The organism is Enterobacter sp. 301B (genome assembly GCF_003850715.1).
GTDB classification, from domain to species: Bacteria; Pseudomonadota; Gammaproteobacteria; order Enterobacterales; family Enterobacteriaceae; genus Enterobacter; species Enterobacter intestinihominis.
Map to the genome: position 1 here is coordinate 56,607 of NZ_PQTC01000008.1, position 115,343 is coordinate 171,949.

General features: G+C 56.2%; 107 protein-coding genes (2 of these 107 cut by a window edge). 56 read left to right on the forward strand and 51 right to left on the reverse strand.

Features of this window, described 5'->3' with window-relative positions; genetic code table 11:
- The 3 genes from C3451_RS10955 to C3451_RS10965 form a co-directional block, all read right to left on the reverse strand.
- Positions 1-649: the start of a fimbria/pilus outer membrane usher protein gene (locus C3451_RS10955; RefSeq protein WP_139154157.1), read on the reverse strand. 1,895 nt of this gene lie to the left of the window's left edge; the window shows 649 of its 2,544 coding nt (coding positions 1-649); it begins with the start codon at positions 647-649; the stop codon falls past the left edge of the window.
- A gap of 22 nt (positions 650-671) precedes the next feature.
- Complete coding sequence (locus C3451_RS10960; protein ID WP_022647515.1) at positions 672-1,346, reverse strand: molecular chaperone; 675 nt, start codon at positions 1,344-1,346, stop codon at positions 672-674.
- A 69-nt stretch (positions 1,347-1,415) separates the two neighbouring features.
- Positions 1,416-1,952 carry a fimbrial protein gene (locus tag C3451_RS10965; protein WP_022647516.1) on the reverse strand — a complete coding sequence of 179 codons (537 nt, stop codon included), beginning with the start codon at positions 1,950-1,952 and terminating at the stop codon, positions 1,416-1,418.
- Positions 1,953-2,208: 256 nt separating this feature from the next.
- Here C3451_RS10965 and ybiB point away from each other — a divergent pair, with 256 nt between their 5' ends.
- Entirely contained in the window at positions 2,209-3,171 is a 963-nt protein-coding gene (ybiB, locus tag C3451_RS10970; RefSeq protein ID WP_045621952.1) for a DNA-binding protein YbiB, read from the forward strand.
- Positions 3,172-3,287: 116 nt separating this feature from the next.
- On the opposite strand, the gene ybiJ is transcribed toward ybiB, so the two are convergent.
- The 3 genes from ybiJ to mcbA all read right to left on the reverse strand — a co-directional run bounded on the left by ybiJ (position 3,288) and on the right by mcbA (position 4,482).
- Positions 3,288-3,548, reverse strand: a complete 261-nt coding sequence (gene ybiJ / locus C3451_RS10975; RefSeq protein WP_124304308.1) for a DUF1471 family protein YbiJ — start codon at positions 3,546-3,548, stop codon at positions 3,288-3,290.
- A gap of 285 nt (positions 3,549-3,833) precedes the next feature.
- Complete coding sequence (locus tag C3451_RS10980; protein ID WP_022647518.1) at positions 3,834-4,100, reverse strand: DksA/TraR family C4-type zinc finger protein; 267 nt, start codon at positions 4,098-4,100, stop codon at positions 3,834-3,836.
- A gap of 118 nt (positions 4,101-4,218) precedes the next feature.
- On the reverse strand, positions 4,219-4,482 hold the full coding sequence (gene mcbA / locus C3451_RS10985; RefSeq protein ID WP_022647519.1) for a DUF1471 family periplasmic protein McbA: 264 nt from the start codon (positions 4,480-4,482) through the stop codon (positions 4,219-4,221).
- A gap of 242 nt (positions 4,483-4,724) precedes the next feature.
- Here mcbA and rlmF point away from each other — a divergent pair, with 242 nt between their 5' ends.
- Positions 4,725-5,636 carry a 23S rRNA (adenine(1618)-N(6))-methyltransferase RlmF gene (rlmF, locus tag C3451_RS10995; RefSeq protein WP_045621950.1) on the forward strand — a complete coding sequence of 304 codons (912 nt, stop codon included), beginning with the start codon at positions 4,725-4,727 and terminating at the stop codon, positions 5,634-5,636.
- A gap of 43 nt (positions 5,637-5,679) precedes the next feature.
- Here rlmF and ybiO read toward each other — a convergent pair whose 3' ends face one another.
- The 6 genes from ybiO to rhtA all read right to left on the reverse strand — a co-directional run bounded on the left by ybiO (position 5,680) and on the right by rhtA (position 12,277).
- A complete protein-coding gene (gene ybiO / locus C3451_RS11000; RefSeq protein WP_045621948.1) occupies positions 5,680-7,890 on the reverse strand; it encodes a mechanosensitive channel protein in 2,211 nt (736 codons plus the stop codon).
- A 120-nt stretch (positions 7,891-8,010) separates the two neighbouring features.
- Entirely contained in the window at positions 8,011-8,733 is a 723-nt protein-coding gene (gene glnQ / locus C3451_RS11005; protein WP_045621947.1) for a glutamine ABC transporter ATP-binding protein GlnQ, read from the reverse strand.
- Positions 8,730-9,389 carry a glutamine ABC transporter permease GlnP gene (gene glnP, locus C3451_RS11010; RefSeq protein ID WP_010428919.1) on the reverse strand — a complete coding sequence of 220 codons (660 nt, stop codon included), beginning with the start codon at positions 9,387-9,389 and terminating at the stop codon, positions 8,730-8,732. The genes glnQ and glnP overlap by 4 nt, the downstream gene beginning before the upstream one ends.
- 93 nt (positions 9,390-9,482) lie before the next feature.
- Complete coding sequence (glnH, locus tag C3451_RS11015) at positions 9,483-10,226, reverse strand: glutamine ABC transporter substrate-binding protein GlnH (protein WP_003858455.1); 744 nt, start codon at positions 10,224-10,226, stop codon at positions 9,483-9,485.
- A gap of 361 nt (positions 10,227-10,587) precedes the next feature.
- Positions 10,588-11,091 (reverse strand): DNA starvation/stationary phase protection protein Dps, encoded by a 504-nt coding sequence (gene dps, locus C3451_RS11025; protein ID WP_000100801.1) that lies wholly within the window; start codon positions 11,089-11,091, stop codon positions 10,588-10,590.
- Positions 11,092-11,389: 298 nt separating this feature from the next.
- Positions 11,390-12,277, reverse strand: a complete 888-nt coding sequence (gene rhtA / locus C3451_RS11030; RefSeq protein WP_023305742.1) for a threonine/homoserine exporter RhtA — start codon at positions 12,275-12,277, stop codon at positions 11,390-11,392.
- A gap of 355 nt (positions 12,278-12,632) precedes the next feature.
- Here rhtA and ompX point away from each other — a divergent pair, with 355 nt between their 5' ends.
- Complete coding sequence (ompX, locus tag C3451_RS11035; protein ID WP_003858450.1) at positions 12,633-13,151, forward strand: outer membrane protein OmpX; 519 nt, start codon at positions 12,633-12,635, stop codon at positions 13,149-13,151.
- Between the two features lie 116 nt (positions 13,152-13,267).
- Here the strand turns inward: ompX and C3451_RS11040 are convergent, their stop codons facing one another.
- Complete coding sequence (locus tag C3451_RS11040) at positions 13,268-14,851, reverse strand: phosphoethanolamine transferase (RefSeq protein ID WP_022647524.1); 1,584 nt, start codon at positions 14,849-14,851, stop codon at positions 13,268-13,270.
- 268 nt (positions 14,852-15,119) lie between these two features.
- Positions 15,120-15,248, reverse strand: a complete 129-nt coding sequence (gene mntS / locus C3451_RS11045) for a manganase accumulation protein MntS (protein WP_022647525.1) — start codon at positions 15,246-15,248, stop codon at positions 15,120-15,122.
- Positions 15,249-15,430: 182 nt separating this feature from the next.
- On the opposite strand from mntS, the gene mntR reads away from it, so the two are divergent.
- The 9 genes from mntR (at position 15,431) to C3451_RS11090 (ending at position 26,083) form a co-directional block, all read left to right on the forward strand.
- Positions 15,431-15,904: a manganese-binding transcriptional regulator MntR gene (mntR, locus tag C3451_RS11050; RefSeq protein WP_022647526.1), complete on the forward strand. Its 474-nt coding sequence runs from the start codon at positions 15,431-15,433 to the stop codon at positions 15,902-15,904.
- Positions 15,901-17,010, forward strand: a complete 1,110-nt coding sequence (locus C3451_RS11055) for an anion transporter (protein ID WP_023299650.1) — start codon at positions 15,901-15,903, stop codon at positions 17,008-17,010. Before mntR ends, C3451_RS11055 begins: the two co-directional genes overlap by 4 nt.
- Before the next feature lie 101 nt (positions 17,011-17,111).
- Positions 17,112-18,206 (forward strand): HlyD family secretion protein, encoded by a 1,095-nt coding sequence (locus tag C3451_RS11060; RefSeq protein ID WP_045621943.1) that lies wholly within the window; start codon positions 17,112-17,114, stop codon positions 18,204-18,206.
- Positions 18,203-19,774 carry a DHA2 family efflux MFS transporter permease subunit gene (locus C3451_RS11065; protein ID WP_023299651.1) on the forward strand — a complete coding sequence of 524 codons (1,572 nt, stop codon included), beginning with the start codon at positions 18,203-18,205 and terminating at the stop codon, positions 19,772-19,774. The genes C3451_RS11060 and C3451_RS11065 overlap by 4 nt, the downstream gene beginning before the upstream one ends.
- Entirely contained in the window at positions 19,774-21,297 is a 1,524-nt protein-coding gene (locus tag C3451_RS11070) for an efflux transporter outer membrane subunit (protein ID WP_045308535.1), read from the forward strand. The genes C3451_RS11065 and C3451_RS11070 overlap by 1 nt, the downstream gene beginning before the upstream one ends.
- A 102-nt stretch (positions 21,298-21,399) precedes the next feature.
- Positions 21,400-22,440: an aldo/keto reductase gene (locus tag C3451_RS11075; RefSeq protein WP_045621941.1), complete on the forward strand. Its 1,041-nt coding sequence runs from the start codon at positions 21,400-21,402 to the stop codon at positions 22,438-22,440.
- Between the two features lie 161 nt (positions 22,441-22,601).
- Positions 22,602-23,978: a glycoside hydrolase family 1 protein gene (locus C3451_RS11080; protein ID WP_032624603.1), complete on the forward strand. Its 1,377-nt coding sequence runs from the start codon at positions 22,602-22,604 to the stop codon at positions 23,976-23,978.
- A 51-nt stretch (positions 23,979-24,029) separates the two neighbouring features.
- Entirely contained in the window at positions 24,030-25,352 is a 1,323-nt protein-coding gene (locus C3451_RS11085; RefSeq protein ID WP_045621940.1) for a PTS transporter subunit EIIC, read from the forward strand.
- Positions 25,353-25,366: 14 nt separating this feature from the next.
- Complete coding sequence (locus C3451_RS11090) at positions 25,367-26,083, forward strand: GntR family transcriptional regulator (protein ID WP_015571043.1); 717 nt, start codon at positions 25,367-25,369, stop codon at positions 26,081-26,083.
- 41 nt (positions 26,084-26,124) lie between these two features.
- On the opposite strand, the gene ldtB is transcribed toward C3451_RS11090, so the two are convergent.
- Positions 26,125-27,045 (reverse strand): L,D-transpeptidase, encoded by a 921-nt coding sequence (gene ldtB, locus C3451_RS11095; RefSeq protein WP_003858435.1) that lies wholly within the window; start codon positions 27,043-27,045, stop codon positions 26,125-26,127.
- Between the two features lie 222 nt (positions 27,046-27,267).
- Here ldtB and C3451_RS11100 point away from each other — a divergent pair, with 222 nt between their 5' ends.
- The gene (locus C3451_RS11100; RefSeq protein ID WP_023299657.1) at positions 27,268-28,863 is read left to right on the forward strand and encodes an ABC-F family ATPase; all 1,596 of its coding nucleotides are present in this window, start codon (positions 27,268-27,270) and stop codon (positions 28,861-28,863) included.
- Positions 28,864-28,955: 92 nt separating this feature from the next.
- Here C3451_RS11100 and C3451_RS11105 read toward each other — a convergent pair whose 3' ends face one another.
- Together C3451_RS11105 and C3451_RS11110 are read right to left on the reverse strand one after the other, a co-directional pair.
- Positions 28,956-31,319: a glycoside hydrolase family 31 protein gene (locus C3451_RS11105; RefSeq protein ID WP_045621939.1), complete on the reverse strand. Its 2,364-nt coding sequence runs from the start codon at positions 31,317-31,319 to the stop codon at positions 28,956-28,958.
- A gap of 17 nt (positions 31,320-31,336) precedes the next feature.
- A complete protein-coding gene (locus C3451_RS11110; RefSeq protein WP_023299659.1) occupies positions 31,337-32,638 on the reverse strand; it encodes an MFS transporter in 1,302 nt (433 codons plus the stop codon).
- 285 nt (positions 32,639-32,923) lie between these two features.
- Here C3451_RS11110 and C3451_RS11115 point away from each other — a divergent pair, with 285 nt between their 5' ends.
- On the forward strand, positions 32,924-33,997 hold the full coding sequence (locus C3451_RS11115; RefSeq protein ID WP_045621938.1) for a LacI family DNA-binding transcriptional regulator: 1,074 nt from the start codon (positions 32,924-32,926) through the stop codon (positions 33,995-33,997).
- On the opposite strand, the gene C3451_RS11120 is transcribed toward C3451_RS11115, so the two are convergent.
- The 4 genes from C3451_RS11120 to C3451_RS11135 all read right to left on the reverse strand — a co-directional run bounded on the left by C3451_RS11120 (position 33,994) and on the right by C3451_RS11135 (position 39,772).
- On the reverse strand, positions 33,994-35,250 hold the full coding sequence (locus tag C3451_RS11120; RefSeq protein WP_038415728.1) for a DUF1479 domain-containing protein: 1,257 nt from the start codon (positions 35,248-35,250) through the stop codon (positions 33,994-33,996). The genes C3451_RS11115 and C3451_RS11120 overlap by 4 nt on opposite strands.
- A 150-nt stretch (positions 35,251-35,400) precedes the next feature.
- Positions 35,401-36,216 carry a Cof-type HAD-IIB family hydrolase gene (locus C3451_RS11125; RefSeq protein ID WP_032624595.1) on the reverse strand — a complete coding sequence of 272 codons (816 nt, stop codon included), beginning with the start codon at positions 36,214-36,216 and terminating at the stop codon, positions 35,401-35,403.
- A gap of 219 nt (positions 36,217-36,435) precedes the next feature.
- Positions 36,436-38,868, reverse strand: coding sequence for a formate C-acetyltransferase/glycerol dehydratase family glycyl radical enzyme (locus tag C3451_RS11130; RefSeq protein WP_045621937.1), 2,433 nt, complete (start codon positions 38,866-38,868; stop codon positions 36,436-36,438).
- A gap of 4 nt (positions 38,869-38,872) precedes the next feature.
- A complete protein-coding gene (locus tag C3451_RS11135; protein ID WP_045621935.1) occupies positions 38,873-39,772 on the reverse strand; it encodes a glycyl-radical enzyme activating protein in 900 nt (299 codons plus the stop codon).
- Between the two features lie 127 nt (positions 39,773-39,899).
- Here C3451_RS11135 and fsa point away from each other — a divergent pair, with 127 nt between their 5' ends.
- Positions 39,900-40,562: a fructose-6-phosphate aldolase gene (gene fsa, locus C3451_RS11140; protein WP_045621960.1), complete on the forward strand. Its 663-nt coding sequence runs from the start codon at positions 39,900-39,902 to the stop codon at positions 40,560-40,562.
- A gap of 98 nt (positions 40,563-40,660) precedes the next feature.
- Here fsa and moeB read toward each other — a convergent pair whose 3' ends face one another.
- Complete coding sequence (gene moeB / locus C3451_RS11145) at positions 40,661-41,413, reverse strand: molybdopterin-synthase adenylyltransferase MoeB (protein ID WP_045621933.1); 753 nt, start codon at positions 41,411-41,413, stop codon at positions 40,661-40,663.
- Between the two features lies 1 nt (position 41,414).
- A complete protein-coding gene (moeA, locus tag C3451_RS11150) occupies positions 41,415-42,647 on the reverse strand; it encodes a molybdopterin molybdotransferase MoeA (RefSeq protein WP_045621931.1) in 1,233 nt (410 codons plus the stop codon).
- Between the two features lie 189 nt (positions 42,648-42,836).
- Between moeA and iaaA the strand changes: the two genes are divergently transcribed.
- Genes iaaA through gsiD form a run of 5 tightly spaced genes read left to right on the forward strand, consistent with a single transcriptional unit; the run spans position 42,837 to position 49,059 of the window.
- Positions 42,837-43,775 carry a beta-aspartyl-peptidase gene (iaaA, locus tag C3451_RS11155; protein ID WP_045308527.1) on the forward strand — a complete coding sequence of 313 codons (939 nt, stop codon included), beginning with the start codon at positions 42,837-42,839 and terminating at the stop codon, positions 43,773-43,775.
- 11 nt (positions 43,776-43,786) lie between these two features.
- Entirely contained in the window at positions 43,787-45,658 is a 1,872-nt protein-coding gene (gsiA, locus tag C3451_RS11160) for a glutathione ABC transporter ATP-binding protein GsiA (RefSeq protein ID WP_045621930.1), read from the forward strand.
- A gap of 23 nt (positions 45,659-45,681) precedes the next feature.
- Positions 45,682-47,220, forward strand: a complete 1,539-nt coding sequence (gsiB, locus tag C3451_RS11165) for a glutathione ABC transporter substrate-binding protein GsiB (protein WP_045621928.1) — start codon at positions 45,682-45,684, stop codon at positions 47,218-47,220.
- 5 nt (positions 47,221-47,225) lie between these two features.
- The gene (gene gsiC, locus C3451_RS11170) at positions 47,226-48,146 is read left to right on the forward strand and encodes a glutathione ABC transporter permease GsiC (protein ID WP_006809475.1); all 921 of its coding nucleotides are present in this window, start codon (positions 47,226-47,228) and stop codon (positions 48,144-48,146) included.
- A 1-nt stretch (position 48,147) separates the two neighbouring features.
- Positions 48,148-49,059 (forward strand): glutathione ABC transporter permease GsiD, encoded by a 912-nt coding sequence (gene gsiD, locus C3451_RS11175; protein ID WP_032624585.1) that lies wholly within the window; start codon positions 48,148-48,150, stop codon positions 49,057-49,059.
- Between the two features lie 119 nt (positions 49,060-49,178).
- On the opposite strand, the gene rimO is transcribed toward gsiD, so the two are convergent.
- On the reverse strand, positions 49,179-50,504 hold the full coding sequence (gene rimO, locus C3451_RS11180; protein ID WP_023299671.1) for a 30S ribosomal protein S12 methylthiotransferase RimO: 1,326 nt from the start codon (positions 50,502-50,504) through the stop codon (positions 49,179-49,181).
- A gap of 217 nt (positions 50,505-50,721) precedes the next feature.
- Here rimO and bssR point away from each other — a divergent pair, with 217 nt between their 5' ends.
- Together bssR and C3451_RS11190 are read left to right on the forward strand one after the other, a co-directional pair.
- Positions 50,722-51,105: a biofilm formation regulator BssR gene (bssR, locus tag C3451_RS11185; protein ID WP_038415734.1), complete on the forward strand. Its 384-nt coding sequence runs from the start codon at positions 50,722-50,724 to the stop codon at positions 51,103-51,105.
- Between the two features lie 106 nt (positions 51,106-51,211).
- On the forward strand, positions 51,212-52,330 hold the full coding sequence (locus C3451_RS11190; protein WP_045621926.1) for a PQQ-dependent sugar dehydrogenase: 1,119 nt from the start codon (positions 51,212-51,214) through the stop codon (positions 52,328-52,330).
- Here the strand turns inward: C3451_RS11190 and C3451_RS11195 are convergent, their stop codons facing one another.
- Complete coding sequence (locus tag C3451_RS11195) at positions 52,331-52,957, reverse strand: glutathione S-transferase family protein (protein ID WP_124304309.1); 627 nt, start codon at positions 52,955-52,957, stop codon at positions 52,331-52,333. It lies immediately after the preceding gene.
- Between the two features lie 243 nt (positions 52,958-53,200).
- Here C3451_RS11195 and dacC point away from each other — a divergent pair, with 243 nt between their 5' ends.
- Positions 53,201-54,406: a serine-type D-Ala-D-Ala carboxypeptidase gene (dacC, locus tag C3451_RS11200; protein WP_023299674.1), complete on the forward strand. Its 1,206-nt coding sequence runs from the start codon at positions 53,201-53,203 to the stop codon at positions 54,404-54,406.
- 88 nt (positions 54,407-54,494) lie between these two features.
- Here dacC and deoR read toward each other — a convergent pair whose 3' ends face one another.
- From deoR to C3451_RS11215, 3 genes are all read right to left on the reverse strand, one after another.
- Positions 54,495-55,253 (reverse strand): DNA-binding transcriptional repressor DeoR, encoded by a 759-nt coding sequence (deoR, locus tag C3451_RS11205; protein ID WP_022647554.1) that lies wholly within the window; start codon positions 55,251-55,253, stop codon positions 54,495-54,497.
- 67 nt (positions 55,254-55,320) lie between these two features.
- Positions 55,321-55,929, reverse strand: a complete 609-nt coding sequence (gene ybjG / locus C3451_RS11210; RefSeq protein WP_045621924.1) for an undecaprenyl-diphosphate phosphatase — start codon at positions 55,927-55,929, stop codon at positions 55,321-55,323.
- 7 nt (positions 55,930-55,936) lie between these two features.
- Complete coding sequence (locus tag C3451_RS11215) at positions 55,937-56,665, reverse strand: phosphatase PAP2 family protein (protein ID WP_032624581.1); 729 nt, start codon at positions 56,663-56,665, stop codon at positions 55,937-55,939.
- A 167-nt stretch (positions 56,666-56,832) separates the two neighbouring features.
- Between C3451_RS11215 and C3451_RS11220 the strand changes: the two genes are divergently transcribed.
- Complete coding sequence (locus C3451_RS11220) at positions 56,833-58,065, forward strand: MFS transporter (RefSeq protein WP_045621923.1); 1,233 nt, start codon at positions 56,833-56,835, stop codon at positions 58,063-58,065.
- A 524-nt stretch (positions 58,066-58,589) separates the two neighbouring features.
- Here C3451_RS11220 and C3451_RS11225 read toward each other — a convergent pair.
- Together C3451_RS11225 and C3451_RS11230 are read right to left on the reverse strand one after the other, a co-directional pair.
- Complete coding sequence (locus tag C3451_RS11225; RefSeq protein ID WP_022647558.1) at positions 58,590-59,402, reverse strand: Cof-type HAD-IIB family hydrolase; 813 nt, start codon at positions 59,400-59,402, stop codon at positions 58,590-58,592.
- The gene (locus tag C3451_RS11230; RefSeq protein WP_124304310.1) at positions 59,392-60,606 is read right to left on the reverse strand and encodes an MFS transporter; all 1,215 of its coding nucleotides are present in this window, start codon (positions 60,604-60,606) and stop codon (positions 59,392-59,394) included. Before C3451_RS11230 ends, C3451_RS11225 begins: the two co-directional genes overlap by 11 nt.
- Positions 60,607-60,688: 82 nt before the next feature.
- On the opposite strand from C3451_RS11230, the gene C3451_RS11235 reads away from it, so the two are divergent.
- Positions 60,689-61,240, forward strand: coding sequence for a TetR family transcriptional regulator (locus tag C3451_RS11235; protein ID WP_124304311.1), 552 nt, complete (start codon positions 60,689-60,691; stop codon positions 61,238-61,240).
- 27 nt (positions 61,241-61,267) lie between these two features.
- On the opposite strand, the gene arsC is transcribed toward C3451_RS11235, so the two are convergent.
- The 4 genes from arsC to C3451_RS11260 form a co-directional block, all read right to left on the reverse strand.
- Complete coding sequence (gene arsC, locus C3451_RS11240) at positions 61,268-61,693, reverse strand: glutaredoxin-dependent arsenate reductase (protein ID WP_023299678.1); 426 nt, start codon at positions 61,691-61,693, stop codon at positions 61,268-61,270.
- Positions 61,694-61,705: 12 nt separating this feature from the next.
- Positions 61,706-62,995: an arsenic transporter gene (locus tag C3451_RS11245; protein WP_045623343.1), complete on the reverse strand. Its 1,290-nt coding sequence runs from the start codon at positions 62,993-62,995 to the stop codon at positions 61,706-61,708.
- Between the two features lie 40 nt (positions 62,996-63,035).
- A complete protein-coding gene (locus C3451_RS11250; protein ID WP_032624576.1) occupies positions 63,036-63,356 on the reverse strand; it encodes a metalloregulator ArsR/SmtB family transcription factor in 321 nt (106 codons plus the stop codon).
- 950 nt (positions 63,357-64,306) lie between these two features.
- Positions 64,307-65,992, reverse strand: coding sequence for an aspartate:alanine antiporter (locus C3451_RS11260; RefSeq protein ID WP_001024855.1), 1,686 nt, complete (start codon positions 65,990-65,992; stop codon positions 64,307-64,309).
- A 274-nt stretch (positions 65,993-66,266) separates the two neighbouring features.
- On the opposite strand from C3451_RS11260, the gene C3451_RS11265 reads away from it, so the two are divergent.
- Positions 66,267-66,641: an inner membrane protein YbjM gene (locus tag C3451_RS11265; RefSeq protein ID WP_023299682.1), complete on the forward strand. Its 375-nt coding sequence runs from the start codon at positions 66,267-66,269 to the stop codon at positions 66,639-66,641.
- A gap of 30 nt (positions 66,642-66,671) precedes the next feature.
- On the opposite strand, the gene C3451_RS11270 is transcribed toward C3451_RS11265, so the two are convergent.
- The gene (locus tag C3451_RS11270; protein WP_014169305.1) at positions 66,672-66,941 is read right to left on the reverse strand and encodes a GrxA family glutaredoxin; all 270 of its coding nucleotides are present in this window, start codon (positions 66,939-66,941) and stop codon (positions 66,672-66,674) included.
- A 185-nt stretch (positions 66,942-67,126) separates the two neighbouring features.
- Here C3451_RS11270 and nfsA point away from each other — a divergent pair, with 185 nt between their 5' ends.
- The 11 genes from nfsA to C3451_RS11330 all read left to right on the forward strand — a co-directional run bounded on the left by nfsA (position 67,127) and on the right by C3451_RS11330 (position 77,842).
- Entirely contained in the window at positions 67,127-67,849 is a 723-nt protein-coding gene (gene nfsA, locus C3451_RS11275) for a nitroreductase NfsA (RefSeq protein WP_023299683.1), read from the forward strand.
- A gap of 64 nt (positions 67,850-67,913) precedes the next feature.
- Positions 67,914-68,816 (forward strand): 30S ribosomal protein S6--L-glutamate ligase, encoded by a 903-nt coding sequence (rimK, locus tag C3451_RS11280; RefSeq protein WP_032621711.1) that lies wholly within the window; start codon positions 67,914-67,916, stop codon positions 68,814-68,816.
- Between the two features lie 63 nt (positions 68,817-68,879).
- Positions 68,880-69,356, forward strand: coding sequence for a YbjN domain-containing protein (locus C3451_RS11285; protein ID WP_022647571.1), 477 nt, complete (start codon positions 68,880-68,882; stop codon positions 69,354-69,356).
- Positions 69,357-69,706: 350 nt separating this feature from the next.
- Complete coding sequence (gene potF / locus C3451_RS11295; RefSeq protein WP_022647572.1) at positions 69,707-70,819, forward strand: spermidine/putrescine ABC transporter substrate-binding protein PotF; 1,113 nt, start codon at positions 69,707-69,709, stop codon at positions 70,817-70,819.
- 143 nt (positions 70,820-70,962) lie between these two features.
- Complete coding sequence (gene potG / locus C3451_RS11300) at positions 70,963-72,096, forward strand: putrescine ABC transporter ATP-binding subunit PotG (protein ID WP_124304312.1); 1,134 nt, start codon at positions 70,963-70,965, stop codon at positions 72,094-72,096.
- Between the two features lie 9 nt (positions 72,097-72,105).
- A complete protein-coding gene (potH, locus tag C3451_RS11305) occupies positions 72,106-73,059 on the forward strand; it encodes a putrescine ABC transporter permease PotH (RefSeq protein ID WP_022647573.1) in 954 nt (317 codons plus the stop codon).
- Entirely contained in the window at positions 73,056-73,901 is an 846-nt protein-coding gene (gene potI, locus C3451_RS11310) for a putrescine ABC transporter permease PotI (protein ID WP_022647574.1), read from the forward strand. Before potH ends, potI begins: the two co-directional genes overlap by 4 nt.
- Positions 73,902-73,943: 42 nt before the next feature.
- Positions 73,944-74,441 carry a YbjO family protein gene (locus tag C3451_RS11315; protein ID WP_087878582.1) on the forward strand — a complete coding sequence of 166 codons (498 nt, stop codon included), beginning with the start codon at positions 73,944-73,946 and terminating at the stop codon, positions 74,439-74,441.
- Positions 74,442-74,481: 40 nt separating this feature from the next.
- Positions 74,482-75,609 carry a 23S rRNA (uracil(747)-C(5))-methyltransferase RlmC gene (rlmC, locus tag C3451_RS11320; protein WP_063139299.1) on the forward strand — a complete coding sequence of 376 codons (1,128 nt, stop codon included), beginning with the start codon at positions 74,482-74,484 and terminating at the stop codon, positions 75,607-75,609.
- Between the two features lie 72 nt (positions 75,610-75,681).
- Positions 75,682-76,389 (forward strand): response regulator transcription factor, encoded by a 708-nt coding sequence (locus C3451_RS11325; protein WP_045623347.1) that lies wholly within the window; start codon positions 75,682-75,684, stop codon positions 76,387-76,389.
- Positions 76,373-77,842 (forward strand): ATP-binding protein, encoded by a 1,470-nt coding sequence (locus C3451_RS11330; protein WP_063139302.1) that lies wholly within the window; start codon positions 76,373-76,375, stop codon positions 77,840-77,842. The genes C3451_RS11325 and C3451_RS11330 overlap by 17 nt, the downstream gene beginning before the upstream one ends.
- A gap of 75 nt (positions 77,843-77,917) precedes the next feature.
- On the opposite strand, the gene artJ is transcribed toward C3451_RS11330, so the two are convergent.
- From artJ to C3451_RS11365, 6 genes are all read right to left on the reverse strand, one after another.
- Positions 77,918-78,649: an arginine ABC transporter substrate-binding protein ArtJ gene (artJ, locus tag C3451_RS11335; protein ID WP_015571008.1), complete on the reverse strand. Its 732-nt coding sequence runs from the start codon at positions 78,647-78,649 to the stop codon at positions 77,918-77,920.
- Between the two features lie 173 nt (positions 78,650-78,822).
- A complete protein-coding gene (gene artM, locus C3451_RS11345; RefSeq protein WP_022647579.1) occupies positions 78,823-79,491 on the reverse strand; it encodes an arginine ABC transporter permease ArtM in 669 nt (222 codons plus the stop codon).
- Complete coding sequence (gene artQ, locus C3451_RS11350) at positions 79,491-80,207, reverse strand: arginine ABC transporter permease ArtQ (RefSeq protein ID WP_003858367.1); 717 nt, start codon at positions 80,205-80,207, stop codon at positions 79,491-79,493. The genes artM and artQ overlap by 1 nt, the downstream gene beginning before the upstream one ends.
- Before the next feature lie 6 nt (positions 80,208-80,213).
- Positions 80,214-80,945, reverse strand: coding sequence for an arginine ABC transporter substrate-binding protein ArtI (gene artI, locus C3451_RS11355; RefSeq protein WP_006174322.1), 732 nt, complete (start codon positions 80,943-80,945; stop codon positions 80,214-80,216).
- An 18-nt stretch (positions 80,946-80,963) separates the two neighbouring features.
- A complete protein-coding gene (gene artP, locus C3451_RS11360) occupies positions 80,964-81,692 on the reverse strand; it encodes an arginine ABC transporter ATP-binding protein ArtP (RefSeq protein WP_006809439.1) in 729 nt (242 codons plus the stop codon).
- A 226-nt stretch (positions 81,693-81,918) separates the two neighbouring features.
- Positions 81,919-82,437, reverse strand: a complete 519-nt coding sequence (locus C3451_RS11365) for a lipoprotein (RefSeq protein WP_022647580.1) — start codon at positions 82,435-82,437, stop codon at positions 81,919-81,921.
- Between the two features lie 97 nt (positions 82,438-82,534).
- Here C3451_RS11365 and C3451_RS11370 point away from each other — a divergent pair, with 97 nt between their 5' ends.
- The 3 genes from C3451_RS11370 to C3451_RS11380 all read left to right on the forward strand — a co-directional run bounded on the left by C3451_RS11370 (position 82,535) and on the right by C3451_RS11380 (position 84,570).
- Entirely contained in the window at positions 82,535-82,858 is a 324-nt protein-coding gene (locus tag C3451_RS11370) for a heavy metal-binding domain-containing protein (protein ID WP_003858361.1), read from the forward strand.
- Entirely contained in the window at positions 82,855-83,685 is an 831-nt protein-coding gene (locus C3451_RS11375) for an N-acetylmuramoyl-L-alanine amidase (protein ID WP_045623348.1), read from the forward strand. Before C3451_RS11370 ends, C3451_RS11375 begins: the two co-directional genes overlap by 4 nt.
- A 261-nt stretch (positions 83,686-83,946) precedes the next feature.
- The gene (locus C3451_RS11380) at positions 83,947-84,570 is read left to right on the forward strand and encodes a helix-turn-helix domain-containing protein (protein WP_022647582.1); all 624 of its coding nucleotides are present in this window, start codon (positions 83,947-83,949) and stop codon (positions 84,568-84,570) included.
- A 3-nt stretch (positions 84,571-84,573) separates the two neighbouring features.
- On the opposite strand, the gene C3451_RS11385 is transcribed toward C3451_RS11380, so the two are convergent.
- Both C3451_RS11385 and C3451_RS11390 read right to left on the reverse strand, forming a co-directional pair.
- Positions 84,574-85,206, reverse strand: coding sequence for a hypothetical protein (locus C3451_RS11385; RefSeq protein WP_045623349.1), 633 nt, complete (start codon positions 85,204-85,206; stop codon positions 84,574-84,576).
- Entirely contained in the window at positions 85,206-86,768 is a 1,563-nt protein-coding gene (locus C3451_RS11390; RefSeq protein ID WP_045623350.1) for an ExeA family protein, read from the reverse strand. The genes C3451_RS11385 and C3451_RS11390 overlap by 1 nt, the downstream gene beginning before the upstream one ends.
- Before the next feature lie 300 nt (positions 86,769-87,068).
- Here C3451_RS11390 and gspC point away from each other — a divergent pair, with 300 nt between their 5' ends.
- The 15 genes from gspC to C3451_RS11465 all read left to right on the forward strand — a co-directional run bounded on the left by gspC (position 87,069) and on the right by C3451_RS11465 (position 103,306).
- Positions 87,069-87,800, forward strand: a complete 732-nt coding sequence (gene gspC / locus C3451_RS11395; RefSeq protein ID WP_045623351.1) for a type II secretion system protein GspC — start codon at positions 87,069-87,071, stop codon at positions 87,798-87,800.
- 13 nt (positions 87,801-87,813) lie between these two features.
- Positions 87,814-89,736 (forward strand): type II secretion system secretin GspD, encoded by a 1,923-nt coding sequence (gene gspD, locus C3451_RS11400; RefSeq protein ID WP_023299693.1) that lies wholly within the window; start codon positions 87,814-87,816, stop codon positions 89,734-89,736.
- A 14-nt stretch (positions 89,737-89,750) separates the two neighbouring features.
- Positions 89,751-91,226 carry a type II secretion system ATPase GspE gene (gspE, locus tag C3451_RS11405; protein WP_063139300.1) on the forward strand — a complete coding sequence of 492 codons (1,476 nt, stop codon included), beginning with the start codon at positions 89,751-89,753 and terminating at the stop codon, positions 91,224-91,226.
- Entirely contained in the window at positions 91,226-92,434 is a 1,209-nt protein-coding gene (gene gspF / locus C3451_RS11410) for a type II secretion system inner membrane protein GspF (RefSeq protein ID WP_045623354.1), read from the forward strand. The genes gspE and gspF overlap by 1 nt, the downstream gene beginning before the upstream one ends.
- Positions 92,435-92,437: 3 nt before the next feature.
- Positions 92,438-92,887 (forward strand): type II secretion system major pseudopilin GspG, encoded by a 450-nt coding sequence (gene gspG, locus C3451_RS11415; protein WP_023299696.1) that lies wholly within the window; start codon positions 92,438-92,440, stop codon positions 92,885-92,887.
- Entirely contained in the window at positions 92,887-93,372 is a 486-nt protein-coding gene (gene gspH, locus C3451_RS11420; protein WP_023299697.1) for a type II secretion system minor pseudopilin GspH, read from the forward strand. Before gspG ends, gspH begins: the two co-directional genes overlap by 1 nt.
- The gene (gene gspI / locus C3451_RS11425; RefSeq protein ID WP_022647591.1) at positions 93,365-93,745 is read left to right on the forward strand and encodes a type II secretion system minor pseudopilin GspI; all 381 of its coding nucleotides are present in this window, start codon (positions 93,365-93,367) and stop codon (positions 93,743-93,745) included. Before gspH ends, gspI begins: the two co-directional genes overlap by 8 nt.
- The gene (gspJ, locus tag C3451_RS11430) at positions 93,742-94,395 is read left to right on the forward strand and encodes a type II secretion system minor pseudopilin GspJ (protein WP_124304313.1); all 654 of its coding nucleotides are present in this window, start codon (positions 93,742-93,744) and stop codon (positions 94,393-94,395) included. The genes gspI and gspJ overlap by 4 nt, the downstream gene beginning before the upstream one ends.
- Positions 94,392-95,402, forward strand: a complete 1,011-nt coding sequence (gene gspK, locus C3451_RS11435) for a type II secretion system minor pseudopilin GspK (RefSeq protein ID WP_038415755.1) — start codon at positions 94,392-94,394, stop codon at positions 95,400-95,402. The genes gspJ and gspK overlap by 4 nt, the downstream gene beginning before the upstream one ends.
- A gap of 15 nt (positions 95,403-95,417) precedes the next feature.
- Positions 95,418-96,551, forward strand: a complete 1,134-nt coding sequence (gspL, locus tag C3451_RS11440) for a type II secretion system protein GspL (protein ID WP_023299701.1) — start codon at positions 95,418-95,420, stop codon at positions 96,549-96,551.
- Positions 96,548-97,033 (forward strand): type II secretion system protein M, encoded by a 486-nt coding sequence (locus C3451_RS11445; RefSeq protein WP_022647595.1) that lies wholly within the window; start codon positions 96,548-96,550, stop codon positions 97,031-97,033. The genes gspL and C3451_RS11445 overlap by 4 nt, the downstream gene beginning before the upstream one ends.
- The gene (locus C3451_RS11450) at positions 97,030-97,827 is read left to right on the forward strand and encodes an A24 family peptidase (protein ID WP_023299702.1); all 798 of its coding nucleotides are present in this window, start codon (positions 97,030-97,032) and stop codon (positions 97,825-97,827) included. Before C3451_RS11445 ends, C3451_RS11450 begins: the two co-directional genes overlap by 4 nt.
- 252 nt (positions 97,828-98,079) lie before the next feature.
- Positions 98,080-100,803 (forward strand): glycosyl hydrolase family 18 protein, encoded by a 2,724-nt coding sequence (locus C3451_RS11455; RefSeq protein WP_045623356.1) that lies wholly within the window; start codon positions 98,080-98,082, stop codon positions 100,801-100,803.
- Between the two features lie 101 nt (positions 100,804-100,904).
- Complete coding sequence (gene iagB / locus C3451_RS11460; protein WP_023299704.1) at positions 100,905-101,345, forward strand: type III secretion system invasion protein IagB; 441 nt, start codon at positions 100,905-100,907, stop codon at positions 101,343-101,345.
- 134 nt (positions 101,346-101,479) lie between these two features.
- On the forward strand, positions 101,480-103,306 hold the full coding sequence (locus tag C3451_RS11465) for a chitinase (RefSeq protein WP_022647599.1): 1,827 nt from the start codon (positions 101,480-101,482) through the stop codon (positions 103,304-103,306).
- 144 nt (positions 103,307-103,450) lie between these two features.
- Here C3451_RS11465 and C3451_RS11470 read toward each other — a convergent pair whose 3' ends face one another.
- The 8 genes from C3451_RS11470 to aqpZ form a co-directional block, all read right to left on the reverse strand.
- On the reverse strand, positions 103,451-104,464 hold the full coding sequence (locus tag C3451_RS11470; protein ID WP_063139303.1) for an NAD(P)-dependent oxidoreductase: 1,014 nt from the start codon (positions 104,462-104,464) through the stop codon (positions 103,451-103,453).
- Between the two features lie 92 nt (positions 104,465-104,556).
- A complete protein-coding gene (locus C3451_RS11475; RefSeq protein ID WP_045623357.1) occupies positions 104,557-105,993 on the reverse strand; it encodes an SDR family oxidoreductase in 1,437 nt (478 codons plus the stop codon).
- 10 nt (positions 105,994-106,003) lie between these two features.
- Entirely contained in the window at positions 106,004-107,005 is a 1,002-nt protein-coding gene (gene ltaE / locus C3451_RS11480) for a low-specificity L-threonine aldolase (RefSeq protein WP_045623358.1), read from the reverse strand.
- Positions 107,006-107,043: 38 nt separating this feature from the next.
- Complete coding sequence (gene poxB / locus C3451_RS11485; protein ID WP_045623360.1) at positions 107,044-108,762, reverse strand: ubiquinone-dependent pyruvate dehydrogenase; 1,719 nt, start codon at positions 108,760-108,762, stop codon at positions 107,044-107,046.
- Positions 108,763-109,000: 238 nt separating this feature from the next.
- Complete coding sequence (gene hcr, locus C3451_RS11490; protein ID WP_023299707.1) at positions 109,001-109,969, reverse strand: NADH oxidoreductase; 969 nt, start codon at positions 109,967-109,969, stop codon at positions 109,001-109,003.
- 10 nt (positions 109,970-109,979) lie between these two features.
- Positions 109,980-111,632, reverse strand: coding sequence for a hydroxylamine reductase (gene hcp / locus C3451_RS11495; protein ID WP_023299708.1), 1,653 nt, complete (start codon positions 111,630-111,632; stop codon positions 109,980-109,982).
- A 144-nt stretch (positions 111,633-111,776) separates the two neighbouring features.
- Positions 111,777-112,676 (reverse strand): lysine exporter LysO family protein, encoded by a 900-nt coding sequence (locus tag C3451_RS11500; RefSeq protein ID WP_045623361.1) that lies wholly within the window; start codon positions 112,674-112,676, stop codon positions 111,777-111,779.
- Positions 112,677-112,853: 177 nt separating this feature from the next.
- A complete protein-coding gene (gene aqpZ / locus C3451_RS11505; protein WP_124304314.1) occupies positions 112,854-113,549 on the reverse strand; it encodes an aquaporin Z in 696 nt (231 codons plus the stop codon).
- 291 nt (positions 113,550-113,840) lie between these two features.
- On the opposite strand from aqpZ, the gene C3451_RS11510 reads away from it, so the two are divergent.
- Positions 113,841-115,343, forward strand: the 5' portion of a protein-coding gene (locus C3451_RS11510) for an ATP-dependent endonuclease (RefSeq protein ID WP_023299709.1). 156 nt of this gene lie beyond the right edge of the window; the window shows 1,503 of its 1,659 coding nt (coding positions 1-1,503); its start codon is at positions 113,841-113,843; its stop codon lies off the right edge, out of view.

Sequence of the window (115,343 nt, forward strand, 5' to 3'; positions counted from 1 at the left end):
AGTTGCGAAGGCGCCATGCGCCAACGTTTAAACCCGGACGCAGGTTCACGTACTGGCTACTGCTATCCTCTTCACCCTGCTGGCGCGCATGGCTCTGGCTGGCGTTGATGCTGTAATTAAGCAAGCCCGCGTTGATCCCTTCGTCAAACTCTTTCGGGTCGATGTAACCGCGTGGCACCTGTCCGAGCGCCTTTTGCGGAATGCTTAGCAGCAGCTGCTGGTTGCGAACGTGAAAGATTGCAGATGAAGCAGGGATGACACCTAGATCGGCACACTGGCCTTTGGCCATTAGCTGAGGAAACTTTTGGGTCTTGATACCGAGGCTTTTTAACTCACCCATGCTAAAGCAAGGTTGTAACGTGTCGTTGCCCTGCGAATCTTTCTCAAGCGTAAAGGTCACGTTGCGGGTATCAATTTTATTATTATTGATAAACACCGCGACCTCATATTTCCCCGGTGCCTGGCCGGGACCTTTTTCATAGACGGACAGATCGGTTTTACCCTGCTGGGGATTATCAATATCCAGCAGGGCGGGGTTAAAATAATCATCAGCCATAACCTGCTGCGCAAAGATGGCTATTGCCAGGCCACAGAGAATGACCAGCAATGAAGACATTCGGCAGGTGAACGGCTTTTTGTGGCTGTACATGATTATTTTATTACCGGAACAATTAATGAACGGATTTCGACCAGGAATGGCTGATGCTGCCGTAATCATTAATAATGGAATACGTCACGTTTGAGCCCCCGACATTACCCGGTATGGCAAAATGTGTTTCTGATTTCGGAACAGCCCAGGTCGCTTTTGTGACTTTCTGACCGTTAAGCGTGACGGTCTGGAAATTCATATAGAAAGGCGTAGGGTTATTCACCACCAGGTCATTACCTTCGCGATGCCATTCAAGCTTATCAGCCACATCTTCTGGTCGGCCTTTTACCGCGGACGGGCGATACAGCAATTTAATGCGGGTATTAATGGCAATTTGCAGCGTATTTACTCCCTCAACGTGTTTTGAGGAAGGGATCGCTTTGATATTCAACCAGTACAGAGATTCCCTGTCTTCCGGTAAATTTCCGCCCGTGCGTACCACGCGCAGAACGTTATCTTCTTTTGCATCCAGACGGAAAAGCGGCGGGGTGATCAGGAATGGGGCTTTGGCCGGGTTTTTACCGCCAGAATCGACCCAGGACTGTACCAGATAATCCGTCGTATCCGGGTTTGACAGGCCAAGAGATGATTCCTTTTTATCTCCTTGATAGACCAGCCGGGTACCATTAATCACGACGCCCGCATGTGCAGAGGCTGCTATCAGTAAAAGAGTGCTCAGTAAATAACCGTGGCGCATAAAGATTTCTCAATAAATAGAAGAGATATTAATGCCCGCAAAAGCATTAATATCTCAGGATTGATAAGATCAGTTATAAATAACGGTGAAAGTCGATACAGAGTTGGCAGGGCCTGCGGTAATGGCGGCCTGAGTTTGAATATAACGCGCACCGAATTCCAGGTCGTTAACTGCCGTGCCGGAGGCTAAAGGATATTGCTGCGAAGGCGTATACAGAGTGACAGGCTGCCCGGAAGCATCCATCAACTGAATCGCTACACCGGTTGCCGCATCGGTATCTGGCGTTAATGCCAGCGCGGCATTATTATCCGCATCCGGCGTACCGCCGAAGTTAATCGCAGCCGAGGTCACTGTTTCCGGACAATTGGTTAACTTAATATCAAACTTCGTTGATGTGCTGGTAGAGCCTGCGCCGGTAAATACCGTTTTAGACACCTTACCCAACTGAACGTTTAATGGATTACTTAATCCATTCACGACCTGGCAAGCAGAATCGATAATTTCACCGGTGAAATTAATCTGACCTTCACCGTTAGTTGCCGCAAATGCGGATGCAGAACATCCCACCGTTGCGGCGATAAAAAAACCTAATGCAACCTTGTTCATAGTTAATCCTGATGTGATTCTGGTAAAAGCGTTGCCTGGACGTTTTTACCGTTGACCCTTAATGATTTTTCGATGTTTATTTAATCAAAAAAAGGGTCGCTGCGGATCTTTTGTCCCAATCACAAATAATGTAAATAGTACTTGAGTTTAATTTTTTTATATGAAAACAGCAGGTTGATAATGATCACAAAACACTATCGGGTCTGTGTTCATCGGGCTATATTGTTAACAAGATAATGCAGTCAGGAGAAATGTCGTGGATTACCGCAAAATTATCAAAGAGGTAGGGCGTGGGAAAAACCACGCTCGCGATCTGGACCAGGAAACAGCCCGCGCGTTGTACACGCATATGCTGAATGGCGACGTGCCGGAACTGGAAATGGGCGGCATTTTGATTGCGCTGCGTATTAAAGGGGAAGGTGAGGCGGAAATGCGCGGTTTTTATGAGGCCATGCAGTCGCAGACCATGCGCTTAACCCCGCCCGTCACGAAGCCGATGCCAGTTGTGATCCCGACCTACAACGGCGCGCGTAAGCAGGCAAACCTCACGCCGCTGCTGGCTATTCTGTTGCAGAAACTCGGTTTCCCGGTAGTAGTGCATGGCGTGAGCGAAGATCCGACGCGCGTGCTGACAGAAACCATCCTGGCGTTGTTAGGTATTGAACCGACCCTCCATGCCGGTCAGGCACAGGCAAAGCTGGAGGGGAATCAGCCGGTCTATATCCCCGTTAGCGCGCTCTGCCCACCGCTGGAAAAGCAGCTGAACATGCGCTGGCGCATGGGCGTCCGTAACAGTGCTCACACCCTGGCGAAGCTGGCGACGCCGTTTGCCGAAGACGCCGCGCTGCGTCTTTCCAGCGTCTCCCATCCGGAATACGTGACGCGAGTCGGGCAATTCTTTGCCGAAATCGGTGGACGCGCGCTGCTGATGCACGGGACAGAAGGCGAGGTTTACGCCAACCCGCAGCGTTGTCCACAGCTGATGCTGATTGAGCCCGCCGGGACGCGGGTCGTTGTTGAACGTGGGGAAGAGAACAGAGATGCGATCCTGCCTGAGTCGAAAGATCCGCAGGTCACCGCGCGCTGGATTGTGCAGTGTCTGGCCGGGAAGGTGCCGGTTCCGCAGTCAATCAAGCTGCAAATGGCCTGCTGCCTGCTGGCTGCAGGGGAAGTCGAGTCCGTGGAAGCCGGGTTGCAGCGCGTGGCGCAGTCATTTTAAGCAAAAAAAAGCCCGTCCAGTGGCGGACGGGCAAACAAGGGTAACAACAACAGGGTCAATGAGGATTGGAGCATCTCACCAGAGGGTATGGCGAGGGTGGAGCATAATTTGTTCGATTACTTGTAGATAACCGCAGTACCGCTCAGTTTGTTATTACCGTTAGTGGAAGTGATGGTGTATCCACTTGCGCCCGCGGCGGCAGCTTTTTCAGCCAGTTTTGCTTCCAGACCGTCCAGCGTGGTCGCGCCTTCAGCACTCACCACACCGATTTTGTTCAGATCCTGTGCCTGAGTAGAGGAGACTGGCTCTACAGCGAAAGCGCCGAAAGACAGAGCGGACAGGACAACAGCGGCAACAGCATATTTGATGGTTTTCATAGGTCAATTCTCGCAGGTTATTCTGTTAAGGGGACGATGTTCCGTCGATGTGATAAGTATCACGCTTTTTAGCGGAAGATAAAATCGAAGAGAATTGACGTGGTTGGTCAAAAAAATTGAATGACAAATAACTTATTGATTATTAATAAAATCAGAAGCGCAATTGACACTTCTTGCGGATACGCTTTACAGACACAATCAGAAGGGCACGTTTTGCTACGCGCTTCGCTGAAAGTCGTGAGCGTAAAGTAAACTGTTGGTGCGGTTAACTACGGTAAAGGAAAGTCAACGTAACTGGCTGTCTTTCGATCCTCTACGATTATATCCTGAATGTGAAGCATTTTTTGAATCTTTCTCCTGCTGACAGGTGATGCAAAGCCGTACTCCGGGAATGGCTTTACGTCGTGCCTCAGGAATGGGATCCCCGCACTCTTCGCATTCCGTCAAACTTTCGCCGCGCGGAATTTCACCGCGAGCACGCGCAACCGCATCTTCAATGGTACTGTTGATCTGTTCGTTAACGGCGTCGTCATTCGCCCAGCCGGAAGCCATGATGTTCTCCTGAAAGGGTCAAGTCATGCATTTTAATATGGGGTGAAAAAACGCACAGTCAAGGCGCAGGCAGAGAGAACTGCATCTGCCGGGCAGATGCAGTTTGGAAGGCGGTAAGTTATTTATAGATAGTCGCGGTACCGTACATATGGTTATCGCCACCGGCGGCGTTCACCACGAAGCCTTTAGCGCCTTCCTGACGGGCTTTTTCGGCCAGCTTGTCCTGAAGGTCATCAAGGTTGCTTGCCCGGCTGACAGAGACCGTCCCGGCCGCGCGTAGCTGGCTGGTGTCGGTACTGTCGGTCAGAGGTTGAACGGACAAGGCAGAGAATGATGCGCCTGCCAGCGCACCCGCAATAATAAAGGTCAGATACTTTTTCATAATCACATCCTCAGGGGAAACAACAGGTGATTCCTGTTAAGTTTAGAAGCCTGATGCGTGTGATTTAGCGCAAAAATTTGATGATGATCTGCTTATTTTTTGAACGATAAATTCTGACAATTTGTTGACAGATCATAGACATACAGGTCGCTGATTTTTGTCGTTTTTTTGTGCGACTCAGACAGATATTTACCCCCGCGCCGTCACAGGGTATCTTACGCGGCTGTTTAAAGGAGAATGCCATGACTTCCCACAAGCCGGGATTGCACCCGCGTAACCGCCACCGTAGCCGCTACGATATGAAAGCCCTGTGTCTGAGCTGCCCTGAATTGCAGGGTTTTATCGTTCAGACACCAGCCGGTGAACCGTCGGTAAACTTTGCCGATCCGCTGGCGGTTAAAACGCTGAACAAAGCGCTGCTGGCCCATTTTTATGGTGTGACGCACTGGGACATCCCTGATGGCTTTCTCTGCCCGCCGGTCCCGGGCCGTGCGGATTACGTCCATCATCTTGCCGATCTGCTGGCGGATGACCACGATGGCGTAGTGCCGAAACAGGCTACCGTCCTTGATATCGGTACGGGCGCGAACCTGATCTACCCCCTGATAGGCGCGCATGAGTACCAGTGGCGATTTACCGGCAGCGAGATCGGTGATGAGGCCTTCGCCAGCGCGCAGGCCATTATCAACGCTAACCCGGGGTTAAGCCGGGCCGTTCGTCTGCGTCGTCAGAAGGATGCTGCTGCTATTTTCACCGGCATTATTCATAAGAACGAACAATATGATGCCACCCTGTGCAACCCGCCATTCCACGACTCCGCCGCGTCCGCGCGTGCGGGAAGTGAACGCAAGCGGCGTAACCTGGGCCAGGCCGAAGATGGCGCGCTGAACTTTGGCGGCCAGCAGCAGGAGCTGTGGTGCGAGGGCGGGGAAGTGGCCTTTATTCTGCGCATGATTGCCGAGAGTAAAGGCTTCGGTCGTCAGGTGAAATGGTTTACCACGCTGGTCTCTCGTGGCGATAACCTGCCGCCGCTTTACCGCGCGCTGACCGAAGCCGGCGCGGTGAAGGTGGTCAAAAAAGAGATGGCGCAGGGTCAGAAGCAGAGCCGCTTTATTGCCTGGTCCTTTATGGACGATAACAAACGTCGCAAATAATCGTTTCTCGGGCCGGGTAAGGCGAAGCCGCCACCCGGCTCGGTTACAGCGTCGGCTCCTGCGGAGGGAGCGGCGAAGCGGGCGGCGACAATACCTGATACGTCTGCACCGGCGCTCTCACGTTCGCCAGATCGAAGTGTTTTTTCACCATGCTGTCGAGAGCAAAGCGCACCGTCCACTGCTTAAGCGGCTGGGTGGTGAACGACACGCGCAAGGTAAAGGCAGTGTTTGTCAGCCCGACGATGCCCGCAAACGACGGCTCACCAATTACCAGCCCGCGAATATCCTCCATCTCCATCAGTTCGCTCACCGCATCCCGCAGCGCCTGTTTCGCCTTATCTGCATCTTCGTGACGATCGACATCATAATTCGCCACCACCGAACCAATGCCGCGCACAAAGTTGGCAAAGGTGGTGATCGATGACCACGGAATAATGTGGTACGCCCCGGTATCCTGACGTACGCCGACGGAGCGAATGGACATCCTCTCCACCGTGCCGGTGAGCGGTCCGATGGTCACCAGATCCCCGGTGTTCATCCCGTTCTCAAACTGGATAAAAATGCCGGTGATAATATCCTTCACCAGCGTCTGCGAACCAAAGGAGATCGCCAGTCCCAGGGCACCGGCACCCGCCAGCAGTGGGGCGATATTTACGCCGATTTCCGACAACACAATCATGATGGTAATGGTGCTAATGATCACCGCCAGCGCGTTGCGGAACAGCGTCAGCAGCGTGCGGGCGCGGGCGCTTGGCAGGGGCCTGCCGTGGACATCCGACACCAGACGGTTTTCGATAAGGCTTGCCAGCAGCGTCCAGCCGACGGCGGAGAAGAACAGGATCAGCGCGATACGAATAAGAATATCGACGGTCTTTTCCCCGGCGCCGTTATGCAGCCAGTTCCAGAAATCAAACAGTCCCCACGCATTCAGCAGCAGCATAATTGCCACGCAGACCGTCAAAATACGCGCCACCTTCAGCGACACCGATGTCCATCCATTTACCCGTTTTTGCAGCTCGGGGTAATTACGCTGGACCTGCGGCGACAGGGTGATCGTCTTCGACAGCCAGCGGGAGAGCAGGCCAGAAACAAAGGCCGCGATGCCGATAATCGCCAGGCTTTTGAATGTCGCCCCCATCATAAATTTCAGGCTGTTGCCCGGATCGAACAGCGAGAAGAAACACAGCACAATAAAATAGGCGCTGGCCAGCCAATGCCACACCAGCGCAAAGGCGCGAATAAAGAGGCTGAAAAAGGAGAGGGAGCGATCGGCCAGGTGAAGCAGACTGTCGGTGATCGCTTTTTTATTGTGGAAGATGAGGTACAGCGCCCAGACGGTAATACAGAGCATGATCAGCACGTTCGCCAGGGCCCCGAACTGCACGTTAACCTGGTTGGAAATAATCGGGACGGCAACCAGCAGGCCATAGCCGATTAACCCACTCAGCACGCTGAGCCGAACCGCCCAGTATTTGGCGCTCCGATCCGAAATGGCGAACGGGCGAAGTTCCGGCACGCGCGGACAGAATATTAACCGCAGGAGCGCCTTAAAGAACTCGATCAGGGCAAAGGCGTTCAGGAACAGCCCCTGCTGAAAGGCGATGGTTTTGTTCCCGGTATTAAGACGGTCGGCCAGCATCTGGCCGACAAACAGCGTCAGCGCCAGCAGCAGCAAATCGATGATAAAGGCCCCGGTAATCATTGCCGGAAGATGCAGCCAGCTGCTTTTATGCTGATTCTTTTTACGTCCCCAGAGGCCCATCTTCCGGTAAAGCGGCCAGACAGACAGGCGCAACAGCCAGTAAAAAATGAATACCGCGGCGGCCAGAATAGAAAACTGGGTCGCGGCTGCAGAAAAGGTGTGGGGATTAAAAGGCTTATGCGAGGTGCCAACAAGGTTGCGATAGAGCTGGGCAAAACGCGACGACAGGGCTTCCCCGTAGCGGCGACTGATATCGGTGACGTTTTCCAGTACCGTCTTTTCGTCTTCGACTTCCGGCGGCGCGATAGTCGGAACCGGATCCTGAGGCGGTGTGGCGGCCACTTTCCTCAGCTGATCGATAAGCTCCTGCCGGGACGTGTCGTTCTCAAGCACGTCGGCAAGTGCGCTGTAAGCGGCTTTTTTCTTTTCAGCGTCGGGTTCTGGCGGCGCATTTTGCTGGGTGGCGGTGGCTCCGGTGGTGACGCCGGGAATGGTTACAGCAAGTGATGGCGCGCTAAACAGGGTAAACAGTAGCAACAGGATCCACGGCACGGCGTCCTCCGACAAAAATATCGTGCAAAATGATAAGTATAGAGCGCGCGGAGCGGAGGGGAGTTTTTGGGAACAATCCGGCATAAAAAAGCCGGGCATGCCCGGCTCTGTGTATGGCTATCAGGAGACGTGTTGCAGGAACTCCTGGAGGCGCTGGCTAGGTGGGTTCACAATCAGCGCCTGCGGATTACCGTCTTCCGCGATGCGGCCCTTATCAATGAAGATCAGACGGGACGCCACTTTTTCGGCAAAGCCGATTTCGTGGGTAACGATCACCATCGTCATGCCTTCTTCTGCCAGATCCTGCATCACTTTCAGCACCTCGTGACGCAGCTCCGGGTCGAGTGCGGACGTTGGCTCATCAAACAGCATCATCTTTGGCTTCACCGCCAGCGCACGGGCAATGGCCACGCGCTGCTGCTGGCCACCGGACAGCTCGGAAGGATAGTGGTGTGCACGCTCCGCCAGACCCACTTTCGCCAGCAGATCTTTTGCCAGCGTTTCTGCCGCCGCTTTGCTGGCCCCACGCACGCGCAAAGGACCGAACATCACGTTTTCCAGCGCCGTTAGGTGCGGGAACAGGTAGAACTGCTGGAACACCATGCCCGCTTCCTGGCGGATCAGGCGCTCGTCCACTTTCGGATCGTTCACCTTCAGACCATCGACGATCAAATCGCCGCTGGTGATCTCCTCGAGCTTGTTAATACAGCGCAGCAGGGTGGATTTTCCGGAACCCGACGGCCCGATGATCACCACCACTTCACCCTGCCTGATGTTCAAATCGATATTGTGCAGCACCTGGGTTGGACCAAAGTGCTTGGAAACATTTTTAAATTCAATCACAGGATTTTCATCCTTCTTTCAAGACGACGCAGAACAAAGCTCAGGACAAGCGTGATAATCAGGTAGACAACGGCGACCGCACTCCAGATTTCCAGGGCGCGGAAGTTACCCGCGATGATCTCCTGGCCCTGACGGGTCAGCTCTGCCACGCCGATAACAATAAACAGCGAGGTGTCTTTAATGCTGATGATCCACTGGTTGCCCAGCGGCGGCAGCATGCGGCGCAGCGCCAGCGGCAGGATCACGTGACGGATCGTTTCGCGACGGGAAAGACCTAACGCCAGGCCAGCTTCGCTGAAGCCTTTATGAATCGACAGCACCGCACCGCGGGTGATTTCCGCAATGTAGGCGCCGGAGTTGATCATAATGGTGACGACAGCTGCGCTGAACGGGTCAATGCGCAGATCGTTGAAGGCCATCGGCAGGGCGAAGTAGATAAACATGACCTGCACCACAATGGGGGTGCCGCGGATCACTTCGATGAAAACCAGTGCGATGTGGTTTGCAATCCAGCCGCCGTAGGTGCGGGCGAAACCGGCCACCAGACCGATAATTAACCCGCCAACCAGACCGAGGACCGAAATCCACAAGGTCATTTTAGCGCCTTCAAGCAAGAGAGGAATGGCAGGCCAGATGGCGCTCCAGTCAAACTGCATGATGTATTCCTGTATACCGTGGTGAAAAACGAAAAACGTAGGCCCGGTAAGCGGTAGCGCCACCGGGCGTTACAAACCTGAAGTCAGGTGAAATTATTTAGGCTCGGTACCGAACCATTTTTTGTAGATTTCGTTATAGGTGCCGTTCTCTTTCAGGGTTTTCAGCGCGCCGTTAACTTTATTACGCAGGTCGTCGCTGCCTTTCGGGAACGCAATACCGTACTGCTGAGCTTCCAGGGAATCACCTACCGCTTTGAACTTGCCGTTACCGGCGGTTTTGATGAAGTAAAGGATGTTAGGCGTGTCGTGCAGCACCGCGTCTGCGCGGTTGGTGCCCAGTTCCATGTAAGCGTTGTCGATGTTCGGGAACTGACGCAGGTCTTTGGTTTTGATATTGGCTTTCGCGTAATCAACGGAACCGGTGCCGCTCTTCACGGCGACCACTTTACCGTCGAGATCTTTCACGCTTTTCACGTCGTTGTTATCCGCTTTCACCATCACCAGCAGGCCGCTTTTGTAGTAGCCATCAGAGAAATCGATCGCTTTTTTACGCTCTTCGGTAATGGTGATGCCCGCCAGCGCCAGGTCAACGTTTTTGGTTTGCAGTGCCGGGATAATGCCGCTGAAATCCATTGGCTTCAGGGTGTAATCCAGTTTGAGTTCTTTTGCGACAGCGGCCCACAGATCAACGTCAAAACCAACGTATTTATCACCCTGTTTGAATTCAAACGGTACGAACGCCGTGTCAGTCGCCACAACCAGTTTGTCGGCAGCCTGCGAGGACACCGCAAACGCCAGGGTAAGTGCAGCCAGTGAAACTTTTAATACAGACTTCATAGCATTTCCTTTTATATCCACGGGGCGATCCCCTGCGAGAACCTCAGGCACAATGAAAAAATCGTGCCAGTTTTACAAGCTGTTGTTTTGCAAAGGGGATAATGTCACGCATTGCACAAAAAGCGTGGCAATTCTGTCAGGCTGCACCAGAATGGAGCACCGTTTTGGTGCGCTTCGTTAAGGTCTTCTGACAGGGGGATATTTAGCGCAGAATCTGACGAAAAAACAATCTTCCGTTAACGGTTGTGTGAAGTGATTATTACATTTTATTCACTTTTGCGGCCGTTGCGGACAAAAGTGTGCACCATAAATGTGCAAAACCCCCGCCAGGGGCGAGGGTTATTCAGACAATCCGCAGGGATTATTCGATGTTTGACTCAATGAACCACAGGAACTGATCCAGGTCGCGTGACGCGGCAGTGAAGATATCAGCGGTGTCTTCATCTTTTGCTTCGCCAATCGCTTTACGAACATCGTTCGCGACAATCGCATAACGGTCCGCCAGCTCTTTCAGGTGATCCTGAACGGTATGGATATCCAGCGGATAGCTTTTCAGTGGCGTTTTGCTGTTGATCACCTGCGTGGTACCCAGAGCCACACCGCCCAGCTGTACGGCGCGTTCGGCCATGGTATCCAGATGAGTCACCAGTGCTGTGCGGAAGCCATCCAGCATTTCATGAACGGCAATAAAGTTTGCACCGCGCATATTCCAGTGGGCCTGTTTGGTGATCAGCGAAAGATCGATGAACTGGACCACCTGGCGATTCAGCAGCTCAATGGTCGCTTTTTTATCGCTATCCGATACATCGTTACGGGTATAAAGCAGATTAGACGCTTTCGTTTTCACCAGTTTAGCGGTACTCATAATCTCATATCCTCTTGATGTTTGTGTCCCAGGTAATTACGGGATTAAGTATAGCACCGGATTTTTTCTCTGCGGTTTGGCGCTGCCTATCGGTTTAATAGCGAAAGGATGGTTGAAGTTTTAACTTAATGATTTTAAAGTTTTTTATATAAATTGATGCAGATCAATCTTAATTCGTTAAGTGACAAGGCGGGCAGGTGAAATATTTTGGCAATATAAGAGAGTTTGTAAGAAATTATTTGAAGGGCTGACGAGACCTATATTCTGCATGGCCGGTATGCCATGCAGAATTTAAGGGCTAGTTGAGGTCAATCTTATGTACTTTTGGTTCCGGGCGCATGGTCAATGTAGAGCCCATTGACGCCGCGATAATGGAACAGAGCGCCAGCGTCTGCACCAGTGTCAGGGTTTCGCCGAGGAACATCATTCCAGAGATGGCAGCCAGCGCGGGCTCCATGCTCATGAGCGTACCAAAAATACGCGTAGGCAGACGCGTCAGGGCGATCATCTCCAGAGAGTAGGGCAGCGCCGTGGAAAGAATGGCGACCGCCAGCCCAACCGGCAGGATTGACCACTGCCATATTGAGTCCGTTGCTTGTGCCATGCCGATCGGGACAAAGATAACCGCGGCAATCAGCGAGCCTAAGGCGACCGTCGCGGGGCCGTGCTCTTCGCCCGCACGCTGGCCAGTGAGAATATACACCGCCCAGCACGCCCCTGCGCCCAGCGCCAGAGCGGCCCCTGTCAAATCGATTTGTGAAACGCTTTGGCCGAGCGGCAGAAGGAACCATAGCCCCAGCACGGCCAGTATGACCCAGATAAAGTCTACCGGGCGACGAGAAGAAAAGAGGGCCACCGCCAGCGGGCCGGTAAATTCAAGCGCGACCGCGATCCCCAGCGGGATAGTCTGAATAGAGAGGTAGAACATGTAGTTCATCCCTCCCAGCGCCAGCCCATAAAAAAGCAGAGGCAGTCGCTGCTCCTTTTTAAACCGTAGCCGCCAGGGTTTAAAGACAACCACGAGGATCAGGGTGCCTAATGCGATACGCAGCGCCGTGACGCCGGGCGCACCAATCAGCGGAAACAGCGATTTTGCCAGCGACGCGCCGCTTTGTATGGACATCATCGCGATAAGTATGACTGCCACCGGCATCCAGACCGACGATTTACGAGGTAAACCTGGCATCCTTTCTCCTGTCAATTTTTGTCAAAAGAGGTAAAAGTCGCAGTGTAATGGAAATAACCTGCAACGGTTGAGCTACTGTTGAAAAAAAATCCAGGGAAAATCCGTAAAATGAGAAAACGTTGCTGATTTTATCGCCTGAAAGATTAGGAATAATCTGGATTTACTAAATGGCGATGACGCGCACTATTAGCATTTACAGGTGAAAATCTGGAGTTATTTGAACGAGATAGCTGATGCTGGAAATGTTCTGTTACAGGAAAGGTCGCATTAGACATCGTGAATGACAAAGAGTTTCACAGATTTTTTTGATATATTTAAAACTTACGGACTTACTTGAAGCACATTTGAGGTGGTTATGAAAAAAATTGCATGTCTTTCAGCACTGGCAGCTGTTCTGGCTGTTTCCGCAGGTACCGCTGTAGCGGCAACTTCTACTGTAACTGGTGGTTACGCTCAGAGCGATATGCAGGGCGTGATGAACAAAACCAACGGTTTCAACCTGAAGTACCGTTACGAGCAAGACAACAACCCGCTGGGTGTGATCGGTTCTTTCACTTACACCGAGAAAGATCGTACTGAAAATGGCTCTTACAATAAAGGTCAGTACTACGGCATCACCGCGGGTCCTGCTTACCGCCTGAATGACTGGGCAAGCATCTACGGTGTTGTAGGTGTTGGCTACGGTAAATTCCAGCAGACCGAAAACCAGGGTCTGAACCGTACTGCAAGCAACAGCGACTACGGTTTCTCCTATGGCGCAGGTATGCAGTTCAACCCAATCGAAAACGTTGCTCTGGACTTCTCCTATGAGCAGAGCCGTATCCGCAACGTTGACGTTGGCACCTGGATCGCGGGCGTAGGTTACCGCTTCTAATCACTTCGGTGAGCCAGTAAAAAATCCGCCCAATGTGGCGGATTTTTTTTGTTTGTACCCTCTCCCCGTGGGAGAGGGCCAGGGTGAGGGCATCAGCCTGCACGAGACGGCAGAGATCACTTACTCTTAATATCGAAAATATCCGTCCCCAGATGGTTATAGTCAACTTTCTGTAACCTGAAGTTGGTAATGTAAACTGGCGGGCCCTTCTTCCCGGAGATAAACGGGTAATCATTTTTTATCTCTTTCGCCTTAATCCCCGTCCACTGTGAGAAGAATTTCAGGAAATCGTTCGCGGAACGGCGCGCTTTGATGATGCGATGCGTTTTATCATCACTCGACAGCACCATAAACGGTACCTGGAAGTTCTGCTGAAACTTGTCATCGTGAGCCAGATACTGCACTTCTTTACCGCGCTCCTTAAACGCCAGACCGTGGTCAGAGAAATAGACCATCGAGAAGCTATCGCCGCTGTTGCGCAGCTGCGCGTACAGCTTGCTGAGCAGATCGTCGGTTTGCGTCATGGTGTACAGATAACACGAGGTCTCTTTGGATTGCACAAACTCCGCATATTTTCCCCCGGTACGATCGCATGCCTGCGGGTGTGACCCCATCAGGTGCAGGACGATCAGCTGCGGCTGGGTGCGCTGAGTGGCAAAGACCTGCGCGGTCATTTTTAGCAACGCTTCATCTTTTGTGTTTTTATCGGCTTCGAAATCACCGCTTTTCAGGAACTGTACCTCGTCGGCACGCTTCGCGATGCTGGCAATGGCGGTATCATACTCGCCGATCTGCCCCTGGTTGGAGAACCACCACGTCTGAAAACCTGCCCGGTTGGCCAGGGTGACAAAATTATCCTGAAACTGCGGTTTTCCATCCACGACACGGTTGAGCGTCAGACCGAGAGATTTCTGCGTCGAACCGCTGGCCGCCACGTAATCGGTAAACAGCGTACCGTTAACGGAGCTGGCAAACGGCGTGTTATCCCAGTGACCGCCAAACGCGCCGAGCGCATCGCGACGCGCGCTTTCACCGATCACCACTACATAGGTGTGATACTTCGGTTTCACCGCCAGCACGTTCCAGGTATCTTTCATGGTGGAAAGCTCGGCCATACGCGCCTGCTCGTCGAGCACTTCCTCGTTATTCACTACCACGTCTTTAACGAAGCGAAACACCGGATACCCGGTATCTTTAAGCTTAAACACGCCGCCCCAGGCCAGATTTTGTACCGGCGCAACAAAAAACGTCACTACGCTAAAGGCCAGGCACAGGCTTTCAATTTTACCCCATGTTTTTTTCCCGACCTGCTTACGGCGAACCGCAATCACGCCGAGAGCAAAAATGAAAAGGCCAACCACGTAGTTGTACCACGGGAAGATCGTCAGGATCTCTGTAGACTCTTCCATATTGGTGGAGTGGAGCGCCAGCAGGGTATTAAAGTTCGGCGCGCCATAGGCCTGGCCGAACGGGAAATAGGCGGCAGCCACCAGAGAACAGATCCCGATAAGCACTTTCTGCATGCGCGGTGCGCTTCGCCATAGCAGGTGAAGAATGCAGGTGAACCCGACGGCATAAAGCAGGCTAAAGGGGTAGCCAAGAGCAAAGTTAATCAACAGCGATTGCAAAAAATAAAATCCCGTCCACGGGCTTAGGGCCCGGCTGCGGGTAACAAGTGTATCAATCAGGGTTACGTTCATAGATCACTATCACGAAAACGCCATGTGCTCACCCTGGCGTCAAGGGTCAAAGCCTGCCGGACAGTGCGTGGAAAGGGAATGGAGGTCCGCTTCAGCGAGCCGCAAATTGTGCAGGGCTGCAAGAAGATAGTGCGAGCGTGAATTAAGGTCAACAGTTGCTAAACAGATGTTTTGCGAAGGGGGCTGCAAATCCGCAAAAATAATCAGGAAAAAGCGAGTTTACAACGAAAGTGTGACAGGAAAATGAAGCGGCGTGCCGCGACGCCGCTTAGTGAGAAGATTTGTCGTCCTGATGCGGTTTGGCGTTAAACATATCGCACAACATGTTCAACAGCATTAGACGCACTTTAAAAGGAGAGTGGGTAAACACGTTCATACACCTCTTGAATTCATTCATAAGACCTCCTGATTCATGATCCCTTCGATCCGTGAAGGGTGACTGCATTACATACAGATATAGCACAGGCTATATTGTATAGCTATGGCTAATTCGTTAATTTTTTGTGCTTGTAGAGCTATGGTTTACAATGTGCGCTCCGTTACAGGGCGCTGGAAGCGTCAACCCATTGAGGAAGCACAATGAACCGTCGCGCAGGTAAGCCAACAACAAAAAAAACGACGCAACTGGTGAACGTTGAAGAGCATGTGGAAGGCTTCCGTCAGGTGCGTGAGGCGCACCGCCGGGAGCTGATTGATGATTATGTCGAACTGATCTCCGATCTGATTCGTGAAGTTGGAGAAGCGCGCCAGGTGGATATGGCCGCACGCCTGGGGGTGTCGCAGCCAACCGTTGCCAAAATGTTAAAACGTCTGGCGTCGGTCGGGCTGATCGAGATGATCCCCTGGCGCGGGGTGTTTCTCACCGCTGAAGGCGAAAAGCTGGCGCAGGAGAGCCGCGAGCGCCATCAGATCGTCGAGAATTTTTTACTGGTGCTGGGCGTCAGCCCGGAAATTGCCCGTCGGGATGCCGAAGGTATGGAACACCACGTCAGCGAAGAGACGCTGGTGAAGTTCCGCGAATTTACGCTCAAATATGGCCCCGCCGCTGAATGAACATCCCCGGCTTGCAGGCCCTGAAACGCGATCGTTTTTTCCATCTTTTACTTATCACTGGCGTTGGGCTCAGCGTCTTTGTGCCCTTCACGCCGCACACCTGGCCGGCGGCCATAGACTGGCGCACCATTATTACCCTGAGCGGTTTGATGATGCTCACCAAAGGCGTAGAGCTGAGCGGCTATTTTGACGTGCTGGGGCGCAAAATGGTGCGCCGCTTCGCCACCGAGCGCAAACTGGCTCTGTTCATGGTCTTTTCGGCGGCGCTGCTGTCGACGTTCCTCACTAATGACGTAGCGCTGTTTATCGTGGTGCCGCTTACGCTCACGCTGCGTAAGCTGTGCGAAATACCGGTTACCCGTCTGATTATCTTTGAAGCGCTCGCCGTCAATGCAGGCTCGCTGCTCACGCCGATCGGTAACCCGCAGAACATTCTGCTGTGGGGACGCTCCGGCCTGTCGTTTACCGCATTTACCTGGCAGATGGCGCCGCTGGCGCTGGCGATCGTGGCGACGCTGCTGGTGGTGGGCTGGTTTGCTTTCCCGAATAAATCGTTGCAGTACCACAGCGGTACCACCGGCCCCCAGTGGCAGCCGCGTCTCGTCTGGAGCTGCCTGGGACTGTATATCGTTTTCATTACCGCGCTGGAGTTAAACCAGGCGCTGGCGGGCGCGCTGCTGGTGGCGTGTGGCTTCCTGTTCCTCGCCCGGCGGGTGCTGGTGAGCGTTGACTGGACGCTGCTGCTGGTGTTTATGGCGATGTTTATTGACGTGCATCTGCTGATCCAGCTCCCGGTATTGCAGACCGTTCTCCATAGCGTCAGCGGTCTGTCGCAACCGGGACTATGGCTGACGGCCATTGGTCTCTCGCAGGTGATCAGTAACGTGCCGTCCACCATTTTGCTGCTTAACTATGTTCCCCCAACGGTACTGCTGGCGTGGGCGGTCAACGTCGGCGGCTTTGGGCTGCTGCCCGGCTCGCTGGCCAACCTCATCGCCCTGCGGATGGCCAACGATCGCCGCATCTGGTGGCGCTTCCATTTATGGTCAATCCCAATGCTGCTCTGGTCTGCGGCGGTCGGTTTCGGACTATTCCTTCTCATATAGTGCGCAATTTGTCAGTTTTTTCTGGCAAATGTATAGCAACGTCCTAGCTTTAGTGAACGGCATAGTGTGATGCCGCTCACTGACAGGACCGTTGCTGAACTATGGCAGAAGATCAAAATCCACCTGCTGACGGGCAGGATCAAAACAATAACGAGCGCAAGCGCCCGGGCAAAAAACCGTTAATTATCCTTGGCATCGTGGTCATCGTGATGGTGATTGTGGCGCTGGTCTGGTGGTTTTTGACCCGTAACGAAGAGACCACCGACGACGCCTTCACCGACGGCGACGTAGTGACCATTGCCCCAAAAACGGCAGGCTACGTTACCGAACTTCGCGTGCGGGATAACCAGCGTGTAAAGAAAGGGGATGTGCTGGTGGTGATCGATCCGCGTGATACCACCGCCCAGCGCGATCAGGCTCAGGCCCAGCTTGGGCTGGCGGTTGCGCAGTTGCATCAGGCGCAGGCGCAGCTGGCGCTCTCGAAGGTGCAATATCCCGCCCAGCGTGATGAAGCCAAAGCCCAGGTACTGAAAGCCCAGGCGGATATGGCCAACGCTCAGGCGGAGTACCGCCGTCAGCGCGGCGTTGACCCCCGCGCGACCACACAACAAAGCATCGATGCCGCGAACGCTCAACTGCGGAGTGCACAGGCGGGTCTGGCCAGCGCGCAGGCGCAGCTGGAGGTGGCGGAGCAGGTCCAGCTGCAAATCCGCCAGCAGGAGACTAACGTCGAAGCCCGCGAACGGCAGGTCGATCAGGCCAGAGCGCAGTTGGAAACCGCCAACCTGAACCTCTCTTATACCGAAGTCCGCGCCCCGTTCGACGGTTTTGTCACCAAACGCAACGTCCAGCCTGGTACGCTGGTGCAGGCAGGCACGGCACTGTTCTCGCTGGTTTCCCCGAACGTGTGGGTGGTGGCGAACTTCAAGGAGTCGCAGCTTGAACGTATGAAGCCGGGCGACAAAGTGACCGTGTCCGTCGATGCCTGGCCGGATATGGCGCTCGAAGGCCATATTGACAGCATCCAGCAGGGCAGCGGCTCGCGCTTCTCCGCCTTCCCGTCGGAAAACGCCACCGGTAACTTTGTGAAGATCGTTCAGCGCGTGCCGGTGAAAATCGTCATTGATAAGGGGCTGGATCCGAACAAACCGCTGCCGCTGGGGCTGTCGGTTGAACCGAAGGTCACCGTGGAATGACGGACAGCAGCCACGAAAACTGGAAGCCCGCCAGTAACCCGTGGGCGGTGGCGATTGTGGTCACCCTGGCGGTGTTTATGGAAATTCTGGACACCACCATCGTCAACGTGGCGCTGCCCCACGTCGCGGGATCGCTCTCGGCCAGCTATGACGAATCTACCTGGGTGCTCACCAGCTACCTGGTGGCGAACGGCATCGTGCTGCCGATCTCGGCCTTCCTGAGCCGGCTGTTTGGCCGCAAGCAGTTCTTCCTGATCTGCATTGTGATGTTCACCATCTGTTCGTTCCTGTGCGGCATCGCCACCGAGCTTTGGCAAATCATCCTGTTCCGTGTGATGCAGGGCTTTTTTGGCGGCGGGTTGCAGCCCACGCAGCAATCGGTGCTGCTCGATTACTTCAAGCCGGAGGACAGGGGCAAAGCCTTTGGCCTTTCATCCATTGCCATTATCGTCGCGCCGGTACTTGGCCCGACGCTGGGAGGCTGGATCACCGATAACTACTCCTGGCGCTGGGTGTTCTTTATCAATATTCCGGTAGGGATTGTGACGGTGCTGGCCATCTATCAGCTGCTGGAAGATCCGCCGTGGGAGAAAAAGTCGGAAGAGAAGCTCACCGTCGACTGGACGGGGATCGGCCTGATCGCTCTCGGACTTGGCTGTTTGCAGGTGATGCTCGACCGGGGCGAAGATGATGACTGGTTCTATTCGAACTTTATCCGCACCTTCGCGGTACTGACGCTGGTCGGCATTATCGGCGCGATCTACTGGCTGATGTATGCCAAAAAGCCGGTGGTGGATCTGCACTGTATGAAGGATCGCAACTTTGCGATCTCCAGCCTGCTGATGGCGGGGATGGCGATGATCCTGTACGGCAGTTCGGTGGTTATTCCGCAACTGGCGCAGCAGGATTTGGGCTATACCGCCACCTGGTCCGGGCTGGTGCTCTCGCCCGGCGCGGTGCTGATTGTGCTGACTATTCCGCTGGTACTGAAGCTGATGCCGGTGGTGCAGACGCGCTGGATCATCGCCTTCGGCTTTACCTGCCTGGCGGTGTCGTTCTTCTGGTCCCGGACGCTGACACCGGATATCGATTTCGAAACGCTGGTGCTGTTCCGCAGCGCCCAGTCGATTGGACTCGGGTTCCTGTTTGTGCCCCTCACCACCATCGCCTTTATCTCGATCCCGAGGCGGCTTAACGCCGACGCGGCGGCGCTGTTTACCATGTTCCGCAACGTGGCTGGCTCGATTGGGATTTCGCTCTCGACGGCGGCGATCACCGAGCGCTCGCAGGCGCACAGCGCGCATCTGGCTTACCACGCTTCGCCGTTTAATGAGCAGTTCCAGCTGGCGATACGCGAAAGCGCCCAGGCGATCCAGAACTTCACCACTCAGGTGGGCGATCCGACCGGCATTGCCACCGGGCGGATGTACCAGACCATGATCGAGCAGTCGCGCTTTCTGGCCTACATCGACGTCTTCACCATTCTGAGCGCGGTGGCCCTATTACTGATTCCGTTTTGTTTGTTGCTCTCGCCGGTTAAGAGCGAGGGGAGTGCAGGAGCACACTGATGATACACAGACGTTTACACCCCCTGATGATAATGATGCTGCTGGTGGGCTGCGCCGTCGGTCCGGACTACCAACAGCCTGCACCGCCCGCCACCACGCACTGGAACGATAAGGGCGACGGCGCGGTGAAATCGCAAACGTCCTCCGCCGCCACCAACCCGCGCTGGTGGAAAACCTTCGGCTCGCCGCAGCTCGACAGCCTGATTGAACGCGCCATCGCCGGAAATCTGACGCTACAGCAAACCGTATTGCGCATTGCCGGCGCGCGCGAACAGATTAACCAGGCCGGCGGGGCATTTTTCCCGTCGGTGAATGGCAATGTGCAGGCGACGCGCCAGCAGCTTGGGCTGCAAGGGGAGCTGAAATCCCACGGCGTGTATGACCAGTTGAATAATGTCGATCCGCAGCTGCGAAGCGCGTTAGGCCCGCTGACGCAGCCGATTAACCTCTATCAGGGCAGCTTCGACGCTCAGTGGGAAATCGACCTGTGGGGCAAGGTGCGCCGTCAGGTAGAAGCGGCCGAGGCGCAGCAGCGGGCGGCGATCGAGCAGCGTAACGATGCGCTGGTCTCGCTGGAGGCCGAAGTGGCGCGGGCGTGGCTACAGCTGCGAGGGGCGCAGAGCATCATTGCCACGCTTAATACGCAAATTGAAAGCGCGCAGCAGACGCTGGATCTGACCGAAAGCCGCCAGCGGGGTGGGCTGTCACCGCAGATGGACGTGGAGAACGCCCGCGCGCAGCTGGGCAATCTTGAAGCCCAATTGCCACAGTATCAGGCGCAGGAACGCCAGGCGATGAACGGGCTGGCCATCCTGCTCGGCAAACCGCCGGGGGCGCTGGATGCCGAATTACAATCCGTGCAGCCGATGCCAGCGTTGCCGGATATTGTGCAAACCGGCATTCCGTCAACGCTGGCGCGTCGTCGCCCGGACGTGCGCGAAGCCGAGGCGAACCTCCATGCCGCCACGGCGCAAATTGGCGTCTCGGTAGCCGAACTGTTCCCAAGCTTCACCCTCTCCGGGCAGTTTGGCCTGCGTAACAGCGAATCCGGCTGGCTGACCGACTGGAGCAGCCACTTTTACAGCTTCGGTCCGCAGGTCTCCATCCCCATCTTCCAGGGCGGTCGGCTGGTCTCCAGCGTCAAAGTGGCCCGCGCACAGCAAGGGGCGGCGGTGCTGGACTATCGTCAGACGGTGCTGACGGCGCTCGGCGATGTTGAAAACGCGCTGGTGAGCTATCGCACTGACCAGCAGCGTGAGGCGGGCCTGGCGAAAACCATCGACGCGCTGCAAAACGCTTTTGATCTCGCCAGCGACAGCTACCGGCAGGGGATCGCCAGTTTTATTGACGTGCTGGACGCCCAGCGTCAGCTCGCTCAGGCCGAACAGCAGCGGGCGCAGGCGCAGGTGCAGAGCGCACTTGACCTGGTGGCGCTCTACAAAGCCCTCGGCGGCGGCTGGGAGCCGTATCAGCAGGTTCAGCTGCCAGACTACAGCGTCTTTGGCGATGCCCCGCGCGGATAGATTCAGAGGATTGGGCAAGAAACGGACAGGAACGCCACATTCGCGATGGCTGGGGGGCGGGTATAACTAACAGACACCCAATCGACATGCGAGGAAAGCGTTATGCGTTATCAAAAACTGGGCAATACCGGACTGTTTGTTTCTGAACTCTGCCTCGGCACCATGACCTTCGGCGGCGAGGGCGGCATGTGGGGCAAGATTGGCCAGCTAAGGCAAAACGAAGCCGAGCAGCTGGTGGGCCGCGCGCTGGACGCGGGCATCAACTTTATCGACACTGCCGACGTCTATTCGGAAGGACGCTCGGAGGAGATCCTCGGGCAGGCGCTAAAAAACCTGAACGTTCCACGTGAAAACGTGGTGGTCGCCACAAAGGTGTTTGGTGAAACGGGCACGGCGGGAGTGAACTCACGCGGCGGCTCGCGCTATCACATTATCGACAGCGTAAAGGAGAGCCTGCGCCGCCTGCAGCTCGATCATATCGATCTCTATCAGCTGCACGGTTTCGACCCCGCGACCCCCATTGAGGAGACGCTTTACGCACTGGATAACCTTGTACAGCACGGTCACGTGCGATACATCGGCGTCTCGAACTGGACTGCGTGGCAGATTGCCAAAGCGCTCGGTATTTCTGAACGTCTTGGGCTGGCGCGTTTCGCATCGTTGCAGGCGTATTACACCATTGCCGGACGTGACCTGGAGCGCGAGCTGGTGCCGATGATGCAGAGCGAAGGCGTCGGATTGATGGTCTGGAGCCCGCTGGCGGGCGGCCTGCTGAGCGGAAAATACGGTCGTGACGGGCAGAGCGAAACCGGAGGCCGCCGTCTGGAATTTGACTTCCCGCCGGTGAATAAAGATCGCGCCTTCGACTGCGTGGACGTAATGCGCGTCATTGCCGAGCGTAGGGGCGTCTCCGTGGCGCAAATCGCGCTGGCATGGCTGCTGCATCAAAAAGCGGTGACCAGCGTCATTATTGGTGCGAAACGCGTCGATCAGCTGGACGATAATATTGCCGCCACCGAGATCCGCTTAAGCGAAGACGAGCTTAAACAGCTTGATGCCGTCAGCGCGCTGCCGCGCGAATATCCAGGCTGGATGCTGGAGCGGCAGGGGGAATACCGTCGTAGTCAGCTCGCGCAGCAGTAACCTTCCTTTTCCCCGGTGGCGCTTCGCTTACCGGGGCTACTTTCTCTGGTCTTTATTTCAACCCACCTCACAAAAAATGCTCCTTCTCTTTGCCTGATGTTTCATCCCGATCTATATGACTAGTCATGAAATTTAAATGACTAGTCATATAGGGAGAGACCATGAACAAATCACTGCCAGCCAACTTTTTATGGGGCAACTCGGTATCCAGCATGCAGACGGAAGGGGCATGGAATGAGGGCGGGAAGGGGATGTCGGTATATGACATTCGGGAAGCAGGAGAAAACATCTCCGACTGGAAAGTGGCGACCGACTCCTACCACCGCTACCGGGAAGATTTCGATCTGATGCAGGATCTGGGCATGAACTGCTACCGCTTCCAGATCTCCTGGAGCCGCGTCTGCCCGCAGGGTGACGGCGAGTTCAACGCCGAAGGTATCGCGTTTTACGACCGCTTTATTAACGATCTGCTCGCCCGCGGTATTGAGCCGATGGTCTGCCTCTACCACTTCGATATGCCGCTGGCGCTGGCGCAGGAGTACAACGGCTTCAACGACCGCCGGGTGATGGAGGCCTTTATCCGCTACGGCAAGAAGATGATCGACTGCTACGGCGATCGCGTGAAGTACTGGCTGACCTTCAACGAGCAGAACATTTTCCATATGCCGGAAGCTTTTCGCATTTCCGGTTACATGAAAGGCGAGCAAACCCTGCGCGAGCTGTATGAGCTTCAGCACCATGCGATGGTGGCGCACATGACTCTGACCGAATACCTGCACCAGACTAAGCCAGGCAAGCTGATGGGCGGCATGCTGGCGCACCAGTTGATTTATCCAGCCACCTGCAAACCGCGCGATATCTTCTGCGCCCAGCAGTACGACGAATTCCTCAACCAGAACCTGCTGCGCGTCTTCGCGGGACAGGGCTACAGCCCGGCGGTGATGGCGGTGGTGGAGCAGGAGGGCTTCGGTGATATCTACCGCGCAGACGATCTCGCGCTGTTTGCGCGCACGAAGAACGACTTTATGGCCTTCAGCTATTACGCCAGCAAAACGCTGGACAGCGATGCCATCCCGGAAGGCACGCCGGTGAACCATTACCTGCTGCATGGCGAGAAAAATAACCCGTACCTGAAAGCCACCGAGTGGAACTGGCAGATCGACCCGCTGGGCTTTCGCACCATCATCACCCGCTATGCCAACGACTGGCGGATGCCGGTATTCCCGATTGAAAACGGCATCGGCGTGATCGAGTCCTGGGACGGGGTAAACCCGATCGAGGACACCTACCGCATCGACTACCACCGGGCGCACATCGAGGCGATGAAAGCGGCAATATTCGAGGACGGGGCAGAGGTAATGGGCTACCTCGGCTGGGGCTTAATCGACATTCTCAGCTCGCAGGGTGACATGCGTAAGCGCTACGGCGTGGTCTACGTCAACCGTGAAAATCACGACCTGAAAGACCTTAAGCGCGTGCCGAAGAAGAGCTACGCGTGGTTAAAACAGGTTATCCATACTAACGGACGCGAGATGTAAGCCGTACGCTGCCGGGCCGTTTTTGTGACTGATTGATGGGAATACTCCGCTATGTCTGAAACAAAAATAACACCGCACATGCAGTCTTTTGTCGATAAATTTGTTGAGTTCTCGGCGCGCCTGGCAAACCAGGTACACCTGCGATCCCTGCGGGACGCTTTCGCCACGGTGATGCCGATTTTCATCCTCGCCGGTCTGGCGGTGCTGGTGAACAACGTCGTGTTTCCATGGGTGCTGGAAGGCGACACGCTCACGCAGTTTAAGGTGTGGGGCGAGGCGATTATCAACGGCACGCTGAACATCGCCGCGCTGCTGCTGGCACCGATGATCGCCTGGTCGCTGGCGCGCAACAAAGATTTCGACAATCCGGTCTCGGCAGTAGTTATCGCCGTCAGCAGCTTCATCATCATGATGCCGATGCGCTTACAGATTACGCCTGTTGGCAGCGACGCCACGGTGAGCGTCACCCAGGTGCTGACGTTCGCCAATATCGGCTCCACCGGGATTTTCGCCGGGGTGCTGATTGGGCTGCTCTCAACCGAGCTGTTTATCGCCATTTCACGGCTGAAGGCGCTGCACATTTCGCTGGGGGAGAACGTGCCTCCGGCGGTGAGCAAATCCTTTACCGCGCTGATCCCGACAATCCTCACGCTCTCCCTGTTTGCGGTGCTGGCGGCCATACTGGCGAACGTGCTGCATACGGATCTGATCCATCTCATTACGACATTCATTCAGCAGCCGCTGCGGCTGATCAACACCAGTCTGCCCGGGACGATCTTCATTTACAGCTTCGGTAACTTCCTGTTCACGCTCGGTATTCATCAGTCGGTAGTCAACAGCGTGGTGCTGGAGCCGTTTCTGCTGATCAACACCAACGAGAACATGCTGGCCTTTGCCAACGGCCAGCCGATCCCACACATCATCAACAACATTTTTGTGCCGACCTTTGGCATGGTGGGCGGGACGGGCAGCACTATCTCATTGCTGATCGCTATCTTCATCTTCTCAAGACAGAAATCAGCGAAGCAGGTGGCGCGTCTGTCACTGGCGCCGGGTCTGTTCAACATCAACGAGCCGGTGATTTTCGGCCTGCCGATTGTCTTTAACCTGCCGCTGATGATCCCGTTTGTGCTGCTGCCCGCCATCGGGATTTACTTTGCGTGGCTCTGTACCACGCTGGGTCTGATGTCGCGCTGCGTGGTGATGATCCCGTGGACCACGCCGCCGATCCTCAGCGCCTGGCTGGCGACGGCGGGGGACTGGCGGGCGGTGGTGGTGCAGTTGGCAATCATCGTATTTGGTGTATTCTTCTACCTGCCTTTCCTCAAGGTGGCCGAGCGAGTGGCCGTGAAAAACAGCGGGACAGAAAACTAATTTAAGGAAGGAAGATGGCGGCGAAGTACATCACCATAGCGCGGGAAATTAAGAAACGCATTATTACCCAGCAGTACGCCGCCAATGAACCGTTGCCGGACCAGTTCGCGCTGGCGGCGGAATTCAGCACCAGCCGGATGACCATTCAGCAGGCGATGCGTCAGCTGATCGTAGAAGGGCTGGTCTATACCCGGCAGGGACAGGGCACGTTTATCCGCAAAAATTTCCTCCAGCTTTCTCAGTGGGATCTCTCCGGCAGCGACTACTTTGGGGCGACCAAAACTTGGGAACATTTAGGCACGGTGACGAGCCAGGTGGTGCACTTCGAACTTCGCTTCCCGAACGAGAAAGAGCAGGCCTCGCTGATGATAAATCCGGATACGCCGATCTATGACTTCATCCGTCTGCGTTTACTCAACGGTGAGCCGATGTCCCTGGATGCCACGGTGATGCCGCTCAATCTGGTGCCCGGGCTGAACAAAACCCATCTTGAAAGTTCGGTATTCCGGTATGTGCAGGAGACGCTGGGGCTGAAGATCATGGGATCGTATCGTGTGGTGCGGGCGCTGAAGCCCAGTGCGCTGGATATGCAGCATCTGGTCTGTGAGCCAACCGACCCGGTGCTGGAGGTGGAGCAGGTGATCTATCTGGAAGATGGTACGCCGCTGGAGTACGCCCATTGTCACTATCGCTATGACCATGGCGGCATCGTAATTGTGAATAACGGATAAAAAAAAGCGGGCCTCGAGGCCCGCTTTGTTCGTGCTCGCGATTAGTTCAAACGCACCGGCATACCGGAACGGTTCTGAATCGCCTGATCAACGATGGTCGTGTCAACATCCGCCTGAGAGGTAACGGACTGCACCGCGCTGGTCAGCTTAATCGGTACGATTTCGTTGTTGTTGATCTGATCTTCGCTGGTGGACAGCGGGTTATGCACTTCAATGTAACGGCTGCCGTCCGGCTCTGACGTCGCTTTCACCGGTTCGTTAATGAACTGCACGCGCGTACCGACCGGCACGTTATCGAACAGGAATTTGATGTCTTCATTACGCAGACGTACGCAGCCGTGGCTTACGCGCAGGCCGATACCGAAGTTGGCGTTAGTACCGTGGATGGCATACAGACGACCAATGTACAGCGCGTACAGACCCATCGGGTTATCCGGGCCAGCAGGCACAACGGCCGGTAGCGGTTCACCGGCAGCAATGTACTCAGCGTGCATTTTGGCGGTCGGCGTCCAGGTTGGGCCCGCTTTCTTACGCTCCACTTTGGTGGTCCAGTTCAGCGGGGTGTCTTTACCCAGCTGACCGATACCGATAGGCAGCACGATCACGGTGTTGGTGCCTTTCGGGTAGTAATACAGACGCATTTCGGCGCTGTTAATCACGATACCTTCGTGCACGGTATCCGGCAGGATCAGCTGCTGTGGAATGTTGAGTACGGTACCCGCTTTCGGCAGATACGGGTCAACGCCCGGGTTCGCTTCCAGCATGTTAGACAGGCCGAGCTGATACTGCGCCGCGAAGTATTCCAGCGGCTGAGTGTTACCTTCCGGAACTGTCACCACCTGGTTTTCACCCACCAGACGGCTTCCGTCTGTCGGCAGGGGATACGTCACCGCAGACGCGGTCTTACAAAAACCTACTACGGCTAACGCCGCCGCAAAAAGCGTTGTTAATTTCATGTTCATGTTATGCGAGGTATCTAAGCCATTCTGGCGATGAGTTGAGAAGTCTGAATCTGTAATGGGAGCGCATTATATGTGCATTCCCGTTAACTGGGAATTCAGATGTGTACGAAATCACATTTTTTTCGATTTTGTTAAAGTTTAGTGGATTACCGCAACACAGGATCTCAATTCGGAATTGTGGCATAATGCCGCGTTTATCACACTTTTCGCAGGAATCTCTCCGTGTTAGTTACCAGCAACGTCACTATGCAGTTTGGCAGTAAGCCGCTGTTCGAAAATATTTCCGTCAAATTTGGCGGCGGCAACCGTTACGGCCTGATTGGTGCCAACGGTAGCGGAAAATCCACCTTTATGAAGATCCTCGGCGGTGACCTGGAGCCGACGCTGGGCAACGTGTCGCTCGACCCGAACGAGCGTATCGGTAAGCTGCGTCAGGATCAGTTCGCCTTCGAAGAGTTCACCGTGCTCGACACCGTGATCATGGGGCATGCGGAGCTGTGGGAAGTGAAGCAGGAGCGCGATCGTATCTACGGTCTCGCTGAGATGAGCGAAGAAGACGGTTACAAAGTGGCCGACCTGGAAACGCAGTACGGCGAAATGGACGGTTATTCTGCGGAAGCGCGTGCGGGCGAACTGCTGCTGGGCGTCGGCATTCCTGTTGAACAGCACTATGGTCCGATGAGCGAAGTTGCGCCAGGCTGGAAGCTGCGTGTGCTGCTGGCGCAGGCGCTGTTCTCTAATCCAGACATCCTGCTGCTCGACGAACCGACCAACAACCTGGACATCGACACCATCCGCTGGCTGGAGCAGACGCTGAACGATCGCGACAGCACCATGATCATCATCTCGCACGACCGTCACTTCCTGAACATGGTGTGTACCCACATGGCGGATCTGGATTACGGCGAGCTGCGCGTTTATCCGGGCAACTACGATGAGTACATGACGGCGGCAACCCAGGCGCGTGAACGTCTGCTTGCCGACAACGCCAAGAAGAAAGCGCAGATTGCGGACCTGCAATCCTTCGTGAGCCGCTTCAGCGCCAACGCCTCTAAATCGCGCCAGGCAACGTCGCGTGCCCGTCAGATCGACAAAATCAAGCTCGAAGAGGTAAAAGCCTCCAGCCGTCAGAACCCGTTCATCCGCTTCGAGCAGGACAAGAAGCTGTTCCGTAACGCGCTGGAAGTGGAAGCCCTCACCAAAGGCTTCGATGAAGGCCCGCTGTTCAAAAACTTCAACCTGCTGCTGGAAGTGGGCGAGAAGATTGCTATCCTGGGCGCCAACGGCGTGGGTAAATCTACCCTGCTGAAAACTCTGGTGGGCGAAATGCAACCGGATAACGGTACCGTGAAATGGTCTGAAAACGCGCAGATTGGTTACTACGCGCAGGACCATGAATATGAGTTCGAAAACGATCTGACCGTCTTCGACTGGATGAGCCAGTGGAAGCAGGAAGGCGACGACGAGCAGGCGGTACGCAGCATTCTGGGGCGTCTGCTGTTCAGCCAGGACGACATCAAAAAGCCCGCCAAAGTGCTCTCCGGTGGTGAAAAGGGCCGTATGCTGTTCGGCAAGCTGATGATGGAAAAACCGAATATCCTGGTGATGGACGAACCAACCAACCACCTGGATATGGAATCGATCGAATCCCTGAACATGGCGCTGGAGATGTATCAGGGCACCCTGATCTTCGTCTCTCACGACCGTGAGTTCGTCAGCTCCCTGGCGACCCGCGTGATCGAAATCACGCCAGAGCGCGTGGTGGACTTCACCGGTAACTACGAAGATTACCTGCGCAGTAAAGGTATCGAGAGTTAAAAAAATAGCCGGGTGGCGGCTTCGCCTTACCCGGCCTACGCTCTATCCCCTCTCCCTGTGGGAGAGGGTTAGGGTGAGGGCATCAGGCCGCACTAAACCACCCACTCGCCCCCTTCAACCCCGTTCACCCGCAGCGTACGTTTTTCCCCCGTCGGTAACGACACCTTCAGTGCCTTCCATGCCGGACGATAGTCGCCGCGCGCATTCACCTTCAGGTTGATACTTGCGCCGTCGCACACCATCTCCCATTCCACCCACAGCGCATTGCCGTTCAGGTAGCCCCAGCTTTCGCCGTCATCCTCAAACAGCAGCCCGGAGGTGGTGCCGACGCCTTTCACCGGGAACAGTTTTAGCTCACGGGTAACGTCTTTATCGGCGCTCACGTGACGGATGCGTTCGCTGAGCGGCAAACCGGCCCCTGCGCGCACCAGAAGCGGCAGCTTTTCCAGCGGCGCATCAAGGACGATCGATTGCCCGCCCGCATACCACGCGTGGGTGTAAAAATCGTACCAGCCGGTTTCGTTATCCGGCAGCCAGACGCGGCGCTCGCGCTGCCCGGCTTCGACGACGCTGGCCACCAGCAGGTCACGGCCCAGCAGGAAGTCGTCGCACTCTTCAAAGGTCTGCGCATCGTGCTCATGATCGAGGAAGGTCGGGCGCAGCATCGGCTCGTCGTCGGCGTGCGCCTGCCAGAGCAGGGTGTAGAGGTACGGCAGCAGGCGATAGCGCAGTTCAATGGCGCTACGAATCGCAGGGGTCACGCCCGGGTACATCCACGGTTCGTTCACGGTGCGATCGTCATTCCACGAGTGGATGGTAAAGCGCGGATGCATCACGCCGTTCTGTACCCAGCGCACGAACAGCTCGGCATCCGGCTTGTCGCCGGAGAAACCGCCGACGTCGTGACCGACGTTGAACAGTCCGGAGAGGCTCATGCCCAGGCCCATGCGGATGTTATAGCGTAGGGTGTCCCAGTTGGTACGGTTGTCGCCGCTCCAGGTCTGAACGTAGCGCTGCATTCCGGCACAGCCGGAGCGGGAGATCAGATACGGACGTTTATCCGGCGCAAAGCGCTGCTGTGCTTCCAGCGAGGCGCGCATCATCAGCAGCGGCATCACCGGGCGAATATGCTTGATGGCGATCTCCTGGCCGAAGCCATAGCAGCGCGCTTCCCCGTCCCACACTTCATACTCGTTGTTGTCGTTCCAGGTGGAGTCGATGCCCATCTCCAGCAGCTGCGTGGTCACGCCGTTCTGCCACCACTGCACCGTCTGCGGGTTGGTGAAGTCGAGATGCGATCCTTCGTCATCCCAGAAGCTGGAACGTTCAGGCGCATCGGTTTCTGAATCGCGAATGAACAGGCCGCGTTCCGCCACTTCGCCGTAGCGGGGATGATCCTGCAACAGACACGGCTTGATGTTTGCCGCAAGCCGCAGCCCCGCGTCGTGGAACGCCTGGCTCATCACCTTCGGCTGCGGCACTTTGTCGTAGTTCCAGTTAAAGACGTAGCGCTTGCCGTTAATCGAGGTATAGCCGGAGGAGAGCTGGAACGAGTCGCACGGAATGGCATGCTCATCGCACAGGCGGATGAAGTTCATCAGTTGGTCCTGCGCGTCCGGCGCGTCGGTGTAGTGCATGGTTGAGCCGCTGTAGCCCAGGCTCCACTTCGGTCCGAACAGCGTTTTCCCCGTCAGGCGCACGAAGGCTTTCGTCACGTCCAGCACGCGCTTGCCGGTGAAGAGGTAGTAGTCAATATCGCCCGCTTCCGCCTGCCAGCGGCGGTAGGCGGTGTGATAGTTGTCGATCTCGTTACCCAGATCCAGCCAGCAGCTGCTCAGGTTATCGTAGAACAGGCCGTAGCTCACGTCATCGCGACGGGTGAGGGTGAACGGGATGTGCTTGTACAGCGGATCGGTGCTGGCGGCGTTATAGCCCATCGCGTCCAGGTTACGCATCTCATAGCGTTTGCCGTTACGCTGTAAATCCCCCGCTTTCTCACCCAGACCGTAAAAACGTTCATCCTTGCGACGGCTGAGATAGTGCGCCACGCCGTCACCGTGGGCATTGAGCAGGTAGGCGCTGGTGGGACGGTCGTTAACCAGCGGCTGCCACTCGCCCGCTTCATTGCGGTAGTGCCACTCCAGCCACAGGGGCTGGTGGACGGTGACGCGCAGTTGTTCGGTCGCTACGGTTAACGCATCGCCCTGCTGCGTCAGTGTCCAGGCCGGGCAGGTGAAGCCGCTGACATCGTCGCGACGGCGGCCTTCCCACGGTACGTCTTGTTCCGGCGCGATGCTCCAGGTGCGGTCCAGCGCCAGCTGGCCTTTACGCTTGATCAGCACGCGGAACAGATTCTCTTCCAGCACATACAGGCACAGACGGTGCTGGTTATCCACCAGCAGTTCCAGATGATTCGCTGACTGCGTATCGATGGTCCAGTTTTTCAGGGTTTTCATATGCAATACATCCACTATCAGGCGCGCTTGGCGCGACGTTCAGCAATAAATGCCACCAGGAAGAAAGCGCCAATCAGGTCAAAGAAGCCCATGGCGATAAAGAGCGGGTTGAAGCCGATTTTGTCGGCGGTCACCCCAATCAAAAGAGAGAACAGGAAGCTGGCGATCCACGCCGCCGAGCCGCGCATGCCGTTAACCGTCGCCATCTGGCCCTTGTCGAACGACTCCACGACCAGCGCGCTCAGCATGCAGGAGATGATCTGGTGGCCGAAACCGCCGATGGAGATCAGCACGATGGTGATATACGGGTCGCGGGTCACGGCCACAACGGCCAGAGAAATCATCAAAAACGCGCCGGTCACTGAACTTGCCACCACCGAGTTGACGCGGGTGCAGCCGAACCAGCGGGTATAAAGCCGGGTGAGGTAGCCGCTCGCCACGCTGCCGAGGTCGGCGGCGAGGAACGGCAGCCAGGCGAACATCGCGATCTGTTTCAAATCCATGCCGTGCTCTTTGGCGAGGTAAAGCGGCACCCAGAAGCTCAGCACCGCCCAGGCGGGTTCCGCCATAAAGGCCGGAATGGCGATACCGTAGAACCGTTTGTTCTTCGAGACGGTTTTCAGCGCGGTCAGAAAGGGCAGCCTGACCGGTGCGGGTTCGTTATCCTGTTTGATAAACGCCAGCTCGTCGCGGCTCAGGTTCGGGTGCTGCTCCGGGTTGTGATAGAAGATCCACCACAGGATCACCCACAGCAGCGCCAGTACGCCGGTAAACATAAACGCACCCTGCCAGCCGAACGACGCATGAGCGAAGTAAATGATTGGCGGAGCCAGCATCGCACCGATGGAGAAGCCCACGCCCGCCCAACCGGCGGCAACAGGACGCTCTGATTTCGGGAACCATTCACCGATGGTTTTGGCGTTCGCTGGCGTGGCGGCGGCTTCGGACGCGCCCATAAAGAAGCGCAGGATCGCGAGATGCAGCCAGCTCCCGGCACCTGCGTGGAAGATACACATCAGCGCCCAAATCCCGGCGCAGACCATAAAGCCAATCTTGAGGCCGATAACGTCAATCAGCCAGCCGCAAAGGGGCTGGAAAATGGTATAGGCGATCTGGAACGCGCCGACGATCCACGAGTATTGCTCGGTGGTGATACCAAGGCTCTCTTTCAGCTCGGGGGCGAGAATACCTAACGAGTTACGGGTGATGTAGTTTACGGTCACGCCAAGAAGAAACAGCACCAGTACGTACCAGCGCAGATTCTTAATGACGCGACGGGTTTTACTTGTCGCAACGGTGTTGTTGATGTCCTGACTCATTTTCTTCTCCACAAGACGGACGGTAAGGGACAAAGGTTCAGGTGTCACACAGCGTCAGGCGTTTGAAAGTTATCTGTTTTAGAGTGCTAAGCTGCTATACAACTAGTATGGAAGTTGTGTGACAGGTTCACCTTAAGAGAGAAATTGAGCAGGAAATAGTGGATTTTGTGCAAACTTTCTCATAACCGAGGTTTTATTTTCGGCATTATGGCTTTCTCGCAAGTTATTACCTGATAAAGATGTTGTGAAAATTTTTTCATTTCACATCCGGAGCCAGATCACAAAATGGATAAAAGGCTTAAAATCACCGAAATCGCCGCCCGTACCCGGCTCTCCATCAGCACCGTTTCCCGCGTGCTGGCGGGGAAGGCAAACACCAGCGAAAAAGCACGGGCAACGGTGCTGGCATGCGCGCGGGAGCTGGGGGTAATGGAGGGCATGGCGGCGGGGCGTCTGTTGCTTAACAGCCTGATGGTGTTTGCCCCGCAGCGGGCGTTTGACGAGCGGTCTGACATCTTTTACTACCGCGTCATCCAGAGCGTGAGCAAAGGGCTGGCCTCGCACGAGGTTCGCCTGCGTTACTGTGCGCTGGAGGAGAACGACAGCGATGCCCAGCTGTTTCTGGCCCGCATGAACGAAGCGGACACCCAGGCGGCGATCCTTCTCGGTATCGACGATCCGCATATCCACGATCTGGCGGTAGACGTGGGCAAACCCTGCATGCTGATTAACTGCCGGGACCGCCACATGCGCCTGCCCGCCGTCGCGCCGGATCACCGCGCCATTGGCGAGCGGGCGGCGGAGTACCTGTTCGAGATGGGGCACCGGGAGGTGATGAATGTGCTGTGTTTGCGTCGCTATACCATGGAGCTGCGCCTGTCGGGGATCCGCGACGCGTGGCACGGCCATAACCTCAGGTTTAGCGACCGGCGCGATCTGCTGATGGTGCCAAGCTTCAGCGCCAAAGAGACGGAGCAACTGGTGAGTGAGTGGCTTCACCAGCAAAAAGGGAAAGATCTGCCGACGGCGTTCCTGGTGGGCGGCGACTTTATGGCGGCGGGGACCATCAGCGCCCTGCAAAAACACGGTCTGCGCGTGCCGCAGGATGTCTCGGTGATGAGCATCGACGGCTTTAATCTCGCGGCGATTCAGGATGTGCCTCTGACGGCGGTGCATGTCCCGCGCGATGAGCTGGGAACAGAAGCGGTATATATGCTCCAGCAGCGGCTGATGCGCCCGGACGCGCCGGTCGGAACATTGCTGCTGAACGGCACGCTGGCCGTGCGGGAATCGGTACGGCGGATACGTCAGGGAAAACGACGCACCGCCGTTGAGCGGGAAGGGCTTTACGACAGTTAAGCCATGCCCAGCGCGCGCTTGCCGTGGATGTTCAGATCGTTCACGGTGAAACGGTCCTGCCAGCTTTTCTCATAATCCTCGCGCGGGAAATCTCCCGGTGACGCGCCGGTTTCCAGCGCTTCCTTGACCTTTTTCGCGTAGGCGAGGTTTTTCTCGCACATCGGCGCGGCAGGAATATACATCACGTTGCCCCAGCCCTGTTGGTTTTCCACCGGCGCGACCGAGTGGATCACATCGCAGTGCCACCAGACAGAATCACCGGCTTCCAGCGCGGGAATGCTGGTCAACGCTTCGATGAGCAGCGGATGCCACTTCTCAGAAATCGGCAGCACGCGCCCCGGCGCCACGCCGCACAGTTCGTCTTCCGGCACGTCGTCCAGCAGCGGACGCAGCAGAATGTAAGCCATCGCTTCCGGGATCGGCACCACGTGCAGCAGCCCCTGGCCGGGGATCATGTCCGACAGTGCCGTCCAGCCCTGGAAGGTGCGGAACACGGAGCATTTGGTTGTGTTATCCACCGTGTACTCTTCCACCTCGGTACGGTGCGCAGCATTCCACGGATCGTATTTTTCAACGTTGCCGTCAAACACGCGGGCAAAGACCTGCTGATAAGCGGGCAGCAGCCAGCGCTCCAGCGCGCCGGAATCGGTGTGTGCGCCAAGGCCTTTCGAGGTTGTTCCTGGTGGGCGGCGGCGAATGCGGTCCGGATAAATTACGCTCACGTCCGGGTCGAACCACTGCTTACCGTTGCTCTCAAATGTCCATAAACGATTCAGGAACGACTGTACCTGTGCCATCTCTTCACTCTGGCGCGCCTGCATTTGCGCCTGAGACCAGTAGATCGGATAAATCTCCGGGCGAGAGGCCGTTAAGGTGCCGAAGAAGTTATCGCCGGGTCCTTTGTAAACCTCGTCAAACTTATTCAGATCGAGGTAGTCGAGCATCGATTGATCCCATGCCAGCGCCTGCTCGCGCGGGAAGTGGCCTTTGATCACCGCGCAGCCGCGACGTTTAACCGCTTCGCGCTGTTCGGCGGTGATCGTACCGTTTTTCACATCCGTAAAGGGGATTACCGGCCATACGGATTCACCTTTATTTTTAAGGGCATTAATTTCCGCCACGCGGGCGGCGATTTTGTCGCTAAGCCGGTCGAACACTGCCTGCACGTCACCGATCTGGGCCCGTAGCGCGCGTTTCATCTGACGAATTGCTGCTTTGTGGTCCGCTGGCAACGTTTCGCTGGTAAAGGTCATAACTGCCTCGCATCTTTCATTCGAAAGTAAAAGTGTCTACAAGTGATACTTTAAGTTAAAAATAAGTTAATGCAAGTTTAAAACCTTGACGGGCGCCACAGGATGGAAAAAGAGTGAGGGGGCCGGAGCGAGGCTCCGGCAGGTAGGGGATCAGACGTCGAACGGGGAGTGGGCGTCGAGCACGGCCTGAATCACATTCAGCGCGCCCTGATGGTTGTTATCGTCGGTAGTGTAACGACTGACCGCTTGAATGCTTTCCGCCGCATTGCCCATCGCAAATGAATATTTCACCAGCTTCAGCATTTCCGCATCGTTGCCGCTGTCGCCAATGCCCACGCACGCCTGCGGGGAGACTTTCCAGCGTTTCAGCAGACGACTGATGCCGTTGGCTTTGTGCAGGCCCGGGATAATCAAATCGACAAAACCGAAGCCGCTGGTAACCGGCTTCATGATGCCGTCCAGGGAGACATGCAGTTTATCGACCAGGTTCGGGATATCGCTGTCCGGCAGGTTCAGGGAGAATTTAAACAGCACGTCGTCAATGTCGCGGTAATCGCTGATGGGTTTTAAGCGATGGTAGTGTTTCGACATCAGCTTCACGAACGCTTCTGGAGCCTTATCGCTGACGTACGCGCTCTCCAGCCCGCAGGCCACAAAATTCAGCCCTTTGTCTTTCAGTAGTTCACCAATGACGATCTGCGACTCATGACGCGTTAGCTCACCGTGGAAAATCTGTTCGCCGTGGTCGAACACCAGCGCGCCGTTTTCCGCGACGAAGGAGATCTGATCTTTCAGCTCCGGGAAAAAGGAGATGAGCTGGTAATACTGGTTGCCGCTGGCGACAACAAATTCGATGTTACGGGCTTTAAGCTGCTCAAACTGTGCCTGGAAGCGGTCACGATCGTACTGCTTGGCATCATCAAGGAAAGTTCCGTCCATATCGGTGACGATAACTTTTACGGTCATACTGTGCTCCTGGGTCACTGCGTTTTGAAACATTCTAATAACAAGGTGACGGGGAGCACAAATTTAATTTCATTCGAAAGTCAAAGCAAAACGGCAACCGAAGTTGCCGTTTTTAGTGTTTTCTCCCTCTCCCCGTGGGAGAGGGCCGGGGTGAGGGCATCAGCGTGCGCATTTCCCCCTCACCCTAACCCTCTCCCTCAAGGGAGAGGGGATAAACCGTTACAGCGTATGCTCGGTACGGGCAATAATATCGTCCTGCGCATCCGGCGACAGGGCGGTGAAGAACGCCGAGTAACCCGCGACGCGCACCACCAGGTCACGATACTGATCAGGGTGTTTCTTCGCTTCCAGCAGCGTTTCGCGCGAGACAATGTTGTACTGAATATGCCAGCCTTTATGCACCTCGAAGAAGGTGCGCAGCAGCACCATCAGCTTCTGGCGATCGCTGTCGTTTTCCAGCGTCGACGGGTTCAGCTTCTGGTTAAGCAGCACGCCGCCGAGGATCGCTTCCGTCGGCAGTTTACCCACGGAGCCAATCACCGCCGTCGGGCCGAGGTGGTCGGTACCGGAGGCCGGGCTTGCCCCTTCCGCCAGCGGGGTGTGCGCTTTACGTCCGTCCGGCGTCGCCATGGTTGCTGCGCCAAACGGCACGTTTGCGGAGATAGACGACGTGCCCGCGTAGTAGTTACCCCCAATTGGGCCACGGCCATAGCGTGGGTTGTGATACTGCTTCAGTTCTTCAATGTAGGTTTCGTAGGCACGGGTCAGCAGCAGGTCCACGCTGTCGTCGTCGTTGCCGTACTTCGGCGCGCCGTTGATCAGGCGCTGGCGCAGCTGCTCGTGGGTCAGCCCCTCGAAGTCATCCGCCAGCGCCGCCGCCAGCTGTTGCTGACCGATAACGCCCTGGTCAAACACCAGCTTCTTCACCGCGGCCAGGCTGTTACCGAGGTTGGCGATCCCCACCTGAAGGCCGGAAACCCAGTCATACTTCGCGCCGCCCTGCTTAATGCTTTTCGCGCGTTCGATGCAGTCGTCCACCAGCGCCGAGCAGAGAATATCGTGGACGTTCTCTTCCAGCATGGTGTCCACCACGTACTCGATTTCAATAGATTTGCGGGTGTAGTAGCGGATCTGGTTATCCCACGCCGCCATCACTTCGTCGAAATTGCCGAAATTACCGGCCGAAAGCGCTTTTTCCTGCGGCAGGAATACCTGGCCGCTGGTGGCATCGCGACCGCCTTCCAGCGCTGCCAGCATCACGCGGGCGAAGTTGATAAAGCTCATGCCGGTGCAGCGATAGCCCCACTTTCCGCCGACCGCGGTTTCGATGCAGCCAATCGCCGCATAGTCATACGCGTCCTCTCGTTCCACGCCGAGCTTGATAAATTCCGGGATGACGATTTCATCGTTGTTAAACGCCGGCATCCCGAAGCCGCAGCGGATCACCTGCACGCAGGCGTCGAGGAAGTCGTTGCTCATCCCCGCGTGGTAACGCACGCTCAGGTTTGGCTGGGTGGAGCGCAGACGGCCGCAGGATTCCAGAATTGCGTAGGAGAGCGGGTTGACCGCGTCCATTGGCTCGCCGTTGACCAGCTTCTGGCCGCCGATGGTGACGTTCTGATACAGCGGGCTGCCCGCAGAGGCTTTGGAGTGCGAGCCGGAGCGGATTTTGTTCACCTCCAGCAGCTTCAGCCAGCAGCTGTGCAGTAGCTCGATGGCGTGCTCGCGATCCAGGCTCTGGTCCAGCTCCACGTCGCGGCGATAGTACGGGTAAAGGTACTGGTCCATACGGGCAAAGGAGACGGAGTGACCGTTGGACTCAATTTGCAGGATCAGCTGAATGAAGTAGCACAGCTGTAGCGCCTGCCAGAAGGTTTTTGGCGGCTGGTGGGCGATGATGTCGCAGTTTTCCGCCATCGCCAGCAGCTCGTCGCGGCGGCTGTCGCGGGTTTCGCTGGCGGCCATCTCACGAGCCAGATCGGCGAAGCGCCTGATGTGCAGGCTTACGGCTTCCAGCACGATATCAATGGCTTTCAGGAACTGATCGCCGTGCAGATCGTCCAGTACCGTCAGGTTGATGCGCGAGCGGCGCTCGGCTACTTTCGCGCGCAGGCCGTCGAGCCCTTTCTCCAGCACCAGCGGGAGATTCACCGCCAGGTGTGCGTCACCGGAGGTCATGTTACCTTCCGCTTTGATGATGCCGGTTTCCAGCAGGCCCTTCTGCTCGTCAGTAAACATACCGTAGCAGCGATCCTGTACCGTCTGGCCGCGCCACCACGGGCAGATTTCATGCAGAACGCGTTTATTCTCTTCGCTCACCGCAAAGCCTGCACCTGGACGGTCCGCCAGATCGTCAATCTCTTTCTCAATCCAGGAGACGGTATATTCCGGGAAGATCGGCGCGGCACGCACTTCGCTGGCCTGGTTACCGATAATCAGCTCGTCGTGCTTGATCCAGATGGTACGTTTTGCCAGGTGGTGGGCGAGGGCCAGCGCGCGACGTACCGGGATCGGCTTGTCCAGATGCTGCTGATACATTTCGGTATAGTGCTGCGCGCGTTCGGTACAAACCGGCGGCTTAACGATATGCACCAGAGCCGTTTTGTGCGCCTTGATGCGCTCGCTGAGGGTGTTGAGATTCAGGGTGGTCATAAGTTTATCCTCGTAAGGTCGCGGTTAACCCTTTCTGGCAGGCATACTGCTGCGCGAAGTCCAGCAGGGCAGGGTTATCCAGCGGTTTGTCAGGGGCAGAGTAGGGTTGGCCGAGCAGGGTGTATTTGTTCATGCCCAGCGTGTGATACGGCAGATAATGAATATCATCGACGCCGAGTTCATCGGCGGCGAAGTTGGTAATGGCGGTAACCGACGCTTCATCGGCGTTAAAGCCCTGGATCAGCGGCACGCGGATGGTGATCTTCTTCCCGACGGTAGCCAGGCGCTTCAGGTTGTCCAGGATCCGCTTAGCAGAGCCATCGGTCCACTGTTTGAATACGTCACTGTCCACATGCTTCAGGTCCGCCAGGAACAGATCGACATACGGCAGTGACGGCTCGATATAATGCCAGGGGACGTGAAGGCAGGTTTCAACGGTGGTATGAATGCCTTGTTCATGGCTGGCTTTAAACAGGGCATGTGCCAGCGCCGGGTTCATGAACGGCTCGCCGCCGGAGAGGGTGATCCCGCCGCCGCTGCGGTCGTAGAAGGGCTTGTCGCGCAGCACGGTGGCCATAATCTCCTCCACCTGCTTCTCTTCACCGCAGACGGTAAGTGCCTGCGTCGGGCAGCAGTCGGTGAGCGCAGTGAGCGTCTTTTCACTTAATTTTTCACGATGGATGATCAACCCGTTCAGCGCACGTTCAACACACCCTGGCGCGGCCTGCTGACACAGGTCACAGCCGTCCAGACACAGACGGGCGTCAAACAGGACTTCCCGCGTGCGGGAGCGGCTTTCCGGGTTCTGGCACCAGCGACAGCCCAGCGAGCAGCCTTTCAGGAACACCACGGTTCGAATACCGGGGCCGTCGTGGGTGGAGTAACGCTGTATGTTGAAGATCATTTTTTTGCCCTCTAATTACATATGAAGATTAAATTACTTTCGAATGAAAGTTATCTTGATATGGGTCAATTCATGAGCAGGTTTTCTCGTGATAGGGTAAATGCAGGCTAATTTTGAGGGTGACATCATGGAACTTTATCTCGACACATCTGACGTTGCGGCAGTCAAAAAGCTGGCGCGTATCTTCCCGCTGGCGGGCGTGACCACTAACCCAAGCATTGTGGCGGCGGGTAAAACGCCTTTGGAAGAACTGCTGCCCGCGCTGCACGACGCGCTGGGCGGCAGGGGCCGGCTGTTCGCCCAGGTGATGGCGAAGACCGCCGAGGGGATGGTGGAAGACGCACGTAAGCTGCGCGCGATAATCAATGACCTGGTGGTGAAAGTGCCCGTGACCGCTGAAGGGGTGGCGGCGATCAAAATGCTGAAAGCAGAAGGGATGCCGACGCTGGGTACCGCGGTATACGGCACAGCGCAGGGGATGCTCTCCGCGCTGGCGGGTGCTGAGTATGTGGCCCCTTACGTGAACCGCGTGGACGCGCAGGGCGGGGACGGGATCCAGACGGTGATTGAACTGCAACAATTGCTGACGCTGCACGCACCGCAGTCAAAAGTGCTCGCCGCGAGCTTTAAAACGCCGCGCCAGGCGCTGGACTGCCTGCTGGCAGGGTGCGAGTCCATCACGCTGCCGCTGGACGTGGCGCAGCAGTTTATTACCTCTCCGGCAGTAGATGCGGCAATTGTGAAGTTTGAGCAGGACTGGCAGGGGGCGTTTGGGCGGACGTCTATTTGATGCTGTTGCCGGGTGGCGCTGACGCTTACCCGGCCTACGATTTTCTCCCTCTCCCTGTGGGAGAGGGCCGGGGTGAGGGCATCAGGCCGCAGCAGGGTTTAACCTCCGCACACCTCACACCCCGGATTACGCATCAGCTTCATCTCGCGGAACTGACAGGTCATCGCGTCATACATCACGATTTTGCCCGCTGCGGGCGTGCCGTAATGCGCCAGCACCTTAATCGCCTCCATCGCCTGCAAGGAACCAATCACCCCAACCAGCGGCGCCATCACGCCCGCCTCGACGCAGGTCAGCGCATTCTCGCCAAACAGACGGCTCAGGCAGCGGTAGCAGGGCTCTCCCTCAGCGTAGGTGAAAACGCTGATTTGCCCCTCCATGCGGATGGCCGCGCCGGAAATTAGCGGCGTTTTATGGGCAAAGCAGCCCGCATTGAGCTGGTTGCGAACGGCGACGTTATCGGTGCAGTCCAGCACCAGGTCATGCCGAGCAATCTGCGCAAACAGCGCGTCGTCATCCAGCATCGCGTCAATCAGGGTGAACTGAACGTTGGGGTTAATTCGCGCCAGCGCCGTGCGCGCAGATTCCACTTTCGGCTGACCAACCGTCGCGTCGCTGTGCAGCGTCTGGCGTTGCAGGTTCGACACCGACACGGTATCGAAATCCAGTAGCGTCATGCGGCCGACGCCCGCCGCAGCCAGATATTGCGCCGCCGCGCAGCCCAGCCCGCCAAGGCCGACAACCAGCACGCTGGCCGCCTTGAGCGCTTCCTGACCCTCGAAATCAAACCCGCGCAGCACGATCTGGCGGTTGTAGCGCATCATCTCCGGGTCGCTCAGTTCCACCGTCATGTCAGCCTCCGAACAGGTGGTTAAAGCGTTCCACTTCAACCCATTCGCCCGCCTCAACGTGGCCGCGATCGCGCTCCAGCACGATAAAGCAGTTACCCTGGCTGAAGGAGCTAAAGATGTGCGAACCCTGATGCCCGGTGGTGCTCACCTCCAGCTCGCCATCGGCGTTGCGCGCCAGAATGCCGCGCTGGAAATCGAGACGGCCCGGAGATTTTTTGAGGCGCGTTGCCGCCCGCACGCGCACACGTTCCGGCAGCGGGTCGGCATTGTTGCCTGAAAGCTTCGCCAGCAGCGGGATCACCAGCTGGTAGAAGGTCAGCGCGGCAGAGACCGGGTTACCCGGCAGGCCACAGAACCAGCTGTGCGGAAGTTTGCAAAACGCGAACGGTTTGCCCGGTTTAATCGCCAGCTTCCAGAAGGCGATTTCACCCAGCTCTTCAAGCAGGGTTTTGGTGTAATCCGCTTCGCCAACCGATACGCCGCCAGAGCTGATCACCACGTCGGCAGAGGCGTCCGCGTCGATAAACGCCGTGCGCAGTTTCTCCGGATCGTCAGGAATGATGCCGAGGTTAATCACCTCGCAGCCCAGTTGCTCAAGCATCAGGTGCACCGCCAGACGGTTGGTGTCGTAAATCTGCCCCTCGTTCAGCGGCTGACCCGGAAGCTGTAGCTCGTCTCCCGTTGAGAACACCGCCACGCGTACCTTGCGGACAACGTCAATCTCCGCGATGCCAAGCGATGCCAGCACCGGCAGTTCGGCGACCGTCAGTTTTTGCCCGGCGGCAAAGACCGTTGCGCCGAGGGTAATGTCTTCCCCGATGTGGCGGATATTCTGTCCCGCTTTGACGCTGGCGGTAAAACGCACGCCGTCGTCCGTTAGTTCGGTCTCTTCCTGCATCACCACGGCTTCACAGCCCTTTGGCACCGGCGCGCCGGTCATAATGCGCACGCAGGTGCCCGCTGGCCACTCACCGTTGAACGGCTGCCCGGCAAAGGCTTTACCTGCCACCGGCAGCGGCTGACCCGTTTGCAAATCCGCCAGACGTACGGCATAGCCGTCCATCGCCGCGTTATCGAACCCCGGCACGTTCAGCGGCGAGACGATATCGCGCGCGGCAATACGGCCAAAACAGCGCACAAGCGGCAGCGTCTCAACGTCGTGCAGGGGAGTAATACGATCAAGCATCTGCGAGAGTGCCGTCTCAAGCGGCATCAGTCCGGCGGTAAAATCCATGGTGGGCTCCTGCGGAGTAACAACGAAAGCGCTCATTATGGCAGAAAAGTGCGGCTAACTGTATGACCCGATGGGTGTAAGCTTTACATCACAGTTGCGTCTTTCTATATTCAAAAATCATCTGAAGATTCGTCGACGATAATGATATTTATAGAAAAAGCAGCCAGCCAGGCTGATGGGTGATGCGAAATGAGTAAAGCGGTTATCGCAATTCATGGCGGTGCCGGGGCAATCACCCGTGCACAGCTCAGTCCCGAGCAGGAGAAGCGTTATATTGATGCGCTGAACGCCATTGTGGAAACAGGCCAGCGCATGCTGGAAGCGGGCGAAAGCGCGCTGGACGTGGTGACCGAAGCGGTGCGCCTGCTGGAGGAGTGTCCGCTGTTTAATGCCGGTATTGGCTCGGTCTTTACGCGCGATGAAACGCATGAACTGGATGCCTGCGTGATGGACGGTATCACCCTGAAAGCGGGGGCGGTGGCGGGCGTCAGCCGACTGCGCAATCCCGTACTGGCCGCGCGTCTGGTGATGGATCAAAGCCCGCATGTGCTGCTGACCGGGGCGGGGGCGGAGAAATTTGCCGTCGAGCACGGGATGGATACGGTCTCGCCCGATCTTTTTTCCACCGAGGAGCGTTACCGGCAGTTGCTGGAGGCCCGTACAGCGGGGATGACGCAGCTGGACCATGCCGCGCCGCTCGATGAACGCAGAAAAATGGGCACGGTAGGCGCGGTGGCGCTGGATAAAGCCGGTAACCTCGCCGCCGCGACGTCGACAGGCGGTATGACCAACAAGCTTCCCGGACGCGTCGGCGACAGTCCGCTGCCGGGGGCCGGGTGTTACGCTAATAACGCCACGGCGGCGGTGTCATGCACCGGAACCGGCGAAGTGTTTATCCGCGCGCTGGCGGCCTACGACATTACCGCGCTAATGGATTACGGCGGATTAAGCCTGAGTGAGGCCTGCGAGCGGGTGGTAATGGAGAAACTGCCAGCCCTGGGCGGAGAAGGTGGCTTAATCGCGGTGGATCGGGAGGGCAACGTGGCGCTGCCGTTCAACAGTGAAGGGATGTACCGGGCGTGGGGGTATGCCGGCGATGCGCCCAGCACAGGCATTTATCGTGAATAAGGGGGCATTGCGTGCCGCACAGTGAAGAGCTGGACAACTGCGAAGTGCTGGCTGTCCACCAACTGAATATTGCCTTTCAGGAAGAGCGGCAGTTCATCCCTGCAGTACAGAATTTATCGTTTTCGCTCAGGCGCGGCGAGACGCTGGCGATTGTCGGCGAGTCCGGATCCGGTAAATCGGTTACCGCGCTGGCGCTGATGCGTCTGCTTGAGCAGACGGGCGGGCAGGTCACCAGCGAGCGGATGCTGTTGCGCCGTCGCAACCGTCAGGTTATCGATCTCAACGAGCTGAGCGCGTCCCGGATGCAGGGGGTGCGCGGGGCGGATATTGCGATGATTTTTCAGGAGCCGATGACCTCCCTGAACCCGGTCTTCCCGGTGGGCGAGCAGATTGCCGAATCTATCCGCCTGCATCAGGGATTGAGCGGTGATGAGGCGCTCAACGAAGCTAAACGGATGCTGGAGCTGGTACGTATCCCTGAGGCGCACGCGATTTTGTCCCGCTATCCGCATCAGCTTTCCGGTGGCATGCGCCAGCGGGTGATGATTGCGATGGCGTTGTCGTGCCGTCCGGCGGTGCTCATTGCGGACGAACCCACCACGGCGCTGGATGTCACCATTCAGGCCCAGATCCTGCAACTGATTAAGGTGTTGCAGCAGGAGATGGAGATGGGGGTGATATTCATCACCCACGATATGGGGGTGGTGGCGGATATTGCCGATCGGGTGCTGGTTATGCATCAGGGCAATGCCGTGGAAACCGGCTCGGTGGAGCAGGTCTTTCATACGCCGGTGCATCCTTATACTAAAGCGCTGCTGGCGGCGGTCCCGCGTCTGGGCGCCATGAATGGCAGTGATTTTCCGCGCCGTTTTCCGCTGTTCTCTCAGACCGAACAGGGCCAGCAGGAAGACGAAACCGAGCAGAACACGGTGGTTTCCGGCAGGCCGATCCTTGAAGTGCGTGACCTGGTGACCCGTTTCCCGCTGCGCAGCGGGATCCTTAACCGCGTGAAGCGCGAAGTGCATGCGGTTGAATACGTCAGTTTTGATCTCTGGCCGGGCGAAACGCTGGCGCTGGTGGGGGAGTCCGGCTGCGGTAAATCCACCACCGGGCGGGCGCTGCTCAGGCTGGTTGAGTCGCAGGAGGGGAGCATCACCTTCAACGGTGAGCGCATCGATACACTCCCCAATGGTAAATTGCAGGCGGTACGCCGGGATATTCAGTTTATTTTTCAGGATCCTTATGCGTCGCTCGATCCGCGCCATACGGTGGGGTACTCGATTATGGAGCCGCTGCGGGTGCACAACCTGCTCGACGGTGAAGCCGCGCAGCGCCGCGTCGCGTGGCTGCTGGAGCGCGTGGGCCTGAAACCGGAGCATGCCTGGCGTTATCCGCACGAATTTTCTGGCGGTCAGCGACAGCGTATCTGCATAGCCCGGGCATTGGCCCTGAATCCGAAAGTGGTGATTGCGGATGAGTCCGTGTCAGCGCTGGATGTCTCCATCCGCGCGCAAATCATCAATCTCCTGCTCGATTTACAGCGGGATTTGGGCATTGCGTTTCTGTTTATCTCTCACGATATGGCGGTGGTTGAGCGGATCAGCCATCGCGTGGCGGTGATGTACATGGGGCAAATTGTTGAAATTGGCCCCCGTCGGGCGGTATTTGAAAACCCGCACCATCCGTACACCCGCAAGCTGATGGCCGCCGTACCGGTTGCCGATCCTGAACATCGTCACGCCCAGCGCGTGCTGTTGCAGGACGAAATGCCGAGCAATATTCGTAAACGGGGCGAAACTCTGGAGCGCGTGGCGCTGCGTGAAGTCGGTCCCGATCATTTTGTCGCACCCCCGCGTCAGGGCAATGCATTCTCGCGGTTATAACTTACAACAGGCAGGAGAACACAATGGTTCCTTTTGTTGCTCGTCAATGGCTGCTTGCCGCGAGCGTGACGGCTGCGCTGGCCGCCGCCCCCGCGATCGCGGCGAAAGACGTGGTGGTGGCTGTGGGGTCTAACTTCACGACGCTGGATCCGTATGATGCTAACGACACCCTTTCTCAGGCGGTGGCAAAATCCTTCTACCAGGGGCTGTTCGGCCTGGACCGCGAGATGAAGCTGAAAAACGTGCTGGCGGAAGGCTATACCGTGTCGGACGACGGGCTGGTCTATACCGTTAAGCTCCGTACCGGCGTGAAGTTCCAGGACGGCACCGACTTCAACGCCGAGGCGGTTAAGGTCAACCTGGACCGAGCCAGCAATCCGGAAAACGGTCTTAAGCGCTACAACCTGTATAAAAATATCGCCCAAACCGAGGCGGTTGATCCGGCGACGGTGAAGATCACCCTCAAAGAGCCGTTCTCGGCGTTTATCAATATCCTGGCGCATCCCGCGACGGTGATGATTTCCCCTGCGGCGTTGAAGAAATACGGCAAAGAGATTGGCTTCCACCCGGTGGGGACCGGACCGTACGAACTGCTTACCTGGAACCAGACCGATTTTGTGAAGGTGAAGAAATTCGCCGGATACTGGCAGCCGGGGCTGCCGAAGCTGGATACCCTCACCTGGCGGCCGGTCGTGGACAACAATACCCGCGCCGCGATGTTGCAAACCGGCGAAGCGCAGTTTGCCTTCCCGATCCCCTACGAACAGGCAGCGCTGCTGGCGAAAAACAGCAAGCTGGAGCTGGTGGCCAGCCCGTCGATTATGCAGCGCTACATCAGCATGAACGTCACGCAGAAACCGTTTGATAACCCGAAGGTGCGCGAAGCCATCAACTACGCCATTAACCGCCAGGCACTGGTGAAGGTGGCCTTTGCAGGCTACGCCACCCCGGCGACGGGCGTGATGCCGCCAACCATTGAGTACGCGCAGAGCTATCAGCCGTGGCCGTACGATCCGGCGAAAGCGCGGGAACTGCTGAAAGAGGCGGGCTATCCGAACGGCTTTAGCACCACGCTGTGGTCGTCGCATAACCACAGTACCGCGCAGAAGGTGCTGCAATTTACCCAGCAGCAGCTGGCGCAGGTGGGCATTAAAGCCAGGGTCACGGCGATGGATGCCGGACAGCGCGCGGCGGAAGTGGAAGGCAAAGGACAGAAAGAGAGCGGCGTGCGGATGTTCTACACCGGCTGGACGGCTTCAACCGGTGAAGCGGACTGGTCCCTGTCGCCGCTGTTTGCTTCCCAGAACTGGCCGCCAACGCTGTTCAATACCGCGTTCTACAGTAATCCGCAGGTGGATAAGGATCTGGCCGATGCCCTGAAAACCACCAAACCGGAAGAGAAAGCGCGCCTGTACAAAGAGGCGCAGGACATTATCTGGAAAGAGTCGCCGTGGGTGCCGCTGGTGGTGGAAAAACTGGTCTCAGCCCACAATAAAGCGCTGACCGGTTTTTACATCATGCCGGATACGGGCTTTAGCTTTGACGACGCGGATCTAAAATAAAACTCATGCTGAATTATGTGTGTAAACGCCTGCTGGGGCTTATCCCGACGCTGCTGATTGTGGCCGTGCTGGTGTTTTTATTTGTCCACATGCTGCCCGGCGATCCGGCGCGTTTGATTGCCGGACCGGAAGCGGATGCCACGGTTATCGAACTGGTACGTAAACAGCTCGGTCTTGACCAGCCGCTGTATCGGCAATTTCTGCGCTACATTGGCAATGTCCTTCAGGGCGATTTCGGCATCTCGATGGTGTCGCGTCGTCCGGTGTCGGAGGAGATTGCCAGCCGCTTTATGCCTACCTTCTGGTTAACGATTGCCAGTATGAGCTGGGCGGTTGTGTTTGGCCTGGGCGCGGGGATTGTCGCCGCCGTCTGGCGCAACCGCTGGCCGGATAAGCTCGGTATGGCGCTGGCAGTCACCGGTATCTCTTTCCCGGCGTTTGCGCTGGGTATGCTGCTGATGCAGATTTTCTCCGTCGAGCTGGGCTGGTTGCCCACCGTCGGGGCCGACACCTGGAAGCACTACATTCTGCCCTCTATGACGCTTGGCGCAGCCGTTGCGGCAGTGATGGCCCGCTTCACCCGCGCTTCGTTTGTCGACGTGCTGAGCGAAGATTACATTCGCACCGCGCGGGCAAAAGGGGTGAGTGAGAAATGGGTCATTCTGAAGCATGGTTTTCGTAATGCGATGATCCCGGTGGTCACGATGATGGGACTACAGTTCGGCTTCCTGCTGGGCGGCTCTATCGTGGTAGAGAAGGTCTTCAACTGGCCGGGGCTGGGGCGTCTGCTGGTCGACTCGGTCGATATGCGTGACTATCCGGTTATTCAGGCGGAAGTCCTGCTTTTCTCGCTGGAATTTATTCTTATCAATCTCGTGGTGGACGTGCTGTACGCCGCCATTAACCCGGCCATCAGGTATAAGTAAGATGCGATTACTGAACTGGCGTCGCCAGGCCATTTTAAACGCTATGCCGGGGATCAGGCCGGACCATATTCGCACCCCGTGGGTTGAGTTCTGGCGTCGATTCCGTCGTCAGCCCGTCGCTATGGTCGCCGGGTTGTTTGTGTTACTGCTGATCCTGGTGGCGATTATCGCCCCCTGGATAGCCCCGTTTGATGCGGAAAACTACTTCGACTACGACCGGCTGAACGATGGTCCGTCGATGATGCACTGGTTTGGCGTGGACTCGCTCGGGCGCGATATTTTCAGCCGCGTGCTGGTAGGGGCGCAGATCTCGCTGGCGGCCGGGGTCTTTGCGGTGCTGATGGGCGCAGCGATTGGCACCGTGCTTGGGCTGGTGGCCGGGTACTATGAAGGCTGGTGGGACCGCATCATCATGCGTATCTGCGACGTGCTGTTTGCCTTTCCCGGTATTCTGCTGGCGATTGCCGTGGTGGCGGTGATGGGCAGCGGCATGGCGAACGTCATCATCGCCGTGGCGGTATTCACGATTCCCGCTTTCGCGCGCCTGGTACGTGGCAACACGCTGGTGCTGAAGCAGCAGACCTTTATCGAGTCGGCCCGCAGCATGGGAGCCGGCGATGCCACTATCCTGTTCAGCCATATTCTGCCGGGAACGGTCTCGTCTATCGTGGTCTATTTCACCATGCGCATAGGCGTGTCGATTATCTCGGCGGCCAGCCTGTCGTTTCTGGGGTTAGGCGCACAGCCGCCGACGCCGGAGTGGGGCGCGATGCTGAACGAGGCGCGGGCGGATATGGTGATCGCCCCGCACGTGGCGATCTTCCCGAGCCTGGCGATTTTCCTGACCGTGCTGGCGTTTAACCTGCTGGGGGATGGGCTGCGCGACGCGCTGGATCCGAGGATTAAGGGGTAGGTTTTTGCAGGAACTTACCCCTCACCCTAACCCTCTCCCCTGAGGGGAGAGGGGACTGCTCGGTGCGGTCTGTTCCCCCTCGCCCCTTTGGGGAGAGGGCCGGGGTGAGGGGTTAAAGATTAAACCCGGCTGCCCCACAAATCATACTCGTCGGCGTTTTCAACCTTCACGCGAATAATATCGCCCGGCTTGACGTTGGTTTCCCCGTTCAGGTACACCGCGCCGTCGATTTCAGGCGCATCCGCCATGCTGCGACCAATCGCGCCTTCTTCGTCCACTTCGTCGATAATGACCAGAATTTCGCGGCCCACTTTCTCCTGCAAGCGTTCAGCAGAGATCTGCTGTTGCAGCTGCATAAAGCGGTTCCAGCGTTCCTCTTTGACCTCTTCCGGTACCTGGTCCGCCAGCTCGTTGGCCGTTGCGCCTTCAACTGGGCTGTACTTGAAGCAGCCCACGCGATCCAGACGCGCTTCTTTCAGGAAGTCGAGCAGCATCTGGAAATCTTCTTCGGTTTCACCCGGGAAGCCAACGATGAAGGTGGAGCGCAGGGTCAGTTCAGGGCAGATCTCGCGCCACTGCTTGATGCGCGCCAGCTGGCGGTCAACGGATCCAGGACGCTTCATCAGCTTCAGAATGCGCGGGCTGGCGTGCTGTAACGGGATATCCAGATACGGCAGGATTTTGCCTTCCGCCATCAGCGGAATCACGTCGTCAACGTGCGGGTAAGGGTAGACGTAGTGCAGACGCGTCCAGATCCCGAGCTTAGCAAGCTGCTCGCACAGGCCAACCATGCTGGTTTTTACCGGCTCGCCGTTATGGAAGCCGGAGCGGTGTTTGACGTCCACGCCGTAGGCGGAGGTGTCCTGGGAGATGACCAGTAACTCCTTCACGCCCGCGTCGGCCAGGCGTTTGGCTTCTGCCAGCACCTCGCCAATCGGACGGCTCACCAAATCGCCACGCATCGACGGGATGATGCAGAAGGTGCAGCGATGGTTGCAGCCTTCGGAAATTTTCAGGTAAGCATAGTGGCGCGGCGTCAGCTTCACGCCCTGTTCCGGCACCAGGCTCAGGAACGGGTTGTGCTTTGGCTTTGGTACGTAGTGATGAACATGTTCCAGCACCTGCTCGTAGCTGTGCGGGCCGGTGATCTCCAGTACCTTCGGGTGCACTTCGCGGATCTGATCCACCTTCGCGCCCAGGCAGCCGGTGACAATCACTTTGCCATTTTCCGTCAGGGCTTCACCAATGGCTTCCAGTGACTCCTGGACCGCGCTGTCGATGAACCCACAGGTGTTGACGATCACCATGTCGGCGTTGTCGTAGCTTGGCACCACGTCATAGCCTTCAGTGCGAAGTTCAGTCAGGATGCGTTCGGAATCCACCAGGTTCTTCGGGCAGCCCAGGGAGACAAAGCCGATTTTCGGCGGGTGCGTAACATTGCTCATAGGTTAAAAATTCATCAATTATGGAGTTGTCAGGGCGGGATTTTACAGCGTATCGCGGGGGATTTATACACTCTTGATGGCGCAGTTGAGGCGGGCAATCGTTGTAACATTGTAAAGAATGTTAATCAGTTATCGTTTATTGATCTCAGGCATCACATTGTACAAAAAATGACCTTATTATTAATAGGGTAACATGGCTGACAGAGGAGGAAATAGCATGTCCGTTGACAGACTGAAACGCGATCTGCTTAACAAGCTGATCAACGCCCGAATCGACCTGGCTGCATATCTGCAACTCCGCAAGGCGAAAGGGTATATGTCAGTCAGCGAAAGCGAAAATCTGCGTGAAAATTTCTTTGAACTTTGCAATTTCATGCGTGAAAAAGCACCCATCCTGAAAGCGCACTGCGCTGAAAACGAATTAGTGGCGCTGCGCCGCGCCGCCGAGGTGCTTTCCATCGCAGGGGTCTGTTTGATGAACGGACGTCACGACTGCCCGAATTTTATTGCCGTTAACGCGGAGAAGCTTGAAAACTGCCTGACCACGCTCGCGCTTTGCATCATGTGTCTGAACAAGCCGGAAACGCTTGCCCGACACTGAACCCGGGGGAGGCAACTCCCCCTTTTGATTAAGCTTTTGTAAAAGTGTTAACGCACCCGGGAACAGTGGCTAATCTTTAAGCCATATGCCGATAAAGGAGTGCGTTATGCCTCGATCCTCGCTGCTTTTCCTCCCTGCACTGTTATTCCCGCTTTCGCTGCTTGCGGCGCCCGAGACGGTTAAGGTCGACGTGCTACAGACAAAACTGGATCACCCCTGGTCGCTGGCGTTTCTGCCTGATAATAAGGGGCTGCTGATCACGCTAAAAGACGGGCAGCTTAAGCACTGGCAGGCAGGGAAAGGGCTCTCCGACCCGATTATCGGCGTGCCGAAGGTCTGGGCGAGCGGCCAGGGCGGATTGCTGGACGTGGTGCTGGCCCCGGATTTTGAACAATCACGGCGGATCTGGCTCAGCTTCGCCGAGGCGGGTGATGATAGAAAAGCGGGTACCGCGGTGGGCTACGGGCGGTTGAGCGATGACCTCTCGCGCATTGAGGGCTTCCAGGTGGTGTTCCGACAGATGCCGAAGCTCTCTACTGGCAACCACTTTGGCGGACGGCTGGTGTTCGACGGCAAAGGCCATCTCTTTATTGGCTTAGGTGAAAACAACCAGCGCCCGACGGCGCAGGATCTGGATAAGCTTCAGGGTAAGGTGGTGCGCCTGACGGAGGACGGGAAAGTGCCGCCGGATAACCCGTTTGTGAACACCGCCGGTGCACGGCCTGAAATCTGGTCTTACGGCATTCGCAACCCGCAGGGGATGGCGATGAACCCGTGGAGCGACGCGCTGTGGCTTAATGAACACGGCCCTCGCGGCGGGGATGAGATCAACATTCCTGAAAAAGGCAAAAACTACGGCTGGCCGATGGCGACGCACGGGATCAACTACAGCGGCCTGAAAATCCCGGAAGCGAAAGGCGAGCACGTTGAGGGCACTGAAAAACCGCTGTTTGTCTGGAAAGTGTCGCCCGCCGTCAGCGGCATGGCGTTCTACAACAGCGACGTCTTCCCGCAATGGAAAAACAAGCTGTTTATCGGCGCGCTGAAGGAGAAAGACGTCATCGTGCTGAGCGTGAAGGGCAATACCGTGACGGAGGACGGGCGCATTCTTGGGGATAAAGATCAGCGAATTCGCGATGTGCGCGTCGGGCCGGATGGTTATCTGTACGTGCTGACCGACGAGACGGACGGGCAGCTTTGGAAAGTCAGCCCGTCCGGGTCGTAATCAGGTCACCGGGATCATCACCACGTTGCGATACGCCGGGCGCTCGCTGAGCTGCTGGATCCAGCGCTGAAGGTGAGGGCGCGGGGTCCAGCTGAGACCCATGTTAGTGAGGTTCCAGACGAAAGGGGCGACGGCGATATCGCCCACGCCGAACGTGTCGCCGGAGAACCAGGTATGCTTCGCCAGTTCGTCGTCCATCATCGCAAACAGCGACTCGCACGCGTCCTGGGCGGCATGAATGGCGGGATAATCACGATCGGCTTCCGGCGTACAGATAAGCCCCATCAGGATCACGCGGTGCGTTGGGGAAAGCGTCTGGTTTGCCCAGTCCATCCATTTTTCGCCCTGCGCGCGCTGGGCTGGATTTTCTACCCACAGCCGACCCTGGCCGTACTGCGCGGCGAGGTATCGCACGATGGTGTTAGACTCCCACAGCGTGGCGTCTGTCTCGTCATCGCGCAGTAGCGGCACCAGTCCATTTGGGTTCATCGCCAGGTAGTCCGCGTCTTTATTCACGCCAAACTCCAGGCCCGCCATAACCTGCTTGAACGGTAAATCCAGCTCTTCCAGCGTCCAGAGCACTTTTTTCACGTTGGTCGAATTGTTCCTGCCCCACAGCGTAATCATATTTACTCCCGATGAGATGTGAATCCGAGTCAGCTTTTCGCCATGGTGAGATAAACCTAACAATTACGCAACAGATGCTAAAAAAAACACCGCAATCAAAGCGTATCTGAATGTTATTGCATAAACTTTAAAAACTTTACCTGGAACAGGTTTCTTTGAAGGCTGTAGTGCGCTATTACTCATCGCTTCTTGCGACACGGTGATTGTGACGTGATTTTTAGAATGGACACTCGGGTGGCATTTATGACGCAAAAAACTTCCTCTCTGCGCAGCCTGGCGGCAGGCTCGGCGCTGCTTTTCCTTTTTGCCCCAACGCTCCATGCGGCGGAACAGACAGCGCCCGAAGCGCCGCCTGTTGATGCGCGCGCCTGGATCCTGATGGATTACGCCAGCGGGAAAGTGCTGGCGGAAGGTAACGCCGACGAGAAACTCGACCCGGCGAGCCTGACGAAAATTATGACCAGCTATGTGGTCGGCCAGGCGTTGAAAGCGGGCAAGATCAAGCTGAATGACATGGTCACCGTCGGGAAAGATGCCTGGGCGACTGGTAACCCGGCGCTGCGCGGCTCGTCCGTGATGTTCCTGAAGCCTGGCGACCAGGTCTCCGTGTCCGATCTGAATAAAGGGGTTATTATTCAGTCGGGAAATGATGCCTGTATTGCGCTGGCCGATTACGTCGCGGGCAGTCAGGACTCATTTATTGGGCTGATGAATGGCTACGCGAAAAAACTGGGTCTGACCAATACCACTTTTAAAACTGTTCACGGCCTGGATGCGCCGGGTCAGTTCAGTACCGCGCGCGATATGGCGCTGCTGGGCAAAGCGCTGATCCATGACGTGCCGGATGAGTACGCTATCCATAAAGAGAAAGAGTTTACCTTCAACAATATCCGCCAGCCTAACCGTAACCGTCTGCTGTGGAGCAGTAACGTTAACGTGGACGGCATGAAAACCGGTACAACTGCCGGGGCCGGATACAACCTGGTGGCTTCTGCGACGCAGGGCGATATGCGCCTGATCTCAGTGGTGCTGGGAACGAAAACCGACCGTATTCGTTTTAACGAATCCGAAAAACTGCTGACCTGGGGTTTCCGCTTCTTTGAAACCGTCACGCCGATTAAGCCGGACGCTACCTTCGTGAGTCAGCGCGTCTGGTTTGGTGATAAAAGTGAAGTGAACCTGGGAGCGGGTGAAGCGGGTTCCGTCACCATTCCACGCGGTCAGCTGAAAAACCTGAAAGCCAGCTATACCCTGACCGAGCCACAGCTCACCGCACCGCTGAAAAAAGGTCAGGTGGTCGGGACGATAGATTTCCAGCTTAACGGCAAATCTATTGAGCAGCGTCCGCTGGTGGTAATGGAAGCGGTGGAAGAGGGCGGCTTCTTCAGCCGGATGTGGGACTTTGTGTTAATGAAATTCCACGGCTGGTTTGGCAGCTGGTTCAGCTAAGTTTTTGCCGGGTGGCGGCTTCGCCTTACCCGGCCTACAACGGCTCGAACGTAGGCCGGGTAAGGCGAAGCCGCCACCCGGCATAACCTCAATACATCAACTTCACCTGCTGCGCTTTCGCGTATGCCACCAGCTCGTCATCCGGGCGGCAATCACTGACGATGGCGTCAAAGCGCGACAGTTCTCCCATCCTTGCCGGACGGACCTTGCCAAATTTACTGTGATCAACCACCAGCACATGCTGCTGCGCGGCGTTGAGCGCCCACTGTTTCACCGGTAACTCTTCAAGATTAAAACAGGTTGCCCCCTGTTTCACATTCACGCCCGCCGCAGAGTAAAAGGCGATATCAGGGCATACATTGCTCAGCGTGTCCTGAATATTCAGCGGCTTGAAGATGGCGTTGCTGGCATGAAACTCGCCGCCACACAAAATCACCCGGCATGCTGGTTTCTCCTGCAAAGCCAGGAAGGTATTTAGCGAATAACAGACGGCGGTAAAGGGAACGGTGCTGTCGATGGCCTCGATGATCCACGGGGTTGTCGTACCGCAGTCAAAAAACAGCGTTTGATGCGGCTGCACCAGCGAGGCGGCGAGCCGCGCGGCTTTGCGCTTCTCTTCCACCAGGCGTGTTTTTTGATCGCTTAACAGATAATGGCTGGCGCTACGCGGCTCCAGAACAATATACCCGCCAAGCAGCACAACGGGGGCGCTGTCGCTGTTCAGATCGCGACGAATGGTCATTTCAGACACGCCAAGCAGGGAAGCGGCTTCCTTAAGATGCAGCTTATCGCTGCGCTTCAGCGCCTGAAGCAGCTGAGCAATGCGGTCATCGCGACGTGTTTCCATAGATCCTCGGGCTAAAAAAGTGAGCCCCCGCAGGGCGGGGGCTCAAGTGTAACCTGACGGACCGGGGTTAGTCACGTATCCAGCCTTTGCGGATCGGAAGGGCAAACAGAACGCGATAGGCCTGTGATAATGCACGATAAAGCGCCGGGCCAAAGAGGCTCCACAGGATGGCTGCGCTGACGCAGCCCATCAGCCCCACCAGGAAACCGCCGACCATATCCAGCGGCCAGTGCACCCCCAGGTAGACGCGGGACCAGGCGATGGCGACTGCCACGCCCATCAGCACTACGCCGGACCACAGGCGATGCCAGAACAGGAAGGCCAGCGCAAAGGTGAAGATCACCGTGCCGTGATCGCTCGGGAACGAGTCATCCGGCGCATGGTGCAGGAAGTTGTAGCCGACGCGATCGACAAAAGGACGATCGTGCGGGAAGGCGTGACCCAGCACGTAGCTTGCCAGCACGCTCACGCCAATTGCCATCGCCATTTTGATCACCAGATGGCGCTGGGCGGTGACCTGTGTACGAGGTCCCCATAACCAGAGGATCACCGCCAGCGCCGGTACAATGCTAATCAGATCTTTCGCAATGAAGGTGGTGAGATCGATCATCCATTCCGGTGACGACGGCGTGGCGTTGAGCAGGTAAAACAGTTCGTAGTTCAGATTTTCTAACATAATCTCGTTACTCTTTAGCAAACCGGGCGGAAACCAGCCCGTAAACCAGCACCTGGGAAAACCAGACCCACCACCCGGCCCACAGGTTGTGAGAGAAAAAATGCGCGCCGCGCATGACCTGCCCGAAGCCCATCACCAGCCCCATAACAACGCCTGACGCGACAAAGGACCATGCCAGGCGCGGACGTTCACGCCAGAAGGCAAAAAACAGCCCCATCACCATAAACCCGCTGGAGGCGTGGCCGCCGGGAAAGCAGCGTCCCGGTCCGCTGTCTGCCGGAACGGCGCTGAACAGGGGATACGAAACGGACCTGCCGCCATATTCCACCAGATCCCACGGACAGCTGTGGTGGCTTATGCTTTTCAGCACCCCTACTACCAGCGCACCCAGCCCCATCAGAAGCGCGGCCGTTACCAGTCGGGCATTGCGTTTGTAAGCGCCGTAAATCAGCGATGCGGCAGCGATAACAATGGTCACATATTTCGCCAGCCGATGGTTCAGCAGATCCAGCAGCGGGTTTTGCTGTAGCGGAAAATGATGCGTCGCTGCGTCATACCAGAAACCGGTTATCCATCGGTCAAGCGATTCATCGCGCGAAAGCCAGGTAAAAAGCACCGCAAGGGCAATAAGCACGAAAAGTTGATAACCATAAAAGCGGGCAGGCAAACGGTAAAGACGTTTTGTCTTATTTGTCGGTAACTTAGATAATTCTGAAGGGCTGACGGCGTGTGTCATAGTTTCGGTCAATAACGTGAAATAGCACTATCATAGGGAGGGCAACTTAAGGAAACCTTAAACAACAACGATAAGTGCGTTATTTCTGTTTTTTCACGTTAATTTGCTATCTCAGACAGCGGCAATTCATTACACTCATCGCGATTTTTTCATACTAAAGAGATTGCATGATAAACCGTTCTTCTTCCGGTAATCGTCTGGGTCGTCAGGCGTTACTTTTTCCTCTGTGTCTGGTGCTTTACGAATTCTCTACCTACATCGGCAACGACATGATCCAGCCCGGCATGCTGGCTGTGGTTGAGCAGTACAACGCAGGTATTGAGTGGGTACCGACATCCATGACCGCCTATCTGGCGGGCGGCATGTTTTTACAGTGGCTGTTAGGGCCGCTGTCGGATCGTATTGGCCGCCGTCCGGTGATGCTGACGGGCGTAGTGTGGTTTATCGTCACCTGTCTCGCCACGCTGCTGGCGCAGAGTATTGAGCAGTTCACACTGCTGCGTTTCCTTCAGGGCGTGAGCCTGTGCTTTATTGGCGCCGTGGGCTATGCCGCTATTCAGGAGTCGTTTGAGGAGGCGGTGTGTATCAAAATTACCGCGCTGATGGCAAACGTGGCACTGATTGCACCGCTTCTTGGGCCGCTGGTGGGAGCCGCATGGGTTCACGTCGCGCCGTGGGAGGGGATGTTCGTCCTCTTTGCCGCGCTTGCGGCTATCTCTTTCTTTGGCCTGCACCGTGCGATGCCGGAAACCGCCACCCGCCTGGGCGAAAAGCTCTCGCTTAAAGAGCTGGGGCGGGATTATAAGGCAGTGCTGAAAAATGGCCGTTTTGTCGCGGGCGCATTGGCGACGGGCTTTGTCAGCCTGCCACTGCTGGCGTGGATTGCCCAGTCGCCGGTCATTATCATCAGCGGCGAACAGCTTAGCAGCTATGAGTATGGCCTGTTACAGGTGCCGATTTTTGGCGCGCTGATTATCGGTAACCTGGTGCTGGCGCGTCTGACGTCACGCCGTACCGTGCGTTCGCTGATTATTTTGGGCGGCTGGCCCATAGCGGCAGGGCTGATTATCGCGGCGGTGGCGACCGTAGCCTCGTCTCATGCGTACCTGTGGATGACGGCGGGGCTGAGTGTTTACGCGTTTGGTATCGGCGTGGCGAATGCTGGCCTGGTGCGCCTGACGCTGTTCGCCAGTGAAATGAGTAAAGGCACGGTGTCTGCCGCGATGGGGATGCTGCAAATGCTGATTTTCACCGTCGGTATTGAGGTGAGCAAGCATGCTTATGCGTTTGGCGGAAACGGGCTGTTCAGCCTGTTCAATCTCGCAAACGGTGTGCTGTGGGTAGGTCTGATGGTGGTGTTCCTGAAGGACAAACGCGTCGGAAATGCCCTGCAACCGTAATCCTTATTCCCTCTCCCCGTTGGGCGAGCTCGGGACAGTTCCCTCTCCCTGTGGGCTGAGGGATCCCCAGTAATTTGAAAGCAAAAGCGATAACGTTGCCTCAGAATAACTGAGGGCTTTCAGCGATGCCTCGGTCCGGCTGTAAATCGCTGAGGCGTTTCCTGTAGGCCGGGGCGAGGCGCAGGGATGCGCCGAGAGGGCGGGCTTTACAGGGATGTTACCTCCGCCCGTCCCCGATAAGCCGGAAGGAATAAGCCGAAGGCACCGCGAAGCGGCGATTTTCCGCCGGAAGCCCGGGTCGCCAGGGTGGTGGCGACTGAGCCACCCTGGCACGTTCACCGGTCATGTCGTGACAGAGTAGCAAGGAACATAAAGTGAACGGAATGACCACCAGAGCCGTATGTTCCCCCTCACCCCAGCCCTCTCCCTCAAGGGAGAGGGGGCCATCTGTGCAGGCATTATTTTGTGGGGATCCCTCAGCCCTGTGGGAGAGGGTTAGGGTGAGGGCACCAGACCGCACGGAATCAATTAAACGGCGCCTTCCCCTCCAGCACCATATCAATCACGTCCAGCACCCCTTCGTCATTATTATTTGGCGCTTCATAGCGGGCCACAGCCTTTATATGCGGTCTGGCGTTGGCCATCGCGAAGCCAAACCCAGCCTGGCGCAGCATCTCCACGTCGTTACCGCTGTCGCCAAAGGCCACCACTTCACTGTCCTCAATGCCCCAGCGCGCTTGCAGGATCCGCAGGCCGTTAGCTTTGTGAACGCCAGGGATTATCAGGTCGATACTGCCGTGACCCGTGGTCACCGGCACCATGATGTCGCCAAGCTTCTCATGCAGCAGCGCCTGAATGCGCGGTATTTCGTCGTCAGAGACGTTAAGCCCGAACTTGAAGAAAATATCGTTGAGGTTGTCAAAGCTGCTGACGCTTTCAAGGCGGTGATAGTATTTCGCCGCAATCTCTTTGAAGAGGTCGTTATACGTTTTCAGCGTGTAGGCGCTGTTTTTTCCGCAGGCAATTATCTCAATGCCGGGCACGTCGTTTAACAGGGTGGCGACGGTCAGAAAATGCTCTTTCGACAGTTCGCCGTTAAACACGTCTTCGCCCGCATCCACCACCCAGCCGCCGTTTTCGGCGACGAAGGCGATTTCATGGGCGATCTCGGGGAAAAATGAGATCAACTGGTAGTACTGGTTTCCGCTGGCGACCACAAAACGGATGCCTTGCGCTTTCATGCGCGCGTACTGCGCCAGAAAACGCGCGCGATTATAGGTTTTCGCATCGCTCAGGAAGGAGCCATCCATGTCGACTGCAATCAGTTTAACGCTCATATCCCTTCTCCATTGTCGTTTGTTCTGCTTCCGGTTTTGCCACCGCACGCGCCACCAGGGCGGCAATAATCACTAACCCTAACACCACCAGCATGGCGCTGCGCAACCCGTAGTGCTCACCGAGGAATCCAAGCAGCGGCGGCCCCACCAGGAAAGCGAGGTAGCCCGTGGTCGCCACAACGCTCACGCGCGTCGGCGCATCGGGACCGGTATCGCTGGCAGCGGAAATGGTCAGCGGGAAGCCAAGGGAGGCGCCCAGCCCCCACAGGATCACCGACACACCGGCAATCCAGCCCACATCCACAAAGATGATCATCGCGATGCCCAGCCCACCCAGCAGGGCGCTGGCACGGACGACCGCCACGCGGCTGTAACGGTCGATAAACCAGCCGCCGGTAAAGCGTCCGACGGTCATGCCGAGCGTAAATCCAGCGTAGATCAGCGAGCCGGAGGTGGGGCTAAATCCGTGCCCGTCCACCATCAGCAACGGTAGCCAGTCGTTGGCGGAGCCTTCAGCAAATGCCATCGCCAGCACCACCACGCCAATCAGCATTAGCTGGAAATCACGATAGAAGGGCAACCCTTTTGCCGCAGACTTCTGTTCGTCCGAGGCGTGTTGTCCTGTGCCTGCGGGAATAGCCCTGATGCCGGTGAGGATCGGGATAATACAGACCAGCGCCGCCAGCAAAATGTGCACATTGGCCGCAATGCCCAGCGCCGTCAGCGCCATCCCCACGCCCGCGCCCGCCAGCGTGCCGAGACTGTAAAAGCCATGCATCATGGGCAGCACCGTTTTGTTCATCGCCTGTTCGACGGCGGCCCCCTCGACGTTAATGGCCACTTCAGCCGCACCAAAGCTGCCGCCAAATACCATCAGCCCAAGGGCAAACATCAGCGGCGAGGCGAACCACAGCGCCACGCCCAAAGCGAACATTCCCACCACGGCGCAGCACATGGTGGTACGGATCACCGCGCGCGTGCCAAAGCGCTTCACCAGCCAGGCCGAGCAGAGGATGCCGCTCATCGAGCCAATCGACAGGCCAAACAGCACGATCCCCATCTCCGCCGTCGAGACGGATAGCGTATCGCGGATTGCCGGGGTGCGCGTTGCCCAGGAAGCCATCAGCAGCCCGGGTATGAAGAAGAACATAAACAGCGCCCACATGCGCAGATGCAGGGCTTTGCGAGGAGAAGTTAGCGTCATTGGGATCAGCACCAGAAGTACAACAATAGCGACAACACTAGCAACTTTGTGTACATTTGTACATAAACCGGATGAGGATTTTATGAGCATACCACCAAACGACCCTAACCGCCGCGAGAAGATACTCCAGGCGACGCTGGACACCATTGCTGAGCACGGTATTCATGCCGTCACGCACCGCAAAATTGCCACCTGCGCAGGCGTTCCGCTGGGGTCGATGACCTACTATTTCGACGGGATGGAGTCGCTTCTGGAGGAGGCGTTCACGTGGTTTACGCAGCAGATGTCTCAGCAGTACCGGGATTTCTTCGCGGGGGTGACCGGGCGGGAGAGGGCGTGCGAGGCCATTACCACGCTGATCCACAGTTCAGCCGTGACCACGCCACACAATATGGCGCTGATGTATCAGCTGTACGCTTTTATGCACCGCAGCGCCGCGCTGAAAACGGTGATGCAGGACTGGATGAAGATGAGCCAGACTACGCTTGAGCAGTGGTTTGATCCGGCCACCGCCCGTGCGCTGGATGCGTTTATCGAGGGGATGACGCTGCATTTTGTAACCGACCGGTCGCCGTTAACCCGGGAGGAGATCCGGGCGATGGTGGGGCGGATTGCAGGCGAGGATACCGTCTGATAGCGCTCGCCCCGGCTACGCCTGATGTCAGGAGATTTTTTTCCCGCTGGCGTCAACGACGACTTCGCCATCTTCCTTTGTAAATGCCCCTTTTTGCGCGTCCGGAAGGATGTCGAGAACGACTTCAGAAGGGCGGCACAGACGTGTACCCAGCGGCGTCACCACAATCGGACGGTTAATCAGAATGGGGTATAGCAGCATGAAATCAATAAGCTGGTCATCGGTGAAATTTCCCCCGGCAAGGCCCAGTTGCTCGTAAGGCTCGACGTTTTTGCGCAGCAGATCGCACACGGGAATCCCCATGTCTGCAATCAGCCTGGTCAGTTCATCACGCGACGGTGGGTTCTCAAGATAGAGAATAATTTCGGGTTCCGTACCGCTGTTACGGATCATCTCCAGCGTATTGCGCGACGTGCCGCAGGCCGGGTTGTGGTAGATAGTGATGTTGCTCATATCCGTTACTCATTACAGTGTGAAGGAGAGACGTAGCGCCAGCGCGGCGAGCGTCACAAACAGAACTGGCAGCGTCATTATGATGCCCGTCCTGAAATAGTAGCCCCAGGTAATGGTCATGTTTTTCTGTGCCAGCACATGAAGCCATAGCAGGGTAGCCAGGCTACCGATGGGGGTGATTTTCGGCCCCAGATCGCAGCCAATCACGTTAGCGTAAATCATCGCCTCCTTAATCAAGCCTGTTGCCGCACTACCCTCAATGGAGAGCGCGCCGATCAATACCGTTGGCATATTGTTCATTATGGATGACAGAAAGGCGGTGATAAATCCGGTTCCCAGCGTAGTGGCCCAGAGTCCGTGTCCGGCTAAGCGATCAAGAACGCCTGAAAGAGACTCCGTCAGCCCGGCATTACGCAGGCCATACACCACCAGATACATCCCCAGCGAAAAGATAACGATCTGCCAGGGTGCGCCGCGCAGCACTTTCCCGGTGTTAATGGCGTGCCCGCGTTTCGCAACGGCAAATAAAATCAGCGCGCCAGTTGTTGCGATAGCGCTGACCGGGATACCCAGAGGTTCAAGCACAAAGAACCCGACGAGCAGTAGCAGCAGCACGATCCAGCCTGTTCTGAATGTCGGCAGGTCATGAATGGCCCGTGCGGGCTCGCGGAGTTTTGCCAGGTCATATTCCGGCGGTATTTCCTTGCGGAAGAACAGATGCAGCATCACCAGCGTCGCGGCAATTGCGGCGATATCAACCGGGATCATCACCGAGGCGTATTCGCTAAAGCCCAGCTTAAAGAAGTCCGCTGAGACGATGTTGACCAGGTTGGAGACAATCAGCGGCAGGCTGGCGGTATCGGCGATAAATCCCGCCGCCATCACGAACGCCAGCGTGGCCTGCTTGCTGAACCCCAGCGCCAGCAGCATGGCGATAACGATAGGCGTCAGGATCAATGCCGCACCGTCATTGGCGAACAGCGCCGCCACGGCCGCACCCAGCAGCACGATCCAGGTAAACAGCAACCGCCCGCGACCGTTTCCCCAGCGAGCAACGTGCAGCGCCGCCCACTCGAAAAAACCGGACTCATCCAGCAGCAAACTGATAACGATTACCGCGATAAACGTGGCCGTCGCATTCCAGACGATGTTCCAGACCACCGGAATGTCGTTAACGTGGATCACACCGCTCGCCAGCGCCAGCGCGGCGCCAATGATGGCACTCCAGCCGATACTGAGCCCTTTGGGCTGCCAGATAACCAGTACCAGCGTAAACAGAAAAATAGCCCCTGCCAGAAACATCTTTTACTCCGTTATATCTGTTTTTGTGAATGTGTTGTGGTCAGCATGAGCCCGGGAGGCGGTTTTTCAGCTTCATACGTGTCTCTTCTCGCAGGCAGTTCCAGCTGGTGTCGATAACGGTTGCCGCCCATGCAGGCATGTTGGGAGAGAGACGGTAGTAGATCCACTTACCCTCGCGACGGTCGATGGCCAGCCCGGCCTCGCGCAGTAAGGCCATGTGGCGGGAGACTTTCGGCTGCGGCTCGTTGGTAGCGGAGCAGAGATCGCAGACGCACAACTCGCCCGCTTCACGCAGAAGCATGAGGATGGAGAGGCGCGTTTCGTCGGAGAGGGTTTTGAAGAGCTGAACGGGGTGAAGCATCTGGCGATCCTGCGTGGTTTTTGTCATATACATTAAATCATATATGTTTGTGGCGAGTGAGGGAAGGGCAATAAGGGCAAATAAATGTCCTCAGTGAAGTACCATTACGTTGAGCCGTCGTCTTTGAGCCACAGACAGGGCGGGATTAGAAGATTAATGATTCCTGGTTTTGTTGAATATCTTCAATGTTATGAGACAGACGATCGTTGCAGATGTTAACAGAATCAAAATATCAATATTTGTATATGTTTCGTACATTGTCTCCGCATTAATATCACCATAGATGAAGCCGCAAATAGCAGTTGCAACGTCGTGGTTAATATAAGCTGTTGAAGGACCCAGCATACGTCCTGCCAGGAAGCTAATTAACACAAACCAGACGGCCTTAAGTAGTCTTGAGCCCCATTTACGGGCAAGGGTAGTGATATCCACCATCAATAACCTCAATACAGCCGCGAGCGATATGTGAACGCATACATGGGACCTAAATAAATTCCGGTTTCAGAAGAGCGATTCCGAAATTGGAGTGGTGAGCGAGCTTTATGTAGACTTCTGCCGCTATCCCCGGATGAAGCCTTCATTCCTTTTCCTGTCATCAGGTGGATTAATTCGTTCCAGCTTATGCCAGCTGCCTGTATCGAAGTTCAAACCCGATCATATCTACGCTCAATCGTTGTTCTTTTAAGATATTGACCAGGCAAAATTTAACCGCGCAAGAAGATCAGCTATACCGCCATGGAAAATAAGGTAGTGTTATAAGTAATTGATAGGGAAGGGTATTAATTTCAGGCAACAAAAAACCCATCAACCTTGAACCAAAAATGGCGGGGTTGATGGGCTCCACAAATTGGGGACATCAAAGAAAAGCAGTGGCACTAGTTATGACTGCACCCTGCGTAAAAAGTTCTGCGCGTAACGAAAATTTTTTCAGCCACACGCAATCTTGAGATTTATCCGAGTCCTGGCCAGATAATGATGATCAGCGTACCTGCCAGCGTCAGCAGCACGTTTGCGATGGCGTAGGTGCCTGCATAGCCCAGCGCCGGGATGTTGCTGCGCGCGGTGTCGCTGATGATCTCCATTGCCGGTGCGCAGGTGCGCGCGCCCATCATCGCGCCGAAGAGCAGGGCGCGGTTCATGCGGAGCACGTAGGCGCCGAACAGGAAGCAGATGACTACCGGTACCAGGCTGACGATAAGTCCGGAAACCAACATTTGCCAGCCGACCGCACCCAGGCCATTGCCAATGCCGCTCCCGGCGCTTAAGCCGACACCCGCCATAAAGACCATCAGACCGAACTCTTTCACCATGTTCAGCGCTCCCTGAGGGATGTAGCCGAAGGTGGGATGGTTCGCTCGCAGGAAGCCCAGCATGATCCCGGCGAACAGCAGACCGGCAGCGTTACCGATGCCGAAGCTAAAGTTACTGAACTGGAAGGTGATCATTCCGATCATCAGGCCAACAATGAAGAAGGCGCAGAAGGCTAACAGGTCCGTCACCTGACTGTGAATCGAGATAAAGCCGATACGGTCGGCAACGGTTTTAACACGTCGGGCATCGCCGCTGACCTGCAACACATCGCCTTTATTAAGCACCACGTTATCGTCGATAGGCATTTCAATCTGGCTGCGGATCACGCGGTTGAGGAAACAGCCGTGGTCGGTCAGCTTCAGCTGCGCCAGACGGCGGCCCACGGCGTTGTGGTTCTTCACCACAATCTCTTCGGTGACGATACGCATGTCCAGCAGGTCGCGGTCGAACACTTCTTTCCCGTTGCGGAAGCTCGGATCGAGACGCGCGTGGGCGTCCGGGTAGCCAACAAGGGCGATGTCATCGCCCATCTGGAGCACCGCGTCACCGTCCGGGTTTGCCAGAATGCCGTTACGACGGATACGTTCGATGTAGCAGCCGGTCTGACGGTAGATCCCCAGCTCGCGCAGGTTTTTCCCGTCGGTCCAGGCAACCAGCTCTGGCCCGACGCGGTAGGCGCGGATCACCGGCAGGTATACTTTACGTTTGGAGTCCGTATCCAGACCACGCTCTCGGGCAATGGTCTGGGCGCTGGTCTGGAGATCCTGGTGCTGAAGTTTTGGCAGATAGCGCGCGCCCACAATCAGGCTCACCAGACCAATCAGATAGGTCAGGGCATAGCCCAGGCTCAGGTTATCCAGCGCGGCGGAAAGCTGCGTGCCTGCCATGCCAGAATGACGAAGCGTATCCCCCGCGCCAACAAGCACCGGCGTGGAGGTCATCGAGCCTGCCAGCATACCGGCCGTTAAGCCGATGTCCCAGCCAAACAGTTTGCCCAGCCCTAACGCAATCAGCAGGGCGCTGCCGACCATCACCAGCGCCAGCATCAGATAATTTTTGCCGTCTCGGAAGAAAATGGAAAAAAAGTTCGGACCGGCTTCCACGCCAACGCAGAAAATAAACAGCATGAAACCTAAGTTAAGCGCGTCCGTGTTAATACTGAAATGTTGCTGACCTAATAACAGGGAGACGACTAAAACGCCAATGGAATTACCAAGTTGAACTGAACCCAGGCGCAATTTACCCAGACAAAGGCCCAGTGCCAGTACCACAAATAATAACAGGATGTAATTCCCATTTAACAAGTCTGCGACGTTTATATTCACGGAGGCTAACTTCTTGTTTACCAGTAAGTTGTTGAATGAAAGGACTATTTGGGCTACTGTTTTCAGAGTCAGGGAATCACTTTGCACCTCCCTGCTTCCTGATAAATACCCTAAACACTAGCAGGCGGTTAGTTTAATCGTAATAGCTACCGACAGCCACCTATTATCGCACGACTTGTGTGCGTGCTTTGGCAAGGATTGCCGCAATGCTTTATCTGACTGGGCGTCCACCGGACGATTTTTGTATTTGATAGAGATAAGTCAGGAGGATAGTTTGAACTTTAAACGAAACTGGGTTGGCGTAATCAGCTGCTTTTTGCTGTTTACGGTCGTTTGCATGTCGCTTGCTTTTAATGTGAAGGGCGCCTTCAGAGCGTCCGGTCATCCCGAGCTGGGCCTGTTGTTCTTCATCCTGCCGGGGGTAGTGGCCAGTTTTCTCTCGCGCAAAGGCGAGGTGGTAATGCCGCTGCTGGGGGCCATCCTTGCGGCGCCCCTCTGCCTGCTTCTGATGCGCGTGCTGTTTCTCTCGTCGAGAAGCGTCTGGCAGGAAGTGGCGTGGCTACTAAGTGGCGTTTTCTGGTGTGCGCTGGGGGCGCTCTGTTTCTTATTTATGCGCAGCCTGCTGCAACAGCGGAAGCATCATAAATAAAAACGCCCTCAGGGTGAGGGCGTCTTAGCATTACTGAGCGGCAAACAGGCCCAGGTGCTCTTTGGCGTACGCTTCGAAATCGGTGCAGCCTCCGATGTGTTTCTGATCGAGGAAGATTTGCGGCACGGTTTCAACCGGTTTACCCACGGTTTTTTCCAGATCGGCTTTGCTGATGCCTTCCGCGTGGATATCCACGTAACGGAAGTTGAAATCATCACGTTCTTCAGTCAGTTTCTCAGCCAGCTCTTTCGCGCGCACACAGTAAGGGCATCCTGGACGACCAAAAATTACTGCAAACATTTCTCTCTCCTCAAAAAACAAGCCTGACGGCGAATAATCCCTATAGTGCACGATAACCTGCCGTCATGGAAAGAAGGTTTCACCTGTCACTTTGATACAGTCAGGCTATGTTTCGCCAATTACATCAGGTGGATCATTGCCTATACTGGCTGCCATACGTTTTACGCAATACAAAGAGAGACAAAATGACGCCAACCATTGACCTGCTTCGTTCCCACCGTTCCATTCGCCATTTCACCGATGAGCCGATCACCCAGGCGCAGCGGGACGCGATCATCGACAGCGCAAGAGGCACCTCCAGCTCCAGCTTTTTGCAGTGCAGCTCCATTATCCGCATCACCGATCCGGCGATGCGTGAGCAGCTGGTAACGCTGACGGGCGGACAAAAGCACGTTGCCCAGGCGGCTGAGTTCTGGGTGTTCTGCGCCGATTTTAACCGTCACCTGCAAATCTGTCCTGAGGCGGAGCTGGGGCTGGCGGAACAGCTGCTGCTGGGCGTGGTGGATACGGCATTGATGGCGCAAAACGCGTTCACGGCGGCGGAATCGCTGGGGCTTGGCGGCGTCTATATCGGCGGGCTGCGTAATAACATCGAAAGCGTGACGCAACTGCTGAAGCTGCCGAAACACGTGCTGCCGCTGTTTGGTCTGTGCCTCGGCTGGCCGGCGGATAACCCGGATCTGAAGCCGCGTATTCCTGCTGCGATGCTGGTGCATGAAAACCACTACCAGCCGGTCGATCAGGACGTTCTGCATCAATACGATGAAGAGCTGGCGAACTACTATCTGACGCGCGACAGCAACAACCGCCGCGACACCTGGAGCGACCATATTCGTCGCACCATCATTAAAGAAAACCGCCCGTTCATTCTTGATTACCTGCACAAACAGGGCTGGGCAACGCGATAGTCCCTTCCTCCTGCGCCTCGTGTATGATAGGCAGGCTTTTCCCATGTCTTTAGAGAGGTGCAGGGTGAAAATTGCCATATTGTCCCGGGATGGAACGCTCTATTCATGTAAACGCCTGCGAGAAGCGGCGGCGAAACGCGGACATCAGGTTGAGATCCTCGATCCGATGTCCTGCTATATGAACATCGACCCTGCGGCGTCGTCGATTCATTACAAAGGCCGCAAACTCCCGCATTTTGATGCGGTAATTCCCCGCATTGGCTCCCAGATCACCTATTACGGCACGGCCGCGCTGCGCCAGTTTGAAATGCTGGGAAGCTATCCGCTCAATGAATCCGTGGCGATCTCACGCGCCCGCGATAAGCTGCGCTCGCTGCAACTGCTGGCGCGCCAGGGGATCGATCTGCCCGTCACCGGGATTGCTCACTCCCCGGACGACACCAGCGATTTAATCGACATGGTGGGCGGTGCGCCGCTGGTCATTAAGCTGGTGGAAGGCACGCAGGGTATTGGGGTGGTACTGGCGGAGACGCGTCAGGCGGCGGAAAGCGTGATTGACGCCTTTCGCGGTCTGAATGCCCATATTCTGGTGCAGGAGTATATTAAAGAGGCCAAAGGGTGCGACATCCGCTGCTTTGTGGTGGGCGATGAAGTGGTTGCCGCCATAGAGCGGCAGGCGAAAGAGGGCGACTTCCGCTCTAACCTGCACCGCGGCGGTATCGCGCGGGTGGCCCTTATCAGCGAGCGCGAGCGCGAGATTGCGGTGAAAGCGGCGCAGACGCTGGGCCTGGACGTGGCGGGGGTCGATCTGCTGCGTGCCGACCGCGGGCCGCTGGTGATGGAAGTTAACGCCTCGCCGGGGCTGGAAGGGGTGGAAAAAACCACAGGCGTCGATATTGCAGGTAAAATGATCGCATGGATTGAACGCCATGCGACGCCGGGATTTTGCCTGAAAACGGGCGGTTAAATGGATCGGCGCGCACTTTTTGCGTAAGCTGGACAACGTTTTTATTTAAGAGGCTGCACAGCGATGGATTTACAGGTCGTACCTACACTGGATACGTTACGTCAATGGCTCGATGATGCCGGTATTACTTTTTTCGAATGCGACTCCTGCCAGGCGCTGCATCTGCCTCACATGCAAAATTTCGATGGTATTTTTGATGCCAAAATCGATCTGATTAACGACGTGATCCTGTTCTCGGCGCTGGCTGAAGTGAAGCCTTCAGCGCTGCTTGCACTGGCATCCGATCTGTCAGCGATTAACGCCAGTTCTTTGACGGTGAAAGCGTTTCTCGACATACAGGATGATAATCTGCCGAAGCTGGTGGTTTGCCAGTCTTTATTCTCCGGCGCGGGGCTCTCCTTCAAACAGTTCGCCTGGTTTATGCGCCTGAGCGAAGAGCAAATTTCCATGGTAATGATGGAAGCCAACGCACATCACCTGCTGTATAGCGCGGAAGATGATGCCGAGAATAATGATGCATCTTCCAATTTTCTCCACTAAGCCTGTCTGACTTTTGCGCAGTCGCTACCAGAGCGGCTGCATAACACCGCTTTTTCTGCTGCTTTTAACCTTTCTTTAAAGAATTTTTCACCTCCTCTCGGGCCGTTTCGGCTTATCACGTAGACATAATCTGCATAAAAAATTGATAAAAGGCGTTTTTTCGTCTGGGCTATAGCCGGAGACACGGGCTACAGTTATTCTTGCGGTGCTTAAAAAAGCGAGCGGAACCTGCCGGGAAGAGGGGTATATTTTATTTCGGGCAGAGCGACAAACTATGCATGAATATTGCATATCTTCAGGCTGCACAGTTTTGGTTCGTTTGTTAACGAGCTTTCAGAAGGAATAACAATATGATCGCCTTGAATAAAAAATGGTTATCGGGTCTGGTTGCGGGTGCTCTGATGGCCGTCTCTGCCGGCACGCTCGCTGCGGAACAAAAAACGCTGCACGTCTATAACTGGTCTGACTATATTGCGCCGGACACCGTCGCGAATTTTGAAAAAGAGACCGGCATTAAGGTTGTCTACGACGTATTCGATTCCAACGAAGTACTGGAAGGCAAACTGATGGCGGGCAGTACCGGTTTCGACCTGGTGGTGCCCTCTGCAAGCTTCCTGGAGCGTCAGCTGACCGCCGGTGTCTTCCAGCCGCTGGACAAGAACAAGTTATCGAACTGGAAAAACCTCGATCCGGAAGTGCTGAAGCTGGTGGCGAAGCATGATCCGGACAACAAATACGCCATGCCTTACCTGTGGGCGACCACGGGTATTGGCTTTAACGTGGATAAAGTCAAAGCGGCGCTGGGCCCGGACGTCAAACTGGACAGCTGGGACGTGGTGCTGAAGCCGGAAAATCTCGAGAAGCTGAAAAGCTGCGGCGTCTCTTTCCTCGATGCGCCGGAAGAGATTTTCGCCACCGTGCTTAACTATCTCGGCAAAGATCCAAACAGCAGCAAGGCCGACGACTACACCGGTCCGGCGACCGACCTGCTATTAAAGCTGCGTCCGAATATTCGCTACTTCCACTCCTCTCAGTACATCAACGACCTGGCTAACGGGGATATCTGCGTGGCCATCGGCTGGGCGGGTGACGTCTGGCAGGCAGCGAACCGTGCGAAAGAGGCGAAAAACGGCGTGAATGTTTCCTACTTCATTCCGAAGGAGGGGGCGCTGGCGTTCTTCGACGTCTTCGCGATGCCGGCTGATGCGAAAAACAAAGAGGAAGCGTATCAGTTCCTCAACTACCTGATGCGTCCGGAAGTGATTGCCCACATCAGCGACCACGTCTACTACGCCAACGGTAACAAGGCCTCCGTGCCGCTGGTGAGCGAAGAAATCCGCAATAATCCGGCGATCTACCCGCCAGCCGATGTGTTTGCCAAGCTCTTCACCCTGAAAGTGCAGGAACCGAAAATTGACCGTGTGCGTACCCGCGCGTGGACCAAGGTGAAAAGCGGTAAGTAACGGCGTTTGATATCGTTGCCCGGTGGCGCTGTCGCTTACCGGGCCGACAAATCCCGTAGGCCGGGCAAGCGTTAGCGCCGCCCGGCGATGCGCACCCTGACGGTGCGTTTGCACCAGTGTTGATCTATGCCGGAGAGCACCCCGTGAATGACGCGATCCCCCGCCCGCAGGCGAAAGTCCGTAAAGCGCTGACCCCGCTTCTTGAAATTCGAAACCTCACCAAATCCTTCGACGGCCAGCATGCCGTGGACGATGTCAGCCTGACGATCTACAAAGGTGAAATATTTGCTTTGCTCGGCGCATCCGGCTGCGGTAAATCGACCCTGCTGCGCATGCTGGCCGGGTTTGAACAACCTACCGCCGGGCAGATCGTGCTGGATGGGGTAGACCTCTCCAGCGTGCCGCCGTACCAGCGGCCCATTAACATGATGTTCCAGTCCTATGCCCTGTTCCCGCACATGACCGTCGAGCAGAACATCGCCTTCGGCCTGAAGCAGGACAAACTGCCGAAAGCCGAAATCACCGCGCGCGTGGCGGAGATGCTGAGCCTGGTGCACATGCAGGAGTTCGCGAAGCGTAAGCCGCATCAGCTTTCCGGCGGCCAGCGTCAGCGCGTGGCGCTGGCAAGAAGTCTGGCCAAACGGCCGAAATTACTCCTGCTCGACGAGCCGATGGGCGCGCTGGATAAAAAGCTGCGCGACCGGATGCAGCTGGAAGTGGTGGATATCCTTGAGCGCGTAGGGGTGACCTGCGTGATGGTGACGCACGACCAGGAAGAGGCGATGACCATGGCCGGGCGCATTGCGATCATGAATCGCGGTAAGTTCGTGCAGATCGGCGAGCCGGAGGAGATTTACGAACACCCGACAACCCGCTACAGCGCGGAGTTCATCGGCTCGGTAAACGTCTTCGAAGGGCTGCTGAAGGAACGCCAGGAAGACGGTCTGGTGATTGAATCGCCGGGGCTGGTGCACCCGCTTAAGGTTGATTCTGATAATTCCGTGGTGGACAACGTGCCGGTTTACGTTGCCCTGCGCCCGGAAAAAATCATGCTTTGCGATGAGCCGCCCGCAGATGGCTATAACTTTGCCGTGGGCGAAGTGGTACACATCGCCTATCTCGGCGATCTGTCGATTTACCATGTCCGCCTGAAAAGCGGGCAGATGCTCAGCGCCCGGTTACAGAACGAACACCGGTATCGCAAGGGACAGCCAACCTGGGGCGACGAAGTGAGCCTGTGCTGGGATGCGGACAGTTGCGTAGTCCTGACGGTATAAGGAGCGGTCATGAGCACACTTGAACCTCCAGCCCGCGTCAAAAAACCGGGCGGTTTCTCGCACTGGCTGGCGCGCGTGCAGATGGCGCATGGCCGCAAGCTGGTCATCGCCATGCCCTATATCTGGCTGATCCTGCTGTTTCTGCTGCCGTTCCTGATCGTCTTTAAGATCAGCCTGGCGGAGATGGCGCGGGCGATCCCGCCGTATACCGATCTGTGGGAGTGGGCCGACGGGCAACTGACGCTGACCTTAAACCTTGGGAATTTCCTGCAACTGACTGAGGATCCGCTCTATTTCGAAGCCTATTTACAGTCGTTACAGGTTGCGGCGATCTCAACGATCTGCTGCTTGTTGATGGGCTACCCGCTGGCGTGGGCAGTGGCGCACAGCAAGCCGTCGACGCGAAATATTTTACTGCTGTTGGTCATTTTACCGTCGTGGACATCTTTCCTGATCCGCGTGTACGCGTGGATGGGGATCCTGAAGAATAACGGCATACTGAATAACTTCCTGCTGTGGCTTGGGGTGATCGACCAGCCGCTGACGATCCTGCATACCAACCTTGCGGTGTATATCGGGATTGTCTATGCCTATCTGCCGTTTATGGTGCTGCCAATCTATACGGCGCTGACGCGAATCGATTACTCGCTGGTGGAAGCCTCGCTGGATCTCGGCGCACGCCCGTTGAAGACGTTCTTCAGCGTCATTGTGCCGCTCACAAAAGGCGGGATCATCGCCGGATCGATGCTGGTGTTTATCCCGGCGGTCGGGGAGTTTGTGATCCCCGAACTGCTCGGCGGCCCGGACAGCATCATGATTGGCCGCGTGCTGTGGCAGGAGTTTTTCAATAACCGCGACTGGCCGGTGGCCTCGGCGGTGGCGATTGTCATGTTACTGCTGCTGATCGTGCCGATCATGTGGTTCCACAAACATCAGCAGAAACAGATGGGAGACCACGGATGAACAACTTACCGGTAGTACGCTCCCCGTGGCGAATTCTGATCCTGATTATCGGCTTTACCTTCCTGTATGCGCCGATGCTGATGCTGGTGATCTACTCGTTCAACAGCTCTAAGCTGGTCACCGTCTGGGCGGGCTGGTCGACGCGCTGGTACAGCGAGCTGTTCCACGATGATGCGATGATGAGTGCGGTGGGGCTGAGCCTGACCATTGCGGCGCTGGCGGCGACGATGGCCTGCGTGCTGGGCACGATTGCCGCGCTGGTGATGGTGCGCTTCGGCCGTTTTCGCGGAGCAAATGGTTTTGCGTTTATGATCACCGCCCCGCTGGTCATGCCGGACGTCATCACCGGTCTGTCGCTGCTCCTGCTGTTTGTCGCGCTGGCGCACGCCATCGGCTGGCCAGCGGATCGCGGGATGCTCACCATCTGGCTGGCGCACGTCACCTTCTGTACGGCGTATGTGGCGGTGGTCATCTCCTCGCGGCTGCGCGAGCTGGATCGCTCCATTGAAGAGGCGGCGATGGATCTTGGCGCCACGCCGCTGAAGGTCTTTTTTATCATCACGCTGCCGATGATTATGCCGGCGGTGATCTCCGGCTGGCTGCTGGCGTTCACGCTCTCGCTCGACGATCTGGTTATTGCCAGTTTTGTCTCGGGCCCAGGCGCGACGACGCTGCCGATGCTGGTCTTCTCCAGCGTGCGCATGGGGGTGAATCCGGAGATTAATGCCCTGGCCTCCATCATCCTCGGCGTGGTCGGAATTGTCGGATTTATCGCCTGGTATTTGATGGCGCGCGCGGAAAAGCAGCGCGTGCGCGATATCCAGCGTGCAAGACGCGGCTGAAGGAATTATTATTTCCAGTGATGTGCCGCGTATGACGCGGCACTGTTTTTCAGGGAAGTAAAAACATTGGGATTCTTGCAAAAAACACGTCATTCGCACGCCCGTCCGAACGTCCCTGCGCTGGTGCAGGTGGCGGCGCTCGCCATTATTATGATCCGCTGCCTGGATGTGCTGATGATTATGAACACGCTGGGCCCGCGAGGCATGGGGGAGTTCATTCACCGCAGCGCGCAGACGTGGAATCTGACGTTGGTGTTTCTCAGCAGCCTGATGCTGGTGTTTATTGAGATCTACTGTGCGTTCTCGCTGGTAAAGGGGCGCAACTGGGCGCGCTGGGTATATTTTCTTACGCAGATCACCGCCGCCAGCTATCTGTGGGCCGCCTCGCTGGGCTATGGCTATCCGGAGCTATTCAGCATTCCCGGCGGCTCCCGCCGCGAGATTTTCCATTCCTTAGTGATGCAAAAATTGCCGGACATGCTGGTGCTCTGCCTGCTCTATGTTCCCGCCTCCAGTCGGCGGTTCTTCCGCCTGCAATAATGTGTATAATCGCAGCCCTCGTGATTCTTAAGGTTTTCATATGCAGTGCGCACTCTATGACGCCGGACGCTGCCGCTCCTGTCAGTGGATAGAACAGCCGGTCCCTCAACAACTCACCGCCAAAATGGCCGACCTGCAACAGCTGCTGGCAGCACACGCGGTGGGCGAGTGGTGCGCACCCGTCAGCGGGCCGGAGCAGGGCTTTCGTAATAAAGCCAAAATGGTGGTCAGCGGCAGCGTCGAAAAGCCGCTGCTGGGCATGCTGCACCGTGACGGCACGCCCGTCGATCTCACCGGCTGTCCGCTGTATCCCGCCTCGTTTGAGCCGGTGTTTACCGCCCTGAAACCCTTTATCGCCCGCGCGGGGTTAACGCCCTATAACGTTGCCCGCAGGCGCGGCGAGCTTAAGTACCTTCTGCTGACCGAAAGCCAAATCGACGGCGGGATGATGCTGCGCTTTGTGCTGCGTTCCGAAACCAAACTGGAGCAGCTTCGCGCGGTGTTGCCGTGGCTGCAGGAACAGCTTCCGCAGCTCAAGGTCATTACCGCTAATATTCAGCCGGTGCATATGGCGATCATGGAAGGAGAGAAAGAGATTTTCTTCACCGAACACCATGCGTTGGCGGAGAATTTCAACGGCGTGCCGCTGTGGATCCGTCCGCAAAGCTTCTTCCAGACTAACCCCACCGTCGCCAGCGCGCTGTACGCGACCGCGCGCGACTGGGTGCGTGCGTTACAGGTTCATCACATGTGGGATCTGTTCTGTGGCGTCGGCGGCTTTGGCCTGCACTGTGCCACGCCAGACATGCAGCTCACCGGGATTGAAATTTCTGCGGAGGCCATCGCCTGCGCGAAACAGTCCGCCGCGGAGCTGGGGCTGACGAATCTGCACTTCCAGGCGCTTGACTCGACCCGGTTCGCCACCGGCCAGGGCAACGTGCCGGAGCTGGTGCTGGTAAACCCGCCGCGCAGGGGCATCGGCCAGGCGCTCTGCGACTACCTGAGCCAGATGGCGCCGGAGTACATTATCTACTCCAGCTGTAACGCGCAGACCATGGCGAAGGATATCGCCAGCCTGCCGGGCTACCGCATTGCGCGCGTTCAGCTCTTTGATATGTTCCCGCACACTGCGCATTACGAAGTGCTGACGTTGCTCGTGAAATCTTAAACAAAATGTGAACTCTTCCCCCGCTCGAAATCAGGTAAGCTTACGTCATAACAAATGATTGAAGGCTTACCCATGAAGCAGATCCTGCTGGTAGAAGACGACCACGATATCGCGGCACTCCTGCGTCTTAACCTGGAAGATGAAGGCTACGCCATTACCCACGAGCCGGACGGGGGAAAGGCGTTACCGCTTCTGGAAAAACAGCCGTGGGACGCGGTGATCCTCGATCTGATGCTGCCGAATGTTGATGGTCTGGAGATTTGCCGCCGTATCCGCCAGATGACCCGCTACCTGCCCATTATCATCATTAGCGCCCGCAGCAGTGAAACTGACCGTATTACCGGCCTGGAAACCGGGGCGGATGATTATCTGGCAAAACCTTTCTCGGTGCAGGAGCTGATTGCCCGCATTAAGGCGCTGTTTCGTCGTCAGCAGGCGATGGGCCAGGCGCAGACGGACGGCATTATTCAGGCGCACGGTCTGACTATCGATCCGCTGGCGCGCACCGTGCGTCTTAACGGTCAACACGTCGATCTCACCCCGCGTGAATTTGAACTGCTCTATTTTTTTGCCCGGCATCCCGGAGAGGTCTTTTCACGGCTGGCATTGCTGGAGCAGGTGTGGGGGTATCAGCACGAAGGCTACGAACACACCGTCAACACCCATATTAACCGCCTGCGCATCAAAATAGAGAAAGATGCCGCCGAGCCGGAGATCGTTCGCACCGTCTGGGGCAAAGGCTACAAATTTGCGGAGCAGAATCATAATGCGTCGCTTTAGCCTGAGCCAGCGCCTGACGCTGCTGTTTACGGTGTTACTGCTGCTCTGCGCCACCGTCGCCTGTGCGGTACAGCTCTACGTTAGCATGCAGTACGGCAATGCGATGGTGCAGCGTCTCTCCGGCGGGCTGGCGCAGCAGATTGCGCAGCGGGAAGCGATTCTGGATACGCAGGGCAGGGTGGATCGCAGCGCCTTAAAGCCGCTGTTCGACCGGCTGATGACCTTTAATCCGAGCGTCGAGCTGTATGTTGTCTCGCCTGATGGCGATATCCTGGCCGATGCCGCCCCGCCGGGGCACATTCAGCGGCAAAAAATTGACCTCGCGCCGATACAGAATTTCCTGAGCGGGACGGTGATGCCGGTGTTTGGCGACGATCCCCGAAGCCAGAATAAGAAAGTCTTCAGCGCCACCCCGCTGCGGCAGGACGGTGAGCTGAAGGGGTATCTGTACATTATTTTGCAGGGGGAGGAGTCCAACGCGCTGGCGGAGATGGCCTGGCACAAAGCACTCTGGAGTACGGCGCTGTGGTCGATGCTGCTGGTGGCGCTGTTTGGTCTGCTGGCCGGGCTGCTGCTCTGGTACTGGGTGACGCGCCCGGTTAAACAGCTCACGCTGGACGTGGCCGGGCTGGAGCAGGACAGCATCAGCGCGATTAAGCAGCTGGCGGCCCAGCCGCTCAAGCCTGCCGGCCAGGATGAAGTGGCGATCCTGCGCAATACCTTTATCGAGCTGGCGCGCAAAATCACCTCTCAGTGGGATCGGCTGGCCGACAGCGACCGCCAGCGCCGGGAGTTTATCGCCAACATTTCGCACGACTTACGCACCCCGTTGACGTCGCTGCTGGGTTATCTGGAAACGCTGTCGCTGAAATCCGCCACGCTGACGCCGCAGGAGCATCAGCAGTACCTCGCTACCGCGCTGCGTCAGGGGCAAAAGGTACGCCATCTGTCGCAGCAGCTGTTCGAGCTGGCGCGTCTTGAGCACGGCGGCATCAAGCCCCAGCGCGAGCGTTTTGCCATGGCTGAACTGATTTCCGACGTGGCGCAGAAGTTTGAACTTACCGCCCGCACGCGCGAGGTGAACCTGCGTATTGATGTGCCGGGGCGATTGCCGCTGGTGAACGCCGACGTGTCGATGATCGAGCGCGTGGTCACTAATCTTCTGGATAACGCCATCCGTCATACGCCGAGCGGCGGAGAAATTCGTCTGGCGGTCTGGCAGGAGAATGAACGACTTCAGGTCGAAGTGGCAGACAATGGTACGGGCGTAGATGCCTCGCTGCGCGACGATTTGTTCCAGCGACCGTCAGCGTTAAATCCTCAGGCGTCGCGGGAGAACCGTGGGGGATTAGGGCTGTTAATCGTGAAGAGAATGCTGGAGCTGCACGGTGGCGGGATCAGGCTGATGGAGCCCGTGAGCGGGGCGCGGTTCAGGTTCTTTGTGCCGCTATGAGAAATTGCCGGGTGGCGCTGCGCTTTCCCGGCCTACAGACCACCCCCGTAGGCCAGACCACCCGGCAAAAAGAGATTACTGCGGGAACCACTGCTCGCTGATTTTCTGGTATGTGCCGTCAGCTTTGATCGCTTTCAGCGCGCCGTTCAGTTTTTCCAGCAGGGCTTTGTTATCCGGACGTACCGCGATGCCGAGGCCGGTACCAAAGTACTGCGGATCGGTCACTTTCTCCGTCGCTGTACCCAGCTGCGGGTTGGTTTTCAGCCACTCATTCACCACCGCGGTGTCGCCAAATACGCCATCGATACGGCCATTTTTCAGGTCGATAATTGCGTTCTGGTAGCTGTCATAGGCCACGGTTTTCACTTCAGGATGCTTGTCCTGGAGATATTTCTGGTGCGTGGTGCCGTTTTCCATGCCGATGCGCTTGCCTTTCAGTTCGTCGAAAGACTTATAAGCCCCTTTCTTCGCAATCACTACCGCAGAGTTCGCGTAGTACGGGTCGGTGAACGCGACCTGCTTGCTGCGCTCTGGGGTGATATCCATGCCGGAGATCACCGCATCGTATTTTTTAAATTTCAGGGACGGGATCAGGCTGTCAAACGCGTGGTTAGTAAAGGTGCAGTCGGCCTGCATCTGCTTGCACAGCGCTTTCGCCAGGTCAATGTCAAAGCCGACGATCTGGTTGCTGGCATCCAGCGATTCAAACGGCGGATAGGTGGCAGAAACGCCAAAATTGATTTTATCTGCGGCGGATGCGCCTGCGGCGAAGGTTGCGAGTAATGCGGCCAGAACTAACTTTTTCATTGTAATGCTCCCGTCTGTCTTATTTATGCGCCGTGTCTGCGGCCTGGATATACAATGCCATCTACTGAATTTATATTCAATAAAAATGATTAAATATTACCTTTATTGCAAAAAAAAGCGGATAACCCATCAGGTTACCCGCTCAATGAATACCGTTTTATGCATTGGCGTGATTAATTCCTGCGCTCAAACGCCAGCGCCTTACGCTCGATAAGACGCATCATCAGTGTCAGCAGACCGTTGACCACCAGATAGACCAGACCCGCCGCACCGAACACCATCACGTCGTAGGTACGTCCGTACAGCAGCTGCCCGTGGCCCATCACTTCCATCAGGGTGATGGTGTAGGCCAGAGAGGTGCTTTTGAACACCAGAACGACTTCGTTGGAATAGGAAGAGAGCGCACGCTTAAAGGCGTATGGCAGCAGGATCGCCAGCGTGTCCTTCTTGCTCATGCCCAGCGCACCGCAGGACTGCCATTGGCCTTCCGGGATCGCGCGGATTGCGCCGTAAAACAGCTGCGTGGTATAGGCCGCGCTGTTCAGTGAGAGAGCTATCAGGGCGCAGAGCCATGGCTCAGAGAGCAAATGCCAGATAACCGGATATTCCTGTAACGACGGGAACTGCCCTGGACCGTAGTAAATCAGGAAGATCTGCACCAGCAGCGGCGTACCGGTAAAGAGCGTAATGTAGCCACGGACAATCCACACCAGCACCGGCGTTTTCAGCGTCAGGACGATGGTGAAGAACAGCGCCAGGATCAGCGCTACGATGATAGACGCAACGGTCAGCGTCAGGCTGGTGTGCAGCCCTTTCATCAGTTCGGGTAAATAATCCAGCATCAGCCTGGTCTCCGTTCAAAACGCGTTGCGCGCAGATCAATACGCTTCAGAACGTACTGGCTCAGCAACGTGATCACCAGGTAGATAGCCGCCGCGACGATGTACCAGGTAAATGGCTCCTGCGTACGGGTGGCGATACTTTTGGTTTGCAGCATCAAATCGTTCACGCTGATCAGGCTCACCAGCGCGGTATCTTTCAGCAGTACCAGCCACTGGTTGCCCAGCCCTGGCAGGGCATGACGCCACATCTGCGGCATCACCAGGCGGAAGAAGATCGCCGCTTTCGACAGGCCCAGCGCCTGACCGGATTCCCACTGTCCCTGCGGTACCGCTTTCAGCGCGCCGCGCAGCGTTTGTGACGCATAGGCCGAATAGAGCAGGGAGAGCGCAATTACGCCGCACAGGAACGGACTGACGTCGAAGTTCTCAATCTGCATTTGCACCGGGATCTGCGCAAAGCCGAGATTAATCGTAAAGCCGTCCGACAGCGTTAACAGCAGCTGTGAGGAGCCGAAATAGATAAACAGGACCACCAGAATTTCCGGCAGTCCACGCAGCACAGTTACCAGCGCTGAACCGAGCCATGCGACAGGGCGCCACTTAACGGACTCCCACACCGCAAAGAACATCGCCAGTACGAGGCCGATAATCAGTGCACAAACGGCAAGGCCGACGGTCATCCCGGCGGCGCTTGCTAAAGGAAAAATTTCATTCATCAGGAATTACTTCTGGAACCATTTTTTGTAGATGGTTTCGTAGGTGCCGTCTTTCTTCACTTTTTCCAGCGCAGCGTTGAATTTCTGCTGCAGCTCGGTGTTGCCCTGACGTACGGCAATACCCAGACCTGTACCGAAGTAGTCTTTATCTGTCACCTTGTCACCCACGGCGGCCAGCTTGTCGTTCGCTTTCAGCCATTCAGTCACGACAGCCGTGTCCCCGAACACCGCATCGATACGGCCGTTTTGCAGGTCCAGCTTCGCATTCTGGTAGCTGTCATACGGCACGGTGGTGATTTCCGGGTGCTTATCCATGATGAATTTCTGGTGCGTGGTGCCGTTCTGCACGCCGACTTTCTTGCCTTTCAGCAGGTCAACGGAGGCGTATTTACCTTTCTGACCAATGAACAGCGCCGAGTTGTCGTAGTAAGGGGTGGTGAACAGAACCTGCTTTTCACGCTCAGGAGTGATGTCCATACCGGCCATCACGGCGTCGATACGGCGGAACTTCAGGCTGGGGATCAGGCTGTCGAACGCCTGGTTGCTGAAGGTACAGGTCGCGTCGATCTCTTTACACAGGGCATTTGCCAGGTCCACGTCGAAGCCAACAATCTTGTTGTTCGCATCAATGGATTCAAACGGAGGGTAGGACGCTTCAGTGGCGAAACGGATGGTCTGGGCTGCGGTAGCGGAAAGGCTGACGCTAGCAAGCAGCGCGGCAATCAATACTTTTTTCATTATAATTTCCCTAACACATCAGTGTGATAAGTAGTTTTTGAAGGCATCGGTTTGCGGGTTGGTGAAGCAGCTCGCATCACCTTGCTCAACGATATACCCGTTTTCCATGTAGACCACGCGGCTGGCGGTTTTGCGCGCCACTTCCACCTCGTGGGTCACGATGACCTGGGTAATGTTGGTTTCCGCCAGTTCACGAATGATACTCACGATCTGGGCAGTAATTTCCGGGTCCAGCGCTGCGGTTGGTTCGTCGAACAGCAGCACCGCTGGCTCCATCATCAGCGCACGGGCGATCGCCACACGCTGTTGCTGACCACCAGAGAGATGCAGAGGATAACGGTCGCTGTACGGTTTCAGACGCAGACGTTCCAGCAGCTTTTCAGCTCGCGCCATCGCCTGGTCTTTGCTTAAGCCAAGCACGCGGCACGGGGCTTCAATCAGGTTTTGCACCACCGTCAGATGCGGCCAGAGATTATATTGCTGGAAAACCATGCCCACGTTTTGACGCAGTTCACGAATCGCTTTATCAGAAGGGGTTTTCGCGAAGTCAAAATGGTTACCGGCGATGGCCAGCGTTCCCGAACGGGGCATTTCAAGCAGATTTAAAACACGCAGAAGGGAGCTTTTTCCCGCGCCGCTTGGGCCGAGCAAAACCAGCGTTTCGCCCTCCGGGCAGCTCAGCGTAATGTCGAACAGCGCCTGGTGTGCGCCGTAGAAGCAGTTAATGCCGTTTAGTTTAATACTCATCGGGGCAGTCTTTACTCATCCAGGCAATCTATAGCAATTGAGGCCGCAGATAGTACCGTTGACAGAATAGTTATGCAATATTTCTGCGTTAAAAGTTAAATATAACCCGTGTTTCCTCTTAAACATAGCACAAAATAGCGACGGGAAAGGGGGGCGAGAATAAATGTCGGCATTCCGCATGAAATGCCGGACATTTTACGGGGTTAACGTTTATTTAACGTATGCGTTAGCGGTTCTCAATCGACTGGCGAAGGGTGCCCGCCGGAGCATGAACGCTGCCGCCAATGTAGCGCACATCATCTATTGCCCAGCACTGGCCTTCACGGATCATCAGCACCTCATCCTGCCAGGTTTGCGTCCCCTGGGTTAGCTTCACGCGCAGAGGAATATTCCGTGCGTCGGTATTCGGAATGGTGGACGCGCTGGCGACGTCGGCGCTGTCCGGCAGCGTGGCGCGGCTGGAGAACGGATCGGATGAAAGCAGCGCGTTTTGCTGCGGATCGCGCGAGGCGTCATTAAGCAGTTTCGCCAGATTATCGCTCAGGTACGGGCGCAGGGCGGTGAGGTCATTACCGCGATGCTGAATGCGATAATCATAGAACTGTTGCGCCACGGCGTCCGGGCCGCCCTCAATGCAGGGGCCGCTGCGGGAACCGATATCCTTAAAGGCTGGCGTGACCGGCGTAGTGCAGGCGCTGAGCACCAGCGCGCAGGGCACTAAAAGCGTTAAAGCAGAGTAGCGCATGTTGATTTCCTTATTTATTAACTATCCTTTCAATCATAGCGTAACGAACCGATAATGCAGTTGCTAACGCATTGAACGCTAAAGACGGAGAGGAAGTATGCAATTTTCAACAACACCAACCCTGGAAGGTCAACCCATTACCGAGTACTGCGGCGTGGTCACCGGTGAGGCGATTCTGGGCGCCAACATCTTCCGGGACTTCTTTGCCGGCATTCGGGATATCGTCGGCGGGCGCTCCGGTGCCTACGAGAAAGAACTGCGTAAAGCGCGTGACATTGCGTTTAAGGAGCTGGGCGAGCAGGCCAAAGCGTTGGGCGCGGATGCGGTGGTGGGCATTGATATCGACTACGAAACGGTCGGGAAAGATGCCAGCATGCTGATGGTAAGCGTAAGCGGCACGGCGGTGAAAACCCGTCGATGAAGCGTTCGCTCTCAACCCTCCTGCTGGCATTGTTGCTGGCAGGATGCGCCTCGGAAGAGGGCGTTGTTGATAAAGGCGCGTACGAACTTGATACGCGCCATCAGGCGCAGGCGGCCTACCCGCGCATAAAGGTGCTGGTGATCCATTACACCGCCGATGATTTCGACACCTCGCTTGCGACCTTGACCGATAAAAACGTCAGCTCTCACTATCTCATCCCCGCAAAGCCCCCAGCTCCGCAGGGCAAACCGCGTATCTGGCAGCTGGTGCCGGAGAGCGAGCTGGCCTGGCATGCAGGTATTAGCTTTTGGCGTGGGACCAACCGCATAAATGATACCTCCGTCGGCATTGAGCTGGAAAACCGCGGCTGGCGGAAAACCGATGGTGTGAAAACCTTTACCCCCTTCGAACCGGGGCAAATTGCGGCGCTAATCCCGCTTGCCAGAGACATCATCGCCCGCTACGACATTAAACCGCAGAACGTTGTGGCCCATTCGGATATCGCCCCGCAGCGTAAAGACGACCCTGGCCCGCTGTTTCCGTGGCGCGAACTGGCGCAGCAGGGCATCGGAGCCTGGCCCGAACCGGCGCGGGTGAATTTTTATATCAACGGGCGACCGCATTATCAGCAGGTTGATACCGCAGCACTGCTCGATCTGCTGGCGCGCTACGGTTACGAGGTGCCAGAAAACAGCACGCCTGCACAGCAAAAACGCATCATCATGGTGTTCCAGATGCATTTCCGTCCGCAGTTATGGAATGGCGTAGCGGATGTTGAAACCATGGCGATTGCCGAAGCACTTTTTGAGAAATACGGGCAGGGGTAAACCTTTGGCTTACCCCCAAATGAGTATATTTCCGCAAGTTTCTATTAGATTAATCCTAAGTACAATCTCATTTCATTTTTAGTTAATTGACTTAAAATTATTCGGATTTAAGATGGACACATAGCACGCTAAGCAATTTAGCGAATAAAAAACTTTACTCTTTATTTTTATTCTTGAGTTTTTCATCAGGAAAATATTTATGGTTCGGTATGAATGCCGTTGCCATGTTTTTTAAAATCACATCTTAAAACGGGTATAACAATGTTAAGCATCTATGGAAAAAAATTACGTCCGCAACATGAAATGGAAAAGATTATTTCTGCAACCTCATGCGTTGAAGAAAGAACGTTAAAAAAATGGCAGAAGATTTCCACTGCTGATTCCGGTTTAATTCATATTATTGTCAGCGGCGAAGTCGAATTTCGACGTGACTCTGACGAACTGTGCTTGTTCACCGTTACCGGGCAATGCATTTTCGGCCTGTCGTCGATGTATTACAACGCCACCCATATGTACGGCCTTGTTCGGTCGAATACGGTTGTTCGCTCGATCAAGAAAGAGGTCTTCGCCCAGCTGATGACCGAGAAAAACCTGTGGCCTGAACTGACAAAAGTGCTTTCCTGGTACATATGCCTGATGAGCAAGCGCGATGATATTCTGGTCGCTCGCAGCGCATATTCTGTTGTTCGCGAATTTTTATATGAGATCAACGACCTGATTGTACAGCATCAGCGTGATATTAACGTTTATGATTACATTCAGGAATACACTAACCTGGCACGTAGCACCATTATTAAAATCCTCTCCGATCTGAAAAAAGGTCAATATATTGTGGTGGAAAAAGGTCGACTGCTTAACCTCACCGCACTGCCTGAAAAATATTAATGCCTACTCCCGCCGGTCTCCTTTATCACTGAAAGGGGAACGGCTGTTTTCACTGTTTTTAACACTTGCTTGTGAATTATCCTGCGTTTCGTCAACTGGCGGTGCGGGAATTTTTCCTTGAGAATAATCCTGCTCCTGCTCTTTTAATGCCTGTTTAAATAATTCCGTTAATGATGACTCTTCACTGCTCGTGCTGGCGGGGGCGGTATCGTGCTCATGCGCCTCAGTTCCGGGCAGGGTATCCCGCGAGGGGTCTTGCGGCACCGCGCCGTCGGGCGCCTGCTGCCAGTCGGCATCATCACTGATGATCGGCAGATCCTGCATCGGTGGAACATCAACAGGCACTGGCGCAGCTTTAGGCTGCGGATGCGGGAACGGTTTACTCACGTACACGTAGTGCATCTCCGAAAGCTGGGTTTCCGGTTTGGCAACGCTGGCGTTGACCGGTTCAGGCGCCGGGTGGCGCATGTTCCAGTAGACATGCATATACAGGCCGACAACCAGCATGGCGCAAAGGCCGACCATCCATAATGCTGTTTTGCCGAAAACGTTTTTCAGGCTGGGGAGGCGGTACGAAAACCAGACCGCTTCCCCGGTTGTATAGCTGCGCTGGGCCGCAAGGCAGATGGTCGACATTAGGCTTTCTTCTCCTGCATTTTTGCGTCCGGGGTAGTGCGGGTGGCCTGAATCAGTACGCTCGGCGTGCTGTTGGTTACGCGCATCAGCTGCATCAGCGTTTCTTCGCCGGGGATGCCATCCACGTGCAGATGCATTTTTTGCTGAAACTCACGGGTGCGTTTCATCATCTCAGCGGTCCAGATCCGGGCATGCGTTTCGGGCTGGTTCAGCGCCAGGCTTAACTGCTGATCGAGCCAGGCCATGTCTTTGCTGTCGCTGGCCGCGCCGATCGCGTCTTTTCCTTCCGGTGTCAGGCGGTGCAACTGGGTGAAGTTGCCGGTCGCATGCCGGTTAAACCAGCTGCGGCTCACCTGCCAGGTCCGGTTATTCATTAACAGGTCAATTGATGTATCTCCGACCCTGGCGACCACCGCATAGTTAAGGTGACCGCTGGTTTTCAGTTCACTGACCCACGGATACCCTTCCTGCGCCAGCGTCTCCGGCGACGCGTTCCCCTGTTTACACATCAGGTTCACTTTAGCGGCGTTCTGGCACAGCGCATCTTCGGCCGAGGCGTCATATCCCCACATCAGATAGAGCTGGTGCATCGCATCCGGCTGATTAACCATTTCATTGTCGATAACCGGCACCACGGGCGCCTCCGTTTTTCGCGTCGGCTGTTTCCAGCTGACGGGGACCGGCAGCTGGATGGGAAGGTGCCCGCTGATGGACGAGGTTAAATACCAGCCGCAGGCGGCAAACAGCACCGATGCGAACAGCCCCACGGTTGCCAGACGCTTACCGTGTTTTTTCGCGGGCAGGATCTCTCCCGCCGCCAGGCGTAAATGACGCGGGCTGACCTGCGACGCGCGTTCCGTCCAGGCAGCGAGCATTGACAGGTGCGCCAGTTCGTTAAGTTTGCTGATGTTGCCTTTGGTCAACGTGTGCATTTTGCGCACGCGGGCCGGCGTTAACGGCGAATTTTCACAGCCGTGTTCTTCGCATTGCGCCTGCACATAGCCCAGGAATTCGCGGCAGGTCAGGGGGCGCAGGACATGACGAGTGTGTGTATATTCGCGCAGTTCAGGTTGCTTAAGCAGGATTTCCTGATCCGCAGTGCCCGTCAGCACCACGGAGAGCCGGAAGTTCAGCTCCTGGGCTCGCGTGAGCAGCGTACCCAGGACTTCACGGCAGCTCTCTTTCATGGCTTCGGCGTGTGAAATCACCAGCACTCTGGTTTTCGCTTTTCCCTCGTGCCACTGGCGCAGGATGGCATCCACCGCCTGCAGGCGATTCTTGCTCTCTTTCGTTACCGGATTGAGCTTGTACAGCAGGCTACTGGCACTCAGTTTGGGAAACGCATTGATAACAAGGACGTTACTGTGGCGGGTTTTTAGCGCATCGCTGAAGTGACCCAGAAGCGGGGCGTCGTCGCAAAAGAGCCCGATAATTCCCGCCTGCTGGGTTTTCTCTTTCAACAGGTTGAACACATCCTGATGATAAGGCACCAGAAAATCCCCGGATAAACGGGCGATCGATCTGAATGGCGGATTTTTAAAATTAAAGTGGCTCTGATACATAACGACTTACCGTCTCTGATTAGGAATAGCAACAGCATCAGAAAGTAAGGTAACGCCCCTGAACGGTCAATTTGCAAACAGGGTAAAAATATCCTGCTGGCAGCGTCTAACATTTGGATTTTATACGGTCAATATTTTTCTTTATGAAAGTTAGCGGCGAAGTCAGTGGTCGCATTTGCACCAGCTTATTACTATTTTCATACATATTGGCGCAGTATGACGCTGCTTATTTTTGCTTTGCTATAGGCCGGATAAAAAATGAGGTTCTCATTTCTTTCACGGTGGATAACGCCTTGTATTATGTTTGTGCTGCTGATCTTTTGCGGCCAGCAAGGGTATCTCACCTTTAAAGATTATAAAAAAGTTATGAATAAGTTGGCTAATGCCGATCAACAGCCGCTGAAAAAAACGCGCGAAGAGAAATCCTTTTCGCTTTTTACGGCAGCCGTGCGTCAGGAAATCTTACCGGGTGCGGTGAAAGCCCCGCTGGCAGCTGAAATCGAAGGTATTGTGAACAGCGATGACGCCTGGCTCTCCTTTGCTGTCATCAAAACGCCAGGCGGTCAGAGAAGCTACCGTGAGGGTGAACCTCTCTCTGGATTTAACGACGCATTTATTCAGGAAATAAACAAAGATAATGTGGTGGTTAATTATGAAGGTACTACGCAGGTTCTGGCATTAAATAAACCGGACTATTTTAAGGGTGGCGTGGATAGCGGCCCGGTAACGAAATCGACAAAAGATGTTGGCGCAGAGAGTGTGCATCTTGATGATTATCTGGTGTTAAAACCCATAATTGAAAAGGGCCGACTGGAAGGCTACAGGATAAACGCAAGGAATGCCTCCGCCTTTTACAGCCAGTCAGGTCTGGAAAAAGGCGATGTGGCGGTTCAGGTTAACTCTGTCGATATGACCGATGAAGCAAAAGCGAAAAGCATTATTGCCAACTGGTCAAAAATGAAAGAAGCGGAGGTCATCGTACGACGTCACGCTCACCTTGAAAATATTCGGATTAATGTTCTAAACAATTAAAAAGTGTGCAGACATGAAAAAAATTCCCTGGGCGTGCGTGGCGCTGACCGCATTGTCGTTATATTCCAGTTCGCTGCTTGCAGCTAACTTTAGCGCGAGTTTTAAAAATACTGATATTCGCGAGTTTATCGATACGGTAGGCCGCAATCTCAATAAAACCATTCTGGTCGATCCGTCCGTCCAGGGAACCGTCTCGGTCCGAACCTACAACGTGCTGACGGAAGATGAGTACTATCAATTCTTTCTGAGCGTGCTGGATCTCTACGGCCTGTCGGTGATCCCGATGGACAACGGCATGGTCAAAGTGGTGCGCTCAAGCGTGGCGCGTACCGCCGGTGCGCCGCTGGCAGACAGCAAAAATCCGGGCAAAGGTGACGAGATCATCACCCGCGTGGTGCGCATGGAAAACGTGCCTGTTCGTGAGCTGGCCCCGCTGCTGCGTCAGCTCAACGATGCCACCGGTATCGGGAACGTGGTCCACTTTGAGCCGTCCAACGTCCTGCTGTTAACCGGTAAAGCCTCGGTGGTGAACCGGCTGGTGGATCTGGTGCAGCGCGTCGATAAAGACGGCATCCAGCGTCGCGAAATCATCCCGCTGCGCTTTGCGTCCGCCAAAGAACTCTCGGAGATGTTGAATAACCTCAACAATGAAGAACAGAAAGGGCAGAACGCGCCGCAGCTGGCGACTAAAGTCGTCGCGGATGACGAAACCAACAGCCTGGTGATCAGCGGCGCGGAAGATGCGCGGGCGCGCACCCGTTCCCTTATTCATCAGCTGGATCGTGAGCAGAATAACGAGGGCAATACCCGCGTCTTCTACCTCAAGTATGCCAGCGCCACCAAAGTGGTGCCGGTTCTCACCGGGATTGGTGAGCAGCTGAAAGACAAGCCGGGTGCGGCCAAAGCGAAATCCGCGAGCGCCTCAACCGATCTGAATATTACCGCCGACGAGTCAACCAACTCCCTGGTGATCACCGCACAGCCTAACGTGATGAACTCCCTCGAGAAAGTGATCGACAAGCTGGATATTCGCCGTCCGCAGGTGCTGGTGGAAGCGATCATTGCCGAAGTGCAGGACGGTAACGGCCTGGATCTTGGCGTGCAGTGGACCAGCAAGCACGGCGGGGTGCAGTTTGGCTCCACCGGCCTGCCAATCAGCCAGATTAAAAATGGCACCATGAAAGGGGCAAGTTTCACTGGCCTTGCGACCGGCTTCTTTAACGGTGACTTCGGTGCGCTGGTGACCGCGCTTTCCACTGACGGCAAAAATGACATCCTCTCCACGCCAAGCGTGGTCACGCTGGATAACAAAGAAGCGTCGTTCAACGTCGGTCAGGATGTGCCGGTGCTTTCCGGTTCGCAAACCACCAGCGGCGACAACGTCTTTAACTCGGTTGAGCGTAAAACCGTAGGGACCAAGCTGAAGATTGTGCCGCAGATTAACGATGGCGACATGATCCATCTGAAGATTGAGCAGGAAGTGTCGAGTGTCGACAACAGCGCGACGGAAGACTCCAGCCTCGGCCCAACCTTCAACACGCGCACGATTAATAACGAAGTGATGGTCCACAGTGGTCAGACGGTGGTGCTCGGCGGTCTGATGGAAAATGTGACCAAACAGTCCGTGTCCAAAGTGCCCCTGCTCGGCGATATCCCGCTGGTCGGTCAGCTGTTCCGCTACACCTCGCAGGATACTTCCAAACGCAACCTGATGGTGTTTATTCATACCACCGTCCTGCGTGACGACGACAACTACAGCGCGGCCTCGAAAGAGAAATATGACCAGATCCGGGTGCGCCAGATGCAGCGAGTGGAGGAGAAAAAGCTCGGTATTGTTGAGCCGACTGACAACGCCGTCCTGCCCGCGTTTCCCTCTGCAAGCACTGGCGCCGCACCGGTGAAAACCAGCGCCACGCGCAATCCGTTTAAAGAATAGCGCGGAGGGGTAACGTGGACGAACTGAGTAAAACACTGTGTAGCAGCTACGCAAAAGATAACGGCGTTCTGTTTTACAACAATGATGTCTATATCCGGGACGACACTCCTGCGCATGCTCTGCTGGAGGTGCGCCGGGTGCTGGGCCGTGCTTTCATCCCCGTCACTGTGACGCCGGAAGCGTTTGACGAGATGCTGGCCAAAATCTGGCAGCAGAGCAGCGGCGTGTCGCAGCAGCTGGTGGACGACATGGACGCGGATATCGATCTGATGGCCTTAACCGAGGAGATCCCGGATAACGAAGATCTGCTCGATAACGACGAAAACTCACCGGTGATCCGCCTGATCAACGCCATTCTCGGCGAGGCGGTGAAGGACGGCGCGTCGGATATTCATATCGAAACCTTCGAGCGCACGCTGAGCATCCGCTTCCGCGTTGACGGCGTGCTGCGCCCGGTATTGCAACCGGCGCGTAAGCTCGCGCCGCTGCTGGTGTCGCGTATTAAGGTGATGTCGAAACTCGACATCGCCGAGAAACGTCTCCCCCAGGATGGACGTATCTCCCTGCGCATCGGCCGCAAGGCCATCGATGTGCGTGTGTCGACCATTCCGTCCCAGTACGGCGAGCGCGTGGTCATGCGCCTGCTCGATAAAAGCAATCTCAAGCCCGACATCAACAAGCTTGGGCTGATTGATGAAGAGCTGGAGAAGCTGAAAGGGCTGATTGACCGCCCGCATGGGATCATCCTCGTTACCGGCCCGACGGGTTCCGGTAAAAGTACCACGCTGTACGCCATTCTTTCGGCGCTGAACGGTCACGAGCGCAACATTCTGACCGTGGAAGACCCGATCGAATACGAGCTGGAAGGCGTGGGGCAGACGCAGGTTAACCCGCGCGTGGACATGACCTTTGCCCGCGGGCTGCGCGCGATTCTGCGTCAGGACCCGGACGTGGTGATGATCGGGGAAATTCGCGACGGTGAGACCGCCCAGATCGCGGTGCAGGCGTCGCTGACCGGTCACCTGGTGATGTCGACGCTGCACACCAACAGTGCCGCAGGGGCGATAACCCGTCTGCGGGATATGGGGCTGGAGTCGTTTTTAATCGGTTCATCGCTGCTCGGTGTCATTGCCCAGCGTCTGGTGCGTCGGCTGTGTACGCACTGCCGGACCACCAGTCCGCTGGATGCCAATGAAAAAGCGTTGTTCAGCTTTATGGACGCGCCGCCAAAAGCGATTTATCGCGCGGTGGGGTGTGAACACTGCCGTCAGAGCGGCTATCAGGGCCGCGCCGGTATTCATGAGTTTCTGGTGGTGGACAGTACCATGCGCCGCGCCATCCATGAAGATAAGGACGAAATGTCCATAGAAACGCAGCTCTTTAAGCAGGCCTACAGCCTGCGTGAAAACGGGCTGCTGAAGGTGATCGGCGGCGTGACGTCTCTGGAAGAAGTCATGCGCGTCACCGCCGAGCGTGGGGGGGATGCGTAATGGCCTTCTACGCCTGGACGGCGACGAGTGCCGCGGGAAAAACCCAGCGCGGGACGTTACAGGCCGAGGGGCAAAAGCAGGTTCGCCAGTGGCTTCGCGAGCAAAAGCTGATGCCCGTGAGCATCACCGAAACCCGCGAAACGGCGACAGGCGGGAAAGCGAAAACCGGGGCAAAGCTCTCTACCCCGGTGCTGTCGATGTTTACCCGTCAGCTTTCGACGCTGGTGAACGCCGCGCTGCCGCTGGAAAGTGCGCTGAAGGCGATCTCTAAGCAGACGGAAGATAAAAAGCTGGCGGCGATGGTGATGGAGATCCGCGAGAAGGTGGTCGAGGGGCATACGCTGTTCGACGCCTTTAGCCAGTTTCCACGCACCTTCGACAAACTCTACTGCACGCTGGTGATGGCCGGTGAGAAGACCGGCCATCTGGGCGACGTGCTGGAGAAGCTGGCGGAGTACAACGAACAGCGCCAGAAGATGAAAAGCAAGCTGACGCAGGCGATGGTCTACCCGATTACCCTCACCGTGGTCGCTATCGCGGTGATCGGCATTCTGCTGGTGGCGGTGGTGCCGCAGGTGATCGAGCAGTTCACTCACATGAAGCAGCAGCTGCCGATCACCACCCGGACGCTGATTGCGGTAAGTGATTTCCTGCAAGCCTGGGGCATTTATATTGTGGGCATTCTGGGGGGCGGCTTTATCGGCTTCAAAACCTGGCTGAGGAATGCCAAAAACCGTTTTCGCTGGCACAGCTGGCTGGTTAACGGCTCGCCGATTAAAAAGCTGGTCTGCGCCATCAACAGCGCCCGCTATATCCGTACCCTGAGCATTTTGCAGGCCAGCAGCGTGCCGCTGCTGGAGGGGATGTATATCGCGATGGACGGTATTGAAAATCTCTATGCCCGTCAGGTGCTTGAGCAGGCCGCCGATACCGTACGTCAGGGGGCGTCGCTGTATGCGGCGCTGGAACAGGCGAAATTATTCCCGCCAACCATGCTGTATATGATTGCCTCCGGTGAAGAGAGCGGGGAATTAGGTAATTTAATGGATCGCGCGGCGGAAAATCAGGAATCGGCATTACAGCATCGAATTACATTAACGCTGTCGGTATTTGAACCGGCGCTGGTGGTATCCATGGCGACGATTGTTTTATTCATCGTTCTTTCAATATTACAACCGCTTCTGCAACTTAATAATATGGTAGGTTAAATCATGGCTCTAAAACGTAAAAACCTGGCTCGCCAGGCGGGCTTCACATTGCTCGAATTAATGGTGGTGATTGTTATTCTTGGCGTTCTGGCGAGTATGGTAGTGCCAAACTTAATGGGTAATAAAGAAAAAGCGGATACGCAAAAGGCGACCAGCGATATTGTCGCGCTCGAAGGCTCGCTGGATATGTATAAGCTGGACAACCACCGCTACCCGACCACAGAGCAGGGTTTGCAGGCGCTGGTGACGAAGCCGGAAATCGCACCAATCCCGAACGGCTATCGCGCGGATGGCTATATTCGCCGCCTGCCGCAGGATCCATGGGGCAGCGATTATATTCTGGTCAGCCCAGGTGAACACGGTGCGGTGGACATTTTCTCTGCGGGTCCGGACGGCGAAGCGAATACTGCCGATGACATTACCAACTGGTCTCTGGATAAGAACGAGAAGTAATGAAAAATCAACGCGGCTTTACGTTGCTGGAAATTATTCTGGCGCTGGTGATATTTGCCAGCTGCGCCATGATGGTGGTGTCCACCATTCCTTCGCGCAGCGGCGCGGATATATTTGGCCAGCAATTAAAAGCGCTCGTTGATTATGGTTCAGACCGTGCGGTGATGGACGGAAATATTGTCGGGCTGGTGATCGCCACTGATAAATATCAGCTGGTGACGATCGCGGATAAAAATGGCGAGCGTCACTGGGTGCCATTATCTGCCGGACGTATTACCACCAAAGGTGATTTTCCGGAAGAGATGCACGTGTCGCTCTCGCCGCAGCGCCTGGCCGCGACGGTGGCGTCCGAGCCACAGGTGATCTTTTTACCGGACGGTGAAATCAGCCGCTTTACGCTGACGCTGCAAAGTTACGACAAACAGCACCATTTCCGCGTGGTGTCGCAGGGTGCGGCGCCGGTATCGGTAGAAAACGATGGCTAACGACAACACAAAGCAAAAGGGGATGACGCTGCTGGAGGTGATGGTCGCGCTGGTGATTTTCTCCACCGCCGCGCTGGCGCTAATGAACTCGGTCTCCCTCAACGTACGTTTTACCCATGGCCTGGCCGATACCTTGCAGGCCAGTTGGGTGGCGGAAAATCAGCTGGCGGAAGCGCAGCTCACCAAAACCGACTTCCCGGATGCTGAGCAGCAGGGGACGGAAATCATGGGCGGGCGCAGCTGGAACTGGCGTAAGCAGCGGGTGAAAACCGCCGACAACGGCTGGGCGAACTCCATTCGCGTCTATGCGGAAGGCGATGAGAGCCAGCCGGTTATTTCCCTGCACATCATTCCGCCGGGAGAGAGCAAGTGAAGAAAACGCGACGCCAGCGCGGATTTACCCTGCTGGAGATCATGATTGCGCTGACTATTTTCGCGGTAATCAGCACCCTGGCCTGGCAAATTCTGGACGGCGCGATGCGTACCAGCTCGGCCACCGATGCCAGCGCCGCTAAGCTCAACCAGCTTCAGCGCGGCTGGAGTCTGATGGAGCGCGACTTTTTCCAGCTACAGGCGCGAGCGCCGCGTAATGAGCCAGAGCGGTTCCGTCAGGAGGGCGATGCCCTTGAACTGACCACCCTGAATGGCGTGAGCGGAACGGTCCAGCTGGAGCGCGTGCGCTGGCGGCTGGAAGAGGGGCGTTTGTACCGCGACGTCTGGCCGGTCATTGACGGCCCGGTGGACGTTAAGCCTGACGAAGTGCCGATTGTCAGCGGCGTAAAAGCATTGCAGTGGCGGTTTTATCGTCAGGGCTGGCAGACAGCCTGGCACGACGCCGCCCATCTGCCGGACGGCGTGGAGGTTACGTTGACGATGGAAAACGGGGATACCTGGCGCTGGGTGTTCACCACGCCGGGGAATATGCCGGAGGTGGCCGCTGCCGCGGCCCCAGAGAAAGCCGCCGACGCGCCTGCGACGACTCCGGACGCAGCCCCTGCGCCTTCGCCGGAGACCAGACCATGAACCGAATCCGTCAACAAAAGGGCGTCGCTCTGCTGGTGGTGCTGATTTTGCTGGTGATGATGTCGGCGCTGGCCGCCAAAATCAGCCAGCAGTTCTGCCGTAATTTGCAGAAAACGCATTATCAGATAAGCCAGCAGCAGCTGCGCTGGGCGATGCAGGCCCAGGAAAAAGTGGTGAAGGACAGGTTACAGACCGATGCCAGCGGCGAGAGCAAGCCGCTGGCGCTGGACGGCGACTGGCATCAGCCGCTGGAGACGCAGGGAGAAGACTACACGGTCGTGAGCCAGGTGGAAGACGCTCAGGACTGCTTTAACGTCAATAACCTGTTGACCGCCGACGTCGCGCCCCAGGGGCAAAGCGCTCCCGCTGTGGCGGAAAAACCGCGTAAAGAGCGGATTGTTGAACAACTCCTGACGGAAAGCGGGCTCAGTCCGGGCACGGCGGAGGCGGTCTATTTCCAACTGGTGGATTATCTCGATGGTGACAGCACCACGGCGAAAGAGGGTGCCGAAAGCGATGCGTGGGCTGGCGTCGTGCCCGCCCGGCAACCGGCAAACCAGATGATGCGCAGCATCGCGGAGATCAAACTGCTGCCAGCGTTCCCGGTTACGGCATATCCGAAGGTGAGCAAGGTGTTATGCGCGCTGCCGGACGCCGCCAGCAAGGTGGACGTTAACACCCTGCAACCGGAACAGGCCATGGTGCTGGCGGCCATGTTTCCGGGAAAATTCACGCAGGATGACGCGGTTCGTCTGCTGGATACACGTCCGGAATCGGGCTGGGAAAATATGGACGCGTTCAGCAAAGCGCTGGAGCAGACCTTCCCGCAGTTAAAAGACGATCTCCCGCAGGTGGCAGATCAATTTTCTATAAACAGCCGGTACTTCCGCGTGAATTACAGCGGCAATACCGATGAATTAACGCTTCGCGTGGTCAGCCAGCTTCAGATGAATAACGAAGCCGGTGAGATCGTGACGTGGCAGCGTCGTTACCGAATGATTGAATAAGAAAAGTAGAACGTTATGAAACAGGTACTTTTTGTTCGCCCCGACAGCCGCGAGGGCGGGAAAATAATGTGCTGTGAGTCCGGCAGCGAGCGCGTCGAGGTGCTCGACAGCCTGGAGATGCTGGCCGAACACCCGCTGGCTACACGCGTTTGTCTCCTGCTGCCCGCCAGCGACATGATTTTCCGCCATTTCACGCTGCCGAAAAAGGTGGCTTCTCAGGCGATGGCCTTCTCGTGGATGGCGGAAGAGACGCTGATTGGCGACGTGGACAACCTCCACTGGACAGTGCTCTACAAAAAAGGCGCTGACGTCGACGCCGTTGCCATTGACGCCGACCGCCTGCGTGCGGCATTGACCCGCTGTCACGAGGCCGGATTAAACGTGATTCAGGCCCTGCCTGATGCCTGGCTGCTGCCCGTGGCGGCAGGGGGCAGCACGCTGGTCGCACAGGATAAAGGCTATTGGCTGCGTTTATCTCCCCACGTGGCGGGTGAAATGGAGGGAACCCTGCTGCCGCTGTTGATGCAGAAAGCCGGAGACGGGGAAGTGTGTTGCTACGGCGACGCGCCTGCGGACGTTCACGTTGACGTACAGCATGCCTGGCAGCATCCGCTGGTGCTGATCCAGCCGCAGTGGAAAACCTGTCGTGTGAATCTGCTTCACGGTGAATTCAGCCTTAAGGCCGGTCATGGCCAGGCCGCAAAAAGCATGAAAGCAGCGATGATAGCGGCGGGCCTGCTGTCCGTTGGTCTGCTGCTGGGGCCGCGCATTGCGATGGCCTGGATGCTGGTGCAGCAGGAAAATCGGGTTCAGCAGGAGATCGTTCAGGTTTATCAGCACCATTTCCCCAGCATGCGCCAGCAGACCAATATCAAATATCACTTTGGCCAAAGCCTGAAAAAACAGAGCAAGGGGTTCTTTCTTCAGCTTGAGGAGCTGGAGAAAGCCCGGCAGTCAGTCCCTGCGATGGAGATCGATCTGCTGGAATACGATGCGCAGCAAAACACCCTGACGCTGAGCGTTAGCGCGCAAAGCCAGCCCGCGTTGCAGGCGTTTGTGAACCAGACCAGTGAGAATTTTGATTTTACCTTACAACCTGTTTCAACAACCGAACCGTATACCGCCATGATCGCAGGGAAACATAAATGAAAGAGCGAATCGCGCAGCTGAAATCACGCTATCAGAATTACAGCGCCCGGGAAAAAATCATTTTAAAAATATGTGCCGTTGCCATTGTGGGGGCTGCGGTGTATTACACAGGAGTAATTCCCCTGGATAATATGATCCAAAATAGTAAATCGACGCTTAAAAGACAAAAAGAGACGCTTAACTGGATGCGCAGTGAAATTGATAAAAATCATCTTCAGGTCCAGTTAGTTAAAACGAATAATCCGCGTACGGTGGTCGAGAACAGCGCTCATGAAATTAATCTTTCACTGACGGATGTGCGCCAGGAGGGGCAAACTTTATCGTTCGTGGTGAATCGGGTAAATGTATATGAATTAAAAAGCTGGCTGCGTGAAATTAATCAGACCTCCGGCGTGACATTGCAAAAAATAAACCTCACGCCGGTTGACCACCTCAGCGATGTGAAAGCACAGGTGCAGCTTACCTGGTCAAAAAGCGCATGAATACCTTCACGCTGATGCGGGAGGCCTGTCCGCTCGGTTTCCCGATGATGAGTGCTATCCTGGGCGGGATTATGGGCAGTTTTCTCGGCGTTGTTGCCGAGCGCGTACCGGGAATGGTGATGGATGAGGAGGGGAGCGGCAATCTGCTCTTTCCTGCCTCGCACTGCCCGGTGTGTCAGCACACGCTTGCTGCATGGGAAAATATCCCGCTGCTCAGTTGGCTGTTATTACGGGGGCGCTGCCACCAGTGCGGCAGCGCGATCCCACTGCGACTCTTTTTGGTGGAACTGTTCTCCGCGCTGTTTTTTGGCATCACGGCCTGGTGCATGCCGGACGTTCAGGCGCTGTTCTCTTTGTGGTTACTGGCGGCTTTTTTACTGCCGCTGGCCATGATCGACTGGCAGCATCAGTTGTTGCCGGACTGCCTGACCCAGCCGCTGCTGTGGGCGGGGTTAGTGCTCCATGCTATTGACCACACATTGCCGCTACGTGATGCGCTGTTTGGCGCGGTGGCGGGCTATCTGTCGCTCTGGCTGCTCTACTGGGCTTTTCGTCTGATCGCCGGACGAGAAGGGCTGGGTTACGGGGATTTTAAGCTACTGGCGGCGCTGGGCGCCTGGTGCGGCTGGCAGGCATTACCCTCCATTGAACTGGCGGCAGCGTTAAGCGGTATTGTCGGTTATTTCGCCGTCAATAATTTAAATAAAAATAACCTCACTATTTCTTTTGGTCCTTACCTCGCCTTTTCTGGAATCGTGGTGTTTATTAGTCAGCAGTTTGCTTTCACATTTTAAATATACTGGTCAAGGTTTTTTATAAATCTTTTTGATGCTGCGAGAGAAGGACGACTCTTTACGCTCGGTGTATCGTAGGAGATATAAGCTACACGGGATTTGGCTTGTATCTTTTTATGGAGGAATACAGCGCAGCAACAATTTTTGTTTACGGCACTCACGTTGGTTAAATACGCATTACGCGAAACGCATCCATGATCTCACGGAAGGCATGGGTTATTACGTTATAAATAAATTTATCAGGAAATAAAAATGAAATTTATGAAACCAAAATATCTGGCGCTCTTTATTGCGGCGGCCACCAGCTCCGCATTTGCAGCTGCGCCGGGTACGCCTTCTATTACATCGGGCAATGATAAATTTGCGCTGGTAGAAGTGGATCAGGCGGCACAGGATTACAACAACCTCATCAAAGTGCATAAAGAGGGTGTTGATGTAAAAGTGGAATGGAACGTCTGGAGCGGTGACGCCCCAACGTCTGCAAAAGTGCTGCTGGACGGCAAGACCGTCTGGACCGGCGCGGGCAGCGCGGCGGGTTCTGCGACCTTCAAAGTCAAAAAAGGGGGCCGCTATCAGGAACAGGTCGAACTGTGTAACGACAGCGGCTGTACCAAAAGCGCAAGCAAACTGATTATCGTGGCGGATACCGACGGAAGCCATTTGCTGCCGCTGAATACGCCGCTGCTGGAAAATAACAAAGCTTTCGCTCAGCATACCGATAAAGTCGTCGGTGCCTATTTCCCTGAGTGGGGCGTTTACGATCGAAACTTCTCTGCGGATAAGATCCCGGTCGCGAACATTAACCACCTGCTGTACGGCTTTATTCCAATTTGCGGCGGCGACGGTATTAACGACAGCGCCAAATCTTCAGGTGCACTGGAATCCCTGAAACGCGCCTGTGCTGGCCGTCAGGACTACACCGTGGCCATTCACGATCCATGGGCTGCGTTGCAGAAACCGCAGAAAGGCGTAAGCAACTGGGACGATCCCTACAAAGGTAACTATGGGCAGCTGATGGCGATGAAAAAAGCCCATCCTGACCTGAAAATTCTGCCATCCATTGGTGGCTGGACCCTGTCCGATCCGTTCTATCAGATGGATAACAAAGTACTGCGTGACCGTTTCGTGGCGTCGGTAAAAGACTTCCTGACCACCTGGAAAGTGTTTGACGGCGTGGATATTGACTGGGAATTCCCGGGCGGCGGCGGTGAAAACGCCAAACTCGGCAATCCTCAGACCGATAAAGCCACCTACACCGCGCTGATGCACGACCTGCGTCAGATGCTGAATGAACTGTCTGCGGAAACCGGTCGTACCTACGAGCTGACTACTGCAATCGGTGCCGGTAAAGATAAGATCGAAGACGTGGACTATAACACCACGCAGCAGTACCTCGACCATATCTTCCTGATGAGCTACGACTTCTACGGTGCCTGGAGCAATACCGATCTGGGCCACCAGACCGCCCTGTACGGTGCTTCCTGGAAACCAGACACTAACTACACCACCGATAACGCGGTGAAAGCGATGCTGGAGCAGGGCGTTAAGCCAGGCAAGATCGTGGTAGGCGCAGGTATGTATGGCCGCGGCTGGACCGGCGTTCATGGTTATACCGGCGATAATCCATTTACCGGCACCGCAACCGGACCAATTAAAGGGACATGGGAAAACGGTATCGTTGACTATCGTCAAATCGTCAACCAGATGCTGGGCAAACCGGGCTGGGAATACAAATATGACGAAGCGGCTGAAGCGCCGTACGTGTTCAACAAGTCCACCGGTGAGCTGGTGACGTACGATAACGCCCGTTCCGTTATGGCGAAAGGCAAATACGTACTGAACAAAAACCTGGGCGGACTGTTCGCATGGTCTATCGAGTCTGATAACGGCGATATCCTGAACGCCATGAACGAAAGCCTGCTGGGCGGAAGTTCCATCCCGGATCTGCCTGTTGAGACTAACCATGCGCCAGTGGCTTCAGCTGCCGATCAAAATGTCACCGGTCCTGCAACCGTGACCCTGGATGGCTCTGCTTCCAGCGACCAGGACGACGATGCGCTGACCTATAAATGGACGCAGGTTTCAGGCCCTTCTGTGACCATCGCCAATAGCACCAAAGCAAAAGCCAGCTTTAGCGTTCCGGCTGTGACAAGCGACCAGAACCTGGTCTTCCGTTTGACCGTAACCGACGCTAAAGGGCTGAGCAATGCTGTTGACGTCCAGGTTGTGAATAAAGCGCCTAAAGCCAACCAGGCGCCGGTAATCAATGCTATGGAAGCCGTTACCGTTCAGTCCGGTGAAGCAATTTCTCTACACGCACAGGCATCCGATCCTGATGGTGACGCGCTGACCTACAGCTGGAGCGTACCGGCTGATATGAACGCGACCGGCACTGATTCGGCCAACGTTCGCATCACTGCGCCAGAAGTGCACAATACTTCTTCCTACACCCTGAGCGTTATTGTGACGGACGGTAAAACCAGCGTGCAGTCTGACGTGCAGGTGACGGTGGAGCCTAAGCCAGCTGACGAGGTAACGCCTCCTGCCGATGACGTAACCCCACCGGTTGACGACGTAACGCCTCCTGCCGATGACGTCACACCACCGGCTGACGACGTAACCCCGCCAGTTGACGATACCACCGGCAGCTGCGACGCACCAGTCGATGCCAACGCCAGCAAATACGCTGCGTGGGACGCGAGCAAAATCTATAACAACGGCGATACCGTCAGCTTCGACCACCTCGTGTGGAAAGCGAAATACTGGACTCAGGGCAATCAGCCTGGCTTCGGTATGGACGCGTGGGAGCTGGTAAGCAACGTGAAGATGAACTGGCGTTCTGACCTGGTCTACAACGGCGGCGACACCACCACCTATGAAGGTAACGTTTACCGTGCGAAATGGTGGACCCGTGGCGATAACCCAGCAAATAGCGACGTATGGGTAAAAGAAGGCGCATCAACAGATTGCAAATAATCTAACCCATTAATTACTCCCCCCTTCTGAGGGGGAGTAATTAGAAATTCATTTACAGGATGTTTCTAAGGAGAAATAACCAATAAAGTCAGCAGGTAAAAATGAAAAAGCTCATTTTGTTGTTATTAATAATAAGCCAGGGTGCTCTGGCAAACTGTTGGGATAAAGCGGCGCGTTATTATCATGTCGACCCTTATTTACTGTACGCGATAGCGAATGTGGAATCCGGTATGAATCCGTACGCGGTTGGGAAAAACCGCGATGGCACGCGGGATGTCGGGCTGATGCAAATCAACAGCTCGCATTTTACCGCGCTGGAAAGCAGAGGCATCGATGAGTATCGCTTAATGACCGAACCGTGTACCTCCATCATGGTGGGTGCCTCCATTCTCTCCGGAATGATAAGAGTATATGGCTATAACTGGGAAGCGGTAGGCGCTTATAACGCCGGGTTGAAGAAAGAGAATTATCCGCAGCGGATGAAATATGCCCATAAGGTCTGGGCTAAATATCAGCAATTAAAATTAGCAGCACGCGATTAACGTTTTTTATTTTTGAAGAATTCCTGAAGGTGTTCTTCGAAAAGTGAAAACAGCTGAATGTGGTTTATGTATTAACGGAATAATACCTAAGCCGGGATATTAACATTTAATTTTAAACGAACAGGAAAACTGAAATGAACAAAAGGACGTTACTGAGTGTACTTGTTGCTGGTGCTTGCGTTGCACCTTTTATGGCGCAGGCCGCCTCTTTGCAGGCGACCACCGGCGAGCCGTACACCATGAAAGCCAGCGATCTGGCGAAGAAAGAGCATGAGCTCACTAACTTCCCGCTGATGGCCTCCGTTAAAGAGACTATTCAGACCCTGGACAACGCGCAGGTCGAACTGATTGAGCCAGGCCGCGCGGCGAACCCGGACAACGTCAAACGCGTTGAAGGGATTGTGAAAGCCAGCGACTGGGAATATCTCTTCCCGCTGCGTGCACAGGCATATACCTACAGCAACTTCCTGAAAGCCGTGGGTAAATTCCCGGCGCTGTGTAAGACCTACAACGACGGTCGTGACAGCGACGCTATCTGCCGCAAAGAGCTGGCGACCATGTTTGCCCACTTTGCCCAGGAAACCGGCGGCCACGAAAGCTGGCGTCCGGAAGCCGAATGGCGTCAGGCGCTGGTCCACGTGCGTGAAATGGGCTGGAGCGAAGGGCAGAAGGGCGGCTATAACGGCGAATGTAATCCGGACGTCTGGCAGGGACAGACCTGGCCTTGCGGTAAAGACAAAGACGGCGATTTCCTGAGCTATTTCGGACGCGGTGCGAAACAGTTGTCCTACAACTACAACTACGGTCCATTCTCTGAAGCGATGTACGGCGACGTGCGTACCCTGCTCGATAAACCTGAGCTGGTGGCGGACACCTGGTTGAACCTGGCCAGTGCTATCTTCTTCTTCGCCTATCCACAGCCGCCAAAACCAAGCATGTTGCAGGTGATCGACGGTACATGGCAGCCGAACGATCACGATAAAGCCAACGGCCTGGTCCCGGGCTTCGGTGTAACAACCCAGATCATCAACGGCGGCGTTGAGTGCGGCGGCCCGACTGAAATTGCGCAGTCTCAGAACCGTATCAAGTATTACAAAGAATTTGCGAACTACCTGAAAGTACCTGTTCCGGCGAACGAAGTGTTGGGTTGCGCCAACATGAAGCAGTTCGACGAAGGTGGCGCAGGCGCCCTGAAGATTTACTGGGAACAGGACTGGGGATGGAGCGCGGATACCCCGGACGGCAAGACTTACTCTTGCCAGCTGGTGGGCTATCAGACACCGTTCAGCGCGTTCAAAGAGGGCGACTACAGCAAGTGCGTGCAGAAGTTCTATAACGTGAATATCGTGAATGACGACGGTTCCTCGGTGACGCCGGACGAAACCCCGGTCACGCCAACGCCAACACCTTCTGAAGATGTTACGCCGGCCCCAACGCCAGCGCCAGTTCCGGATGAAACTCCGGTTGAACCTGTCGCGGTGAACCACGCGCCGGTTGCGCAGATTGCGGGCCCAATCGGTGCCGTTGAAGCGGGCGCGCAGGTTTCTCTGAGCGCGGAAGGCTCTACCGACGCAGACGGCAACAAGCTGACCTACACCTGGCGTTCTCAGGATGGCCAGACCGTGACCGGCGAAGATAAAGCGGTGGTGACCTTTAAGGCGCCTGAGTCTGCAACGGCGCAGCAGTATGAAGTGAGCCTGACCGTCAGCGATGGCGAGCTGAGCAGCACCACGTCTTACCTGCTGAACGTGAAAGCGAAAGCGGCAACGCCATCCGGAGAAGATACGTCTTACCCGGCATGGAGCGCGAACAGCAAGTACAACGCCGGTGATATCGTGAATAACCACGGTAAATTGTTCCAGTGCAAACCGTTCCCGTACAGCGGCTGGTGTAACAGTGCGCCGACGTACTATGAGCCGGGTGCAGGCCTGGCATGGGCTGAAGCCTGGACGGCTCTGTAAAAGCAAACGGCAACCCTCGGGTTGCCGTTTTAATGTTTGCACCCTCTACCTGTGGGAGAGAGCCGGGGTGAGGGCATCAGTCCGCACTCTCTGTTTTTTGCCGGATGGCGCTGCGCTTACCCGGCCTACATTAGGCTGGAACGCTTACCGGTGTAACTTCCCGTGATCCCGCAACCACGCCGCCGTACGCACTATCCCTTCATCGAGCGAGATAATCGGTTTATACCCCAGCTCGTTCTCCGCCCGAGAAATATCCAGCGTAAAATCAAAGTTGAGCTTCGACACACCGTAATGCGTCAGCGCAGGCTCTTTCGCCGATTTACTGCCAAAGCGCTCCATGCTGCGGGCAATCATGTCCAGCATCGGGTAGGGAACGGAACGGATCCGGCAGTCGATTTTTAACTCATCAATCAGCCTTTGCACAATGCTGCGCAGGGTACAGGGTTCGCCGTTGGTGATGTTATAGGCGCGGCCCGACACCAGCTTATCGCACTCCGGCTGGCTCGCCAGCCACATGGCGTGAACGGCATTTTCGTAATAGGTCATGTCTACCAGCGCTTCGCCGCCGCGCGGTAACAGCACGCTGCCGTAATGGTGCATCATCTGGGCCAGTCGCGGGATAAAGACTTTGTCGTGCGGCCCAAACAGGCTCTGTGGTCGCAGCACGGTAAAGCGGGTGTGCGGATTTGACTGGGCCAGCAGGTCGATCACCTCTTCGCCAGCCGCTTTACTGCGGGCAAATTCACAGGCAAAGCGCGCAGGGCGGAAATCTTCCTGAATATCACGATGATGGTGATAATCAAAATAGAGCGACGGGGAAGAGATATGAATAAAGTTACGCACGCCCCAGGCGACGGCCCATTCGCCCAGACGGCGCGTGGCGCGCACGTTGGCGAGATCGAAGGCTTCCTGGGTACCCCACGGGGAGGTAAAACTGGAGCAGTGCCACAGCGTATCGATACCGGCGAGCATCACCTTGGCCTGAGAGGAGACCAGCTCCGTCAGGTCGGCATGGACAAACTCAGCGCCCATTTTTTGCAAGAGCTTGCCCATCGCCTCGTTGCGACCGGTGGCCCTCACGCTGATGCCTTTGTTGCGCAGAAATTCGACCGCATTTCGGCCTAAGCCGCTGGTCGCCCCGGTAACCAGTACCTTCATAACAATCCACTGTGTTGAAAAGAATTTCGTGCGCATTCTTTCGTGAATTACGATGTGTTGCAATGGGAAAGGTGAAAGATTAAGAGTTTTATTTAGTTACTTTCCCGCTTTTCTTCTGCCAGTTGCGCAATCCGTTTCGCCATTCCGCGGAAGATAAACAGGTGTGCCGGGATCATCAGCAGCCAGTAGAACAGCCCGGGCATTCCGTGCGGGTGCCACCACGCCCGAACGTCCAGCTCGCGGTGATCGCCTTTGTCTTTAAGGGTGAAGCAGAGCCGCCCCAGCCCCGGTGCCTTCATGCCAAACAGCAGCGCCAGCTGTTTTTCCGGCTCAACGATGATCACCTTCCAGCTGTCGACCGTATCGCCCACGTTCAGATACGGGGCGGCAGGACGGCCTTTTGCCAGCCGGTGACCCACCAGCAGATCCAGCGCGCCGCGCGTTTGCCAGAGGATATTGCCGAAGAAATAGCGCTCTTTGCCGCCGATCTGGTTCACAACGTCCCACAGCGCTGAGAGGCTGGCAGTGGTTTTTACCGTACAGCCCGCCTGTTTTGGGTAATAGCCGTACTCGGGCCGCCAGCGGGCAAACGCCTGCGCATCGTAGCCCCAGTCGCTGGAGTTCACCAGCTTCTCTTCTTCTTTCAGCGTATTGCGTACGGCATCGTCGAAGGGGATCAATTCCTGAGGGATCAATGCACGCAGTTCACGATCGTCCGCCAGCAGATCGTGCTTCAGTCCCTGTATAAGCGCTTTGGCAGTCGTCGGCGGCACGGAGGTGATCACATTCAAAAACCACACCGAAATCCAGCGGGTCGGGAAGGGGACGGGCACCAGCCAGCGGCGGCGGCCACTCACCCGCATGAAATGTTCGAACTGCGCCTGATAGCTCAACACTTCCGGGCCAGCCGCCTCCAGCACACGATGCGCCGCCGCCGGATGATCCAGCAATGCCACCAGATAGTGGAGTAAATTCTCCAGCGCAATGGGCGTAGTGCGCGAGCGTACCCAGCGCGGCGGTGTCAGCACAGGCAGGTTGTAGACCATATCGCGCATCACTTCGAACGCGGCGGAACCCGCGCCGACGATGATCCCTGCCCGCAGTTCGGTGACGGGGATACGGGCGCTTCGCAATGTCTCTGCCGTCAGTTGCCGGGCGCGCAGATGGTCTGACTGCTCGTTCTCAGGCGCCTGAAGCGAGCTTAGAAAGATCACCTGCTTTACCGGCGTTTGCAGCAGCGTATCACGTACGTTCATCGCCACCTGACGCTCGTGGGCGATAAAATCGCCGCCTTCGCCCATGCTGTGAACAAGGTAGTACAGCGTATCGACCCCTTCCAGCAGCGCAGGAAGCGCTTTCGGCCAGTTAAGGTCAACGTTGTGACACGTCACGCCAGGCAAATGTAGCTTTTGCAGGCGTTCCGTGTTGCGTGCCACTGCCAGCACCTGGTGCCCCTGCTGGCTTAACGCAGTGGTCAGATGCTGACCGATATACCCGCTGGCACCGAGCACCAGAATACGTTGCGGCACGGTATGCTCCTTAACGCTGTAAAAACGCCTGCCAGTGTTTCACCACCTCGGTCAACTGCTCGCGGTTAACATCAAGATGCATCACCAGTCGCACGACCGGGGAGGCGTTGATCAGCACGCCTCGGGCTTTCATAAATTCGCCCAGCGCGGCAGCATGCTCTTTGCCGACGCGGACAAACAGCATGTTGGTGTCATGACGTATGACATCAGCGCCGATTTCACGCAGCTGCGCTGCCATCCACGCCGCATTGTCGTGATCGTCTTTCAGGCGTGACACGTTATTTTTCAGGGCGTACAGTCCGGCAGCCGCCAGAATACCCGCCTGACGCATCCCGCCGCCGGTCATTTTACGCCAGCGGTTGGCGCGTCTGATGTAGTCTGCACTGCCAACCAGCAGGGAACCCACCGGCGTACCCAGCCCTTTAGAGAGGCAAATGGTGAACGAGTCGCAATATTGGGTGATCTCTTTTAGCTCGCAGCCGTACTCCACCACGGCGTTGAAGATACGTGCGCCGTCAACGTGCAGGCCGAGCTTGCGCTCGCGGGTAAAATCCCATGCCGCTTTCAGGTATTCGCGCGGCAGGACTTTACCGTTATAGGTGTTTTCGAGGCTCAGCAGTTTAGTGCGGGCGAAGTGAATATCATCGGCTTTGATTTTTGCCGCGACTTTGTCCAGCGGCAGCGTACCATCCGGCGCGGCATCGATCGGCTGCGGCTGAATGCTGCCAAGCACCGCCGCGCCGCCGGCTTCGTACAGGTAGTTATGCGCCCCCTGGCCGACGATATACTCTTCGCCGCGCTCGCAGTGGCTCAGCAGCGCCACCAGGTTAGCCTGCGTGCCGGTGGGCAGGAACAGGGCAGCCTCTTTACCGCTCAGCTCGGCCGCATAGCGCTGGAGTTCGTTGACCGTCGGGTCATCGCCGTAGACGTCGTCCCCGACCGGAGCGGCCATCATCTCTTCGAGCATGGCGCGGCCCGGACGGGTAACGGTATCACTACGTAAATCAATCATTTCACATCCCTTTCATTTAAGAGGTCTTGTGAAATGTTTTACCTGAGCCAGTTGGTTTTTGCCAGTTCGATCACTTCGTCACCGCGCCCGCTGATGATGGCGCGCAGCATGTAGAGGCTAAAACCTTTAGCCTGTTCCAGCTTGATTTGAGGCGGGATTGCCAGCTCTTCTTTGGCGACCACCACATCCACCAGCACCGGGCCGTCGATGGCGAAGGCACGTTGCAGGGCTTCGTCCACCTCTGAGGCTTTCTCCACCCGAATACCGGTGATACCGCAGGCTTCGGCGATGCGGGCGAAGTTGGTGTCGTGCAGCTCGGTGCCGTCCGTGAGGTAGCCTCCGGCCTTCATCTCCATCGCCACAAAGCCCAGCACGCTGTTGTTAAAGACCACGATTTTCAGCGGAAGCTTCATCTGCGCCACCGACAGGAAATCCCCCATCAGCATACTGAACCCGCCGTCGCCGCACATCGCCACCACCTGACGTTCCGGTGCCGTTGCTTTCGCGCCCAGCGCCTGCGGCATGGCGTTGGCCATTGAGCCATGGTTGAACGAGCCAAGCAGGCGTCGTTTGCCGTTCATTCTCAGATAGCGCGCGGCCCAGACGGTGGGCGTACCCACGTCGCAGGTGAAGATGGCATCGTCGTCGGCGAAGTGGCTGATCTGCTGCGCCAGATACTGCGGGTGGATCGCTTTTTCGCTCGGTTTGGCGAGATCGTCCAGCCCCTTACGCGCATCGCGATAGTCGCTCAGGGCTTTATCGAGGAATTTGCGGTCAGTTTTTTCTTCCAGCAGCGGCAGGAGGGCGGCGAGGGTGGATTTAATATCGCCGATAAGCGCCATATCCACCTTGCTGTGCGCGCCGATGCTACCGGGATTAATGTCGATCTGGATAATTTTGGCATCCGTCGGGTAGAACGCGCGGTACGGGAACTGGGTGCCGAGCAGGATCAGCGTATCGGCGTTCATCATGGTATGGAAGCCGCTGGAAAAACCGATCAGCCCGGTCATGCCCACATCGTACGGGTTATCGTATTCAACGTGCTCTTTCCCGCGCAGGGCGTGCACAACTGGCGCCTTCAGCTTAGCGGCAAATTCCACCAGCTCTTTATGCGCGCCGGCACAGCCGCTGCCGCACATCAGGGCGATATTGCTGGAGTATCGCAGCAGTTGCGCCAGCTTTTTTAGCTCTTCATCCGCAGGGGTAATGGTTGGCTGTGGCGCAGAGTACCAGTGGGTGGTGGCGGTTTCAGGTGCAGCCTTCAGCGCCACGTCCCCCGGCAGCACAACCACCGAAACCCCGCGATTCAGGATCGCCTTACGCATGGCTATCGCCAGCACCTGTGGGATCTGCTCCGGCGACGAGACCAGCTCGCAGTAGTGGCTGCATTCACGGAACAGCTCCTGAGGATGCGTTTCCTGAAAATAGCCGCTGCCGATCTCGGATGACGGAATATGTGCGGCAATCGCCAGCACCGGAACATGGTTGCGGTGACAGTCGAAAAGACCGTTGATAAGGTGCAGGTTTCCCGGTCCGCAGGAACCTGCACAGACGGCGAGTTCGCCCGTGAGCTGCGCTTCGGCACCCGCGGCAAAGGCGGCGACCTCTTCATGGCGGGTGGGCATCCATTCAATGGTCTTCATCTTGTTGAGGCTGTCGCTGAGTCCGTTCAGCGAATCGCCGGTGACGCCCCAGATACGCTTTACGCCAGCCTGCTCCAGGGTTTTCGCTATGTATGCAGCCACGGTTTGTTTCATGGTGGTCCTTCTCCTTTATGTGATATCGCTTACAAGCTTAGAAGAAAGTCACTGTATTGGCTGCCTGGTATTCCATACGCACAGGCAGTAGGCACAACGTAAGCCGGGTAAACGCAGTGTCACCCGGCAAAAAGCCCGGTGGCGCTAACGCTTACCGGGCCTACGAAGAGCCAACATGTACAAAGTAGGCCGGGTAAACGCAGTGCCACCCGGCAACAAATGGGGGCACTGCGCCAGATTATGCCAGCACCAGGTCCCCCTGCGGATGGCATGAACACGCCAACACGTAACCCTCTGCAATTTCCGCATCGGTCAGCGTCATGGTGCTGGTGACGGTGTATTCACCGGAAACCACCTTCGTCTTACAGCAGCCGCACACACCCGCGCGACAGGCTGCCGCTACCGGCACGTTATTGCTTTCGAGCGCTTCAAGCAGCGTGGTGCCCACGCGACCAAAGAAGGTCTGCGCCGGTTGCAGCTTCGTGAACTTCATACCGCTGGTCGCCGCTGCCGCTACAGGCGTGAAGAACTGCTCTTTAAAGAAGCGGGTCACGCCGAGCGCTTTCACTTCTTTCTCCACGATCTCCATGTACGGCGCCGGGCCGCAGGTCATCACGGTACGATCCGCAATGTCCGGCACGCTTTGCAACATTTCGCGGCTCAGACGCCCCGCGACAAAACCGTGCGTCGCGTTGTGCTCAGCCACCAGGGTCACCGGATAATTTCGCCATTCCTCGGCAAAAATCACATCTTCCGGGGAACGCACGCTAAAGATCACCTGCACGTCGGCCTGAGGACGGTATTTCGCCAGCCAGCGGCGCATCGACATAATCGGCGTTACGCCACAGCCTGCCGCCAGAAGCAGGAATTTGTCTTCCTTCTTGTCGTCACAGGTGAACTCGCCCTGCGCGTCAGACAGCCAGATGTAATCCCCGCGCTTCACGTCACGGGTCAGCCACCGGGAGCCTGCGCCGTCATCAATACGACGGACGGTGAGCGTTATGTATTCGCTCACGCCCGGCGTGGAGGAGATCGTGTAGGCGCGCAGGGTATCCGCCGAATTACGCACACTCACCAGCGCATACTGACCTGCGCGGTACGGGTAGTAGTCATGGCACAGCAGCGACAGTGTCCACACATCCGGCGTCTCCTGTTGGATGTGATGAACCTGCATCCGCCACGGACATTGTGAGGTTGGCATGGTCATGAGTTACTCCTTACGCGCTCAGCAGTTGCTTCATATCATCTTCAACGTTGGTCACGGAACGCAGACCAAATTTCTCGTTCAGGATGGCCAGCAGGTCCGGCGTCAGGAAGCCTGGCGCGGTCGGCCCGGTGACGATGTTGGTCACGCCGAGAGAGAGCAGGGTCAACAGAATAACGATCGCTTTCTGCTCGAACCAGGAGAGCACCAGCGACAGCGGCAGATCGTTCACGCCGCAGCCCAGTTTCTCTGCCAGCGTGACCGCCAGAATGATGGCTGAATACGCATCGTTACACTGACCAGCATCCACCAGGCGTGGCAGACCTTCGATGTTGCCGAAGTCCAGCTTGTTGAAACGGTATTTACCGCAGGCCAGGGTCAGGATCAGACAGTCTTCCGGAACGCGGGTGGCGAAATCGGTGAAATAGTTACGTTCCCCGCGCGCGCCGTCACAGCCGCCGATCAGGAAGATGTGACGCAGTTTTTCACGGCTGACGAGGTCAATCAGGGAATCCGCCGCACCCAGCAGGGTCTCACGGCCAAAACCGACGGTGATGAGGTGCGGAATTTCGCTGTACGGGAAGCCTGCCATCTGCTGCGCCTGTGCGATAACCGGACCGAAATCATCGCCTTCAAGGTGGCTCACGCCCGGCCAGCCGACGATGCTGCGGGTCCAGATACGGTCGTCATACGCGCCCACGGTAGGGTCGATGATGCAGTTAGAGGTCATGACGATTGGGCCAGGGAAGCGGGCGAACTCCACCTGCTGGTTCTGCCAGCCGCTGCCGTAGTTACCGATCAGATGCTTAAATTTACGCAGTTCCGGGTAGCCGTGCGCGGGGAGCATTTCGCCGTGGGTATAAACGTTAACGCCGGTGCCTTCGGTCTGCTTCAGCAGGTTGTAGAGATCTTTCAGGTCGTGGCCGGAGATCAGGATGCATTTACCTTCGGTCGCTTTGACGTTGACCTGTGTCGGCGTTGGGTGGCCGTAGGTGCTGGTTTCACCGGCATCCAGAATGCTCATCACTTTGAAGTTCATCTGGCCGATTTCCATCGAGCATTCCAGCAGGGCGTTCATGTCGGAAGGCCAGGTGCCCAGCCATGCCATGATTTTGTGGTACTGGGCATAAATGTCGTTGTCGTACTGGCCGAGCACGTGCGCGTGCTCCATATACGCCGCAGCACCTTTCAGACCGTACAGGCACAGCAGGCGCAGGCCGAGGATGTTCTCGCCAATCGCCGCTTTGTCTTTATTGGGAGTAAATTCGGCGGCCTGACGCTGTAGCTCGCCCAGGTCGTCGCTCACCAGCTGTAGTTCCGCCATCGGGTTGTCCACGCGGGCGCTGGCGTCGGCATTCAGGCATTGCGCTTTCAGGGCTTCACGCAGGGCAATCGCTTCGCGGGCATAGCCCACAATGCGTGGCGAATCGAAGTTAACGTTAGTCAGCGTGGAGAAAAATGCGCGCGGCGCAAAGCTGTCGACATAGTGATCGACAAGGCCATATTCACGGGCCTTGAAGGCCCAGGCGGATAAGCCTTGCAGCGCCGCAATCAGCAGGTCCTGGAGATCGGACGTTTCTGCGGTTTTGCCGCACATACCCTGCGCGTAAGAGCAGCCGTTGCCTGCCGGGGTACGGATGGTTTGTTCACATTGCACACAAAACATAATCACACCTGTTAAAGTTATATTTGAGATACATGTTTAAGGTTATGCCTGTGCCACAACGGAGAAAAGTGCTTTCTTATACTAAGTGGAGGGTTATTGATTTAGCGCAATTTTGGCGGCAGGTTCACTACCGCCAAAGCAGTATCAGGCTGAGAAGAACGCCATCAGAATGGGGACCAGCAGGCTCAGAATAAAGCCGTGTACAATAGCGGCAGGAACCATCTCCAGACCTCCCGAGCGCTGTAACACCGGCAGGGTAAAGTCCATTGAGGTGGCCCCGCACAGGCCCAGCGCGGTAGAGCGGCTGCGGCGTACCAGGCCGGGGATCAGCATGATGGCTATCAGCTCGCGCGCCAGATCGTTAAAGAAGGCGGCGCTGCCGATCACCGGACCAAACGATTCGGTCAGCAGAATACCGGAGAGCGAATACCAGCCAAAACCGGATGCCATCGCCAGGCTGGTTTTCAGCGGCAGATCGAGAATAAAGGCGTTAATCACTCCCCCCGCCATTGAGCTGGCCACTACGATAACGGCAACCATCATGCCCCGGCGGTTCAGGACAATCTGTTTCAGCGTCATGCCATTATTTCGCAACTGAATACCGATCAGGAAGAGCAGGAAAATCAGCGTATATTCGCTGGCTTCCGTAGCGTGCTGTAAAAAAGCCCATCCGGTTAGCCCCAGTAAAAAACCGAGCACCACCACGCCGCACAGCTTTAATGATTCCAGCGCCATCGCAATTCGGGAGGAAAGCTTTTCCTGATGGTGGTGATTTTTCCAGGGAATAGTGCGTTCCAGCCAGAACAGCGCGGCAATATTGCACAGCAGAATAACCACTACCGTAACCGCAGAATAATGCAGGATGGAAAGCAAGTTCGTCGCCAGATTATCCAGGAAGGCCAGGCTGATCCCCATAAAGAACAGAATGACGTAAACAATCCAGCTGAGAAAACGATTAATAAGCTTTAAGGCCGATTCATGACGCAGCGGAATAAGGTAGCCCACAATCAGGGGCAGAAGAATGATGAGGAGTCCTGAGAACATGAACAGCCGGTCCTTTTGAGTATCATTTAAGCGCCAGAGACACTACCCAATAAAGGCTGTACAGTAAAGCGGCAAAAGAAAGCCGGGTGGCGGCTGCGCCTTACCCGGCCTACAAAGTGCACACTCACGTAGGTCGGGTAAGCTTTAGCGCCACCCGACATTACAGGCCGCACTTAATTAATCGCGTTTTTCCAGCAGGGTGCGATACAGAACGCCGCCCAGAATACCGCCAATAATTGGCATCACCCAGAACAGCCACAGCTGTTCAAGCGACCAGCCGCCCTGGAAAATAGCCACCGCGGTGCTGCGTGCCGGGTTAACGGAGGTATTGGTCACCGGGATGGAGATCAGGTGGATAAGCGTCAGCGCCAGACCAATAGCAATGGGGGCAAAGCCCGCAGGCGCGTATTTGTCCGTTGCGCCGTGGATCACCAACAGGAAACCTGCGGTGAGCACAATTTCAATCACGATAGCAGACAGCATTGAGTAGCCGCCTGGAGAGTGTTCGCCGAAGCCGTTTGACGCAAATCCGCTGGCCGCGGCGTCAAACCCGGCTTTCCCGCTGGCAATGACGTACAACACCGCCGCGGCAATAATACCGCCAATAACCTGGGCAATAATATAGCCAATAATATCTTTCGCCGGGAAACGTCCGCCCGCCCATAAACCTAACGTGACGGCCGGGTTGAAATGACCGCCGGAAATATGCCCCACGGCGAATGCCATGGTTAATACGGTTAAACCGAATGCCAGCGCGACGCCGACAAATCCAATACCTAATTCCGGAAATGCGGCTGCCAGTACTGCGCTACCGCAGCCACCAAACACCAGCCAGAATGTACCAAAGCATTCTGCCGCTAATTTTCTGAACATAACCACCTCAATAATAAACGTCCGCGCCCATTCCTGCGCGCGGGTTATATCGCCATAAAGGGATGACGACTCAAAGAGCCAGTATTTTGAAACCATCAACATACCTTCGCCACTCAAATAAATTCACTAAATTTGATTTAAGGCAATGTGATGTCAATCCTTGTTCAGAACGGAGGTAATTAGAGCATAGCCCAATTATTAAGGGGGCGTATATTCTGCTGTCGTGACCTACAGCCTGCCGCTATACTGCTGATAACTTGAAGGAAAAAGTGGCCGAAATGCGGGGGATGTATGCTACTCGAACGTGTGGAGATTGTCGGGTTTCGCGGGATTAACCGCCTGTCGCTGCAACTGGAACAGAACAACGTCCTGATAGGCGAAAACGCCTGGGGTAAATCCAGCCTGCTGGATGCCCTGACGCTGCTGCTTTCGCCCGAAGAGAACTTGTACCACTTTGTCCATGATGACTTCTGGTTTCCGCCGGGGGATGTCAACGGGCGCGAGAAACACCTGCATATCATTCTGACCTTCCGCGAATCCGAGCCCGGTCGCCATCGCGTGCGTCGTTTTCGCCCTATGTCGCCCTGCTGGGTGCCCTGTGAAGATGGGTTCCAGCGTATTTTCTATCGCCTTGAGGGCGAAATGGCGCAAAACGACGGGGTATTAACCCTGCGTGAATTTCTTGATGAGAAGGGGAATCCGATCCCGCTCGATAATATTGACGAGCTTGCCCGCCATCTTATCCGCCTCTCCCCCGTGTTGCGCTTACGAGACGCGCGCTTTATGCGGCGGATCCGTAACGGCACCGTACCGAATATGCCCGAGGTGGAAGTAACCGCCCGCGAGCTGGATTTCCTCGCCCGTGAACTGGTCTCGCGGCCGCAGAATCTCACCGACGGCCAGATCCGTCAGGGACTGTCTGCCATGGTCCAACTGCTGGAGCACTACTTCTCCGAGCAGGGAACGGGGCAGGCGCGCCACCGCCTGATGCGCCGCCGCTCGCACGACGAGCAACGAAGCTGGCGCTATCTCGATATTATCAACCGCATGATCGACCGCCCCAGCGGGCGCACGCATCGGGTGATCCTGCTGGGATTATTCTCCACGCTGTTACAGGCGAAAGGGACGGTGCGCCTGGATCGGGACGCGCGCCCGCTGCTGCTGGTGGAAGATCCGGAAACGCGGCTGCACCCGATTATGCTTTCCGTGGCGTGGCATCTTCTTAATCTGCTGCCGTTGCAGCGTGTCACCACCACGAATTCCGGCGAGCTGCTCTCCCTGACGCCGGTAGAGTATGTCTGCCGCCTGGTGCGTGAATCCTCGCGGGTCACCGCCTACCGGCTCGGGCCCGGCGGGTTAAATGCCGAAGATGGCCGACGGATTGCGTTTCATATCCGTTTTAACCGTGCCTCTTCCCTGTTTGCCCGTTGCTGGTTGCTGGTGGAAGGGGAAACCGAAACCTGGGTGATAAACGAGCTGGCTCGCCAGTGCGGACACCACTTTGATGCCGAAGGGATCAAAGTGATCGAATTTGCTCAGTCTGGCTTAAAGCCGCTGATCAAATTTGCGCGCCGGATGGGGATAGAGTGGCACGTGCTGGTGGATGGCGATGAGGCGGGTAAAAAATATGCGGCGACCGTGCGCAGCCTGCTCAATAACGATCGTGAAGAGGAGCGGGAACATCTGACCACGTTGCCCGCGATGGACATGGAGCACTTTATGTACCGCCAGGGATTTGACGACGTCTTTCACCGCGTGGCGATGATCCCGGTGGATGTGCCCATGAATATGCGT

Bases quoted from the DNA above. Each gene is read 5' to 3' on its own strand.
- C3451_RS10960 (WP_022647515.1), bottom strand. From the start codon at position 1,346: ATGCGCCACGGTTATTTACTGAGCACTCTTTTACTGATAGCAGCCTCT.
- C3451_RS10965 (WP_022647516.1), bottom strand. From the start codon at position 1,952: ATGAACAAGGTTGCATTAGGTTTTTTTATCGCCGCAACGGTGGGATGT.
- ybiJ (WP_124304308.1), bottom strand. From the start codon at position 3,548: ATGAAAACCATCAAATATGCTGTTGCCGCTGTTGTCCTGTCCGCTCTG.
- C3451_RS10980 (WP_022647518.1), bottom strand. From the start codon at position 4,100: ATGGCTTCCGGCTGGGCGAATGACGACGCCGTTAACGAACAGATCAAC.
- mcbA (WP_022647519.1), bottom strand. From the start codon at position 4,482: ATGAAAAAGTATCTGACCTTTATTATTGCGGGTGCGCTGGCAGGCGCA.
- rlmF (WP_045621950.1), top strand. From the start codon at position 4,725: ATGACTTCCCACAAGCCGGGATTGCACCCGCGTAACCGCCACCGTAGC.
- glnP (WP_010428919.1), bottom strand. From the start codon at position 9,389: ATGCAGTTTGACTGGAGCGCCATCTGGCCTGCCATTCCTCTCTTGCTT.
- glnH (WP_003858455.1), bottom strand. From the start codon at position 10,226: ATGAAGTCTGTATTAAAAGTTTCACTGGCTGCACTTACCCTGGCGTTT.
- dps (WP_000100801.1), bottom strand. From the start codon at position 11,091: ATGAGTACCGCTAAACTGGTGAAAACGAAAGCGTCTAATCTGCTTTAT.
- rhtA (WP_023305742.1), bottom strand. From the start codon at position 12,277: ATGCCAGGTTTACCTCGTAAATCGTCGGTCTGGATGCCGGTGGCAGTC.
- ompX (WP_003858450.1), top strand. From the start codon at position 12,633: ATGAAAAAAATTGCATGTCTTTCAGCACTGGCAGCTGTTCTGGCTGTT.
- C3451_RS11040 (WP_022647524.1), bottom strand. From the start codon at position 14,851: ATGAACGTAACCCTGATTGATACACTTGTTACCCGCAGCCGGGCCCTA.
- mntS (WP_022647525.1), bottom strand. From the start codon at position 15,248: ATGAATGAATTCAAGAGGTGTATGAACGTGTTTACCCACTCTCCTTTT.
- mntR (WP_022647526.1), top strand. From the start codon at position 15,431: ATGAACCGTCGCGCAGGTAAGCCAACAACAAAAAAAACGACGCAACTG.
- C3451_RS11055 (WP_023299650.1), top strand. From the start codon at position 15,901: ATGAACATCCCCGGCTTGCAGGCCCTGAAACGCGATCGTTTTTTCCAT.
- C3451_RS11060 (WP_045621943.1), top strand. From the start codon at position 17,112: ATGGCAGAAGATCAAAATCCACCTGCTGACGGGCAGGATCAAAACAAT.
- C3451_RS11065 (WP_023299651.1), top strand. From the start codon at position 18,203: ATGACGGACAGCAGCCACGAAAACTGGAAGCCCGCCAGTAACCCGTGG.
- C3451_RS11070 (WP_045308535.1), top strand. From the start codon at position 19,774: ATGATACACAGACGTTTACACCCCCTGATGATAATGATGCTGCTGGTG.
- C3451_RS11075 (WP_045621941.1), top strand. From the start codon at position 21,400: ATGCGTTATCAAAAACTGGGCAATACCGGACTGTTTGTTTCTGAACTC.
- C3451_RS11080 (WP_032624603.1), top strand. From the start codon at position 22,602: ATGAACAAATCACTGCCAGCCAACTTTTTATGGGGCAACTCGGTATCC.
- C3451_RS11085 (WP_045621940.1), top strand. From the start codon at position 24,030: ATGTCTGAAACAAAAATAACACCGCACATGCAGTCTTTTGTCGATAAA.
- C3451_RS11090 (WP_015571043.1), top strand. From the start codon at position 25,367: ATGGCGGCGAAGTACATCACCATAGCGCGGGAAATTAAGAAACGCATT.
- ldtB (WP_003858435.1), bottom strand. From the start codon at position 27,045: ATGAACATGAAATTAACAACGCTTTTTGCGGCGGCGTTAGCCGTAGTA.
- C3451_RS11105 (WP_045621939.1), bottom strand. From the start codon at position 31,319: ATGAAAACCCTGAAAAACTGGACCATCGATACGCAGTCAGCGAATCAT.
- C3451_RS11110 (WP_023299659.1), bottom strand. From the start codon at position 32,638: ATGAGTCAGGACATCAACAACACCGTTGCGACAAGTAAAACCCGTCGC.
- C3451_RS11115 (WP_045621938.1), top strand. From the start codon at position 32,924: ATGGATAAAAGGCTTAAAATCACCGAAATCGCCGCCCGTACCCGGCTC.
- C3451_RS11120 (WP_038415728.1), bottom strand. From the start codon at position 35,250: ATGACCTTTACCAGCGAAACGTTGCCAGCGGACCACAAAGCAGCAATT.
- C3451_RS11125 (WP_032624595.1), bottom strand. From the start codon at position 36,216: ATGACCGTAAAAGTTATCGTCACCGATATGGACGGAACTTTCCTTGAT.
- C3451_RS11130 (WP_045621937.1), bottom strand. From the start codon at position 38,868: ATGACCACCCTGAATCTCAACACCCTCAGCGAGCGCATCAAGGCGCAC.
- C3451_RS11135 (WP_045621935.1), bottom strand. From the start codon at position 39,772: ATGATCTTCAACATACAGCGTTACTCCACCCACGACGGCCCCGGTATT.
- fsa (WP_045621960.1), top strand. From the start codon at position 39,900: ATGGAACTTTATCTCGACACATCTGACGTTGCGGCAGTCAAAAAGCTG.
- moeB (WP_045621933.1), bottom strand. From the start codon at position 41,413: ATGACGGTGGAACTGAGCGACCCGGAGATGATGCGCTACAACCGCCAG.
- moeA (WP_045621931.1), bottom strand. From the start codon at position 42,647: ATGGATTTTACCGCCGGACTGATGCCGCTTGAGACGGCACTCTCGCAG.
- iaaA (WP_045308527.1), top strand. From the start codon at position 42,837: ATGAGTAAAGCGGTTATCGCAATTCATGGCGGTGCCGGGGCAATCACC.
- gsiB (WP_045621928.1), top strand. From the start codon at position 45,682: ATGGTTCCTTTTGTTGCTCGTCAATGGCTGCTTGCCGCGAGCGTGACG.
- gsiC (WP_006809475.1), top strand. From the start codon at position 47,226: ATGCTGAATTATGTGTGTAAACGCCTGCTGGGGCTTATCCCGACGCTG.
- gsiD (WP_032624585.1), top strand. From the start codon at position 48,148: ATGCGATTACTGAACTGGCGTCGCCAGGCCATTTTAAACGCTATGCCG.
- rimO (WP_023299671.1), bottom strand. From the start codon at position 50,504: ATGAGCAATGTTACGCACCCGCCGAAAATCGGCTTTGTCTCCCTGGGC.
- bssR (WP_038415734.1), top strand. From the start codon at position 50,722: ATGTCCGTTGACAGACTGAAACGCGATCTGCTTAACAAGCTGATCAAC.
- C3451_RS11190 (WP_045621926.1), top strand. From the start codon at position 51,212: ATGCCTCGATCCTCGCTGCTTTTCCTCCCTGCACTGTTATTCCCGCTT.
- C3451_RS11195 (WP_124304309.1), bottom strand. From the start codon at position 52,957: ATGATTACGCTGTGGGGCAGGAACAATTCGACCAACGTGAAAAAAGTG.
- dacC (WP_023299674.1), top strand. From the start codon at position 53,201: ATGACGCAAAAAACTTCCTCTCTGCGCAGCCTGGCGGCAGGCTCGGCG.
- deoR (WP_022647554.1), bottom strand. From the start codon at position 55,253: ATGGAAACACGTCGCGATGACCGCATTGCTCAGCTGCTTCAGGCGCTG.
- ybjG (WP_045621924.1), bottom strand. From the start codon at position 55,929: ATGTTAGAAAATCTGAACTACGAACTGTTTTACCTGCTCAACGCCACG.
- C3451_RS11215 (WP_032624581.1), bottom strand. From the start codon at position 56,665: ATGACACACGCCGTCAGCCCTTCAGAATTATCTAAGTTACCGACAAAT.
- C3451_RS11220 (WP_045621923.1), top strand. From the start codon at position 56,833: ATGATAAACCGTTCTTCTTCCGGTAATCGTCTGGGTCGTCAGGCGTTA.
- C3451_RS11225 (WP_022647558.1), bottom strand. From the start codon at position 59,402: ATGAGCGTTAAACTGATTGCAGTCGACATGGATGGCTCCTTCCTGAGC.
- C3451_RS11230 (WP_124304310.1), bottom strand. From the start codon at position 60,606: ATGACGCTAACTTCTCCTCGCAAAGCCCTGCATCTGCGCATGTGGGCG.
- C3451_RS11235 (WP_124304311.1), top strand. From the start codon at position 60,689: ATGAGCATACCACCAAACGACCCTAACCGCCGCGAGAAGATACTCCAG.
- arsC (WP_023299678.1), bottom strand. From the start codon at position 61,693: ATGAGCAACATCACTATCTACCACAACCCGGCCTGCGGCACGTCGCGC.
- C3451_RS11245 (WP_045623343.1), bottom strand. From the start codon at position 62,995: ATGTTTCTGGCAGGGGCTATTTTTCTGTTTACGCTGGTACTGGTTATC.
- C3451_RS11250 (WP_032624576.1), bottom strand. From the start codon at position 63,356: ATGCTTCACCCCGTTCAGCTCTTCAAAACCCTCTCCGACGAAACGCGC.
- C3451_RS11270 (WP_014169305.1), bottom strand. From the start codon at position 66,941: ATGTTTGCAGTAATTTTTGGTCGTCCAGGATGCCCTTACTGTGTGCGC.
- nfsA (WP_023299683.1), top strand. From the start codon at position 67,127: ATGACGCCAACCATTGACCTGCTTCGTTCCCACCGTTCCATTCGCCAT.
- C3451_RS11285 (WP_022647571.1), top strand. From the start codon at position 68,880: ATGGATTTACAGGTCGTACCTACACTGGATACGTTACGTCAATGGCTC.
- potF (WP_022647572.1), top strand. From the start codon at position 69,707: ATGATCGCCTTGAATAAAAAATGGTTATCGGGTCTGGTTGCGGGTGCT.
- potH (WP_022647573.1), top strand. From the start codon at position 72,106: ATGAGCACACTTGAACCTCCAGCCCGCGTCAAAAAACCGGGCGGTTTC.
- potI (WP_022647574.1), top strand. From the start codon at position 73,056: ATGAACAACTTACCGGTAGTACGCTCCCCGTGGCGAATTCTGATCCTG.
- rlmC (WP_063139299.1), top strand. From the start codon at position 74,482: ATGCAGTGCGCACTCTATGACGCCGGACGCTGCCGCTCCTGTCAGTGG.
- C3451_RS11325 (WP_045623347.1), top strand. From the start codon at position 75,682: ATGAAGCAGATCCTGCTGGTAGAAGACGACCACGATATCGCGGCACTC.
- artJ (WP_015571008.1), bottom strand. From the start codon at position 78,649: ATGAAAAAGTTAGTTCTGGCCGCATTACTCGCAACCTTCGCCGCAGGC.
- artM (WP_022647579.1), bottom strand. From the start codon at position 79,491: ATGCTGGATTATTTACCCGAACTGATGAAAGGGCTGCACACCAGCCTG.
- artQ (WP_003858367.1), bottom strand. From the start codon at position 80,207: ATGAATGAAATTTTTCCTTTAGCAAGCGCCGCCGGGATGACCGTCGGC.
- artI (WP_006174322.1), bottom strand. From the start codon at position 80,945: ATGAAAAAAGTATTGATTGCCGCGCTGCTTGCTAGCGTCAGCCTTTCC.
- artP (WP_006809439.1), bottom strand. From the start codon at position 81,692: ATGAGTATTAAACTAAACGGCATTAACTGCTTCTACGGCGCACACCAG.
- C3451_RS11365 (WP_022647580.1), bottom strand. From the start codon at position 82,437: ATGCGCTACTCTGCTTTAACGCTTTTAGTGCCCTGCGCGCTGGTGCTC.
- C3451_RS11370 (WP_003858361.1), top strand. From the start codon at position 82,535: ATGCAATTTTCAACAACACCAACCCTGGAAGGTCAACCCATTACCGAG.
- C3451_RS11375 (WP_045623348.1), top strand. From the start codon at position 82,855: ATGAAGCGTTCGCTCTCAACCCTCCTGCTGGCATTGTTGCTGGCAGGA.
- C3451_RS11380 (WP_022647582.1), top strand. From the start codon at position 83,947: ATGTTAAGCATCTATGGAAAAAAATTACGTCCGCAACATGAAATGGAA.
- C3451_RS11385 (WP_045623349.1), bottom strand. From the start codon at position 85,206: ATGTCGACCATCTGCCTTGCGGCCCAGCGCAGCTATACAACCGGGGAA.
- C3451_RS11390 (WP_045623350.1), bottom strand. From the start codon at position 86,768: ATGTATCAGAGCCACTTTAATTTTAAAAATCCGCCATTCAGATCGATC.
- gspC (WP_045623351.1), top strand. From the start codon at position 87,069: ATGTTTGTGCTGCTGATCTTTTGCGGCCAGCAAGGGTATCTCACCTTT.
- gspD (WP_023299693.1), top strand. From the start codon at position 87,814: ATGAAAAAAATTCCCTGGGCGTGCGTGGCGCTGACCGCATTGTCGTTA.
- gspF (WP_045623354.1), top strand. From the start codon at position 91,226: ATGGCCTTCTACGCCTGGACGGCGACGAGTGCCGCGGGAAAAACCCAG.
- gspG (WP_023299696.1), top strand. From the start codon at position 92,438: ATGGCTCTAAAACGTAAAAACCTGGCTCGCCAGGCGGGCTTCACATTG.
- gspH (WP_023299697.1), top strand. From the start codon at position 92,887: ATGAAAAATCAACGCGGCTTTACGTTGCTGGAAATTATTCTGGCGCTG.
- gspI (WP_022647591.1), top strand. From the start codon at position 93,365: ATGGCTAACGACAACACAAAGCAAAAGGGGATGACGCTGCTGGAGGTG.
- gspK (WP_038415755.1), top strand. From the start codon at position 94,392: ATGAACCGAATCCGTCAACAAAAGGGCGTCGCTCTGCTGGTGGTGCTG.
- gspL (WP_023299701.1), top strand. From the start codon at position 95,418: ATGAAACAGGTACTTTTTGTTCGCCCCGACAGCCGCGAGGGCGGGAAA.
- C3451_RS11445 (WP_022647595.1), top strand. From the start codon at position 96,548: ATGAAAGAGCGAATCGCGCAGCTGAAATCACGCTATCAGAATTACAGC.
- C3451_RS11450 (WP_023299702.1), top strand. From the start codon at position 97,030: ATGAATACCTTCACGCTGATGCGGGAGGCCTGTCCGCTCGGTTTCCCG.
- C3451_RS11455 (WP_045623356.1), top strand. From the start codon at position 98,080: ATGAAATTTATGAAACCAAAATATCTGGCGCTCTTTATTGCGGCGGCC.
- iagB (WP_023299704.1), top strand. From the start codon at position 100,905: ATGAAAAAGCTCATTTTGTTGTTATTAATAATAAGCCAGGGTGCTCTG.
- C3451_RS11465 (WP_022647599.1), top strand. From the start codon at position 101,480: ATGAACAAAAGGACGTTACTGAGTGTACTTGTTGCTGGTGCTTGCGTT.
- C3451_RS11470 (WP_063139303.1), bottom strand. From the start codon at position 104,464: ATGAAGGTACTGGTTACCGGGGCGACCAGCGGCTTAGGCCGAAATGCG.
- ltaE (WP_045623358.1), bottom strand. From the start codon at position 107,005: ATGATTGATTTACGTAGTGATACCGTTACCCGTCCGGGCCGCGCCATG.
- poxB (WP_045623360.1), bottom strand. From the start codon at position 108,762: ATGAAACAAACCGTGGCTGCATACATAGCGAAAACCCTGGAGCAGGCT.
- hcr (WP_023299707.1), bottom strand. From the start codon at position 109,969: ATGACCATGCCAACCTCACAATGTCCGTGGCGGATGCAGGTTCATCAC.
- hcp (WP_023299708.1), bottom strand. From the start codon at position 111,632: ATGTTTTGTGTGCAATGTGAACAAACCATCCGTACCCCGGCAGGCAAC.
- C3451_RS11500 (WP_045623361.1), bottom strand. From the start codon at position 112,676: ATGTTCTCAGGACTCCTCATCATTCTTCTGCCCCTGATTGTGGGCTAC.
- aqpZ (WP_124304314.1), bottom strand. From the start codon at position 113,549: ATGTTCAGAAAATTAGCGGCAGAATGCTTTGGTACATTCTGGCTGGTG.